At 59.2% G+C, this 115,343-nt stretch carries 95 protein-coding genes and 4 pseudogenes (2 of these 99 running past the window's edge); 41 read left to right on the top strand and 58 right to left on the bottom strand.

All coding sequences use genetic code 11. The features are described 5' to 3' along the window. On the bottom strand, positions 1 to 586 hold the 5' portion of the coding sequence (gene xthA / locus AB4O11_RS26720) for an exodeoxyribonuclease III (RefSeq protein ID WP_064389273.1). The gene continues 227 nt to the left of window position 1, outside the view; the window shows 586 of its 813 coding nt (coding positions 1–586); its start codon is at positions 584 to 586; its stop codon lies off the left edge, out of view. Positions 587 to 888: 302 nt separating this feature from the next. Between xthA and AB4O11_RS26715 the strand changes: the two genes are divergently transcribed. The 3 genes from AB4O11_RS26715 (at position 889) to AB4O11_RS26705 (ending at position 7,004) form a co-directional block, all read left to right on the top strand. Continuing rightward, positions 889 to 1,539 (top strand): GNAT family N-acetyltransferase, encoded by a 651-nt coding sequence (locus AB4O11_RS26715; RefSeq protein ID WP_007912451.1) that lies wholly within the window; start codon positions 889 to 891, stop codon positions 1,537 to 1,539. 66 nt (positions 1,540 to 1,605) lie between these two features. Continuing rightward, positions 1,606 to 3,333 carry an autotransporter assembly complex protein TamA gene (locus tag AB4O11_RS26710; protein WP_460129345.1) on the top strand — a complete coding sequence of 576 codons (1,728 nt, stop codon included), beginning with the start codon at positions 1,606 to 1,608 and terminating at the stop codon, positions 3,331 to 3,333. Then, complete coding sequence (locus tag AB4O11_RS26705; RefSeq protein ID WP_460129343.1) at positions 3,330 to 7,004, top strand: translocation/assembly module TamB domain-containing protein; 3,675 nt, start codon at positions 3,330 to 3,332, stop codon at positions 7,002 to 7,004. Before AB4O11_RS26710 ends, AB4O11_RS26705 begins: the two co-directional genes overlap by 4 nt. A 190-nt stretch (positions 7,005 to 7,194) precedes the next feature. Here the strand turns inward: AB4O11_RS26705 and AB4O11_RS26700 are convergent, their stop codons facing one another. From AB4O11_RS26700 to AB4O11_RS26665, 8 genes are all read right to left on the bottom strand, one after another. Continuing rightward, positions 7,195 to 9,693, bottom strand: a complete 2,499-nt coding sequence (locus AB4O11_RS26700) for a fimbria/pilus outer membrane usher protein (RefSeq protein ID WP_460129341.1) — start codon at positions 9,691 to 9,693, stop codon at positions 7,195 to 7,197. Positions 9,694 to 9,777: 84 nt separating this feature from the next. Beyond that, entirely contained in the window at positions 9,778 to 10,527 is a 750-nt protein-coding gene (locus tag AB4O11_RS26695) for a fimbrial biogenesis chaperone (protein WP_460129339.1), read from the bottom strand. Between the two features lie 72 nt (positions 10,528 to 10,599). After that, complete coding sequence (locus tag AB4O11_RS26690) at positions 10,600 to 11,190, bottom strand: fimbrial protein (protein ID WP_460129337.1); 591 nt, start codon at positions 11,188 to 11,190, stop codon at positions 10,600 to 10,602. A 110-nt stretch (positions 11,191 to 11,300) separates the two neighbouring features. Continuing rightward, positions 11,301 to 11,948, bottom strand: a complete 648-nt coding sequence (locus AB4O11_RS26685; RefSeq protein ID WP_460129335.1) for a response regulator — start codon at positions 11,946 to 11,948, stop codon at positions 11,301 to 11,303. A 22-nt stretch (positions 11,949 to 11,970) separates the two neighbouring features. Then, on the bottom strand, positions 11,971 to 15,135 hold the full coding sequence (locus AB4O11_RS26680) for a hybrid sensor histidine kinase/response regulator (RefSeq protein ID WP_460129333.1): 3,165 nt from the start codon (positions 15,133 to 15,135) through the stop codon (positions 11,971 to 11,973). Between the two features lie 86 nt (positions 15,136 to 15,221). Next, positions 15,222 to 16,409 (bottom strand): response regulator cyclic di-GMP phosphodiesterase PvrR, encoded by a 1,188-nt coding sequence (gene pvrR, locus AB4O11_RS26675; RefSeq protein ID WP_460129331.1) that lies wholly within the window; start codon positions 16,407 to 16,409, stop codon positions 15,222 to 15,224. Continuing rightward, positions 16,396 to 19,197: an ATP-binding protein gene (locus AB4O11_RS26670; RefSeq protein WP_460129328.1), complete on the bottom strand. Its 2,802-nt coding sequence runs from the start codon at positions 19,195 to 19,197 to the stop codon at positions 16,396 to 16,398. Before AB4O11_RS26670 ends, pvrR begins: the two co-directional genes overlap by 14 nt. A gap of 54 nt (positions 19,198 to 19,251) precedes the next feature. Continuing rightward, positions 19,252 to 20,220 (bottom strand): fimbrial protein, encoded by a 969-nt coding sequence (locus tag AB4O11_RS26665; RefSeq protein ID WP_460091450.1) that lies wholly within the window; start codon positions 20,218 to 20,220, stop codon positions 19,252 to 19,254. A gap of 179 nt (positions 20,221 to 20,399) precedes the next feature. On the opposite strand from AB4O11_RS26665, the gene AB4O11_RS26660 reads away from it, so the two are divergent. The 6 genes from AB4O11_RS26660 to AB4O11_RS26635 all read left to right on the top strand — a co-directional run bounded on the left by AB4O11_RS26660 (position 20,400) and on the right by AB4O11_RS26635 (position 26,804). Further along, positions 20,400 to 21,005: a hypothetical protein gene (locus AB4O11_RS26660; protein ID WP_460129326.1), complete on the top strand. Its 606-nt coding sequence runs from the start codon at positions 20,400 to 20,402 to the stop codon at positions 21,003 to 21,005. Further along, positions 21,002 to 21,718 (top strand): hypothetical protein, encoded by a 717-nt coding sequence (locus AB4O11_RS26655; RefSeq protein WP_460129324.1) that lies wholly within the window; start codon positions 21,002 to 21,004, stop codon positions 21,716 to 21,718. Before AB4O11_RS26660 ends, AB4O11_RS26655 begins: the two co-directional genes overlap by 4 nt. 255 nt (positions 21,719 to 21,973) lie before the next feature. Further along, on the top strand, positions 21,974 to 22,456 hold the full coding sequence (locus tag AB4O11_RS26650) for a MarR family winged helix-turn-helix transcriptional regulator (RefSeq protein ID WP_397464759.1): 483 nt from the start codon (positions 21,974 to 21,976) through the stop codon (positions 22,454 to 22,456). Next, complete coding sequence (locus AB4O11_RS26645; RefSeq protein ID WP_460129322.1) at positions 22,446 to 23,915, top strand: efflux transporter outer membrane subunit; 1,470 nt, start codon at positions 22,446 to 22,448, stop codon at positions 23,913 to 23,915. Before AB4O11_RS26650 ends, AB4O11_RS26645 begins: the two co-directional genes overlap by 11 nt. Before the next feature lie 15 nt (positions 23,916 to 23,930). Continuing rightward, positions 23,931 to 25,133, top strand: a complete 1,203-nt coding sequence (locus AB4O11_RS26640; protein WP_008082123.1) for an HlyD family secretion protein — start codon at positions 23,931 to 23,933, stop codon at positions 25,131 to 25,133. 141 nt (positions 25,134 to 25,274) lie between these two features. Then, positions 25,275 to 26,804: a DHA2 family efflux MFS transporter permease subunit gene (locus tag AB4O11_RS26635; protein ID WP_016986555.1), complete on the top strand. Its 1,530-nt coding sequence runs from the start codon at positions 25,275 to 25,277 to the stop codon at positions 26,802 to 26,804. Positions 26,805 to 27,063: 259 nt separating this feature from the next. Here AB4O11_RS26635 and lpxH read toward each other — a convergent pair whose 3' ends face one another. Next, a complete protein-coding gene (lpxH, locus tag AB4O11_RS26630; RefSeq protein WP_186622571.1) occupies positions 27,064 to 27,810 on the bottom strand; it encodes a UDP-2,3-diacylglucosamine diphosphatase in 747 nt (248 codons plus the stop codon). Beyond that, positions 27,807 to 28,313 (bottom strand): peptidylprolyl isomerase, encoded by a 507-nt coding sequence (locus AB4O11_RS26625; RefSeq protein ID WP_093434208.1) that lies wholly within the window; start codon positions 28,311 to 28,313, stop codon positions 27,807 to 27,809. The genes lpxH and AB4O11_RS26625 overlap by 4 nt, the downstream gene beginning before the upstream one ends. A 249-nt stretch (positions 28,314 to 28,562) precedes the next feature. Here AB4O11_RS26625 and AB4O11_RS26620 point away from each other — a divergent pair, with 249 nt between their 5' ends. From AB4O11_RS26620 to AB4O11_RS26610, 3 genes and pseudogenes are all read left to right on the top strand, one after another. Next, entirely contained in the window at positions 28,563 to 30,260 is a 1,698-nt protein-coding gene (locus tag AB4O11_RS26620) for a glutamine--tRNA ligase/YqeY domain fusion protein (RefSeq protein ID WP_093434212.1), read from the top strand. 21 nt (positions 30,261 to 30,281) lie between these two features. Next, positions 30,282 to 31,664, top strand: a complete 1,383-nt coding sequence (cysS, locus tag AB4O11_RS26615; RefSeq protein WP_016986558.1) for a cysteine--tRNA ligase — start codon at positions 30,282 to 30,284, stop codon at positions 31,662 to 31,664. Positions 31,665 to 32,048: 384 nt separating this feature from the next. Next, a pseudogene (locus AB4O11_RS26610) lies at positions 32,049 to 33,267 on the top strand (MFS transporter). 307 nt (positions 33,268 to 33,574) lie between these two features. Here the strand turns inward: AB4O11_RS26610 and AB4O11_RS26605 are convergent. Beyond that, positions 33,575 to 35,428 (bottom strand): sigma-54-dependent Fis family transcriptional regulator, encoded by a 1,854-nt coding sequence (locus AB4O11_RS26605; RefSeq protein WP_460129319.1) that lies wholly within the window; start codon positions 35,426 to 35,428, stop codon positions 33,575 to 33,577. Positions 35,429 to 35,800: 372 nt separating this feature from the next. Between AB4O11_RS26605 and AB4O11_RS26600 the strand changes: the two genes are divergently transcribed. The 6 genes from AB4O11_RS26600 to AB4O11_RS26575 are packed head-to-tail and all read left to right on the top strand — an operon-like array spanning position 35,801 to position 41,750. Continuing rightward, the gene (locus tag AB4O11_RS26600) at positions 35,801 to 36,895 is read left to right on the top strand and encodes an ABC transporter ATP-binding protein (RefSeq protein ID WP_123450812.1); all 1,095 of its coding nucleotides are present in this window, start codon (positions 35,801 to 35,803) and stop codon (positions 36,893 to 36,895) included. After that, positions 36,895 to 38,004 (top strand): ABC transporter ATP-binding protein, encoded by a 1,110-nt coding sequence (locus AB4O11_RS26595; RefSeq protein ID WP_108225644.1) that lies wholly within the window; start codon positions 36,895 to 36,897, stop codon positions 38,002 to 38,004. The genes AB4O11_RS26600 and AB4O11_RS26595 overlap by 1 nt, the downstream gene beginning before the upstream one ends. Further along, positions 38,001 to 38,867, top strand: coding sequence for a carbohydrate ABC transporter permease (locus tag AB4O11_RS26590; RefSeq protein WP_007912484.1), 867 nt, complete (start codon positions 38,001 to 38,003; stop codon positions 38,865 to 38,867). Before AB4O11_RS26595 ends, AB4O11_RS26590 begins: the two co-directional genes overlap by 4 nt. A gap of 9 nt (positions 38,868 to 38,876) precedes the next feature. Further along, on the top strand, positions 38,877 to 39,677 hold the full coding sequence (locus AB4O11_RS26585; RefSeq protein ID WP_016986562.1) for a carbohydrate ABC transporter permease: 801 nt from the start codon (positions 38,877 to 38,879) through the stop codon (positions 39,675 to 39,677). Positions 39,678 to 39,687: 10 nt separating this feature from the next. Then, positions 39,688 to 39,960, top strand: coding sequence for a DUF2160 domain-containing protein (locus AB4O11_RS26580; protein ID WP_007912485.1), 273 nt, complete (start codon positions 39,688 to 39,690; stop codon positions 39,958 to 39,960). A gap of 47 nt (positions 39,961 to 40,007) precedes the next feature. Then, positions 40,008 to 41,750: an ABC transporter substrate-binding protein gene (locus tag AB4O11_RS26575; RefSeq protein WP_016986564.1), complete on the top strand. Its 1,743-nt coding sequence runs from the start codon at positions 40,008 to 40,010 to the stop codon at positions 41,748 to 41,750. A gap of 169 nt (positions 41,751 to 41,919) precedes the next feature. On the opposite strand, the gene AB4O11_RS26570 is transcribed toward AB4O11_RS26575, so the two are convergent. From AB4O11_RS26570 to AB4O11_RS26560, 3 genes are all read right to left on the bottom strand, one after another. Further along, entirely contained in the window at positions 41,920 to 42,123 is a 204-nt protein-coding gene (locus tag AB4O11_RS26570; protein WP_414926386.1) for a hypothetical protein, read from the bottom strand. Between the two features lie 394 nt (positions 42,124 to 42,517). After that, positions 42,518 to 43,951 (bottom strand): heavy metal sensor histidine kinase, encoded by a 1,434-nt coding sequence (locus tag AB4O11_RS26565; RefSeq protein ID WP_460129316.1) that lies wholly within the window; start codon positions 43,949 to 43,951, stop codon positions 42,518 to 42,520. Next, positions 43,948 to 44,622 carry a heavy metal response regulator transcription factor gene (locus tag AB4O11_RS26560; protein ID WP_095048087.1) on the bottom strand — a complete coding sequence of 225 codons (675 nt, stop codon included), beginning with the start codon at positions 44,620 to 44,622 and terminating at the stop codon, positions 43,948 to 43,950. Before AB4O11_RS26560 ends, AB4O11_RS26565 begins: the two co-directional genes overlap by 4 nt. A gap of 534 nt (positions 44,623 to 45,156) precedes the next feature. Between AB4O11_RS26560 and AB4O11_RS26555 the strand changes: the two genes are divergently transcribed. The 8 genes from AB4O11_RS26555 (at position 45,157) to AB4O11_RS26520 (ending at position 53,493) form a co-directional block, all read left to right on the top strand. Continuing rightward, positions 45,157 to 46,404 carry a TolC family protein gene (locus AB4O11_RS26555; protein ID WP_460129313.1) on the top strand — a complete coding sequence of 416 codons (1,248 nt, stop codon included), beginning with the start codon at positions 45,157 to 45,159 and terminating at the stop codon, positions 46,402 to 46,404. Positions 46,405 to 46,453: 49 nt separating this feature from the next. Next, the gene (locus tag AB4O11_RS26550; protein ID WP_460129311.1) at positions 46,454 to 47,641 is read left to right on the top strand and encodes an efflux RND transporter periplasmic adaptor subunit; all 1,188 of its coding nucleotides are present in this window, start codon (positions 46,454 to 46,456) and stop codon (positions 47,639 to 47,641) included. 15 nt (positions 47,642 to 47,656) lie between these two features. Then, positions 47,657 to 50,806 (top strand): CusA/CzcA family heavy metal efflux RND transporter, encoded by a 3,150-nt coding sequence (locus AB4O11_RS26545; RefSeq protein WP_460129309.1) that lies wholly within the window; start codon positions 47,657 to 47,659, stop codon positions 50,804 to 50,806. Between the two features lie 223 nt (positions 50,807 to 51,029). Further along, positions 51,030 to 51,233 carry a co-regulatory protein PtrA N-terminal domain-containing protein gene (locus tag AB4O11_RS26540; RefSeq protein WP_460129307.1) on the top strand — a complete coding sequence of 68 codons (204 nt, stop codon included), beginning with the start codon at positions 51,030 to 51,032 and terminating at the stop codon, positions 51,231 to 51,233. 78 nt (positions 51,234 to 51,311) lie between these two features. Further along, positions 51,312 to 51,644, top strand: a complete 333-nt coding sequence (locus tag AB4O11_RS26535; protein ID WP_460129305.1) for a DUF2790 domain-containing protein — start codon at positions 51,312 to 51,314, stop codon at positions 51,642 to 51,644. 409 nt (positions 51,645 to 52,053) lie between these two features. After that, positions 52,054 to 52,434 (top strand): DUF6124 family protein, encoded by a 381-nt coding sequence (locus AB4O11_RS26530; RefSeq protein ID WP_099756649.1) that lies wholly within the window; start codon positions 52,054 to 52,056, stop codon positions 52,432 to 52,434. 289 nt (positions 52,435 to 52,723) lie between these two features. Beyond that, the gene (locus AB4O11_RS26525; protein WP_041073246.1) at positions 52,724 to 53,014 is read left to right on the top strand and encodes a type II toxin-antitoxin system TacA family antitoxin; all 291 of its coding nucleotides are present in this window, start codon (positions 52,724 to 52,726) and stop codon (positions 53,012 to 53,014) included. After that, a complete protein-coding gene (locus tag AB4O11_RS26520) occupies positions 52,972 to 53,493 on the top strand; it encodes a hypothetical protein (RefSeq protein ID WP_093434262.1) in 522 nt (173 codons plus the stop codon). Before AB4O11_RS26525 ends, AB4O11_RS26520 begins: the two co-directional genes overlap by 43 nt. 158 nt (positions 53,494 to 53,651) lie before the next feature. Here AB4O11_RS26520 and AB4O11_RS26515 read toward each other — a convergent pair whose 3' ends face one another. The 26 genes and pseudogenes from AB4O11_RS26515 to AB4O11_RS26390 form a co-directional block, all read right to left on the bottom strand. Continuing rightward, a complete protein-coding gene (locus AB4O11_RS26515; RefSeq protein ID WP_460129303.1) occupies positions 53,652 to 54,977 on the bottom strand; it encodes an OprD family porin in 1,326 nt (441 codons plus the stop codon). 173 nt (positions 54,978 to 55,150) lie between these two features. Further along, positions 55,151 to 55,465, bottom strand: a complete 315-nt coding sequence (locus AB4O11_RS26510) for a helix-turn-helix domain-containing protein (protein WP_027614657.1) — start codon at positions 55,463 to 55,465, stop codon at positions 55,151 to 55,153. Next, positions 55,455 to 55,805, bottom strand: coding sequence for a type II toxin-antitoxin system RelE/ParE family toxin (locus tag AB4O11_RS26505; RefSeq protein WP_093434372.1), 351 nt, complete (start codon positions 55,803 to 55,805; stop codon positions 55,455 to 55,457). The genes AB4O11_RS26510 and AB4O11_RS26505 overlap by 11 nt, the downstream gene beginning before the upstream one ends. A 416-nt stretch (positions 55,806 to 56,221) precedes the next feature. Then, a complete protein-coding gene (nuoN, locus tag AB4O11_RS26500) occupies positions 56,222 to 57,685 on the bottom strand; it encodes an NADH-quinone oxidoreductase subunit NuoN (RefSeq protein ID WP_064117786.1) in 1,464 nt (487 codons plus the stop codon). 7 nt (positions 57,686 to 57,692) lie between these two features. Then, a complete protein-coding gene (nuoM, locus tag AB4O11_RS26495) occupies positions 57,693 to 59,225 on the bottom strand; it encodes an NADH-quinone oxidoreductase subunit M (RefSeq protein ID WP_077573624.1) in 1,533 nt (510 codons plus the stop codon). A gap of 39 nt (positions 59,226 to 59,264) precedes the next feature. After that, positions 59,265 to 61,118 carry an NADH-quinone oxidoreductase subunit L gene (gene nuoL, locus AB4O11_RS26490; RefSeq protein WP_007920175.1) on the bottom strand — a complete coding sequence of 618 codons (1,854 nt, stop codon included), beginning with the start codon at positions 61,116 to 61,118 and terminating at the stop codon, positions 59,265 to 59,267. Next, the gene (nuoK, locus tag AB4O11_RS26485; RefSeq protein ID WP_003223790.1) at positions 61,115 to 61,423 is read right to left on the bottom strand and encodes an NADH-quinone oxidoreductase subunit NuoK; all 309 of its coding nucleotides are present in this window, start codon (positions 61,421 to 61,423) and stop codon (positions 61,115 to 61,117) included. Before nuoK ends, nuoL begins: the two co-directional genes overlap by 4 nt. 3 nt (positions 61,424 to 61,426) lie before the next feature. Continuing rightward, a complete protein-coding gene (nuoJ, locus tag AB4O11_RS26480) occupies positions 61,427 to 61,927 on the bottom strand; it encodes an NADH-quinone oxidoreductase subunit J (RefSeq protein ID WP_007920176.1) in 501 nt (166 codons plus the stop codon). A 9-nt stretch (positions 61,928 to 61,936) separates the two neighbouring features. Then, positions 61,937 to 62,485: an NADH-quinone oxidoreductase subunit NuoI gene (gene nuoI / locus AB4O11_RS26475; protein ID WP_007920177.1), complete on the bottom strand. Its 549-nt coding sequence runs from the start codon at positions 62,483 to 62,485 to the stop codon at positions 61,937 to 61,939. Positions 62,486 to 62,496: 11 nt separating this feature from the next. Further along, positions 62,497 to 63,504: an NADH-quinone oxidoreductase subunit NuoH gene (gene nuoH / locus AB4O11_RS26470; RefSeq protein WP_007920179.1), complete on the bottom strand. Its 1,008-nt coding sequence runs from the start codon at positions 63,502 to 63,504 to the stop codon at positions 62,497 to 62,499. Next, positions 63,501 to 66,215, bottom strand: a complete 2,715-nt coding sequence (nuoG, locus tag AB4O11_RS26465) for an NADH-quinone oxidoreductase subunit NuoG (protein WP_414926393.1) — start codon at positions 66,213 to 66,215, stop codon at positions 63,501 to 63,503. The genes nuoH and nuoG overlap by 4 nt, the downstream gene beginning before the upstream one ends. Positions 66,216 to 66,351: 136 nt before the next feature. Next, entirely contained in the window at positions 66,352 to 67,707 is a 1,356-nt protein-coding gene (gene nuoF, locus AB4O11_RS26460; protein ID WP_007920184.1) for an NADH-quinone oxidoreductase subunit NuoF, read from the bottom strand. Further along, positions 67,704 to 68,201, bottom strand: a complete 498-nt coding sequence (gene nuoE / locus AB4O11_RS26455) for an NADH-quinone oxidoreductase subunit NuoE (protein WP_007920186.1) — start codon at positions 68,199 to 68,201, stop codon at positions 67,704 to 67,706. Before nuoE ends, nuoF begins: the two co-directional genes overlap by 4 nt. A gap of 2 nt (positions 68,202 to 68,203) precedes the next feature. Next, positions 68,204 to 69,988 (bottom strand): NADH-quinone oxidoreductase subunit C/D, encoded by a 1,785-nt coding sequence (gene nuoC, locus AB4O11_RS26450; protein WP_460129300.1) that lies wholly within the window; start codon positions 69,986 to 69,988, stop codon positions 68,204 to 68,206. Positions 69,989 to 70,061: 73 nt separating this feature from the next. After that, the gene (locus AB4O11_RS26445) at positions 70,062 to 70,736 is read right to left on the bottom strand and encodes a NuoB/complex I 20 kDa subunit family protein (protein ID WP_003223809.1); all 675 of its coding nucleotides are present in this window, start codon (positions 70,734 to 70,736) and stop codon (positions 70,062 to 70,064) included. Between the two features lie 10 nt (positions 70,737 to 70,746). Continuing rightward, complete coding sequence (locus AB4O11_RS26440; RefSeq protein WP_003223812.1) at positions 70,747 to 71,160, bottom strand: NADH-quinone oxidoreductase subunit A; 414 nt, start codon at positions 71,158 to 71,160, stop codon at positions 70,747 to 70,749. Between the two features lie 638 nt (positions 71,161 to 71,798). Next, positions 71,799 to 73,124, bottom strand: coding sequence for an isocitrate lyase (gene aceA, locus AB4O11_RS26435; protein WP_016775277.1), 1,326 nt, complete (start codon positions 73,122 to 73,124; stop codon positions 71,799 to 71,801). Positions 73,125 to 73,597: 473 nt separating this feature from the next. Then, positions 73,598 to 74,359, bottom strand: coding sequence for a secretin N-terminal domain-containing protein (locus tag AB4O11_RS26430; protein WP_460129298.1), 762 nt, complete (start codon positions 74,357 to 74,359; stop codon positions 73,598 to 73,600). A 233-nt stretch (positions 74,360 to 74,592) separates the two neighbouring features. After that, the gene (locus AB4O11_RS26425; RefSeq protein ID WP_099756644.1) at positions 74,593 to 75,018 is read right to left on the bottom strand and encodes a GNAT family N-acetyltransferase; all 426 of its coding nucleotides are present in this window, start codon (positions 75,016 to 75,018) and stop codon (positions 74,593 to 74,595) included. After that, positions 75,011 to 76,180: a ribosomal protein uL16 3-hydroxylase gene (locus AB4O11_RS26420; RefSeq protein WP_007920198.1), complete on the bottom strand. Its 1,170-nt coding sequence runs from the start codon at positions 76,178 to 76,180 to the stop codon at positions 75,011 to 75,013. The genes AB4O11_RS26425 and AB4O11_RS26420 overlap by 8 nt, the downstream gene beginning before the upstream one ends. 86 nt (positions 76,181 to 76,266) lie before the next feature. Further along, a complete protein-coding gene (purB, locus tag AB4O11_RS26415) occupies positions 76,267 to 77,637 on the bottom strand; it encodes an adenylosuccinate lyase (protein ID WP_460129296.1) in 1,371 nt (456 codons plus the stop codon). Between the two features lie 127 nt (positions 77,638 to 77,764). Continuing rightward, a complete protein-coding gene (gene hflD / locus AB4O11_RS26410) occupies positions 77,765 to 78,388 on the bottom strand; it encodes a high frequency lysogenization protein HflD (RefSeq protein WP_460129294.1) in 624 nt (207 codons plus the stop codon). Next, positions 78,385 to 79,509: a tRNA 2-thiouridine(34) synthase MnmA gene (gene mnmA, locus AB4O11_RS26405; RefSeq protein ID WP_122606188.1), complete on the bottom strand. Its 1,125-nt coding sequence runs from the start codon at positions 79,507 to 79,509 to the stop codon at positions 78,385 to 78,387. Before mnmA ends, hflD begins: the two co-directional genes overlap by 4 nt. Positions 79,510 to 79,568: 59 nt before the next feature. After that, positions 79,569 to 80,015: an NUDIX hydrolase gene (locus AB4O11_RS26400; protein WP_095048072.1), complete on the bottom strand. Its 447-nt coding sequence runs from the start codon at positions 80,013 to 80,015 to the stop codon at positions 79,569 to 79,571. 38 nt (positions 80,016 to 80,053) lie between these two features. Beyond that, a pseudogene (locus AB4O11_RS26395) lies at positions 80,054 to 80,143 on the bottom strand (metal ABC transporter ATP-binding protein); the annotation flags it as partial. 71 nt (positions 80,144 to 80,214) lie between these two features. Next, entirely contained in the window at positions 80,215 to 82,440 is a 2,226-nt protein-coding gene (locus tag AB4O11_RS26390) for an NADP-dependent isocitrate dehydrogenase (RefSeq protein WP_095124498.1), read from the bottom strand. 481 nt (positions 82,441 to 82,921) lie between these two features. Between AB4O11_RS26390 and icd the strand changes: the two genes are divergently transcribed. Then, the gene (icd, locus tag AB4O11_RS26385) at positions 82,922 to 84,178 is read left to right on the top strand and encodes an NADP-dependent isocitrate dehydrogenase (protein WP_007920207.1); all 1,257 of its coding nucleotides are present in this window, start codon (positions 82,922 to 82,924) and stop codon (positions 84,176 to 84,178) included. A gap of 83 nt (positions 84,179 to 84,261) precedes the next feature. Here the strand turns inward: icd and cspD are convergent, their stop codons facing one another. Then, entirely contained in the window at positions 84,262 to 84,537 is a 276-nt protein-coding gene (cspD, locus tag AB4O11_RS26380) for a cold shock domain-containing protein CspD (protein ID WP_460129291.1), read from the bottom strand. Positions 84,538 to 84,761: 224 nt separating this feature from the next. Here cspD and clpS point away from each other — a divergent pair, with 224 nt between their 5' ends. Next, complete coding sequence (gene clpS / locus AB4O11_RS26375) at positions 84,762 to 85,145, top strand: ATP-dependent Clp protease adapter ClpS (protein ID WP_016987405.1); 384 nt, start codon at positions 84,762 to 84,764, stop codon at positions 85,143 to 85,145. A 30-nt stretch (positions 85,146 to 85,175) separates the two neighbouring features. Then, complete coding sequence (gene clpA, locus AB4O11_RS26370; protein WP_016987404.1) at positions 85,176 to 87,446, top strand: ATP-dependent Clp protease ATP-binding subunit ClpA; 2,271 nt, start codon at positions 85,176 to 85,178, stop codon at positions 87,444 to 87,446. Positions 87,447 to 88,406: 960 nt separating this feature from the next. On the opposite strand, the gene infA is transcribed toward clpA, so the two are convergent. The 4 genes from infA to trxB all read right to left on the bottom strand — a co-directional run bounded on the left by infA (position 88,407) and on the right by trxB (position 91,204). Then, complete coding sequence (gene infA, locus AB4O11_RS26365) at positions 88,407 to 88,625, bottom strand: translation initiation factor IF-1 (protein ID WP_002553999.1); 219 nt, start codon at positions 88,623 to 88,625, stop codon at positions 88,407 to 88,409. A gap of 112 nt (positions 88,626 to 88,737) precedes the next feature. Beyond that, positions 88,738 to 89,445, bottom strand: a complete 708-nt coding sequence (locus tag AB4O11_RS26360; protein ID WP_257355505.1) for an arginyltransferase — start codon at positions 89,443 to 89,445, stop codon at positions 88,738 to 88,740. Positions 89,446 to 89,502: 57 nt separating this feature from the next. Next, complete coding sequence (gene aat / locus AB4O11_RS26355) at positions 89,503 to 90,183, bottom strand: leucyl/phenylalanyl-tRNA--protein transferase (protein ID WP_460129289.1); 681 nt, start codon at positions 90,181 to 90,183, stop codon at positions 89,503 to 89,505. Positions 90,184 to 90,244: 61 nt separating this feature from the next. Next, positions 90,245 to 91,204, bottom strand: coding sequence for a thioredoxin-disulfide reductase (gene trxB, locus AB4O11_RS26350; RefSeq protein ID WP_460129287.1), 960 nt, complete (start codon positions 91,202 to 91,204; stop codon positions 90,245 to 90,247). Positions 91,205 to 91,501: 297 nt separating this feature from the next. On the opposite strand from trxB, the gene AB4O11_RS26345 reads away from it, so the two are divergent. The 6 genes and pseudogenes from AB4O11_RS26345 to cysG all read left to right on the top strand — a co-directional run bounded on the left by AB4O11_RS26345 (position 91,502) and on the right by cysG (position 99,135). Further along, positions 91,502 to 93,910: a DNA translocase FtsK gene (locus AB4O11_RS26345; protein WP_034155142.1), complete on the top strand. Its 2,409-nt coding sequence runs from the start codon at positions 91,502 to 91,504 to the stop codon at positions 93,908 to 93,910. A gap of 67 nt (positions 93,911 to 93,977) precedes the next feature. Beyond that, complete coding sequence (gene lolA, locus AB4O11_RS26340) at positions 93,978 to 94,598, top strand: outer membrane lipoprotein chaperone LolA (protein WP_460129285.1); 621 nt, start codon at positions 93,978 to 93,980, stop codon at positions 94,596 to 94,598. A 148-nt stretch (positions 94,599 to 94,746) separates the two neighbouring features. Beyond that, positions 94,747 to 96,069, top strand: a complete 1,323-nt coding sequence (locus AB4O11_RS26335; RefSeq protein WP_034155144.1) for a replication-associated recombination protein A — start codon at positions 94,747 to 94,749, stop codon at positions 96,067 to 96,069. Continuing rightward, entirely contained in the window at positions 96,069 to 96,443 is a 375-nt protein-coding gene (gene crcB, locus AB4O11_RS26330) for a fluoride efflux transporter CrcB (protein ID WP_007908079.1), read from the top strand. The genes AB4O11_RS26335 and crcB overlap by 1 nt, the downstream gene beginning before the upstream one ends. A 15-nt stretch (positions 96,444 to 96,458) precedes the next feature. Then, positions 96,459 to 97,740, top strand: a pseudogene (gene serS, locus AB4O11_RS26325) (serine--tRNA ligase). Beyond that, positions 97,741 to 99,135 carry a siroheme synthase CysG gene (gene cysG, locus AB4O11_RS26320; RefSeq protein WP_460129283.1) on the top strand — a complete coding sequence of 465 codons (1,395 nt, stop codon included), beginning with the start codon at positions 97,741 to 97,743 and terminating at the stop codon, positions 99,133 to 99,135. A gap of 116 nt (positions 99,136 to 99,251) precedes the next feature. Here the strand turns inward: cysG and AB4O11_RS26315 are convergent, their stop codons facing one another. From AB4O11_RS26315 to AB4O11_RS26280, 8 genes are all read right to left on the bottom strand, one after another. Further along, positions 99,252 to 100,253 (bottom strand): glutathione S-transferase family protein, encoded by a 1,002-nt coding sequence (locus AB4O11_RS26315; RefSeq protein WP_460129281.1) that lies wholly within the window; start codon positions 100,251 to 100,253, stop codon positions 99,252 to 99,254. 91 nt (positions 100,254 to 100,344) lie between these two features. After that, entirely contained in the window at positions 100,345 to 101,346 is a 1,002-nt protein-coding gene (locus tag AB4O11_RS26310) for a glycosyl transferase family protein (RefSeq protein WP_460129279.1), read from the bottom strand. Continuing rightward, on the bottom strand, positions 101,343 to 101,678 hold the full coding sequence (locus AB4O11_RS26305; protein WP_093434332.1) for a TusE/DsrC/DsvC family sulfur relay protein: 336 nt from the start codon (positions 101,676 to 101,678) through the stop codon (positions 101,343 to 101,345). The genes AB4O11_RS26310 and AB4O11_RS26305 overlap by 4 nt, the downstream gene beginning before the upstream one ends. Next, positions 101,675 to 101,968, bottom strand: a complete 294-nt coding sequence (gene tusB, locus AB4O11_RS26300; RefSeq protein WP_093434334.1) for a sulfurtransferase complex subunit TusB — start codon at positions 101,966 to 101,968, stop codon at positions 101,675 to 101,677. The genes AB4O11_RS26305 and tusB overlap by 4 nt, the downstream gene beginning before the upstream one ends. Next, on the bottom strand, positions 101,968 to 102,324 hold the full coding sequence (tusC, locus tag AB4O11_RS26295; protein WP_460129277.1) for a sulfurtransferase complex subunit TusC: 357 nt from the start codon (positions 102,322 to 102,324) through the stop codon (positions 101,968 to 101,970). Before tusC ends, tusB begins: the two co-directional genes overlap by 1 nt. Position 102,325: 1 nt before the next feature. Beyond that, positions 102,326 to 102,718 (bottom strand): sulfurtransferase complex subunit TusD, encoded by a 393-nt coding sequence (tusD, locus tag AB4O11_RS26290; protein ID WP_460129275.1) that lies wholly within the window; start codon positions 102,716 to 102,718, stop codon positions 102,326 to 102,328. Positions 102,719 to 102,889: 171 nt separating this feature from the next. Continuing rightward, positions 102,890 to 103,594, bottom strand: a complete 705-nt coding sequence (locus AB4O11_RS26285) for a YoaK family protein (RefSeq protein ID WP_460129274.1) — start codon at positions 103,592 to 103,594, stop codon at positions 102,890 to 102,892. Positions 103,595 to 103,619: 25 nt separating this feature from the next. Then, a complete protein-coding gene (locus AB4O11_RS26280) occupies positions 103,620 to 103,949 on the bottom strand; it encodes a DUF6388 family protein (RefSeq protein ID WP_460129271.1) in 330 nt (109 codons plus the stop codon). Between the two features lie 134 nt (positions 103,950 to 104,083). On the opposite strand from AB4O11_RS26280, the gene AB4O11_RS26275 reads away from it, so the two are divergent. Continuing rightward, positions 104,084 to 104,434 carry a hypothetical protein gene (locus AB4O11_RS26275; RefSeq protein ID WP_093434342.1) on the top strand — a complete coding sequence of 117 codons (351 nt, stop codon included), beginning with the start codon at positions 104,084 to 104,086 and terminating at the stop codon, positions 104,432 to 104,434. 115 nt (positions 104,435 to 104,549) lie between these two features. Here AB4O11_RS26275 and AB4O11_RS26270 read toward each other — a convergent pair whose 3' ends face one another. Continuing rightward, positions 104,550 to 104,975 carry a GNAT family N-acetyltransferase gene (locus AB4O11_RS26270; protein ID WP_460129269.1) on the bottom strand — a complete coding sequence of 142 codons (426 nt, stop codon included), beginning with the start codon at positions 104,973 to 104,975 and terminating at the stop codon, positions 104,550 to 104,552. A gap of 147 nt (positions 104,976 to 105,122) precedes the next feature. Here AB4O11_RS26270 and AB4O11_RS26265 point away from each other — a divergent pair, with 147 nt between their 5' ends. The 3 genes and pseudogenes from AB4O11_RS26265 to AB4O11_RS26255 all read left to right on the top strand — a co-directional run. Further along, positions 105,123 to 105,560 (top strand): hemerythrin domain-containing protein, encoded by a 438-nt coding sequence (locus AB4O11_RS26265; RefSeq protein ID WP_460091406.1) that lies wholly within the window; start codon positions 105,123 to 105,125, stop codon positions 105,558 to 105,560. 221 nt (positions 105,561 to 105,781) lie between these two features. Then, a complete protein-coding gene (locus AB4O11_RS26260; RefSeq protein WP_099756632.1) occupies positions 105,782 to 106,417 on the top strand; it encodes a lytic polysaccharide monooxygenase auxiliary activity family 9 protein in 636 nt (211 codons plus the stop codon). Between the two features lie 43 nt (positions 106,418 to 106,460). Next, positions 106,461 to 107,462, top strand: a pseudogene (locus AB4O11_RS26255) (chitinase); the annotation flags it as partial. 274 nt (positions 107,463 to 107,736) lie between these two features. Here AB4O11_RS26255 and AB4O11_RS26250 read toward each other — a convergent pair. Both AB4O11_RS26250 and AB4O11_RS26245 read right to left on the bottom strand, forming a co-directional pair. Then, positions 107,737 to 108,165, bottom strand: coding sequence for a DUF6896 domain-containing protein (locus AB4O11_RS26250; RefSeq protein ID WP_414926397.1), 429 nt, complete (start codon positions 108,163 to 108,165; stop codon positions 107,737 to 107,739). Beyond that, on the bottom strand, positions 108,162 to 112,937 hold the full coding sequence (locus AB4O11_RS26245; protein WP_460129266.1) for an RHS repeat-associated core domain-containing protein: 4,776 nt from the start codon (positions 112,935 to 112,937) through the stop codon (positions 108,162 to 108,164). The genes AB4O11_RS26250 and AB4O11_RS26245 overlap by 4 nt, the downstream gene beginning before the upstream one ends. A gap of 195 nt (positions 112,938 to 113,132) precedes the next feature. On the opposite strand from AB4O11_RS26245, the gene AB4O11_RS26240 reads away from it, so the two are divergent. After that, a complete protein-coding gene (locus tag AB4O11_RS26240; protein ID WP_460091402.1) occupies positions 113,133 to 113,723 on the top strand; it encodes an NUDIX domain-containing protein in 591 nt (196 codons plus the stop codon). Position 113,724: 1 nt separating this feature from the next. Here the strand turns inward: AB4O11_RS26240 and AB4O11_RS26235 are convergent, their stop codons facing one another. After that, positions 113,725 to 114,240 carry a methylated-DNA--[protein]-cysteine S-methyltransferase gene (locus AB4O11_RS26235; RefSeq protein ID WP_460091399.1) on the bottom strand — a complete coding sequence of 172 codons (516 nt, stop codon included), beginning with the start codon at positions 114,238 to 114,240 and terminating at the stop codon, positions 113,725 to 113,727. Between the two features lie 153 nt (positions 114,241 to 114,393). Between AB4O11_RS26235 and ggt the strand changes: the two genes are divergently transcribed. Continuing rightward, positions 114,394 to 115,343 carry the 5' portion of a gamma-glutamyltransferase gene (gene ggt, locus AB4O11_RS26230; RefSeq protein WP_093441230.1) on the top strand. It continues 778 nt past the right edge of the window, so only the first 950 of its 1,728 coding nucleotides appear in the window; it begins with the start codon at positions 114,394 to 114,396; its stop codon lies beyond the right edge, outside the window.

Here is a 115,343-nt window from a genome sequence, read left to right as displayed (position 1 = left end):
AACCCCAGTTTTTCAGGCGCGCCATCCACTCGCGCTCTTCCGGCAGGAAGCTGCATTTGCCGGTTTTCAGCCAGCGCTTCATGTTGTCCGGGCCGATGCCGATGTCGCAGTCTTCCGGGGAAATATTCACATCGCCCATCACCACCAGCGGCTGCTCGTTGTGGAACTGGCTTTCCAGCAGCGCTTGCAGATCGCTGTAGAAACGCTGCTTGGCGGGGAATTTGGTCGGGTGGTCGCGGCTTTCACCTTGAGGGAAATAGCCGTTCATGATGGTCACCGGTACGCCATTGGCGTCGGCGAACGTGCCCCAGATAAAGCGACGCTGAGCGTCTTCTTCGTCGGTGGCGAAACCTTTATGGATGGCGATCGGCTCCTTGCGCGAGAGCATGGCCACGCCGTAATGGCCTTTCTGGCCATGGAAATACACGTGGTAGCCGAGGGCGCGGACTTCTTCGAGCGGGAACTGATCGTCGTGGACCTTGGTTTCCTGCAGACCGATCACGTCCGGCTGGTGTTTTTCGATCAGCGCTGCCAGCTGATGCGGACGGGCGCGCAGTCCGTTGATGTTGAAGGAAACGATCTTCATGGTCGGCAGTCCTGGCAAAAGGGCGATGCTAGCTGACATGGGGGAGATGGGCCAGTGTGGGGTAGGAGAAATCACTTTTGTCTGTGGGATTTGTGTTGTCAGCAATGGCGCCATCGCGAGCAGGCTCACTCCTACAGGGGGAACGCATTCCAAATGTAGGAGTGAGCCTGCTCGCGATAGCGTTTGCCCAGTCGATGAAGATCCAAGGTTGGTCTATACCTTTGGGGAACCACGCCACCACTACAGGGTTCGTACCAACAAGAGCGCCGCCATTTGAACGCGCCCCGGGGAGAGTCACTGTCATGCCTGAAACCCAGACCGCCATCGCCGACATTCATATGCTCGACCGCGGCTATTCCCGCGAAGCCCGCTCGCTGCTCTATCAGGCTTATCGCCACGAGCCGACCTTCGGCTACCTGTTCGAAGCCGAGCGTCCCGGCTATGAGCAACGGGTGCGGGCGACGGTGCGGGAACTGGTCAAGCAACACTTTCTGCAGGATCTGCCGGCCATTGGCCTGCTGGTCAACGACCGCCTGATCGGCATCGCCCTGATCGCGCCACCGCAACGCCGTTTGGGCATCACCGAAAGCTGGGCGTGGCGCCTGCGCATGGTGCTCAGCACCGGTTTCCGCTGCACTCGGCGCTATCTGGAGTACCACGATGCCGTTGCTGCCTGCGTACCCAGCGATTCGGTGCACATGCTGCCATTGCTGGGAATTCATCCGCAGTTCCAGGGCAAACACTTCGGTGAACAATTGCTGACCGCCGTACACAACTGGTGCGCCGTTGACGAAACCTCGCAAGGCGTGGTGCTCGACACCGGCAACCCGCGTTACCTGGAATTCTATAAAAGACAGGGTTACGAAGAGATCGGCGAAGTTGCCGTCGGCCCGGTGCGCGAACACGTATTTTTCCACGCCAATCCGCAGGTGTTACAAACTGCAACAGCATGACAATCGAACTTCTTGGGAAATTTCCTGTTCTATCACGCTCCCAAGCCCGTGATAGCATCCGCGCCTATGAAGTTTCCAGGAAGATTTACCAGTGGCGTGCTCTTGCTGTTATCCAGCTGTGCGGCACTGGCGCAAAGTGAATTGGATGTGCGGATCAAACCGTCCAACGATGAACTCAAGGCCAATATAGAAGGCTATATCGGCAGTCTCGGCGACCGTGACGAAGAAGCCCTGCAGCGCTTCAGTCGCGGTGCCGAAGAGCAGGCGCGCAAAGCGGCTCAGGCGTTGGGCTATTACCAGCCGCAGATCGAAAGTGACGTCAAGGGCGGCGACAAGCCGCGCCTGGTGTTGAACATCGATCCCGGCGAGCCGATTCATCTGCGCAACGTCACCATTCGTGTCGACGGCCCGGCTGCCTCCCTCAAATCCTTTCGTGTACCGAAAAGCGACGCGCTCAAGTCCGGCGCGGTGCTCAACCATGGGCGTTACGAAGACGCCAAAAGACTTATTCAGAATCAGGCCTCGCGCTTCGGTTTTTTCAGTGGCCATTTCACCCGTCAAAAACTCATGGTCGACCCGCGCGCCGGGGTGGCCGACATCGAACTGATCTACGACAGCGGCCCGCGTTATGCGCTGGGCAAAGTCAAATTCGAAGGTGACACGCCGTTCGACGAAGACCTGCTGCAACGCATGGTGCCGTTCAAGGAAGGCGAGCCGTACGATTCCGAGCTGATCGCAGAGCTGAACCGTGATTTGCAATCGAGCGGCTATTTCGAAGGCGTGCGCGTCGATGCCGCACCGACGACCGCGAAAAATGACGTGATCCCGGTGGACGTCAAACTCGACACGCGCAAGCCGCGCACCATGGGCCTGGGCCTCGGTTATTCGACCGACGTCGGCCCGCGCATCAAAGCCAACTGGACGCGCCACTGGGTCAACCCGCAGGGCGACAGCTATGGCTGGGAAGCCGAACTCTCGGCGCCCCGGCAAAACGTCGGGCTGTTCTACGACATCCCGCTCGACCCGCCACTGACCGACAAACTGCGTTGGGCCGGCGGTTATCAGTTCGAAGACATCGACGGCTCCGACACCCTGAGCAAACTGCTGACCTTCGGCCCGGAATGGCACAGCAAATTACCGAGCGGCTGGCAGCGGGTGATCTCGCTGAAATGGCAGCGTGAAGAATATGAACTCGGCGATGACTCCGGCCTGAGTACCTTGCTGATGCCCGGCATCAGCTACTCGTATCTGAAAAGCGACAACCGCATCGACCCGCACAACGGCTATCGCCTGAGCTTCGAAAGCAAAGTGGCGAAGGAAGGCCTCGGTTCGGACAACAACCTGCTGTATGGCACGGCGCTGGTCAAAGGCCTGACCACGGTGTTCGACAAACATCGCTTCCTTGGTCGCGTGCAGGTCGGTGGCAGCGCCACCAACGGCTACAACTCGGTGCCGCCGTCGCTGCGCTTCTTTGCCGGTGGCGATCAAAGTGTGCGCGGTTACGACTACCAGAGCCTGTCCCCGGAAAACTCCAAAGGCGATCGCATCGGTGGCCGCTATATGGTCGCCGGCAGCGTCGAGTATCAATACTCGATCGCCGAAAAATGGCGCGTGGCGACCTTCGTCGACCAAGGCAACTCCTTCAATAAACTCGAACTGCCGAACCTCAAGACCGGGGTCGGCATTGGTGTGCGCTGGGTCTCGCCGGTGGGGCCGATCCGCCTCGACCTGGCCCACGCACTCGACGACGATGGCGGCATCCGGCTGCACTTTTCCATGGGGCCTGAGCTGTGAAGCGTGGTTTGAAAATGACGGCGCTGGCGTTGTTGGCGCTGGTGTTGTTGATTGTATTGAGTGTCACCGCCGTACTCGGCACGGCGGCTGGCAGCCGTTGGGTGCTGGGGCTCGTGCCGGGGCTGACGGTGGAGAATTTCCAGGGTCGCCTCGGCGGGCAATGGAGTGCCGATCATCTGCTGTGGCAGCAGGACAGCAGCCGCGTCGAGCTGAACAAGGCAATCTTCGCCTGGTCGCCGCTGTGCCTGACGCGCATGACCCTGTGCATCGAACAGCTCAAGGCTGATCAGGTCATTCTGCAATTCCCGCCGAGCGAAGAAACCACCGAAAGCGGCCCGATCAAACTGCCGGACCTGCAATTGCCGGTGGCCATCGAGCTGGGCGACGTGCAGGTCGGCAGCCTGTTGTTCAACGGCAGCGAACAGCTCAAGGGTTTGCAACTGGCAGCGCACTGGACTGCCCAGGGCATGCAGATTGAAAGCATCAAATTGCAGCGCGACGACCTCAGCCTGAACCTGTCCGGCACACTCACGCCGACCGGCAACTGGCCGCTGAACATCAGCGGCGACCTGACGTTGCCGTCGCCGGGTACGGAGCCGTGGACGCTGGCGTTGAAGATCGACGGTGACCTGTTGAAAACCCTCAACCTGCACGCCGACAGCCGGGGTTACCTCGACGGCCAGTTGAGTGGTGAATTGCAACCGCTGGCGGAAAACCTGCCGGCCAAAGTGCGCATCACCGCCGATGCGTTCAAACCGAGCGCCGACCTGCCGGACACCCTGCAACTCAACCAACTGGTGCTGACCGGTGAGGGTGACCTGAAAAGCGGTTACCAGCTCAACGGCAACGCCACGCTGCCTGCCGACAGAGGTCCGGTCGCGCTGTTGCTGCAAGGCAAAGTCGACGCCAGTGGCGCGCAGATTGCCGGCCTCGACCTGACGGCCAACGACAAGCAAAGCCTGAAACTCACCGGCAGTGTTGACTGGAGCAAAGGCCTCAGCGCCCAAGCCAACATCAACTGGCAGGACTTTCCGTGGCATCGGCTCTACAACGAAATCGACGAACCTGAGGTCGCTTTGCGTACCTTCACGGGCGAAGTCTCCTACACCGACGGTCAGTACCTCGGCAACTTCGCCGCCGCACTGGATGGCCCGGCGGGCGCGTTTACCCTGAGCAGTCCGTTCAGCGGCAGCCTTAAACAGATCGCTTTGCCGCAATTGAAAATGCAAGCCGGGCAGGGCAAGGCTGAAGGGCACGTTAATGTGCAGTTCGCCGATGGCATCGCCTGGGACACCGCGCTGGAACTGTCGGCGCTCAACCCGGCTTACTGGGTCGCCGAGTTGCCGGGCACCTTGGCCGGGCCGCTGAAAAGCCAAGGCGAAATGAAGAATGAACGCCTGAGCCTGACCGCCGACCTCGACTTGAAAGGCAAACTGCGCGGGCAACCGGCGATCCTCCAGGCCAAGGCCGATGGCGCTGGCGAACAGTGGAACCTCAATGCCCTGCAAATCCGCCTCGGCGACAACAGCATCAGCGGCAAGGGTAGCCTGCAACAGAAGCTCACCGGGCAGATCGATATCAAGCTGTCGCGACTGGCCCAGCTCTGGCCGCAATTGCGCGGGCAGGTCAACGGTCAGGTCAATGTCGCCGGCACGCTGCAAGCGCCGCAGGGCAAACTCGATCTGCAAGGTTCGCAATTGGCCTTCCAGGACAATCGCCTGCAAAGCCTCAACCTCGATGCGACTCTCGACAGCGCACAGCGGGCAAAGATCGATCTGAAAGGCAGCGGCATTCAGGCCGGCGACACTAACTTGGGCGTTTTGACCGCCAGCGCTCAAGGCGACATCAAAAAGCAGAAACTCGACCTCGATCTGATCGGGCCGAAGCTGAAACTGGCCCTCGGTCTGGATGGCAATCTGGACAAGGGCAACTGGCGTGGTCGTCTGGCCAGTGGCGATATTCAGGCCGGTGGCCAGGATTGGAAACTGCAAAGCCCGGCCAAGCTCGAACGTCTGGCAGACGGCAAAATCAACTTTGGCGCGCATTGCTGGATGTCCGGCGACGCCAGCCTGTGCGGTGAAGATCAACGGCTGATGCCGGAGCCGAAACTGCGCTACCACCTCAAGCAGTTCCCGATCGAAAGCCTCGCGCAGTGGTTGCCGAAAGACTTTGCCTGGAAGGGTAAGCTCAACGCCGATCTGCAACTGGATCTGCCAGCCAGCGGCCCGAACGGTGTTGTCAGCATTGACGCCAGCGGCGGCACCTTGCGCATGAAGGAAAAGGATCAGTGGCTGGACTTCCCGTACCAGACCCTGAAACTCACCAGCAAACTCACGCCAAAACGCGTCGACACCGAGCTGAATTTCGTTGGCGGTAAACTCGGCGAATTGATGGTGCAGGCGCAGCTCAACCCGCTGCCGAAAAACAAACCGTTGAGCGGCTCGTTCCGCCTCAGCGGGCTGGACCTGTCGGTGGCGCGGCCGTTTGTGCCGATGGTTGAAAAACTCACCGGGCGCCTGAACGGCAGCGGGACGATTTCCGGCGGACTGCTGGCGCCGCTGGTCAACGGCACGGTGCAGCTCAGCGATGGCGAAGTGTCCGGCGCCGAGTTGCCGATGGAGCTGCAGAATCTGCAACTCACCGCTGTGATTGCCGGCGAATCGGTACGCCTCGACGGCGGCTGGAAAAGTGGCAAGGCCGGGCAGGGCAGCTTGACGGGGAACGTCGCCTGGGGCCAGGCACTGATGGTCGATCTGGCGCTCAAGGGCACGCAATTGCCAGTCACGGTCGAGCCGTATGCCAAGCTGGAAGTGGCCCCGGATCTGAAGATTTCCATGGCCGGCGATGAGTTGGCGATTGCCGGTAAGGTGCAGGTTCCGCGAGGCGAAATCACCGTGCGCGAATTGCCGCCATCAACGGTGAAAGTCTCCGATGACACGATCATCGTCGGTGCGCAGACCGAAGAGGGCAAACCGCCGATGGCGATGAAAATGGACATCGACGTGGTGGTCGGCGAAGACAAACTGGCTTTCGCCGGTTTCGGCCTGACCGCCAACGTGAAAGGCCATGTGCACATCGGCGACAACATGGACACCCGTGGCGAACTGTGGCTCAACGACGGTCGCTACAGTGCCTACGGTCAGCGCCTGCAAGTGCGCCGTGCGCGTCTGTTGTTCGCCGGCCCCCTCGATCAGCCGTATCTGGACATCGAAGCGATCCGCCAGACCGACGACGTGATCGCCGGTATTCGCCTGAGCGGCAGTGCCGAGCAGCCGACTACGCAGATCTTCTCCGAGCCGGCGATGAGCCAGGAGCAGGCGTTGTCCTATCTGGTCTTGGGTCGCCCGCTGAGCACCAACGGCGAAGACAACAACATGCTCGCGCAAGCGGCGTTGGGTCTGGGCCTGATGGGCAGCTCCGGGGTCACCAGCAGCCTGGCCAAGGATCTGGGCATTCAGGACTTTCAGCTCGACACGGCGGGCAGCGGCGATGCCACCAGTGTTGTGGCCAGCGGCAATATTACCGAGAAGCTCAGTCTGCGTTATGGCGTGGGCGTGTTTGAACCGGCCAGCACCATTGCGCTGCGCTATAAGCTGAGCAAGAAGGTGTATGTCGAGGCGGCCAGTGGCGTCGCGAGTTCGCTGGATATCTTCTACAAGCGCGATTTCTAGATCGCGCTTTCTCCTGAACCGAGCCGCTTCAATCGCGAGCAGGCTCACCCCTACATTTGGAATGCGTTCCCCTGTAGGAGTGAGCCTGCTCGCGATGGCGTTTTTTCAGTCGATATCAATGGTGCGGCTGATGGCCTTATCGCGAGCAGGCTCACTCCTACACTGATCTGTGGTGGGCAAGGATTTTTTCTTACGGCAAATTAACTGGGGACGGGCGGCACACCAGCGAGGCCCGTTCATAGTTCAACGCCTTGTCACGTTCAGGTAACGCATACGGTGCTTCACAACGCTGGCCCTGCCAGTTGATGGTCAGCGTGCCGGCGTCATCCTCGACCAACGCCAGTGCCTTGCCGCTCGGGTCGGAGATCGCCAGTTGCTTACCCGCGCCATCTTCAAGCGACGCGCCGAAGGGAATCGGCCGGTGCTGCGCATCGAACAAAGCAAATTGCACGCGGCGTCCGGTCTTGCTCGCATAGCGCGCGAGCACCACTGCACCGCGGCGCGGCACCACTTGCCGGGTCGCGTTATCGATCTCGATATCGGCGCCCAGATCGCGGGTATCGAGGTTGATCCAGTTGACCCGATAGGGTTGCGCATTGGGTACCACGGCATAGCCGTTACGCCCGGTTTTCGCTCCGGAGAAACTGCCGATTTTCACCCCGGAAACCCCTTCGACCTGCGCCAGCGCAAACGTCTCACCCACGGTTTGCCCGAGGTTGATCCCGCCGCCGTGGCCGACGATCGAGCCGGCCAGATTGAGATTCTGCGAGTTGTAGCCGCGCCCCTGGCTGTAACCGGCGCTGATATCCATCACCGATGTTCGCGTGCTGAGGTTGGCTGAACCGCTGCTGCCACCAGTGCTGCTGTTGCCGCCTTGCACCGAGTAATAAGTGTCGCTGTCTTCCGTCAGGTAACCGTTGATTCCGACCTGGGTGCTGTCGGTGGCTTTCTGTGTACTGGCGGAAACGAACGCTCGCGGCGCGCGCGGTTTTGAACCCAGCGGGAATGACAGCGACAGATTGACCAAAGTGTCATTGTTCGCTGGCCCATAGTTGCCGACGTCCTTGGTGTAGGTCGCGCCGAGGTTGTAGCTGACATCGCCCCAGTAATTGCTGTAACCCGCCGACAGGCTTTGCGATCCGCCGCGTCCCCAATAACGCTGGTCACTGGCGTTGAGGTAAACGCTGCCATATTGCTGGTTAGTCCCCAGGCTCTGGTTGATGGTCAGGTCGGTGCGGGTTTTCGAGTTACCCGTGCGTTTTTCGCTCTCGTGGCTCAGTTCCTCGACGTGGTCGGTGAGGGTGCGATAACCCTCGGTCGAATAGCGATAGGCGGCGAGGGTGAAGCTGGTGTCGGTGCCGGTAAATGTCTTGGCGTACAGCGCGCGCAAACTGTTGCCTTTGACCATTTGGCCAAAGGTGCGGCTGGCGGAATGCGTCACGTCGAGCGATACGGCACCAATCGGCGTATTACGCCCCGCGCCCACGGACAACGCCTGGAAATCCTCGGTCGCTTGCACGCCGACGATGCCGGACAAGTTGCTGCTGATGCCATAGGCCAGTGTGCTGCTGACGAACTGCGGCGATTGCTGATCATCGCTGTTGCTGTTGTAGCGGCCGGCCGAGACGCTGTACTTCAACTGCCCCTGGCGCACCATGATCGGCAGGCTGGAAAACGCCTGCACCGTCACCCGACGCTGACCGTCGGCTTCGATAATCGTCACCTCCAAATCGCCGTTGGAACCGCTCGGATAAATATCGCTGATCTCGAACGGGCCCGGTGGCACGTTGGCGCTGTAGAGCATGTAGTTGTTCTGACGAATTTCCACCGTGGCGCTGGACTGGGCAATCCCGCGAATCACTGGCGCATAGCCGCGCTCGCTGTCGGCGCGCATGCCGTCATCGGAGGCCAGTTTCAAGCCGCGATAGCGCACGCTGTCAAACAGGTCGGCGTCGGAGAAAATATCCCCGGCACTGAACTGGCCTTTCAACGCGGTCAGGTCATGTTGCAGATAGCTGCGGTTGCTTTTGAAGGTGCTCGGCTGGCCCGTGCTGCTGTTGAAGTTGGACTCGTTGCGCAAGCGCCAGCCACCCAGGTTGATGCCGTTGCGCAAGCCGACGTTATTGGAAAGCGTGTTGGCGGTCTGCGTGCTGTTACGGTTGCTGCTCAGTTGATAGTTGATAAACGCTGCAGGCACGCCTTCGTCCCACAGGGCCGGGTCAACGTAACCCCGTCGGCCACGTTCCATGGCGCTTTGCGGCACGCTGACCAGCAGGCGCAGGCGCGGCACGTCGTAACGCACGCTGGCATGTTCGATCAATGCCGGCAGGTCGAGGCAGGCGTTCGGGTCGTCAGCGTTGAGTTTGCCGCTGGCATGCAACTTGGCGATGTCGACGCCCAACTGCTGGACCATTTCCAGGGTCAGGCAGGCCTGGATCTTGCCATTGCCGGGGTGGCGGCGGAAGTCGATGTCGCGACGACCGACCAGCGTGTCGTTGCTGTAGAGGTCAACCCGGTAGTTGCCAGGGAGGACGCTGTTGCTGGCGAGCAGCGATTGCACATCAACGGTCGACGCGGCGCCTTGCAGAAACGACGTGTTGAACTGTTCATCGCCGTCAGCCTGGCACGCCGTGCTGATAGCCGAGGCGATCAACAACGATGCCAGGCCGTCGCGTTTGAGTAAAAACATGCAGGAACCCTATATCACCTCCGATACGAACTAACGGAGCGAAGAGAAATACAGTGAAAGTGTGCGATCAGAGCGATTCGCGAGTTATGGCGTTTCTTTCTTTGGACTGGCGCTGGTGTCAGCGCTGTTGGAAAGTTGCGCGGTATAACGATCTTGTGCGCCATAGTCGTTAATGCTGCTGAACAACAAATTTGCCGCATTAGTTGAATGAAGTTGTTTGAGGGCGAACTCTTTGCGTTCGCCGGGGGCGATCATCGTCGAATCAAACGGATGCTCGCTCAGTGCACCGGATTGCAGGGTGATATCGGCAATCGACACGTGATACAGCCCGGGGTTGTTCACCACCAGCACGCTCTTGCCGGCACGCTCGGCCAAGCGCCAGGTCAATTCAACCGGTGCCAGATAGGCGTTTTTTTTCAGACCGGCCGGACGGAAGAACACCTTGATGCGCTGGCGCACGGCAAGTTGCAGGGTGTTCTGGGTTTTCGCGTTCTGGGGGATTTCCTGCACGTTGAGCCAGACCACCGATTCGCGGTCGCTCGGCATGCCGGTGCCTTCGTAGATGACCCGCAGTATTTGCTGTTCGTCGCCGCTGACGCGCACCAACGGCGGCGTAACCGCAAACGGCACGGAAGCGGATTCGTTGGCGTCGGTGTCGATCCACGACTGGACCAGGACATCTGCACCGCTGTTACGTACGGTGATGCCGGCTTCCTTGTGCTGGCCGTCGAAGACCAGACGGGTGCTGCTCAAGGAAATGCCGGCCGTGGCCTGATTGACCACGAACAGGCCCAGCAGGCCTGCGCAAAAGGACAATGAGTGACGATAAAACATGATGGTTACCGCGCAAGTGATTGAAAGCGCGGGGCCGCGTGGCCCCGCACCGGGCTCGAGCATTCGCGCGGGTTATTCGTATTGCAGGGTGAACGGCAGAGTGGCGTCGCCGCGACCGGCAACAGCCAGTTTCGGGTCAACCGTGGTGACGTAGGCGGCCGAGAATTTCAGCGTGGTGTTGCTGTCTTGCAGGGTGTTTTCGATCTTCGCGGTGGATGGCGAGCTCAGGTCGATCAACGCGCCATTGGAGTCGAGCAAGGCGATACCGATGTTCTTCGCAGCGCCCAGGCCGTCGATCAGCTTCAGCACTTTGGTCCCGGCCACGATGCCCGAGCCTGCGCCTTTGGTCGGTTCGAAGATCATCGCCACTTTTGTGCCGGCGTTGCAGTTGATCTTCATGTCGAAGTTTTCGGCGCTCAGGGTGCCGTTGCCTTTAGGTGCAGTGGCGGTGCCCATGTCCTTGATCGACACTTCGCCCATGTTGACCGAAATGGTTTTGTTGCTGCCAGCGCCTTCGACGGAGCAGGCGTCATTGTTGATGGTGCCGGTGAAGTTGATGGTGCCGCTGCCGGCCTTGGTTGGCACGACCGGGTCAGCGGCCAGGGCGTTACCTGCGGCAGCGAACATCGAAAGGGCGAGAAGTGTTTGGGACAACTTTTTCATGTTGCTTTTTCCATTGGTGGGGTTAAAGCAACACAATAAAACGCGGGTTATCGACGGAACATCAGACGATTCCTAGAAGTTGGGAAGTTGCCGAAAAGTGTCAGGTTTTATTAGCTGAACAAGTTGCGCTCGATGCAATAAGTCAATAACTCCTGATCACTGCCGACTTCCAGTTTGCGCATCGCCGAAATTTTCTGCGTACTGATGGTCTTTGCACTTCTGTTCAAGTAACGGGCAATGTCGTTGACGCCTTGGCCCTGAACGAACAAACGCAGGATTTCATGTTCCTTGGGCGACAACCGGGAAAACCGTTCATCCAGATCAGCGCCGTCGTTCACTACCGATGTCGGCGCGGGTGCCTGCCAGCGCACCGGGTTGCCTTTGGCGATGGCTTTGAGTGCGGTCTCGATTTCGTCGTGCAACTGGTTTTTCTGAATGACTGCCAGCACACCCAGTTCCTGCAGGCGCGTCAGGATCAAGGGGTTGGAGATCATGGTCAGTACCAGCACTCGAACCTTGGGAAAGTGCCTTATCAGGTACTCCACCAGTTTCAGGCCGTCACCGTAGGTCGAATCGGCAGGCATGTTGAAGTCGGTGATCAACAGATCTACAGGCTTGGTCTCCAGCAGCTTGATCAGCTCATCGGAGCCAACGGCTTCGCCCACCACGCGAAAGCGTTGGTCACGCTCGACCAGTTCCCGCACCCCCAGCAGCACGATGGGATGATCATCGGCAATGACAACGTTGAAGGTTTCCATGAGTGATTTATCCAGAGTGAAGTTATTCGAGGGAGTCGAGCAGATCTTGCAGCCGCGTCAGATTTTGTCGCACCGCCACGGCCAGAGCGGGCGTCACGGCCATGCCGGTCAAGCGGCATTCCAGCTCGACAAACGCGCTGGCCAAGGCATTGATCTGCACCGCACCCAGCGCTCCCGCCATGCTGTGCAGTTGCTGCGCCACGCTGTTGGCGTCGGCGGCATCCAGTGCCGTCAGGGTGGTCTGAATATCCTGGCGCAGGGTGGTGACAAACAACTCGCGCATTTTTGCCGATAGCGACGGCGGGGCATCGATAACGGGGGCCACGGCGATTTTGCAATGTTGCTCAAGTTGCGCGCGCAGGGTGGCAAGGTTCAGTGGCTTGACCATCCATGCGTTCATGCCGACGGCGGCACAGCGTTCGCCTTCTTCGCGCAGGGCGTTGGCGGTGACGCCGATGATCGGCAGCGTTGCGTCCTGTTGGCGCACCGCTTCGGCCAGTCGGTAGCCGTTCATGACCGGCATGTTGACGTCGGTCAGCAGCAGATCGAAGCGGCCGGGCGCCCACTGCGCCAAGGCTTGTTCGCCATTCGCGGCGACGACCACCGAGCAGCCCAGTGCTTCCAGTTGTTCCTTGATGATCGCCGCGTTGATCACGTTGTCTTCGGCCACCAGCACCTGCAGATTCAGTGGGCGGGTCTTTGCCTGCAACGCGGCTGGGCGCTGCGCATTGGCGCCGTGTTGTGCCAGATAAATCGCCCAGGCAATTGCGCGCACATCGTCGGCATCGACCGCCCAGTCTGCACCATTCAGTTGCGACGGGTTTGGCCCGCCCGCTACGGCGACGATCCGTGGCCCGTTCCAGCGCGGGGCATTGTCGAGGGGCATGAGGTCCACCAGCAGCGCCGCCGATGGCGGCATCTCGGTTGTCACCAAGCGGCAATCCAGGCCAAAACGATTGAGCCAGGCGATGAGGTGCAGCGCCAGTTCGTTAACGGGTGCACGAACATAAACGGCGGGGCTTCCGGCCACGAACGCGGGGCAGTCGGCCAATGCGCCCGGCACGTTCTCCAACTCCAGTTGCAGGGTAAAACTGCTGCCCAGTCCGGGTTCACTGACCACGCTCAACTGACCGTGCATCAACTCGCACAGCCATTTGCAAATGGCCAGGCCCAGACCCGCGCCGACCTGACTGTCGGCATCGTTGACCTGATAGAAAGGATCGAACAATTGCGCTTGTTGCGCCTGGGAAATCCCCACGCCGGAATCACTGACCTGCCATTGCACTTGGGCGTTGCCAGCGGCGTTTTGCACCACCCGCACGCGCAATACCACGCGGCCGTTGTCGGTGAACTTGATCGCGTTGCTCAGCAGGTTGTTGAGGATCTGGCGGATGCGCAACGGGTCACCGCGCAGTCGGTCCGGCAACGTCGAATCGATGCAGGCATACAGTTGCAGGCCTTTGGCGCGGGCAAATGCGCTGTAAGTACGCACGACATCTTCAGTCAGCTCCAGCGGGCAGAAGTCCTGAAGCTCAAGGGTCATTTGCCCGGCCTCAATCTTCGACACATCGAGCACATCGCTGATCAGCTTGAACAGGCTGGCGGAGGAACGCTGGATGGTGTGCAGATAATCCTGCTGGCGTGGGGCGAGCGGAGTCAGCCCGAGCAATTCAAGGGTGCCCAGCACGCCGTAAAGTGGCGTGCGAATTTCATGGCTCATGGTGGCGAGGAAGCGGCTTTTGGCCTGATTGGCCGAGTCGGCGGCCTGACGGGCTTCTTCCAGGGCGGCGGCGTCTTCGATATGCCGGGTGACATCGTGCAGCGCACACAACCAGGCATCCTGGCCCTGGTAACGGGTCGAGACGAAGGCCAGATGCAGATGACGCCCGTCGATCTCGAGATCGGCATGGCCGGACTCGCTGTGTGCCTTGAGCAGGCTCATCAAACGGCTGCTGTCGTGCCATTGCTGGGCGCGCTGGTTTTCCAGAAGCACGTGGTGATCGCTGCGGCGAATCACGCACAGGCCTGTCGGCGCGGTGTCGATCACCGCACGGCTGAAGGCCTCGCTTTCGGCGATGCTCGCGTGCGCACTTTGCGCAGGCAGTATCACGCGCGCGGTGTACCAACGATTGATGACCCGACCACAACCGAGCAACGCCAACACCACCGCCACCAGGCACAGCAATGGCCACAGCGCATAGCTGAGAAAACTGCGCAGGCTGATAACGTAGATCGCGGTCCAGTGCTGTGCGCCGGGGCTGCTCAGTTTGAACACCAGGCCGTCACGGTCGAAATTTATCCCCTCATCCAGTTCCTGGTCGGATCTCTGTGCGCCGGTCAAGACCACGCCGACCGGGGTGATCAAGGTGAAGTCATCGTAGATCGACCACTCCATCAAGCGCTCGATGTTGTTGACCTGGGACAGTTTCAGCAACGTGCCGAGCACCACCCAGGAATCGGCGCCCTCGATGGCCTGCATAGGCTGGAGCAGATTGATCCTGACGTAGGCCAGCAGCGTCGGCGTTGCCTCGTTGTCCTGAGTAGACGGGTAGGGCACCCAATGCACTTGATGATCAGCGACTGATGACTGCTCGCGTGCATGCTGGTTCACCTGGCTCATCACTTGGGCAAACGCGCCGATCTGCATCGGGCCGGCACCGCGCAAGCGCCCGGCGGAGGGCACGGCCACGTCGAAGTTGTCGGGGCCATTGAGCAGGATCACTTGCGGCGACTGATAGTGCGAGGCCGCCCAGAACGCGCTGTAGTAGGCGGCCAGATAACTGCCCAGCGCGAAAACCTTGGGGTACTGGTCGGCGGCGATTCTCTGCGGATCGATCTTTACGCTGAACGGCAGTGAGAACGGCAAGCCACGGCCCTCATAGACATTCGGGCCTTCCTCGGGCAGGGGTTTTTGCGAATAAGTGGGCAACACCACCAAAGGAAAATATTGGCCCTTGGCACTGGCCTGGGAGATATCGCGCAGGAACACTTCCTGCTCATGGATATTTTCCATCAACCGGGCGAAGTGAAATTGCAGGGTGTCGCGCTGTTCTTCGAGCATGCGTTGCACGCCCAGATAGCTGATGCCCAACAACAGCAACACCAGGGCGCCGAGCAGCAGCAGAGTTTTGTTCAAACGCAGCGAACTGCTGGCCAGTTTGTCCAGAAATGCATTGGTATGCGGCATTACAGCGCCTGACCAGCGGAGATGGGGCAGCCTTGGAACACAGTGACCTCGGTAGCGAGCGACGTTCAATAACAGCCACGTGCCGCTCAATAGGCAGTCGCCGGCCCGTCGTGGGTCAGCAAGTGCTGGAACTGATCGGCTGAAACGGCGTGGGAGATCAGGAAACCCTGAACCTGAGTGCAGTCGATCTTACGCAACAGAGCAAGTTCTTGTGCGGTTTCCACACCTTCGGCCACTACGGTCAAACCCAATTGGCGACCGAGGCTGACAATGCTGGTCAGCGCTTGCGCCAGTTCGGCGTTGGCGTTGCAGCCTTGCACCAGCGCGCGGTCGATTTTCAATTCGGTGAACGGTGCCGACACCAGGTTCATGTACGAGCTGTAGCCCTTGCCGAAATCGTCCTGCGACAGACCAAAACCCTTGATCCGCAAGCGGCAGGCACCAGCGTAGAAATTGCTGATGTCATCGGGCACCGAGCACTCCATCAACTCGAAACAGATCCGCGCGGGCAGGCCCTGATGGGCAAGCACGAAAGCGAGAATGCGGTCGGGCAGGTCGTGGCTGTTGAGCAGGTGCGTGGGCAGGTTGACCGAAACCGGAATGTCATAGCCCTGTTCGCGCCACGTGGCTTGGGCGGCGATCGCCTGTTTCAGCACGCACCAGAGCAACGGCTCTTCGAGACCGAACGCAATCAACGCCGGCAAAAATACCCCGGGCAGCAGCGTGCCATGTTCGAGGTGATTCCAGCGTACCAGTGCTTCGGCGGCGACGATCCGGCCGTTGTTCAAGGCTTTTTTGGGTTGAAACCAGGCTTGCAGTTCGCCGTTGTCGAGGGCGTTGCAAATACTCTGGCGATCGATGCCGGGATGGCTCGCCGCCGGGACGTTTTGGCGCAGCGCCTGCAATTGATCGATCAGGCAACGCAGGGCGGCAGCATTCACCGGTTTCGAAATCAGCCCGATGACTTTCACTTGCAGGTTGCTCGCCACCAGGCTCGCGCCCATCAGCATGCGTCGTGAGGCGGCGCTCATGATCGCCAATGCCGGACGTGAGCGTTGCGCGGCAAGGCCCTGAATGAATTGCACGCCATCCATGCCCGGCATCAGCAGGTCGGTGAGCACCAGATCGAAGTCGCGTTGTTTCAAGCAGTCCAGTGCTTCTTCGCCGTCCTTGGCGCACGCCAGATCGAAGTCGCCCAACTCGCTGAACAGGTTCTGCAAGTACAGGTGCTGGAAGGGGTGGTCTTCGACAATCAGAATGCTACAGGGCTTCATGGGCGACTCGTTCGTAAGGAGCCAGGACAGCGAACAAGGCTCGTAGCGTAAAAGGTTTGACCAGGCAGTGATTCATGCCCGCAGCCAGACACAGCGCATCTTCACCGCGCAGGGCGTTGGCGGTCGCGCCGATGATCGGAATGCAGCAACCGAGGCGCCGCAGCGCTTTGGCCAGTTCGTAACCGTTGAGGCGGGGCATGTTGACGTCGGTCAGGACGATGTCGAACGCAGCATCGCGCCATTGCGACAAGGCCTCTTCGCCATCGCTGGCCAGCGCTACGGTGCAGCCCAGTTCTTCGAGCTGATCGCGCAGGATCAACTGATTGATGACGTTGTCCTCGGCCACCAGAATGTGCAGGCGCAACGGACGCATCGCGTGGGGTTCACTGTCTTGCGGGCGGTGAACGATCTGGCCGCTCTGGGCCTGGCGAACGGCGCGTTGAATCGCCAGCAGATCATTCAGATTGACCTGCCAGCCGTCGCCGCTGAACTGCGGCTCATGGGCGCCGTCACCGCTGGCCAGTACGCGCGGCCCGCGCCATGTCAGGTTCGGGCGCTGTCCGAAGGCCGCGGGATACAGTTCCAGCAACACTGCCGTTGTATCAGGCTCGATGTCGTCCGGTGCGCCGATATGCGCGCGGGCGCCCCAACGACGCAACCAGCCACTGATGCTGTCGGCCAGTTCGCGGATCGGTGAGACCACATAAACGATATCCGCTGCCAATGGTGGCGAAGCGGCGGCTGGCGCCTCGCAGGAACGTTGCTCCAGCGGCACGCTCAGGGAAAAACTGCTGCCCAGGCCCGGCTCGCTGACCATGCGCAGAGTGCCGTTCATCAAATGCGTCAGACGTTGGCAAATGGGCAGACCGAGGCCCGTGCCGGCGACCACATTGGTGTTGCCGGCGGTCTGGTAGAACGGCTCGAAAATGAACGCCTGATCGTCATGGGCGATGCCTTTGCCGGTGTCGGAAACCTGCCATTGCAGGCTCACGCGTTCGCCTTCGCGAGCGAGCAGTCTGACCCGCAATACCACGCGCCCGGAATCGGTGAACTTGACCGCGTTGCTGAGCAGATTGTTGAGGATCTGCCGCACCCGACTGACATCGCCGATCAAGCGCTCAGGCAGTTGCGGGTCCAGGCAGGCATAGAGTTGCAGGCCTTTGCTTTGCGCGGCGGCGGCATAGCCTTGCACCACTTCGTGCACCAGTTCCGGGACGGAAAACTCGCTCAGCTCCAGCGCCAGTTGCCCGGCCTCGATCTTCGACACATCGAGCACGTCGCAAATCAACTGCAGCAACGTCGCCGATGATCCCTCGATCGCCCGCAGGTAACTTTTCTGCTGAGTGTCCAACTGTGTTCGCGCGAGCAGTTCCAGCGTGCCCAGCACACCGTAGAGCGGGGTGCGGATTTCGTGGCTCATGGTCGCCAGAAACAAGGTCTTGGCTTCGTTGGCAGCATCGGCCGATTGGCGTGCCTGTTCCAGTGCTGCTTCGATTTGTCGCCGAGCGCTGATGTCACTGAAGGCACAGAGCAAGACGTCTTCACCTTTGTAGCGGGTCGGCGCACAGCTCAGGTACAGGTGCCGACCGTCGGCAGTCTCGAAGTAATCGGTCAGGCACGGAGAGTGTTGGTCAAACGCATCACGGATCCAGCCAGCCCCCAGTTGCTCGCTGCACGGGCCCAGCCATTGCCGCGCGAGGGTGTTGTCCAGCACCACTTGACCGTCACTGCGGCGCAACACGCACAGCGCCACCGGCGCGGTCTGAATCACGTCGCGGCTGAACAGTTCGCTTTCCACCAGCGCCTGAATGCGCTGGATCGCCGGGGTAATGAAACGATGCTCCAGACGTCGGACCAACAGGCACACCAGGCTGATACTCAACACGCAAAACAGCAGCGCGCCGAGCATTTGTGGCCATAGGGCACGCAGTACCGCCAGCAAGTCGATGGAGTAAGTCAGCTGCCAGTCCGAGGATTTCAGCTGCTTGCGCAACACCAATTGCTCGGGCAGCCAGCCATCGCCAACGAAGCCGAAGAAATCCTGTTGTCGCAGCAACGGCAGGTGCTGTTCTGGCGGTGGTTTGTGGCTGTTGCTGAACAGCGGTTTGCCTTGTGAGTTGAACATGGTGAACTCGCCGGCACTGTGGTCGTTCAAGGCTCTGGAGACTTCACGGTCGTCCATTTCCAGACCAAGCCAGCCGGAGTGGACGTCGCGTTCATCCAGGCGGATGAAGATGTACAGCCGCGAGTGGCCGTCTGCAGCATGGGTCAGCCACAGTTCCGATAATGTCGCTGTGAGCTTGAGCGACTCCAGTTGATCCAGCGTGGCCTGTGGCAAACCGACGACCAGCGGCGTCGCGTTGTATAGCCGCAATACATGACCGCCATTGCTGACATACAGCAGATTGAGCTGCTTGGCTTTCAGGTAATCGCGCATGCGCTGGGTCAGCCAGATGCTCCATTGCTTGCCCGGCGTTTGCCCCAGCAGCAAACGGATTTCTTCCTCGGACACCGGCACGTTTATTTTCGCCTTGCGTGTGGCCGACAGGCTCAGGCTTTCCAGCAGCGCTTCGCGGGTGGTGAAAAACGTATGCGCTTCGGCGATGGCGCTGCTCATGTAGCTGCGCCGCTGGGAAATCTCATTGTTGAAGGTAAACAGCAGGAAGCTGTAGACGCCGCCGAGAATGCCCACCAGCAGCACCAGGGCAAAAATGCGCAGCAGGCGCCGCGCCGCATCGGGCGAGGACAGGAGCGGGCTGATCTGATGGAGGTAGTTCTTCAATCTCATCCCGGCACTCTAGGCAGGGCCGGGAGCGGGGAAAATCAGACGATCCTTAGAATGCTATAGGTAGTTGACGATGAAGGTGACTTCGGTGTTGGCGCTGCCGGCCTTGAGTTCGCCCGTGGGCAGACGGTAGTACGCGGCGGTTAACGGGATCTTGAAATCGGTGCCGGTGGTGGTGAAGGCGTTGAACGGGTAGGTGGTATCGAAGGAAATCGGCTGCCCGACATCGTTCATCAATTGCAGGCCGATGCCGCTGGCGGTGGAGGTGCTGTTGAGGGCGACGATGCCCTTGGTCGCGTCGATGACGGGCGTGGTGGCTTTGAGTGAATAGGTGACTTTCTTGATGCCGGTCTGGCACTGATTCAGGGCAATGTCGAAGCGCACGGTGCGGGGTTTGGCGCCCGCGTCGCTAAAGTCCTGGAGTTGATAGTCATCGCCCATCGCGACCGGGACGGAAGGGGTCTGGCAGGAGGCGGCGTTCAGCACGATAGGGTTCATCAGGTTAAGTTTCTTCAGGATCAGATCATCGTCCTGCAGGCTGCCCAGATACCCCGCGTCGATGTTGACTTTTGACGTCAGCTCGCCGGTCTTGATGATTTCCAGACGCACAGAGTTCGCGCCGAAGCCATAGGCGGAGTTGGCGGCGATGGCTTGCAAAGCTGTTTCGTAACGGCTCAGGGCTTGGAACCAGACGCGGTAGGACAGTCCGCTCTTGCCCAGCGGAAAAATACTGTCCGTACCGGTGGCAGTGCCCAGTTTCGGATTCATCTGAATGCCAAACAGGGAAATCTTCGAGCAACTCCAGACATGGGCGGTTGACTGCACGGTGTCCTGATAGACCACGGTGCCATTGGGTGTGTCGGCAGGAATGGTCAGACTGGAACTGGCGAGACTGGCGCCAAAATTGAGGGTTTCAGTCTTTGAGTCGACTGCAACACAGCTGCCGGCCATCACGTTCGAGGCGCAGGCAAACAAGGTGGCTGCGATACAGAACAGGAGCGGGCGCTGGACTTTGAAACGCTTCATGAAGAGGATTTACGTAATTGGCCAAAGAGCGGCGTACGTTAAACGCGGTGTATACCGATGGACATCAGGCGATTCTTAGAACACCCTCGCGCGAATCTGCAAACGCAACGATGTATTAGACTCACCTGAGCCTGAAAACCGTGCAGGTTGTGCGTCCCCCGGTTCACCAGAGAGGTCATATGGTCCGCTTGAGTATGGTCTTGCTCGGTCACGACTTTGTCCGCAAGCGTTGGTCGGCGCTGGCGCTGACGGGCATTGTCTGGGGCGCGGCCGGTGTGGGCATCTTCATTGATGCGCTGGACGGTGTGCTGTATTTCCCGCTGCATCTTTTCGGTTATCTGTTGTTGCTCGAAGCGCTGATCCTGCTGCTGGTGCCGGCACCGCAAGCCGGGACCGCTGCGGCCCTGCGCAGAGCGCGCGGACTGGCTTTTCTCTTGTTGGGGCTGCTGATCGTCGACCGGCAACATGCTGCCGGGCTGATTCTGGCAGTGCTGTTTGGCGGGGCTTTCATCATTGATGGGGGCTTCAGGCTAGCGGCTGCGCTGGTGGTGCGCTTTGTCGGTTGGCGAGTGTCGCTGCTGGCGGGGCTGTTCGAAATCGGCTTTGGCGTGTTTATCCTTGAGCCGTATCCGACGCTGTATAAGGGCACGGTGCCGTTTTGCATTGGCATGAGCCTGTTTCTTTCGGGCTGCGCGTTGTTGCGGCAAGCCGTGCGCTTCAAAAACCAGTTGCCGTTGACCAGTCCTGCTGCAGTGAGTGCGCCGGCCAGCAGCGAGCGTTGGTGATTCATGTCTGGACCCCCAGCGGCACCGTCGATGACACCCTGGTGCGCAATCGGCTACTTAACCGCTACATCGCAGCAGTCGACATCAACGGCGTTATCTCCGCCGGCCATGCGGCACTGGAATGCGGCCCGGACATTTACATCAGCCATTACCCGCAGGACGACATCGATCGTTCGGCGGGAGATTTTGTGCGCTTGCTGCGGGCGACGCCGAACAACGATGTTGCCGGCAGGTTTTTGCCAGATTATGCGGGGGAGGTGGCGGACTGGTGTCCATCCTCAGTGCAGGTCAGTTTTGCTCATTACGACGCCCGGCGCCTGCATGCGTTCTGGACGGAGTATCGGCAGAACAGCACTTACAACCTCACTAGTCGCAACTGTTCCAGCGCCGTCGCCCATAGCCTCGAAGCGGCCTTGGAAGGGGCGATGAACCGGGGGCATTCGAGCATGCTGGATTTCGCTCGGATCATTTTCAGCCCCGAGTTCTGGGTTGCCGCGCAAGTGCGCAAACGGGCAGAGGCGATGGCGTGGACGCCCGGACTGGTGCTCGACTATGCGCGAGCGTTGCATGCTGCAATCGAGCCGGCACCGCCGGGCTGGCACAGCATTTATGCGGTGAGCAAGCGGGCCTTTGGGTATGCGGCCACTGCGTTGCGGGGGCGTGAGGTGCATCCTGTGCAGCCGCCACCTGTGCATCCTTCCGACGAATCCTGACTGGCTTCACACCGAGTCGCGGCCTTCGCGAGCAAGCTCGCTCCCACAGGTTTTGTGTCGTTGCCAATATTGTTTGGCTGACGCAAGACCCTGTGGGAGCGAGCTTGCTCGCGAAAGCGTCCGCGTGGGCGCCGCAAAAACCAACTCCATTGGTCAACTAATTGCAAAGCAACCTAACTATTGCGTTGACATTCGCTGCCTAGGCAGTAACATCTCGACATACATTCACTGCCTAGGCAGTTATTAGGTGAGCAAATGAAGCATTTCACCCCGGACGAATTCAAACACTGCCATCTCGGCCTGTTGCTTGGCCGTGCCGCGCTGCTCAAGGACCGGATCATCGACACCCACATGGAACCCCACGGCATTACCGCCGCGCAGTTCAAGGTGTTGATCATCATGGCCCAGTTCGGCGTCGATACCCCGGCCGAGCTGTGCCGGCACCTGTCGCTCGACAGCGGTTCGATGACGCGCATGCTCGATCGTCTGGAGCAGAAAGACTTCCTCGCTCGCCACCGCAGCGAAGGCGATCGCCGTCAGGTGCAATTGAAACTGACCGAGCAAGGCCAGCAACTGGCCGATCGCCTGCCGCACATCGGCGCCGACGCAATGAATGAACTGGCCGGCGCCGTCACTCCGGACGAGTTGAAGACCCTGGAATACATCCTCAAGAAAATTCTGCTGGCAGCCGGTGACCCGATCACTATCCAGCGGTTAGGTGAACACAATGAGCGGTAAAACCTTGCGCAGCAGCCTGACGCTGGTGCTGTCGGCGATGATCCTCGCCGGCTGCGCCAACTACAGCGGCCTCGACACTCAAGGCAAAAGCCTTGATGCGAAAAGCCTCAACGCCAGCCAATCCCTCAACGGCGTGACCCTGTCGCCGGCCGCGTGGCCGAAGAGCGACTGGTGGACCAGCCTCGGCGATCCGCAACTCGATGGCCTGATCCGCGAAGCGCTGCACGACAGCCCGGACATGCAGATCGCCGAAGCCCGCGCGCATCAGGCCAGCGCCGCCGCGTATGCCGCCGATGCCGAACGCTATCCGACCCTCGACGCCAGCGCCGGCATCAGCCGTTCGCGTCTGGCCAAGGATCAGGACCCGCGAGGGCAGGGCGATGCCTACGCCACCGTGCGTAACGTCAGCGCAGGTTTCAATTACAACTTCGACCTCTGGGGCGGCCAGCGTGATGCCCGGGAAGCTGCACTCGGTCAGGCCCGCGCTGCTGAAGTTGATCGTCAGGCTGCGCAGTTGACACTTGCTGCCGATGTCGCCCGTGCCTACAGCGATCTCGGTCAGGCGCACATCGTTTATGACCTGGCGAACGAAGACCTCAAGCGCACCAAGCAGATGCTCGACCTGAGCCAGCGTCGCCTGAGTTCCGGGATCGACAGTCAGTACCAGTTCCAGCAAACACAAAGTCTGGAAGCCAGTTCCGAAGCCAGCCTGATCGATGCGGAAAAACGCCTGAACAGCGCCAAGATCGCCTTGGCCGTGCTGCTCGGCAAAGGCCCGGATCGCGGCAACGAAATTGCCCGCCCGAAAGTCCTGCAAGCCAGCGCTGTCGCCGTGCCGTCAGTGTTGCCGGCGGAACTGCTCGGTCGTCGGCCCGATCTGGTTGCTGCACGCTGGCGCGTAGAAGCCGCGAGCAAAGACATCGACTCGGCGAAAACCCGCTTCTATCCCAACTTGAACCTGTCGGCCTCGGCCGGTGCCGAATCTTTGTTGGGTGACGCGATGTTCGGTTCGGCCAGTCGCTTCTTCAACATTGCCCCGACCATCTCGGTGCCGATCTTCGACGGCGGACGCCTGCGCGCCAACCTCGATGCGCGCGACGCCGATTACGACCTGGCGGTGGCGCAGTACAACAAAAGTCTGGTGAAAGCACTGGGCGATGTCAGCGACACGATCAACCAGTTGCGTGACATCGGCCGGCAGATCGGTGCGCAGCAGCACGCCACCGACATTGCTCAGGATTCTTACAACACCGTCGTCCAGCGTTACGGTTCCGGCATCGGCAACTACCTGGACGTGCTCAGCATCGAGCAGCAATTGCTCCAGGCCCAGCGTCAGTTGGCCAACCTCAATGCCGAGCAGATCGACCTGTCGATTCAACTGATGCAAGCGCTGGGCGGCGGCTTCCAGGGGCAGACCCTGACCGCAGCCAACGCCAGCCCAGCCACGCCGCACAACTAATTCAAGGTACTTGTCATGGCCACTGCCGAAAATACCCAAGCTCAAGGCAACACCCCGGACACCGGCAACCCGCGTAAGCGCAAAGTCATGCTGCTGGTACTCGCCGTTGTCGTTGCACTCGCCTGCGCCGGCGTCTGGGCGTATCACGAATTCATCGGGCGCTTTAACGAAAGCACCGACGACGCCTACGTCAACGGCAACGTCGTCGAAATCACCCCGCTGGTGACTGGCACCGTGGTCAGCATTGGTGCTGACGATGGTGATCTGGTTCACGAAGGTCAGGTGCTGATCAACTTCGACCCGAACGATGCCGAAGTCGGCCTGCAAAGTGCCCAGGCGAAACTGGCGCGCACCGTGCGTCAGGTGCGTGGTCTGTACAGCAACGTTGACGGCATGAAAGCCCAGGTCAACGCGCAACAGGCCGAAGTGCAGAAAGCCCAGGACAACTACAACCGCCGGAAGAACCTGGCGCAGGGCGGGGCGATTTCCCAGGAAGAACTGTCCCACGCTCGCGACGACCTGACCTCGGCGCAGAACGCCTTGGCCAACGCCAAACAACAGTTGAAAACCACCAGCGCGCTGGTCGATGACACCGTGGTCTCGTCGCATCCGGACGTGATGTCGGCCGCTGCCGATCTGCGTCAGGCTTACCTGACCAATGCTCGTAGCACTTTGATCGCGCCGGTCACCGGTTACGTCGCCAAACGCACCGTGCAACTCGGTCAGCGTGTGCAACCGGGCACGGCGTTGATGGCGGTGATTCCGCTGGATCAACTGTGGATCGACGCCAACTTCAAAGAAACCCAACTGCGTGACATGCGCATCGGTCAGCCGGTCGATATCGAATCCGACATCTACGGCAGCGACGTGAAATACAGCGGTACCGTCGATAGCCTCGGCGCCGGCACCGGTAGCGCGTTTGCTCTGCTGCCAGCGCAGAACGCTACCGGTAACTGGATCAAGATCGTGCAGCGTGTGCCGGTGCGCATTCACATCAACGCCGAAGAATTGGCCAAGCATCCGCTGCGCGTCGGTCTGTCGACCAATGTTGAAGTGAATCTGCATGACCAGAGCGGTCCGGTATTGGCCCAGCAGCCGCCGCAGAAGGCCTCGTTCAGCACCAATGTTTACGACCGCCAACTGGCCGAAGCCGACGCGATGATTGCGCAGCTGATCCACGACAACAGCGCCGCGGTGAGCAAAACCGCGCAACGCTGAGATCACACCTGACCCTGTGGGAGCGAGCTTGCTCGCGAAAGCGGTGTGTCATTCAGCACTACTGTGTCTGACTGACCGCCTTCGCGAGCAAGCTCGCTCCCACAGGGGGCAAGGCGTCAACCTGGTTTCATAGGATTCACAATGAGCAATAACGCCTCTTTCACGCCGCCCAGCCTGTTGCTCAGCACTATCGGCCTGTCGCTGGCGACGTTCATGCAAGTGCTCGACACCACCATTGCCAACGTGGCGCTGCCGACGATTTCCGGCAACCTCGGGGTGAGTTCGGAGCAGGGCACCTGGGTGATCACTTCGTTCGCCGTGAGTAACGCGATTGCGCTGCCGCTGACCGGTTGGCTCAGCCGCCGCTTCGGTGAGGTGAAGCTGTTTCTCTGGGCCACCATTCTGTTCGTGCTGGCCTCGTTCCTCTGCGGTATCTCCACATCGATGCCGGAACTGATCGGCTTCCGCGTCCTGCAAGGTCTGGTCGCCGGGCCGCTGTACCCGATGACGCAAACCCTGTTGATCGCGGTCTATCCGCCCGCGAGGCGAGGCATGGCCCTGGCGTTACTGGCGATGGTCACGGTGGTTGCGCCAATTGCCGGGCCGATTCTCGGCGGCTGGATTACTGACAGCTATAGCTGGCCGTGGATCTTCTTTATCAACGTACCGATCGGCATCTTTGCGGTGATGGTGGTGCGTTCGCAACTGGCCAAACGTCCGGTGGAAACCAGCCGTCAGCCGATGGATTACGTCGGACTGATCACGCTGATCATCGGCGTCGGTGCGTTGCAGGTGATCCTCGATAAGGGCAATGACCTGGATTGGTTCGAGTCGAACTTCATCATCATCGGCGCGGCGATTTCGGTGATCGCGCTGGCGGTGTTCGTTATCTGGGAAATGACCGACCAGCATCCGGTGGTGAATCTGCGGCTGTTCGCGTATCGCAACTTCCGCATCGGCACGCTGGTGTTGGTGCTGGGTTACGCCGGTTTCTTCGGCATCAACCTGATCCTGCCGCAGTGGTTGCAAACGCAAATGGGCTACACCGCGACCTGGGCCGGTCTGGCCGTGGCGCCGATCGGCATTCTGCCGGTGCTGCTGTCGCCGTTTGTCGGCAAGTACGCGAACAAGTTCGACCTGCGTTTACTGGCCGGGCTGGCGTTTCTGGCGATTGGCTTGAGCTGCTTTATGCGGGCCGGATTCACCAATGAAGTCGACTTCCAGCACATCGCGCTGGTGCAGTTGTTCATGGGGATTGGGGTGGCGCTGTTCTTTATGCCGACCTTGAGTATTCTGATGTCGGACCTGCCGCCGAGCCAGATTGCCGATGGTGCGGGTCTGGCGACTTTCCTGCGGACGTTGGGTGGTAGCTTTGCGGCGTCGCTGACCACGTGGATCTGGATTCGTCGGGCCGATCAGCATCATGCGTATATGAGTGAGAGCATCAGCACCTTTGAACCGGCGACTCGCGAGACCTTGAATCATTTGGGCGGGGCGAGTCAGTCGGCTTATGCGCAGATGGATCAGATTTTGACGAGCCAGGCGTACATGCTCTCCACCGTGGATTACTTCACGTTGCTGGGCTGGGGGTTTATGGGGTTGATTCTGATTGTGTGGCTGGCGAAACCGCCGTTTGCCGCGAAGGCAGGGCCAGCGGCTTCCGGGCACTAAGGTCAAGAGCCCCTCACCCTAACCCTCTCCCAGGGGGAGAGGGGACTGACCGTGGTGGATGTTCGAGGTACGCCGACTTGCAATACCGAGCCGAACTCAGGTTTTGAAGAGCATAGAGATCGGCTCCCTTTGCCCTTCGACCCGTTGGGGAGAGGGGACTGTCGGACTTCGGTCGAACTCAGGTTTTGAACTGCATGCGGTCGGCTCCCTTTCCCCCTCGCCCCCCGGGGGAGAGGGCTGGGGTGAGGGGGTAAAGCTTTTAGCCGTGCGGCAAAGCCAGCGGCGGGGCGAAGTCGAACGGCGCCAGGGCGTAGCCGCTCTCATCCACCTGCAACGCCCACCCCTGACGATCCCAATCCCCCAGCACAATCCGCTTCGCCGCTTGCTCACCAAGCTGCAACTTGTGAATCGCCGGGCGGTGGGTATGTCCGTGAATCAGGGTTTTCACGCCAAACGCCTGCATGATCCGCGGAATCTCTTCCGGCGTGACATCGACAATGTCATTAGCCTTCATCCGCGTCTGTGCCTTGCTTTCACTGCGCAGTTTGCGCGCCAGTTTGTGGCGGCTGCTCAAGGGCAGATTGCGCAGGATAAACAGCGTGATCGGGTTACGCAGATAACGCCGCAGCTTCATATAGCCGACATCGCGGGTGCAGAGGCTGTCGCCGTGCATCAACAGCACCGGCTCGCCGTAAAACTGCACGACACTCGGGTCCTTCAACAACGTACAGCCGGCCTGCTTGCAGAAGGCCTTGCCGAGCATGAAGTCGCGATTGCCGTGCATCAGAAAGATGGCCGTGCCGCTGTCGCTCAATTCGCGCAGGGCCTGGCAGATGGAACGCTGGAAGGGCGTTATGGCGTCGTCGCCAATCCACGCTTCGAAGAAGTCGCCAAGAATGTACAACGCACTCGCCGAGCGGGCGCGTCCGGCGAGCAAATCCAGAAACGCCCGGGTAATGTCCGGGCGCTCCTCTTCCAGATGCAAGTCTGAAATCAGCAATATCACGCTTCGATGATCTCGGCTTTCTCGATGATCACGTCGTCTGCTGGTACGTCCTGGTGGCCGGCCTTGGAAGTGGTCGAAACACCTTTGATCTTGTCGACAACGTCGGTGCCGGCGGTCACTTTACCGAATACCGCGTAGCCCCAGCCCTGCACGTTCTTGCCGCTGTGGTTGAGGAAAGTGTTGTCGGCAACGTTGATGAAGAACTGCGCGGAAGCCGAATGCGGCTCCATGGTACGGGCCATGGCAACGGTGTATTTGTCGTTGGAAAGACCGTTGTCAGCTTCGTTCTGGATGCTTGGACGCTTGTCTTTCTTTTCTTTCATGCCTGGTTCGAAGCCGCCGCCCTGGATCATGAAGTTACCGATTACGCGGTGGAAAACAGTGTTTTCGTAGTGACCGGCGTTAACGTATTCGATGAAGTTGGCGACGGTGATCGGCGCCTTTTCAGCGTTCAGTTCGATGACGATGTCGCCATGATTGGTGGTCAATTTAACTTGAGTCATGATCGCTACTCTTTATAAGGAATTCGTGGGCAATGGGACATTTGCGCCCGTTACCGGTTCAGCCCGTGGGCCAAGGTGCGCAGTTTAGCGTGACAGGCGCGAATTTCGAGGCTGTTTTTCAATTCCCGGCGATTAAATGCGCTCCTTTATAGGCCGTGCTCTGTCAGCCCCTTGACAGCATCGGCTATGATAGCGGCTTTGTTTTGTCTGGCCCCCTCTGCGGCCGCGCACATGTAAGTCAAGGATCCTATGAGCAAGCCCACTGTCGACCCTACCTCGAATGCCAAGTCCGGCCCTGCCGTGCCGGTCAATTTCCTGCGGCCGATCATCCAGGCAGACCTGGACTCGGGCAAGCACACCCAGATCGTCACCCGTTTCCCGCCTGAGCCCAACGGCTACCTGCACATCGGCCACGCCAAGTCGATCTGCGTGAACTTCGGCCTGGCCCAGGAGTTCGGCGGCGTCACGCACCTGCGTTTCGACGACACCAACCCGGCCAAGGAAGACCAGGAATACATCGACGCGATCGAAGCCGACGTCAAATGGCTGGGCTTCGAGTGGTCCGGTGAAGTGCGCTACGCCTCGCAGTATTTCGACCAGTTGCACGACTGGGCGGTGGAGTTGATCAAGGCTGGCAAGGCCTACGTCGACGACCTGACCCCGGAGCAGGCCAAGGAATACCGTGGCAGCCTGACCGAGCCGGGCAAGAACAGCCCGTTCCGCGACCGTTCGGTGGAAGAGAACCTCGACTGGTTCGCGCGCATGCGTGCCGGTGAGTTCCCGGACGGCGCCCGCGTGCTGCGCGCGAAGATCGACATGGCCTCGCCGAACATGAACCTGCGCGACCCGATCATGTATCGCATCCGCCACGCCCATCACCACCAGACCGGCGACAAGTGGTGCATCTACCCGAACTACGACTTCACCCACGGTCAGTCGGACGCCATTGAAGGCATCACCCACTCGATCTGCACCCTTGAGTTCGAAAGCCATCGTCCGCTGTACGAGTGGTTCCTCGACGCATTGCCAGTGCCGGCGCACCCGCGTCAGTACGAGTTCAGCCGTCTGAACCTCAACTACACCATCACCAGCAAGCGCAAGCTCAAGCAACTGGTCGATGAAAAGCACGTCAACGGCTGGGACGATCCGCGCATGTCCACGCTGTCGGGCTTCCGCCGCCGTGGCTACACACCGAAATCGATCCGCAACTTCTGCGAAATGGTTGGCACCAACCGTTCCGACGGCGTGGTTGACTTCGGCATGCTCGAATTCAGCATCCGTGACGACCTCGACCAGACCGCGCCGCGCGCCATGTGCGTGCTGCGTCCGCTGAAAGTCGTCATCACCAACTACCCGGAAGGCCAGGTCGAAAACCTCGAACTGCCGCGCCACCCGAAAGAAGACATGGGCGTGCGCGCACTGCCATTCGCCCGGGAAATCTACATCGACCGTGACGACTTCATGGAAGAGCCGCCGAAGGGCTACAAGCGCCTGGAGCCTGCCGGTGAAGTGCGTCTGCGCGGCAGCTACGTGATCCGTGCCGACGAAGCGATCAAGGACGCCGATGGCAACATCGTCGAACTGCGTTGCTCGTACGACCCGGAAACCCTCGGCAAGAACCCGGAAGGCCGCAAGGTCAAAGGCGTGATCCACTGGGTGCCGGCTGCCGCCAGCGTCGAGTGCGAAGTGCGTCTGTACGATCGCCTGTTCCGTTCGGCCAACCCTGAGAAGGCTGAAGACAGCGCGAGTTTCCTCGACAACATCAACCCTGATTCGCTGCAGGTACTCACCGGTTGTCGTGCTGAGCCATCGCTTGGCAACGCACAGCCGGAAGACCGTTTCCAGTTCGAGCGCGAAGGCTACTTCGTTGCTGATATGAAGGACTCGAAACCAGGTCAGCCGGTATTCAACCGTACCGTGACCCTGCGTGATTCGTGGGGCCAGTGATTCAGCGTCAAGGGAAATAACGTGCTAACGATCTACAACACGCTCACCAAGAGCAAAGAAGTCTTCAAGCCGCTGGATGGCAACAAGGTGCGCATGTACGTCTGCGGGATGACCGTGTACGACTACTGCCACCTTGGCCACGGCCGCAGCATGGTCGCTTTCGACCTGGTGACCCGCTGGTTGCGGTTCAGCGGTTACGACCTGACCTACGTGCGCAACATCACCGACATCGACGACAAGATCATCAACCGCGCCAACGAGAACGGTGAATCGTTCGAAGCGTTGACCGAGCGCATGATCGCCGCGATGCACGAAGACGAAGCGCGCCTGAACATCAAGAAGCCGGACATGGAACCGCGCGCCACGGATCACATTCCGGGCATGCACGCGATGATCCAGACCTTGATCGACAAGGGTTACGCCTACGCGCCGGGCAATGGCGACGTGTACTACCGCGTTGCTAAGTTCATGGGCTACGGCAAACTGTCGCGCAAGAAGATCGAAGACCTGCGCATCGGCGCCCGCATCGAAGTCGACGAGTCGAAACAGGACCCGCTGGATTTCGTGCTGTGGAAAGCCGCCAAACCGGGCGAGCCAAGCTGGGAATCGCCATGGGGCGCCGGGCGTCCGGGCTGGCACATCGAGTGCTCGGTGATGTCCACCTGCTGCCTCGGCGAGACCTTCGACATTCATGGCGGCGGCAGCGACCTTGAGTTCCCGCACCACGAAAACGAAATCGCCCAGAGCGAAGCGGCCACCGGCAAGACCTACGCCAACGCGTGGATGCATTGCGGCATGATTCGCATCAATGGCGAGAAGATGTCCAAGTCCTTGAACAACTTCTTCACCATTCGCGACGTGCTGGAAAAGTATCACCCGGAAGTCGTGCGTTACCTGCTGGTGTCGAGCCACTACCGCAGCGCGATCAACTACTCGGAAGACAACCTCAAGGACGCCAAAGGCGCCCTCGAGCGTTTCTACCACGCGTTGAAAGGTTTGCCGACTGTGGCGCCGGCCGGCGGCGAAGCGTTTGTCGAGCGTTTCACTACGGTGATGAACGACGACTTCGGTACGCCGGAAGCCTGCGCGGTGCTGTTTGAGATGGTGCGTGAGATCAACCGTCTGCGTGAGAGCGATCTCGATGCGGCGGCAGGTCTGGCGGCGCGTCTGAAAGAGCTGGCGAGCGTGTTGGGTGTGTTGCAGTTGGAGGCGGATGACTTCCTGCAGGCGGGCGCTGAAGGGCGTGTTGATGCAGCTGAGGTTGATGCACTGATTGCGGCGCGTCTGGCGGCACGGGCCGGGAAGGATTGGGCTGAGTCGGATCGGATTCGAGATCAGCTCACTGCGATGGGCGTTGTGTTGGAAGACGGCAAGGGTGGGACTACCTGGCGTCTGGCTGACTGATTGCTGTGTTTGGCTTCAAAACAAAACCCGCCTAGTGCGGGTTTTTGTTTGGCGGCGAGAAAGCCCCTCACCCTAACCCTCTCCCAGAGGGAGAGGGGACCGAATGGGGGATGCTCAAGAAATACGCCGACCTGAACGTGCTGCACCGAATCCATAATCGACTGGTTCTTTCAGGTCGATGTACTCGGACCTGGCCGGCCTGCTCTGAATCCATATTCGAATCCTTTTTTCAGGTCGATGGATGACTCGAGACACCTCGGTCAGCCCCCTCTCCCTCTGGGAGAGGGCTGGGGTGAGGGTTGCTTTTGACGTTCGCGTAGGTCTTGATATCGGCAACGCGTTCAGCCGGATGCTGAGCGGTGACGATCATGTAAGGAAAACACCATGGCCAATCACTACCGCGAGCTGCTAACGACCCCCGGCGCCACCGGGCTAGTGCTCGCGAGCTCTATCGCGCGCTTGCCGCAGGCAATGATCGGCATCGGCATCATCACCATGCTGGTGCAGCAAACCGGGGTGTACTGGCTGGCCGGCGCAGTCGCCGGGACGTTCACCCTGGCCAATGCACTGCTCGGCCCGCACATCTCCAGACTGGTCGATCAACATGGCCAGAGTCGCGTACTGCCCATCGTCACCGCGTTCAGCATTGTCATGCTGCTGGCGCTGATCACCGCCGTTTACCTGAGAGCGCCCGCCGCGGTGTTCTTTGTACTGTCAGCCTTGGCGGGGACGATGCCGAGCATGCCATCGATGATCCGCGCGCGATGGTCGCAGTTGTTCCGGGGCAAGCCGCAGTTGCACACGGCGTTCTCGCTGGACACGGTCCTGACCGAACTCGCTTACATCATCGGCCCGCCACTGGCGATTGGTTTGAGTGTGAGCTTTTTCGCCGAAGCCGGGCCGCTGGTTGCGGTCGGGCTGTTGGCCGTCGGGGGTCACGGCGTTTCTGCTGCAACGCCAGACTGAGCCTAAGGTTGTCGTCGGCCACGCCAGCCATAGCGGCTCAACCTTGCTGATTCCCGGCGTGCGCACCATTGTTCTGGCGCTGTTGGCGATGGGGGTCATTGGTGGAGCAATCGATGTTGCCGTCGTCGCCTTCGCCAATGCGCAAGGCTGGCCGGGGGCAGCGACCTTCATCCTCGCTGCCTATGCGTTCGGCTCACTGGTGGCGGGCCTGACGTTTGGTGCGATGAGGGTTTCGCTGGCGATCGAAAAACAGTTCCTGATCGGGATATTGGTCACGGCGTTCACTGGCGTGCTGCCCATTTTTGCCACGGACGTTTATGTCCTGTCAGCGACGCTGTTTATTGCCGGCATCTCGTTTGCGCCGACGATGGTGGTGGTCATGAAGCTGGGAACGATCATCATCCCGCCATCGAGGATTACTGAGGGGCTGACGTGGATGACCACCGGTATCAGCATTGGCGTTGCGCTGGGCGGCATGCTGGCGGGGCTGGTCATTGATGGCTGGGGTGCACGGGCGGGGTTTGGCGTGGCCATTGGCGCTGGGATCATGATGGTGGTTGTTGTGATGGTGGGATTGCGCACATTGGAGGCGGCGTCGGTTGCGCATGTTGAGCCGGAATTTTCGCCCTCACCCTAGCCCTCTCCCCCAGGAGAGGGGACTGATTGGGGGATGTTCACGAGATACACCGACCTGAGCGATTTGCACCGAATCCATAATCGCCACGATCTTTCAGGTCGATGTCCAGCGCCAGACACCTCGGTCAGCTCCCTATCCCTCCGGGAGAGGAGACTGATTGGGGGATGTTCACGAGGTACGCCGACCTGAACTGGATGCTTTGAATCCATAATCGACTGGTTTTTTCAGGTCGGTGTACAACGCCAGACACCGCGGTCAGCTCCCTCTCCTTTGGGAGAGGGCTGGGGTGAGGGAAAGGGCGGTTCACTCAACCTTCAATCTGCCGCAACCGCTTGTAAAGCGTATTCCGACTCACCCCCAATCGCCGCGCCAGATGCGAAATATTCCCCCCAGCCGCTTTCAACTCCCGGTTCAACGCTTCAATATCATTCAAATCAACCCCCAGCGGCGCCGCGCTCTCCACCGGCTCCATCTCCAGATCAACAAAAAAATCATCCGGCAAATGCTCCAGCCTCACCGGCTGCTCCTCAGCCATGGCCAGCGCCACCTGCATCACGCTACTGACCTGACGCAAATTCCCCGGCCACGGATGACGGCTGAACAGTTCCAGCACCTCTTGGCTCAACCCCGCCCACTGCGTTGGCTCACGATGCTGCTCCCACAACCGTTTAAACAACGCCTCTTTATCACTGCGCTCCCGCAATGGCGGCAGCTCCAGCGTCAGCCCGCCGATTCGGTAATACAAATCCTCACGAAACCGGCCCAACTGCACTTGTTCACGCAAAGAGCGGTTAGTCGCCGAAATAATCCGCAAATCCACCGGGAACAGCTCGCTGCTGCCTACCGGCTGCACACAGCGCTCCTGCAAAACCCGCAACAACCGCGCCTGAGTCGGCAATGGCATGTCGCCGATTTCATCGAGGAATAACGTGCCTCTGTCAGCCTTGCGAATCAGGCCGATGCTGCCTTTCTGATTCGCGCCGGTGAACGCGCCTTTCTCGTAACCGAACAATTCCGACTCGACCAGTTCGGCGGGGATCGCCGCGCAGTTGACGGCGATAAACGCCTGTTTGCTGCGCGAGCTGGCCTGATGCAGCGCTTTGACGAAGACCTCTTTGCCGACACCGGTTTCGCCATGGATCAGCAGCGGAATGTCTTTCTCCAGCAAACGCTCAGCCTGGCGCACAGCTTTCTCCACGCGACTGTCGCCGAAGTGCAGGGTGCTGAGGCTGATAGCGCCCGCGGGTGGTTTTAATGGCACTTCAACGCTTTTCGGTTCGGCAAACATCCGAGGCTGAATTGGCGCCTGTTTCGGCCGCTTCAACAAACATTGAAAACGGTTACGCCCGGACGTCTGCAAGGCAAACGGCAACCCGTCGGGCTGATTGATCAACTCCAGCAGTGACACCTTGAACAGACTTTCAACGCTCACCCGCGACAAGCGCACACCGAGCAGATTGTCGGCGCGACGATTGGCCGACAGCACTTGACCGCTCTCATCAAAGATCAACAACCCGGCCCACTGACTGTCGAGGTTGTTCAACCCGGTGTTGAAGGTCAGTTGAAAATGCTGACCATGGAACAGGTTGAGGATCAGCCGGTTTTCCACGGTCTGGCTCATCATCTTGACCATACCCAAAGTGTGCGAGGGCGGCAGGTAGCTGTCGCTGGATACATCGAGCACCGCTATGACCTTGCGCTCGGCGTCGAAAATCGGCGCAGCGGAACCGGTCATGAAGCGGTTGGCCTTGAGAAAGTGTTCATCGTGTTCGATATGCACGGCCTGCTCACACGCCAGCGCCGTGCCGATCGCATTGGTGCCGCTGGTGCGCTCGACCCAACTTGCACCAGCCTGAAACCCCCGCGCCAGATTCGGTTCGATAAACCGTTGCGTGCCCCACGAGGTCAGCACCTGACCCTGATTGTCGGCAAGCATGATCAGGCAGTTGGAATTGCTGAGGATGTTTTCGTAATAGGGCAGGACTTCCTGGTGCGTGGTCTGCACCAGCGAATGATGACTGTCGAGCAACTGCGCGATGCCGGCGGCTGGCAGTTGATCGAAGGCTGGCGTGCTTTGGTGGTCGAGACCGAACGCGCGGCAACGTTGCCAGGACGTCTGGACGATCGCGTCGTGGGACAGCGGCGGGGCAGGTGCGGCCATGGCAGTCAGCCTCTGATGCAGCGATTTTTATTGTTGTTATGAACCCAAATCCTGAGAACAACACAGATCAACTGTGGGAGCGAGCTTGCTCGCGAAAGCGTCGTATCAGTCACCGAATCGGTTGAATGACACACCGCATTCGCGAGCAAGCTCGCTCCCACAGGATCTCCGGAGCTCACCGAAATGAGTTCATAGAGTGTTGTTCACTATTGTTCATTGTCAATCGCCCACTTGTTCAAATGTGTTCAGCAATGAACGCTCAATCCCCCCGCATTCAACGATTTTCACGCCAAATCAACCACTTGCCATTTCTGGCACGAAACTCGCTCCCGTACACAGGTCGCTTGACTCCAATAATAAAAAGGCCGAGCCATGTCACTTACCCTGGAGCACGTCAGCCGTACCGTCGAGGGCCAGACCTGGATCGACGATGCGTGCCTGAAATTCGAACCTGGTTCTTTCAACGTTTTGCTCGGCCGCACGCTGTCCGGCAAAACCAGCCTCATGCGTTTAATGGCCGGTCTGGACAAACCCGACAGCGGCCGCATCCTGATGAACGGCGTCGACGTCACCCAACGTCCGGTGCGCCTGCGCAACGTGTCGATGGTCTATCAGCAGTTCATCAACTACCCGACCATGACCGTGTTCGAAAACATCGCCTCGCCGTTGCGTCAGGCCGGTGTTTCGAAAGAGATCATCCATAGCAAAGTGCAGGAAACCGCGAAGATGCTGCGCATCGAGAAGTTTCTGCAGCGCTACCCGCTGGAACTCTCCGGTGGCCAACAGCAGCGCACCGCCATGGCCCGTGCGCTGGTCAAGGACGCCGAGCTGATCCTCTTCGATGAGCCGCTGGTCAACCTCGACTACAAACTGCGCGAAGAGCTGCGCCAGGAAATGCGCGAGCTGTTCAAGGCGCGCCACACCATCGCGATCTACGCCACCACCGAGCCCAACGAAGCGCTGGCACTCGGCGGCACCACGACCATTCTTCACGAAGGCCGGGTGATTCAGAGCGGCCCGTCGACCTCGGTGTATCACCAGCCACAAAGCGTGCTCGCCGCCGAGTTGTTCTCCGAGCCGCCGATCAACCTGATGCCCGGGCGCATTGCCGGCAACGAAGTGAGTTTTGCCAACTTCGTACACTTCCCGTTGAACGTTGATCTGCGCCCAGTGGGCGAGGGCGAGTTCCGTTTTGGCGTGCGCCCCAGCCACATCTCGCTGGTGCCGAGCAACGATGACGATCTGGAATTGGCGGTCACCGTCGAAGTCGCCGAGATCAGCGGTTCGGAAACCTTCCTGCACGTGCGCAACGAGCATTTCCTGCTGGTGCTGCACCTGCCCGGCGTTCACGAATACGACGTCGATGCGCCGATCCGCATCTACATCCCGACCCATAAACTGTTCGTTTTCGATGCGCAGGGCCGTCTGGTGCAAGCACCGGGCCGGCGTGTCGCGAGGGTTGCCTGATGGCCGAAATCCGTTTGCAACACCTCGCCCACAGCTACAGTAAAACCCCGAGCGGCGCGGAGGATTATGCAATCCGCGAGATGGATCACGTCTGGGAGCAGGGCGGCGCCTATGCATTGCTCGGGCCGTCGGGTTGCGGCAAATCCACCTTGCTCAACATCATTTCCGGGCTGCTCAGCCCCTCGCAGGGCCACGTGTTGTTCGATGGCAAAGCGGTGAATGACCTGACGCCAGAGAAGCGCAACATCGCTCAGGTTTTCCAGTTTCCGGTGGTTTACGACACCATGACCGTGTTCGATAACCTCGCCTTCCCCCTGCGCAATCAGGGCATGGCCGAGGCAAAAGTGCACAGCAAGGTGCAGGAAATTGCCGAAGTCCTCGACCTGCAAAACCTGCTGAGCAAAAAGGCGCGCAACCTCACCGCCGACGAAAAACAGAAAGTCTCGATGGGCCGTGGTCTGGTCCGCGACGACGTTTCGGCGATCCTCTTCGACGAACCGCTGACGGTGATCGACCCGCACCTGAAGTGGAAACTGCGGCGCAAGCTCAAGCAGATCCACGAGCAGTTCAACATCACCATGGTCTACGTCACCCACGATCAACTGGAAGCATCGACCTTCGCCGACAAGATTGCGGTGATGTACGGTGGCCAGATCGTCCAGTTCGGCACGCCACGGGAATTGTTCGAGCGGCCGAGCCACACCTTTGTCGGCTATTTCATCGGCAGCCCCGGCATGAACCTGATCGACGTGCAGCCACAACCCGGCGGCGTCGGTTTCGCCTCGACGCATCTGCCGCTGTCTGACGCGATGCAGCGACATATCGAACACGGCCAGTGGAAAAATCTGAAGGTCGGCATCCGTCCCGAGTTTATTCACGTGTGGGACGAGCCGTTTGATGACGCGATGCAGGCCAGGGTCGTACACGTCGAAGACCTCGGCACCTACAAAATCATGACCCTCGACCTCGACGGCGCGCCGTTGAAAGTGCGTCTGGCCGAAGACAAACCGGTGCCGCAGGGCACGGCGTACATCAGTTTCCCGGCGCAGTGGTTGATGGTTTATGCCGATGAGTTCCTGCTCGAAGCCGACGATGAGGTGCAGCCATGAACAAGGTGCAGAACAACAAGGCCTGGTGGCTGGTGTTGCCGGTGTTTCTGCTGGTGGCGTTCAGTGCGGTGATCCCGATGATGACCGTGGTCAACTACTCGGTGCAGGACATCTTCGACCAGTCCAGCCGCTATTTCGTCGGCGCCGACTGGTACAAGCAAGTGCTGCTCGACCCGCGTTTGCACGACTCATTGCTGCGCCAGTTCATCTATTCGGCGTGCGTGTTGCTGATTGAAATTCCGCTGGGTATTGCCGTTGCGCTGACGATGCCAACCAAGGGCCGCTGGTCGTCGGTGGTGCTGATCATTCTCGCGATTCCGTTGCTGATCCCATGGAACGTGGTTGGCACCATTTGGCAGATCTTTGGCCGCGCGGATATCGGCCTGCTCGGTTCGAGCCTCAATGCCATGGGCATCAGCTACAACTACGCGGCCAACACCATGGACGCCTGGGTGACGGTGCTGGTGATGGACGTCTGGCACTGGACTTCACTGGTGGCGCTGCTGTGTTTCTCCGGATTGCGCGCGATTCCCGACGTGTATTACCAGGCCGCGCGTATCGACCGCGCCTCGGCCTGGGCGGTGTTCCGGCATATTCAGTTGCCCAAGCTGAAGAGCGTGCTGCTGATCGCAGTGATGCTGCGCTTCATGGACAGTTTCATGATCTACACCGAGCCGTTCGTGCTCACCGGCGGCGGGCCGGGCAACGCCACGACTTTCTTGAGTCAGACGCTGACCCAGATGGCTGTAGGGCAATTCGACCTCGGTCCGGCAGCGGCGTTTTCGCTGGTGTACTTCCTGATCATCCTGTTGGTGTCCTGGCTGTTCTACACCGCCATGACGCACTCCGACGCCAACCGCTGAGGCCCGGCCATGAGCAAGAGAAAGATTATTCCGTTGCTGGTGTACATCCTGTTCCTGCTGGTGCCGATCTACTGGCTGTTGAACATGTCGTTCAAGAGCAACACCGAAATCCTCGGCGGCCTGACCCTTTTCCCACAGGACTTCACGCTGGCGAACTACAAGGTCATCTTCACCGACCCGAGCTGGTACACCGGTTATCTCAACTCGCTGTATTACGTGAGTTTGAACACGGTGATCTCGCTGAGCGTGGCGCTGCCGGCGGCGTATGCGTTTTCGCGCTACCGTTTTCTCGGCGACAAGCATCTGTTTTTCTGGCTGCTGACCAACCGCATGGCGCCGCCGGCGGTGTTCTTGCTGCCGTTCTTTCAGTTGTATTCGTCGATTGGCCTGTTCGACACACATATCGCCGTGGCCTTGGCGCACTGCCTGTTTAACGTGCCATTGGCGGTGTGGATTCTCGAAGGCTTCATGTCTGGCGTGCCCAAGGAAATCGACGAAACCGCCTACATCGACGGCTACAGTTTCCCCAAGTTCTTCGTGAAGATTTTCATCCCGCTGATCGGTTCCGGCATCGGCGTCACGGCGTTTTTCTGCTTCATGTTTTCCTGGGTCGAACTGCTGCTCGCGCGCACGTTGACCTCGGTAAACGCCAAGCCGATTGCGGCGGTCATGACGCGTACGGTGTCGGCCTCGGGTATCGATTGGGGCGTGCTGGCAGCGGCGGGGGTGTTGACCATTCTGCCGGGCATGCTGGTGATCTGGTTTGTTCGCAACCACGTGGCCAAGGGCTTTGCCCTCGGTCGGGTCTGAGGAGCTGATGATGGAATGGATGAGCTGGACCACGCCTACCGCAGCATTCTTCATTGTCATCGGCCTGATTCTGGTCGGCATGACCACTTGGGAATTGCGCTCGCCGAGCATCCTGCGGCGAGGTTTTCTGCCGATTGCCACCACCCGTGGCGATCGTTTGTTTATCGGTCTTCTCGGCAGCGCCTACCTGCATTTGCTGGTGATCGGCGCCACCGACTGGAGCATCTGGGTAGCGTCCGCGTTGTCCCTGGTGTGGCTGTTGGCTGTGATGCGTTGGGGCTAGTCGAGTCGTTCGGCAACGCGGCTCCACAACTTAAACAGGAGGTCTCTATGTTCGACAAAAACAATAAGCTGCGACATAGCATTTCATTGGCAGCCATGCTGGCACTCAGCGGTTTGAGCGCCGCCGCGTGGGCGGATGCCTACGAAGACGCGGCGAAAAAATGGATCGGCAGTGAATTCAAACCGTCGACCCTGACGGCCGAGCAGCAACTCGAAGAGTTGAAGTGGTTCATCAAAGCGGCCGAGCCGTTTCGCGGCATGGACATCAAGGTCGTTTCCGAGACCCTGACCACCCATGAATACGAGTCGAAAGTGCTGGCCAAGGCGTTCAGCGAAATCACCGGAATCAAACTCACCCACGACCTGCTGCAAGAAGGCGACGTGGTCGAGAAAATGCAGACGGTGATGCAGTCGGACAAGAATATTTATGACGGCTGGGTCAACGACTCGGACCTGATCGGTACGCACTTTCGCTACGGCAAGACCGAATCGATCACTGACCTGATGGCCAACGAAGGCAAGAACTTCACCTCGCCGACCCTCGATATCAAGGATTTTATTGGCATCTCGTTCACCACCGCGCCGGACGGCAAGATCTATCAACTGCCCGACCAGCAATTCGCCAACCTGTACTGGTTCCGTGCTGACTGGTTTGAACGTGCGGATCTGAAAGCCAAGTTCAAGGAAAAGTACGGCTACGAATTGGGCGTGCCGGTGAACTGGTCGGCCTATGAAGACATCGCCAAATTCTTCAGCGAAGACGTCAAGGAAATCGACGGCAAACGCGTTTACGGGCACATGGACTACGGCAAGAAAGACCCGTCGCTGGGCTGGCGCTTTACCGATGCCTGGTTCTCCATGGCCGGTGGCGGCGACAAAGGGTTGCCCAACGGTTTGCCGGTGGACGAGTGGGGGATTCGCGTCGAGGACTGCCACCCGGTCGGCTCCAGCGTGACCCGCGGCGGCGACACCAACGGCCCGGCGGCGGTGTTCGCCACCACCAAGTATGTCGACTGGCTGAAGAAGTACGCGCCACCGGAAGCGGCGGGCATGACCTTCTCCGAATCCGGTCCGGTGCCGTCGCAGGGCAACATTGCGCAGCAGATCTTCTGGTACACCGCGTTCACCGCCGACATGACCAAGCCGGGCCTGCCGGTGGTCAACGCCGACGGCACGCCGAAATGGCGCATGGCGCCATCGCCGCGTGGGCCGTATTGGGAGGAGGGCATGAAGCTCGGTTATCAGGACGTGGGCTCGTGGACGTTCATGAAGTCCACACCTGAGAAACAGAAGCTCGCGGCGTGGCTGTATGCGCAGTTCGTGACCTCGAAAACCGTGTCGCTGAAGAAAACCATCGTTGGCCTGACGCCGATTCGCGAGTCGGACATCAACTCGCAAGCGATGACTGATCTGGCGCCGAAACTCGGTGGCCTGGTCGAGTTCTACCGCAGCCCGGCCCGCGTGCAATGGACCCCGACCGGCACCAACGTGCCGGACTATCCGCGTCTGGCGCAATTGTGGTGGAGCCACATCGCCGAAGCGGCCAGCGGCGAGAAGACCCCGCAACAGGCACTGGATGGTTTGGCCAAGGATCAGGACGCGATCATGACGCGTCTGGAACGCTCCAAGGCTCAGGCGGTTTGTGCACCGAAGATGAACCCGGAGCGCGATGCTCAGTACTGGTTTGATCAGCCGGGCGCACCGAAACCGAAACTGGCCAACGAGAAGCCGAAGGGCGAGACCGTGAGCTACAACGAACTGCTGAAATCGTGGGCGGATGCGCGGAAGTAACAGCTGAAATGTGAAAGGCGAACGGCACTGCAAGGTGCCGTTTTTTTTTGCGCCTGATCTACCGCAATCGCGAGCAGGCAAGCTCCTTCAGAATGCAGTGGTGTTCACAAAACTCAAAAAACCCCTGCCCACTGCAGCATCTACTAAAGGGCATCGATCAGTGCCAGCTTCATGCTTGAGTTTCTTCAAAGGCATCAAGCATGGCATCAGGCAATGACGAATCGAAATCATCAGGCAGCACCAACTTGCCTTTCATAGCGCCAATTCGTGGTGTGCCGGTTTTTCCTGTGTGAGCGAGAAGGCGCTGCGCCCGACCTTGGACTGCCAGAGTCTCGATTTCTGCAACCAACTCACAAAACATGTCTCTGCTCATAGTGCCCCCCATCGTTCTTCTACCTGCAAAGACCTTCACCATAGAACTACCCACTCAAGGCTGGCTGTAGGACGAAGCGGATGTTAGGGCGGGAGCTTTCGGAGTTTGTGCAGAGACGAGAGCGTATCGGTAAGAAATCGTACAAAACTCGCGATTCCCATTCTGACATTCAACATGGATATCGCCTGATCCGACGCTTTCGCGAGCAAGCTTGCTCCCACAGGTTTCGGCGGCGTCCACTTATTTTGTGAATGACTACTGTCTCTGTGGGAGCGAGCTTGCTCGCGAAGGCTGAGTATCAGGCAGTGCAGATGTTGAAGGACCCACCGCCATCGCGAACAGGCGAAGGCCTACAGGTTTTAGCGGTGTCCACAAAACCTGAGTACCCCGCAAATCACTGTGGGAGCTTGCCTGCAAGCGAAGGGGCCATTGGCGGCACCGCCGGAAACCCAAGCCTGAACACGGTCATCGCCCCCGGCAAGCTCTTAACCTCCGCCACACCCTGATGCAGGCTCATGATCGAGCGCACGATCGCCAGGCCCAATCCGGTGCTGCCCTGCGAGCGTGAGCGACTGCTGTCGACGCGGTAGAAGCGGTCGAACAGATGTGGCAGGTGTTGCGCCTCAATCCCGGCGCCGGGGTTGCTGACCAACAGGGAGGCCTGAGTTGCACCTTGTTCGATCAGCAACGTCACGGTTTTCCCGGCAGGACAGTGGCGCAGCGCATTCGACAATAGATTGGAAATCGCCCGCTGAATCATCAGCCGATCGCCCATCACCGTCGCACTGCCAACGACATTCAAATGAATGTTCTTATCCTGCGCCGACAACGAAAACATCTCCGCGACCTTCGCCACTTCAACCTCCAGCGCCACCGCTTCAAACGGTGCCAGCGCCGACGGGTGACTGACCTGCGCGAGAAACAACATGTCCGAGACAATCCGCGCCACACGCTCCAGTTCCTCGGTGCACGACACCAGCACGTCCTTGTATTCCTCGGTCGTGCGCTCGCGGGACAAGGTCACCTGCGCCTTGCCCATCAGGTTATTGATCGGGGTGCGCAACTCATGCGCCAGATCATCGGAGAATTGCGACAACTGCTGCACCCCGGCATCGAGCCGATGCAGCATGAAATTGATGCCTTGTGCCAGTTCACTCAGCTCCTGCGGCATGTTCACCACGGACAGCCGGTGTTCCAGATCCTGGGTCGAAACCATCGCTGCGACTTTGCGAAACTCGCGCAGCGGCGCCAACCCGCGTTGCACCGCGCCCCACGCGGTCAGGCCGATAAACACCAGCAACAACGGCAAGGCAATCAGCGTCGAGCGTAGATAGGCGCTGAGGAGGGCCTCATCGTGGGCGTTATCCACTGACAGCAGCACCGGCACGCTGCTGCTGTCCTTGAGGCGAATCAGTTTCGAGGCGGTGAGGAATTTCTTGCCTTCCGCGTCGGTGCTGTCGCTGTAAGTCAGTTGATCGGTGGTGGCGCGCACCGCTTTCAATTCGACGCGCGGATCGCTCAATCCCGAGCCGGATTTGAGCAGCGGCGAGCGCCGATTGAGGCGGTCATAAATGGTCAGCGTGAGGTTGTCATGCCCCATCACCTGATCGAGCAGAATATGCGGCTTGCCGGTGATTTCATTGGCATCGACGTACAACGACAAGCTGTGTTCGACCTGCGCCATCTTCTTTTCCAGGCTGTCTCTGGCAAGCGAATTCAGCTCATGGGTCAACGCGAAATAGGCGAGGATCGCCAGAAACACCACCAGCAGCGCACCGAGAATACTCACCGTCAAACCGAGGCGCATCGACAGGCTGGAGGGTTTCATTCCCGCGCCTCCAGCACATAGCCGACACCGCGCAGGGTGTGGATCAACTTGCTGTCGAACGGGTCGTCGATTTTCGCCCGCAAGCGGCGGATCGACACTTCGACCACATTGGTGTCGCAGTCGAAATTCATGTCCCACACCAACGAGATGATTTGTGTGCGCGTCAGCACTTCGCCGGACTGGCGCATCAGCAAATGCAGCAGGGCGAATTCCTTGGTGGTCAGGTCAATACGCTGTTGCCCGCGAAACGCGCGATGGCGGCCCGGATCGAGCTCCAGATCAGCGACTTTCAGCACCTGCGGCACCGGGATATTTTCGCTACGACGCATCAAGGTGCGCACCCGCGCCAGCAGTTCGGGAAACTCGAACGGCTTGACCAGATAATCGTCGGCGCCCAGATCGAGGCCGCGAATCTTGTCGGCCAGACGCCCGCGCGCCGTCAGCATCATCACCCGCGTCGAATGGGTGCGACGCAGTTGTTCCAGCACGCCCCAACCGTCGAGTTCCGGCAGGTTCACGTCGAGAATAATCAGGTCATACGCTTGTTGTTGCGCCAGATGCAGGCCATCGGCACCGGTGGCGGCGTGGTCAACGACATAACCACTTTCGGTCAAACCCTGATGCAAGTATTCGGCAGCTTTAAGCTCGTCCTCGACGACAAGGATTCGCATGATCTTTCACCACTTTTATTTAATGGGTATTTAATTTAAAAGCCCCTCACCCTAACCCTCTCCCAGAGGGAGAGGGGACTGAGCGTGGGATATTTCAGAACTACGCCGACGTGAAAGAACGTTACTGAATCCATAATCAACTTGATGTAACAGGTCGATAAAAAACGCCAGACACTTCGGTCGGCTCCCTCTCCCCCCGGGAGAGGGCTGGGGTGAGGGGAGTGCGGACAATAAAGGTTGTAGCGGCTACAGGGTCAACGCCCAAGTGCTTTAGATCAGTGTTCTGCGACAGTAGGTCGCAGTGCTAACCACCAAATTCTCTTGAGTTTACTTACGGCAAGTGCTGTTCAGCAGATAACTACCGTGTTTTTGTTTCGATGTATTTCGATAACGCTATTTGCACTTCGCATCCTAGAACAAAACAACTTCCCCAAACCGTGGATAACGGATTTGTAATGTTCCAGTCACCTTGTCGATAAGTTCAAAACCCTACCGTGGCGGCATCCGAGATTCTTGAATAAAGGAAGTCCTCCATTGCCCGGTTTAATTAAACTGACGGCGCAATCACGCCTGAAAAAAACCGCCAGCGTCATCTTGTTGCTGGCCTGTACCAGCCTTGCAAACGCAGCGACCCTGACGCTGGATCAAGCCCTGCAAGGCGCCTTCGCCAGCAACCCGGATTTAGCCGCCGCGCAATGGGAAATCGGTATCGCCGAAGGTGACCGCCAACAGGCCGGCCTGATCCCCAACCCCGAAATGTCGTGGGAAGCCGAAGACACTCGGCGCAATTCGCGCACAACCACGGTGATGCTCAGTCAACCGATTGAACTGGGCGGCAAACGCGGCGCACGCATCGATGTCGCCAGCCGTGCGCAAGACGCTGCCAGCATCGAGCTTGCGCGCAAGCGCAATGCCTTGCGTGCCGATGTAATTCAGGCATTCAACAGCGCGCAAACCGCGCAGCAACGCTTGCAGCTGTCGCGCCAGTCGCTGCAACTGGCCGAGCACGGTTTACGCGTGGCGCAGGGGCGCATCGAGGCGGGTAAATCGTCGCCGGTTGAGGGCACGCGGGCGCAAGTGCAGCTCTCGGAAGTGCGCCTGGAGCTGAGCCGCGCCGAACGCGATCAGGCCACCGCGTACCAACAATTGGCGCAAGTCATGGGCGCGGCATTGCCGACGTCGACCAAGGTGCAGGCGCTCACGCAAAGCATGCCGGCCGTTCCACCACCGACAAGATTGCTCGAGCGCTTGAACGAGACCGCCGAACTGCGTCTGGCCAAGTTGCAGATCGACCAGCGCGAAGCGTCGTTGGGCCTGGAAAAGTCCCAGCGCATCCCCGATCTCACCGTCAGTATCGGCAGCCAATACAGCGAAACCGAGCGCGAGCGGGTCAATGTGGTCGGGCTGTCGATGCCGATTCCGCTGTTCAATCGCAATCAAGGCAACGTGCTCGCGGCCGCGCGCCGCACCGATCAGGCGCGGGATCTGCGCAACGCCACCGAGCTGCGTTTGCGCACGGAAATCCAGACCAGCCTTGAGCAATGGCAGACCGCCAACGGCGAAGTCACCGCGTTCAACCAGACCATCCTGCCCGCCGCGCAAAGTGCGGTCGACAGCGCCACCCGTGGTTTCGAAATGGGCAAGTTCGGCTTCCTCGATGTGCTCGATGCGCAACGCACCTTGATCAGCGCTCGTAGCCAGTACATCCAGGCCGTCAGCGAAGCCAGCGACGCCCGCGTACGCATCGAACGGATCTTCGGCGACCTCAGCGTCAGCCGTTGAATTTCACTTTTCAGACAACTGCGCGATGGCTCGGCGCAGAGGAGTTTCCATGGATAAAAAATTGATGGTGGTCGCGGTGGCGACGTTGGCCCTGGGCATTGGTATCGGCTCGCAGTGGGCCGGTAACGCAAGCATCGACGCGCATGCCGACGAGGCTTCCGAACATGCCGATCACGCCGAAGAGGGTGCAGCGGCTGACCATGCCGAAGAGGGACACATCGAATTGAGTGCGGAGCAGATCAGTGCTGCCGGCATCCAATTGGCTGAAGCAAAGGCGCAGAACATCAGTCGTGGCCTGCCGTTCCCCGGCGAAGTGCGCTTCGACGAAGACCGCACCGCCCACATCGTGCCGCGCGTCCCGGGTGTGGTCGAGTCGGTGGCGGTCAACCTCGGGCAAACCGTGAAGAGGGGCCAGTTGCTGGCAGTGATCGCCAGTCAGCAGATCTCCGATCAACGCAGCGAACAGGCGGCCGCGCAACGTCGCCTGACCTTGGCGCGCACCACTTATGAACGCGAGAAAAAGCTCTGGCAGGACAAGATCTCCGCCGAGCAGGATTTCCTCCAGGCGCGCCAAGCGTTGCAAGAAGCTGAAATTACCCTGAGCAATGCGCAGCAGAAGATCAGCGTACTCAGCGGCAGCGTGGTCGCCACTGGCGGCAATCGCTACGAACTGCGCGCGCCGTTCGATGGCGTGGTGGTAGAAAAGCACCTGACGCCGGGCGAGGTGGTCGATGAAAGCACAGCGGCGTTCACCCTCTCGGACTTGTCGCGAGTGTGGGTCACGTTCGGCGTTTCACCGAAGGATCTGAACAAGGTCCAAGTAGGCAAAACGGTCACCGTCAGCGCCCCGGAGCTCAACGCTGAAGTGGTTGGCAGCGTGGCTTACGTCGGCAGTTTGCTCGGCGAACAAACCCGCACCGCGACCGTTCGCGTCACGCTGGAAAATCCGCAAGGCTCGTGGCGCCCCGGTCTGTTCGTCACTGCGCTGGTGGCGACCGACAGCCGCGAAGCGCAAGTCGCCGTACCGGAAACCGCGATCCAGACCGTCGAGGACAAGCCCACGGTATTCGTTCGCACCGACGACGGTTTCGAAGCGCGCGCAGTAGAGCTGGGCAGCCGCGCCGCCGGCCACGTCGAGGTCACCCAAGGCCTGGAGCCAGGCGTGCAAGTCGCCAGCGCCGGCAGCTTCGTCCTCAAATCGGAACTGGGCAAAGCCTCAGCCGAGCACAGTCATTAATTCTGGAAGGTCCTCATGTTCGAACGCCTGATCCAGTTTGCCATCGAGCAGCGCATCATCGTCCTGCTCGCCGTTCTGCTTATGGCCGGCCTCGGCATTGCCAGTTATCAAAAGCTGCCGATCGACGCCGTGCCCGACATCACCAACGTCCAGGTGCAAATCAACACCGGCGCCGCCGGGTTTTCGCCGCTGGAAACCGAGCAGCGCATCACCTTCCCGATTGAAACCGCCATGGCCGGTCTGCCGGCACTCGAACAGACCCGTTCGCTGTCGCGCTCGGGCCTGTCGCAAGTCACGGTGATCTTCAAGGACGGCACCGACCTGTTCTTCGCCCGCCAATTGGTCAACGAGCGTTTGCAGATCGCCAAGGAGCAATTGCCCGAAGGCGCCGAAGCGGTGATGGGGCCGATTTCCACCGGCCTCGGCGAGATCTTTTTATGGACAGTGGAAGCCAAGGAGGACGCACTCAAGGACGACGGCACAGCCTACACGCCGACCGATCTGCGGGTGATTCAGGACTGGATCATCAAACCGCAATTGCGCAACGTACCCGGTGTCGCCGAGATCAACACCATCGGCGGTTTCGCCAAGGAATATCAGATCGCGCCGGACCCGAAACGCCTGGCCGCGTACAAACTGACGCTCACCGATCTGGTCACTGCGCTTGAGCGCAACAACGCCAACGTCGGCGCCGGTTACATCGAGCGCAGCGGCGAGCAATTGCTGATCCGCGCGCCAGGGCAAGTGGCGAGCACCGAGGACATCGCCAACATCGTCATGGCCAATGTCGACGGCACGCCGATCCGGGTGAAGAACGTCGCCACCGTGGAAATCGGTCGCGAGTTGCGCAGCGGTGCGGCCACGGAAAACGGTCGTGAAGTGGTGCTCGGCACGGTGTTCATGTTGATCGGCGAGAACAGTCGCACGGTCTCGCAAGCGGTCGCCAGCAAGCTCGAGCAGATCAACAAATCCTTGCCCCAAGGCGTGATCGCCGTGCCGGTGTACGACCGCACGCACCTGGTCGACAAAGCCATTGCCACGGTGAAAAAGAACCTCATCGAAGGCGCGATTCTGGTCATCGCGATTCTGTTTCTGTTCCTCGGCAACATCCGCGCGGCACTGATTACCGCGATGGTGATTCCGCTGTCGATGCTGTTCACCTTCACCGGCATGTTCAGCAACAAGGTCAGCGCCAACCTGATGAGCCTCGGCGCGCTGGACTTCGGCATTATCGTCGACGGCGCGGTGGTGATTGTCGAAAACACCCTGCGTCGGTTGGCCCATGCGCAGCAGCATCACGGACGTTTGTTGACCCGCGCCGAACGCTTCAAAGAAGTCTTTGCCGCAGCGAAAGAGGCGCGGCGACCGCTGATTTTCGGCCAGTTGATCATCATGGTCGTGTACCTGCCGATCTTCGCGTTGAGCGGCGTCGAAGGGAAAATGTTTCACCCGATGGCGTTCACCGTGGTCATCGCTTTGCTTGGCGCGATGCTGTTGTCGGTGACCTTCGTGCCAGCGGCAATAGCGCTGTTCGTGACAGGTAAGGTCAAGGAAGAAGAGGGCGCAGTAATGCGCGGCGCGCGTCGTGTGTATGCGCCGGCGCTGGCGTGGGTGATGTCGCATCGCGCCGTTGCTGTTGGCGCGGCCCTGGGCGTAATTGTGCTTAGCGGCGTGCTCACCAGCCGCATGGGCAGCGAATTTGTGCCGAGCCTCAGCGAAGGTGATTTTGCTTTGCAAGCGTTGCGTGTACCGGGCACCAGCCTGACGCAATCGGTGGATATGCAGCAGCGGTTGGAGACGTTGATTCTGGCGAAGGTGCCGGAAGTCGAGCGCGTGTTTGCCCGCACAGGCACCGCCGAAATCGCCTCGGATCCGATGCCGCCGAATATCTCGGACAGCTATGTGATGCTCAAACCGAAAAAGCAATGGCCGGATCCGGACAAGTCCCGCGAAACCCTGATGGCCGAGTTGCAGGCTGCCGCCGCGACGTTGCCGGGTAGCAACTATGAACTGTCGCAGCCGATTCAATTGCGCTTCAACGAACTGATTTCCGGCGTGCGTAGCGATGTCGCGGTGAAGGTGTTTGGCGATGACATGGACGTGCTCAATGCCACGGCGGCGAAGATTGCTGCGGCGATGCAGAAGGTCAACGGCGCATCCGAGGTCAAGGTTGAGCAGACTACCGGGTTGCCGGTGCTGACCATCAACATTGATCGCGATAAAGCCGCGCGCTACGGACTCAACGTGGGTGATGTGCAGGACACCATCGCCGTCGCGGTGGGCGGGCGTCAGGCCGGGACGTTGTATGAGGGTGATCGGCGTTTCGACATGGTTGTGCGTTTGTCCGATGCCATGCGCAAGGACATCGACGGACTGTCGGCGCTGCTGATTCCGGTGCCCGCGCTGAGCGGCGCTGCGAATCAGATCGGCTTCATCGCGCTGCAAGACGTCGCCAGCCTCGACCTGGTGCTCGGGCCGAATCAGGTCAGCCGCGAGAACGGCAAGCGACTGGTGATCGTCAGCGCCAACGTGCGTGGGCGTGATATCGGTTCGTTTGTCAGCGAGGCCGGTGAGGTGATCGAGCGTGATGTGCAAGTCCCGGCCGGTTACTGGACCAGTTGGGGCGGGCAGTTCGAGCAACTGCAATCGGCGGCCAAGCGCTTGCAGATTGTGGTGCCGGTGGCGTTGCTGTTGGTGTTCGGGTTGTTGTTCATGATGTTCAACAACCTGAAGGATGGCTTGCTGGTGTTTACCGGGATTCCGTTTGCGCTGACCGGTGGGGTCATGGCGCTGTGGTTGCGCGATATTCCGTTGTCGATTTCGGCGGGTGTCGGGTTTATTGCTTTGTCGGGTGTGGCGGTGTTGAACGGGTTGGTGATGATTGCATTTATTCGTAATTTGCGTGAGGAGGGACGGTCGCTGTCCGATGCCATTAACGAAGGTGCGTTGACGCGTTTGCGGCCGGTGTTGATGACGGCGTTGGTGGCGTCGCTGGGGTTTATTCCGATGGCGCTTGCAACCGGCACCGGTGCGGAGGTGCAGCGACCACTGGCGACCGTGGTGATCGGCGGAATACTGTCCTCCACGATCCTGACGCTGCTGATCTTGCCGGCGCTCTATCAACTCGCCCATCGCCGGGATGAGGACGCTGTTCCATCTAAATAGGTAATCCCCCCTGTAGGAGTGAGCCTGCTCGCGATAGCGGTCTATCAGTCAGATCTAAATTGACTGACCCACCACTATCGCGAGCAGGCTCACTCCTACAGGTTTTGTGTTCGACTTCAGAAGAGCGCCCTGGAGATAACGGATATGTAATGTCCCCGCCACCGTCACGATAGGTTCGGATTGTTACCTTGATCCCGTCAGTTACTTAAACGAGGAATCAAAGATGAAAATCGTACAGATGGGTGCTCTTGTTGTGGCGTTGGCGATCTCTTCCGTGGCCCTGGCCGAAGGCGGTGGCGACCGTACTTTCGAGCGGATGATGACCAGCAACGACCGCTCCATGGAACTGTTCGTCGCCAAGGAAAAAGCCGCCGGCAACCCGGTGGTCGTCACTGACAAGAAAGACGACAAAACCCGCGATCTGTAAGCCTGGTGCACCTGAACAAGCCCGTTATCGCGCATCGATGCCGGGCTTTTTTTACGCCCGGACGGGAAGGAAATGGATATGAAAGTACTCAAGTTGATCGCATTCGCGGCTGTCATGGCGACGTCGGTAAATGTGCTGGCCGAAGGCGGTGGTGACCGCACTTTCGAACGCGCGCTCAGCGCCAACGCCAAAGCCATGGAACAGTACGCCACCAACCAGGGCAAAGCGCCGCCGGTGGTGAAGGATTACGAATACGGAATGAAGCTGGACGTGGTCAAAGTGGTGAGTGTGGTGAAGTCGCAGCCTGCGTGCAAAGTGGTGCCCACCGCGATGACCTACGAGGACTCCAAAGGTCAGATCAATACCATCAAGTACAACGTGATGGGCGTGTGTCGCAACGGCGGGAGCTGAATCCTTTACGGCGAAACGCGGCCCGAGCCTTCGGCAGCTCCTACAGGGGCCGAATTGCAATATCACGCTGCGTATTTCAATTCGTGATGTTTAAATGTTGTGTGTGAAGTGCAGAACCTTCCCACAATGTTTTCAGGTTGTCCGTCGGACGTCAGCTCTCTAGCCTGTGGGGGTCGCTGCCAATTCAGCGATCGGGATTGGAACCCCGCGGATCAACTGAAGCAAGACGCACTGTTCATGACGTATGCTTGCGCACTTTCATGTGTGCACTCCGTTATGGCGGCTGTGCGCGGGAGACTTCGAGTCTGTCGGGTTTGCTCAGTTGCCCGGGTTCCAACCTGCGTACAGCTGCCACCCTTTCGCGTGGAACCGAAAGGGCCAGCTCCACCTTCAAGCTGAGTAAAACATTATGAAAAAGCCAACCCCAAATCCCCCCGAAACAGACGCCATCCCCGACGCCAACTCAACATCGCCTTACGCCTCCGTCGACACCCGAAAACTCCACGAAGCCGCCGACCGCGCCCTCGATTTCTACCTCAAACCCTCAGCCGCCATCATGTCCGCGCCGTACATCCCCAACCAGATGTTCCTGGTCAATCCCAAAGCCGATACCGAATCATTACTGGCCAACGCCAGCGAATCCCTGGCCTCGGCCACGGTGATGCTCGGTGACTTCGCTGCGCTGCTGAACGGCACCCATCGCAAGACTCTGCTCGGCATCGCGCAGGTCGTCATGCTTGGTGAATTAGCGGTGAACAAAGCTCTGGATAACGTGGAGGTCACGACGTAGGCGAAGGTCCTTTGGCGAGGATCTTTTTCTCGCCAGGCCTAAATAAATGACCGTGTATCTGAAAGCTATACGCGTATATGCATTAGCTACACGGTCGGTATAGAATCGACTCCGAAGCCGCTCTCATGGCTTCGTACCTCAAACGTTAGATCTCACGTTAAGAGCATGGCCTAAACCTCTCCGGGCCACTCAAGGAGTCAGAAAATGAAAAGTAAGCAAAAGCTGATGTGCTAACGCCATAAGGAGGCTCCAGTTCCAACATCACCTACCCAGATGGGAAACAGAACAAATGTCCACAACTGAAAGCGTTGAAAAATCCAAACCCGTTCCAATCAACATGAGAGCGGACGAAAAGAAACGTAATCTGATCGATTTGGCAGCCGCCATGTCTGGTCGTGATCGCACAAGTTTTATCCTGGAAGCTGCCTGCCAAAAAGCTGAAGAGGTGATTCTGGATAAACGACTGTTCCTTCTCGACGACAGCGCATTTGACGCATTCGAACAAGCTATTGAAGCCAATCCGGCTCGAGGTAACGAATGCCTGCACCAACTGCTCGCACGTCCAAAACGTTGGAGTTGACCGCCCCCGAGAAGCTCAACGACCTACACGAACTCGATGCTTTCGATTCTGGTGAGGTGACCATTGACCATTACCTGCAAAGGAAGGCGCGAAAAGCCCAATCCACCAAGCAGGCTGTTGTGTACGTCAGTTGCCTCAAAGGCACGTCGAATGTGATGGCCTACTACACGCTCTCCAGCGGATCAGTCGCCCGTGCCAGCGTCATGCCGAAAAGCCGTCAACGCAATTCGCCCAGTGTCCATCCGGTCACTCTATTGGGGCGTATGGGGGTAACGCGCGAAGCTCAGGGCCAAGGTTTCGCTGTCGATTTACTGCAAGATGCGATTGAAAGAGCCCTCAACGCGTCTCAGTCGATCGGATCCAGCGCGATAATTGTTCATCCCTTGAATGATCGGCTGTCGAGCTTTTATATCAAGTACGCAGGTTTCATTCCGTGCCCCGGCATTTCCCCCATTACCCTGATGCTGCCTTTACGCTAAAGCTCGGCTTAATCAGCTACCCGCTAGGTTGTCTTGATAGCGGGTTGATTATGTCGCGACCGCAAAGCAAAAAAAGGCGCCCCGAAGGACGCCAAAAGATTCACCTCTTACCAAAGGAGCAAGGAGCTTCTAAAGGTGAATTTGCATCAGCCGCGCAATCAAAGAATCGCCAGCGGATACTCGACAATCACCCGCACTTCATCCAGATCCGACTCGAACGCCGTGGCGCGGGTTGTGGCTTGGCGCAAGCGCAGTGACAGATCTTTCATCGAACCGCTTTGCACCACGTATTTGACTTCGATATCACGCTCCCAACGTTTCTGATCGGTCAGCGGATTGCCCTCGGCATCGCGACGCATGTACACCGCGTTGGCATTGGAATAGTCCGCGTCGGTGCCGCGTGCGTAACGGGTCATGAACGACAGACCCGGTACGCCATAGGTGCTCATGTCGAGGTCATAGCGCACCATCCACGAACGTTCTTTCGGCGAGTTGAAGTCGCTGTACTGGATCGAGTTGTCGAGGAAGATCGAGTCGGACTGGCGCAGGTAGTCGAAGTCGTCATTACCGTTGTTGCGCTGGTGGGAGAGGGCGACAGAGTGGGCACCAAGCTTGACGCCAACGCGGCCGCTCCAGATGTTGTTGTCGAATTCGCCGAGCAGTTGTTTGCCCTCGTCGACGGCCTTGTAATAGTTCAGGCCACCGAACAGCGACAGGTCATCCGAGAGCGGATAAGTCCAGGCAGTGCCGGCGTAGTACTGATTCCACGCATCCTTGAGACGGCTGGAATACAGACTGAAACTGAGATTCTTGTTCAGCGCATAATCGCCGCCACCATAAGCGATCCACGGCGAATTGACCGGACCTGCATAGAAGGTCGCGAAGTTCTCACGCATGTTGCTGGACACCGGTTGGCTCATCGCATGCAACCGGCCACCCTGCACCGAGAAACCGTCGATGCTGGTGTTGGTCGCCGTCACCCCGCGAAAGCTCTCCGGCAGCAAGCGCGAGTCACCGGCCGCGACCATCGGGTTGGCCGGGAACACATCCCCCACCCTGACCACCGTATCGAACGCCCGGATTTTCGCGGCGCCGCCGACCTTGGTGTATTCGTCCCGCGCTTCGCCGTCACTGTTGACCGGCAACACATCAAACGAACTGCGCCCACCGTTGCGTCCGTCACCGGTATCGAGTTTCAGACCAATCATCGCAAATGCATCGACCCCGACCCCGACGGTGCCTTGGGTGAAACCGGATTCGAACTTGCTGATCACCGCATGCGACCAGGCTTCTGAATAGCCGTTGCCGGTCGGGCTGGACTGACCATTGCGATGATCACGATTGAAGTAGAAGTTACGGTTGAGCACCGTCAGGCTGCTGCCTTCGACAAAGCCTTCAGGCTTGTCTTCAGCAAACACCGTGGACGGCCCGGCGCCGACCACCACTGCTAGAGCGGCCATCGATATTTTCGAATTGTTAACCATCAAACACTCCTTGGGTTCGGCAGAACGGGAACGTGCTTCGGCGTGGGTTTTATTGTTCGGCGGGGCAGGGCCCGCCGGCATGGTCGCCGGGTGACATCGTTGCAAGCTGCGGATAACGCCAAGGTGATGAGGGAATTACAATTTCGTCATGTGGCTGGAATTAGAACCCAGTGTCAGGTCAGGGCTGCGAGTTGTTCGATTGTCTGTGGAAAACGCTCGACCAGACGGATCAGGGTTGTGGCCTGAGCATTGGGCGTTGCTCGTCCTTGCTCCCAGTTTTCGAGCGTTCGCGTGTTGGTGCGTAGATACATCGCGAATACTGACCGGGAAAGATTAAGTTGCTGACGGATGGCTATCACTTCTTCAGCAGTGATCGGCATCAGTTTTGGCAGTTGAACTTTGTGGGTACGCAAGGTGATTTTGCCTTGGCGTTCATCTGCCAGTGCTTCCAGTCCATCCATCAGTTCGGAAAAAATGTCACGTTTCATAGTGGGTTCTCGCGTTGAGTTCTCTATCCAGCGTTTTTCTGAAAAGTTTTTTCTGGGCAGGCGTCAAATCGTCCTGCTCGTTTTTGTTGTAGACGGTAAAGAGCCAGAACTGATCGAAGCCTGACCACCAGTAATAAATCACTCGTAATCCGCTGCGCTTACCTTTCCCTCTTCGTTGGTCGCCAAAGCGAATTTTACGAAGCCCGCCTGTGTCCTCGATGAGATCGCCCGCTTCCGGATTTTTCAGCAACTCCAGTTGAAAGCTGCGAAACAGATCGTCATCCAGATAGTCGTCTCGGTGCTTCTGAAATACAGGCAATTCGATAAATAGAGCATCCATGTTCTGTACGCTACCTACGTATAGTGTTGTCTCGATAATCGAATCGGTCAAGGCCTCCTGGCCTTGCTTTTCGTCCCTTTTTCAACGGTAGACGCCGCTCGTAAAAACACCTGTAGGACGAATCGCCGCGTGTGGTGAGAACGTTCGATTGATCTATGAAGACGCTTCGCAGCTGCCGAGTCGGAACAGTCCCGCAAGCAGTGCCCAACGCCGAATGGTGATAGCGGCGGGGTGTCAGGCGAAGAAGAGGTTGAATGTGCCGACGCCTTCGCGAGCAGGCTCGCTCCCACAGTGATCCAGGGTGGTTACAGACTTTGTGAACACCATCGAAACCTGTGGGAGCCGGGCTTGCCCGCAAAAATAAAAACGGCACCCGAAGGTGCCGTTTCTATTTGTAGCTAAAAGCGACGGAGCAATCAGCCCGCCAGACCCGCCTGCTGAACCAGAGTCAGCAATGGCTGCGGGTACACACCCAGGAAGAATGCGACCAGGGCGATAGCCAGCAGCATCACGCCGCCTGCCTTCTGTTCCCAGTGCAGTTGGGCGTCGTGGCGACGCAGGTTTGGCTCTATCAGGTACAGGGTGACCATCACGCGCAGGTAGTAGAAGACGCCGATGGCGCTGCCCAGTACCAAGGAGCCGACCAGCCACCATTGGTGCGATTCAACACCGGTAGCGATGATGTAGAACTTGCCGATGAAGCCAGCAGTCAGCGGGATACCCGCCAGCGACAGCATCATCACGGTCAGGACGGCAGTCAGGTACGGACGGCGCCAGAACAGGCCGCGGTATTCGTACAAGGCGTCCGCGTCACGGCCGTTGTACGGCGAGGACATCAGGGTGATCACGCCGAAGGCGCCGAGGCTGGTGATCACATAAGTCACCAGGTACACGCCGATGGCTTCCACCGCCAGACCCTTGCTTGCCACCAGTGCGATCAGCAGGTAGCCGAAGTGCGCGATGGACGAGTAACCGAGCAGACGCTTGAGGTTGCTCTGGGTCAGGGCCAACAGGTTACCGAACAGGATCGAGGCGATGGCGATGACGGTCAGCACGTCGCTCAGGACGCCGCTGCTGGCAGCAGGGGAGATCTGGAACAGACGCACCATCACCGCAAACACCGCAACCTTCGACGCAGTGGCGAGGAACGCCGCCACCGGTGCCGGAGCACCTTCGTAGACGTCCGGCGTCCACAGGTGGAACGGCACCAGCGACAGTTTGAACGCCAGGCCGATCAGCATCATGCCCAGGCCCAGTTGTGCCAGCGAGCTAGGCAGGCCAGTCGCAGCCAGAGCCTGACCGATGCCAACGAAGCTCAGCGAACCCGAGTCTGCGTACAGCAGCGCCATACCGAACAAGAGGAACGCGGAACCGGCAGCCGACAGCACCATGTATTTGATGCCGGCTTCCAGCGAACGCTTGTTGAAGAAGGCGTAAGCCACCAGACCGTAAACCGGTACCGAGAGCAGTTCCAGACCGATGAACAAGCCGGCCAGGTGCTGCGCGCTGACCAGAACCAGACCACCGGCAGCGGCCATCAGGATCAGCAGGTACAGTTCTTCACGGTTGCCCGGGTAACCCGTACCGCCATCACCCAGGTAGGCGTGGGCGAGGGTGACGCAGGCGAGGGTGGCGACCAGGATCAGCGCCATGTACAGACAGGCAAACGAGTCGATCTGCAGCAGTGGAGTCACGGCCAGAGGCGCGACTTTCAGGGCTGGCAGGATCGACAGCAAGGCCAGGTTCAGACCGGCGACCGAGATCAGAAAGGTCTGCGAGTGGTTGCGGCGCCAGGCGATTGCCAGCATCACCACGATAATGGTGAGGCTGGTGATCAACAGTGGCGCAAGCGCAATAAAGTGTTGAATCGTGAATTCCATAGCGCTCTTACCGGGCCGAAGCGAGTTGAGTGAAGGCGGTGCCGAGCCACTGCTGCACGCCATGCATCGTGGCGGCAGAGGTGTCGAGGAACGGTTGCGGGTAGACGCCGAGGTAAACCAGCAGCACCGCAAGGCCCAGCACCATGATCAGTTCGCGAGCGTCCATACCGTGCAGGATCGAATCCGATTTCGACGGACCGAAGTAGGCACGGTGGATCATGATCAGCGAGTAGACCGAACCGAACACCAGACCGGAAGTGGCAATCGCGGTGATCCATGGAGCGCTGGCGAAAGTGCCGATCAGGATCAGGAATTCACCGACAAAGTTACCGGTACCCGGCAGGCCCAAGGAGGCGGCCGCAAAGAACAGGCTGATCGCCGGCAGGTAAGCGATACGCGACCACAGACCGCCCATCTCACGCATGTCACGAGTGTGCAGACGCTCGTACAACTGACCGCTGAGGATAAACAGTGCCGCCGCCGACACACCGTGCGCGAGCATCTGGATCACTGCACCTTGCAGGGCCAGTTGGCTGCCGGAGTAGATGCCGATCAACACGAAACCCATGTGGGAAACGGAAGAGAAGGCGATCAGACGCTTGATGTCGGTTTGCGCGAAAGCGAGGAACGCACCGTAGAAGATCCCGACCAGACCGAGGGTCATGGCGATCGGCGCAAACTCGGCCGAAGCGTTCGGGAACAGCGGCAGGGCGAAACGCAGCAGACCGTAAGCAGCGGTTTTCAGCAGGATACCGGCGAGGTCGACGGAACCGGCAGTCGGCGCCTGGGCGTGGGCATCAGGCAACCACGAGTGGAACGGTACGACGGGCAGCTTGACCGCGAAGGCGATGAAGAAGCCGAGCATCAGGATGTACTCGGTGGTCATCGACATCTTGGTTTTCAACAGGTCGGCGTAGTTGAAAGTAATCACGCCGGTGTTGTTGAAGTTGACCAGTACCAGACCGAGGATCGCCACCAGCATGATCAGGCCGGAAGCCTGAGTGAAGATGAAGAACTTGGTCGCTGCGTAGATCCGGGTTTTCTTGCCGTCCGAAGAACTGTGACCCCAGAGCGCGATGAGGAAGTACATCGGCACCAGCATCATTTCCCAGAAGAAGAAGAACATGAACAGGTCGAGGGCGAGGAACACGCCGACAACGCCGCCCAAGATCCACATCAGGTTCAAGTGGAAGAAGCCAACGTGACGTTGAATCTCTTTCCACGAGCAGAGTACCGAGAGGATACCCAGCAGACCGGTCAGCAGGATCATCAACAGCGACAGGCCGTCGAGGGCCAGGTGCACGTTGATGCCGAAGCGCTGGATCCAGACATGCTTGAACTCAAGCGCCCAGGTCGGATCGGCGCCAGGCGCCGGCGCAAATGAATAGTCACCGTGGGCCCACAGCCAGAGGCCGAGGGCGAGTTCCAGGGTCATGGTCAACAGCGCAATCCAGCGGGGCAGGGTAGCGCCGAAGCGCTCACCCATCCAGCACAGCAGGCCGCCGATGAAGGGGATCAGGATTAGCCAAGGCAGAATCATGACGGGCTCGTTTCCTTTCGCAAATTCGCAAGGTTCATATCAGACCGCTACCAGCACGATGGCGCCAATGACCAGCACGGCACCAGCAGCCATCGAAGCAGCGTACCAACGCAGTTGACCGGTCTCAGTGCGGCTCAGGGCAGTGTGACCACCCTTGGCCATACGCGGGATCAGACCGATGGTCTGGTCGAGCGGGTCTTTGCGCAGTACGTGGCTGATCGCCAGGTAAGGCTTGACGAACAGTTTGTCGTAGATCCAGTCGAAGCCCCAGGCAGCGAACCACCAGGCCGAAAGGAAACGGCCGATGCCGCTATTGGCGATGGCCGTGACGAAGCGACGCTTGCCGAGGAACAGCAGCGCTGCCAGCAGGATACCGGCCAGGGCAATGGCGCCCGAAGCGATTTCCAGACTGTGCTTGGCTTCGCCACCGGCATGGCCAACGCTTTCCGGCAGTACGCCGTGCAGCGGTGGCACGATCATGGCGCCGACGAAAGTCGACAGCACGATCAGCACCGACAGTGGCAGCCAGTGCGAGATGCCGTGACCAGCGTGGGCTTCGGTCTTGGCTTCACCGTGGAACGTGATGAAGATCAGGCGGAAGGTGTACAGCGACGTCATGAACGCGCCGACCAGACCTGCGTAGAGCAGACCGTGGTTGCCGCTGGCGAACGCTTCCCAAAGAATTTCGTCCTTGGAGTAGAAGCCTGCGGTGACCAGTGGCAGAGCGGCCAGGGCGGCACCACCAACGATGAAGCTGGCATAGGCCAGTGGCAGTTTTTTCCACAGACCGCCCATCTTGAAGATGTTCTGCTCGTGGTGGCAGGCAACGATCACCGCACCGGAAGCAAGGAACAGCAGGGCCTTGAAGAAGGCGTGGGTCATCAGGTGGAAAATCGCGCCATCCCATGCACCAACGCCCAGCGCCAGGAACATGTAGCCGATCTGGCTCATGGTCGAGTAGGCGAGGATACGTTTGATGTCGGTCTGTACCAGTGCGGCGAAGCCTGCGAGAACCAGGGTCACACCACCAACGATACCGACCAGGTGGAGGATTTCCGGCGCCAGGGTGAACAGACCGTGGGTACGGGCGATCAGGTAGACACCGGCGGTCACCATGGTCGCGGCGTGGATCAGTGCCGAAACCGGAGTAGGGCCAGCCATCGCGTCCGCGAGCCAGGTTTGCAACGGCAGTTGTGCCGATTTACCGACTGCGCCACCCAGCAGCATCAGGGTTGCCAGGGTGATCCAGAAGTCGCCGACCTGGAATTTCTGCGGTGCCAGCACCAGCAGTTCCTGGATGTTCAGCGTGCCCACTTGCTGGAACAGGATGAACAGGCCGATGGCCATGAACACGTCGCCGATCCGGGTCACGATGAAGGCCTTGAGCGCGGCGTTACCGTTGTTGCGGTTGCTGTAGTAGAAACCGATCAACAGGTACGAGCACAGGCCTACGCCTTCCCAACCGAAGTACAGGAACAACAGGTTATCGCCGAGCACCAGGAACAGCATGCTGGCGATAAACAGGTTGGTGTACGAGAAGAAGCGCGAGTAACCCGCTTCACCGCGCATGTACCAGGATGCGAACAGGTGGATCAGGAAACCTACACCGACAACCACGCCGAGCATGGTGATCGACAGGCCGTCAACGTAGAGGGCGAAGTCAGGCTTGAAGCCTTCGACCGCCATCCACTTCCACAGCACCAGGGTGTAGTGACCGCCTTCGGGTGGTGCGACGTTGAATTGCCAGATGACGTAGGCGGCGACAATCGCCGACAAGCCAATGGAACCCACGCCGATCAGCGCCGAGAGGTTTTCCGACCAGCGTCCACGGGAGAACGACAGGAGCAGGAAACCGATCAGAGGGAATACGAAAGTCAGAAAGATAAGATTCATCCGCGCATCTCACTGGCAGCGTCGATATCGAGCGTGTGGAAGCGGCGATACAGTTGCAGCAGGATCGCCAGACCAATACTGGCCTCGGCGGCTGCAAGGCTGATCACCAGGATGAACATGATCTGTCCATCCGGCTGGCCCCAACGGGCGCCTGCAACGATGAACGCCAGTGCAGAGGCGTTCATCATTACTTCCAGACTCATCAACACGAACAAAATGTTGCGGCGGACCATCAGGCCGACCAGACCAAGGCAGAACAGGATGCCGGCAACGGCCAATCCATGTTCGAGAGGGATAGCAGGCATGTCTTACTCCTTCGCCTCGTTACGGCCCAAATGGAACGCCGTGACGGCTGCAGCGAGCAGCAGCATCGAGGCGAGTTCGACCACCAGCAGATACGGACCGAACAGGCTGATGCCCACGGCTTTCGCGTCTACGGTGGTGTGGCCGATGGCCTGGCCGCTCTGGTGAGCGAACAGCACATACAGCAGTTCGGCCAGCAGCAAGGCGGCGAGAATCACCGGACCGGCCCAGATGCCGGGCTTGAGCCAGACGCGTTCTTGCTGAACCGAGGCCGGGCCGAGGTTCAGCATCATCACCACGAACACGAACAGCACCATGATGGCGCCGGCGTAGGCGATCACTTCCAGCACGCCGGCGAACGGTGCGCCGAGTGCGAAGAAGGTCATGGCCACGGCGATCAACGAGATGATCAGGTAGAGCAGGGCGTGCACAGGGTTGGTGTTGGTGACTACGCGAAGCGTGGACACAACAGCGATACCCGATGCGAAATAGAAAGCGAATTCCATCGTTCTTCCTTAAGGCAGCAAGCTCTTCACGTTGATCGGTTCGGCTTCGTTCTGCGCGGAGCCTTTCGGCTTGCCAGCAATTGCCATACCTGCAACACGATAGAAGTTGTAATCAGGGTTTTTGCCGGGGCCGGAGATCAACAGATCTTCTTTCTCGTACACCAGGTCCTGACGTTTGAACTCGGCCATCTCGAAATCCGGCGTCAGCTGGATCGCGGTGGTCGGACAGGCTTCCTCGCAGAGACCGCAGAAAATGCAGCGCGAGAAGTTGATACGGAAGAAGTCCGGGTACCAGCGACCGTCTTCGGTTTCCGCTTTCTGCAGCGAGATGCAACCCACCGGGCAAGCCACAGCGCAGAGGTTGCAGGCAACGCAACGCTCTTCGCCATCGGGGTCGCGGGTCAGGACGATGCGACCACGGTAGCGTGGTGGCAGGTAGACCGCTTCTTCCGGGTATTGCAGGGTGTCGCGTTTGCGAAAGCCATGGCCGAAGACCATGACCAGGCTGCGCAACTGGGTACCAGTACCCTTAACGATGTCGCCAATATATTTGAACATGGGTCAAATCCTCACTGAACCGCGACTGCAGGCGTGTTCCACAACACGACCGCAGCGGTCACCAGCAAATTGATCAGGGTCAGTGGCAGGCAGAATTTCCAGCTGAAATCCATCACCTGGTCATAACGCGGACGCGGAATGGAAGCGCGCAGCAGGATGAACAGCATGATGAAGAACGCGGTCTTCAGTGCGAACCAGACGAACGCCAGTTGCGGCAAGATGCCGAACGGACCGTGCCAGCCACCGAAGAACAGGGTGACCAGCAGCGCCGAGATCAGGATGATGCCGATGTATTCACCGACGAAGAACATGCCCCATTTCATACCGGCGTATTCAATGTGGTAACCGTCGGCCAGTTCCTGTTCCGCTTCCGGCTGGTCGAACGGGTGACGGTGAGTCACGGCGACGCCAGCGATGAAGAAGGTACAGAAGCCGAAGAACTGCGGAATGATGAACCACAGGTTCTGCGCCTGGTACTCGACGATGTCGCGCATGTTGAACGAGCCGACCTGGACCACGATGCCCATCAGGGCCAGGCCCATGAACACTTCGTAGGACACGGTCTGCGCCGATGCACGCAAGCTGCCGAGCAGGGCGAACTTGTTGTTACTCGACCAGCCGGCGAACAACACCGCGTAGACCGACAGACCGGCCATGGCGAAGAAGAACAGCAGGCCGATGTTCAGATCCGCGACGCCCCAGGTCGGGGTGATCGGAATGATCGCGAAGGCGATCAGCAGGGCCGACATGGCCACCACCGGTGCCAGGGTGAAAATCACCTTGTCGGCAAACGGCGGGGTCCAGTCTTCCTTGAAGAACATCTTCAGCATGTCGGCGGCGATCTGGAACATACCGAAGGGGCCAACGCGGTTCGGACCGTAACGGTCCTGCCACCAGCCCAGCAGGCGACGTTCGACAAAGCTGAGCAACGCGCCTGCGACCACCACGGCCAGCAGAATCACGATGGCTTTGACGACCGAGAGGATCACATCGATCACTTCAGGGGTGAACCAGGTCATTGCGCTGCCTCCTGCAGACCGTCGACGGATACGCCGGCGAATGCCGGTGGAATGCCGGCGATACCCGCAGGCAATGCCACCAGACCGGCGCCCAGTTCTTCATTGATGCGCAGCGGCAGACGCAGGGTCTGGCCGGCCACGTTCAGGCTCAGCAGGGCACCGTCGTTGACGCCCAGACGATCCGCTTCGGACTTGGCCAGTGCCACGTATGGAGCTGGAATGCGCTCTTGCACCGGGGCGGCTTTCGAAGAGTTTTCTTCGCTGCCGAACAGGTGGAAGAACGGCACGGCTTGCCAGGTACCCGGCGCCGGGTTGAACGCACGTGGCGCTGCAGCGAACCAGTTCAGCGAATCACCGGTGCTTTCGATCAGGCGGGTGCCCGGGTCGCCAGCGCGAATGTGACCACCGACTTCGTCCTGGAACTTGTTCCACGCTTGTGGCGAGTTCCAGCCCGGCGACCAGGCAAACGGCACCTGCTGACGCGGTTCGGCAGAGCCCGAGTAACCTTCCATGGAGAAGGCGAACGCGGTGTCTTTGTCTTGCGGGGTGCGTGGTTCGTGAACGCTGATGTCGGCGCGCATCGCGGTGCGACCGGAGTAACGCAGCGGCTCACGCGCCAGTTTCAGACCCTTGATGCGGAACGCGGCGGACGGTGCAGCGTCGACGATACGCGCCAGTTGCTCGGTGCTTGAAGCAACGGCAGCGGTGACGTGGTCGAGTTGCGTCCAGTCGATCGGCTGGTTCAGCAGGGTCGCGCGCAGGGCGTGCAGCCAGCGCCAGCCTTCGTGAACCAGGATGCTCGCGTCCATGTATTGCGGGTCGAAAACCTGGAAGAAGCGCTGGGCGCGACCTTCCTGGCTGACCAAAGTACCGTCGCCTTCAGCGAAGCTTGCGGCTGGCAGAACCAGGTGCGCGCGGTCGCTGGTAGCAGTTTTCTGATGGTCAGCAACGATCACCACTTGCGCAGCGTTCAGTGCAGCATCGACTTTGTCTTTGGCGGTGCGGGTGTATAGATCGTTTTCCAGCACAACGATCGCGTCAGCCTTGCCATCGATGACAGCTTGCAGCGCCGCGTCGACCGATTCGCCACCGAGCATGGCCAGACCAAGGCTGTTGGCTTCCGGGACGATCAGGCTGATCGAACCGTTCTTCTCGCGCAACTTCAGTGCTTTGGCGATGTTGGCGGCGGCTTCGATCAAGGCTTTGGAGCCCAGCGAAGTACCGGCGATGATCAGCGGACGTTTGGCAGCGAGCAGGGCGTCGGCGATGCGCTTGGCCAGTTCCAGTGCTTCAGCGTCCAGACCTTCAACGGCCGGCGCGCTGGCATCCAGAGCGTGAGCCACGGCGAAACCGATGCGTGCCAGATCATCCGGAGCGGCGTGTACGCATTCTTCAGCAACGTCGTCGAGCTTGGTTTCCGCCAGGCTGGCGATGAACAGCGGGTTCAGCGCGTGCTGACCGATGTTCTTCACCGCCGCGTCGAGCCAAGGCTGAACGCGCATGGCTTCGGCCATGTCTTCAGCTTTGCCTTTGACCGATTGACGCAGCGACAACGCCACACGGGCGGCGGTCTGGGTCAGGTCTTCACCGAGCACGAAAATCGCGTCGTGGTCTTCGATGTCACGCATGTTCGGCACAGGCAGCGGGCTGTCTTTCAGCACTTGCAGGACCAGACGGATGCGCTCCAGTTCGGACGCTTCGATACCCGAGTAGAAGTGCTCGGCGCCGACCAGTTCGCGCAACGCATAGTTGCTTTCAAGGCTGGCACGCGGCGAACCGATACCGACGATGTTGCGCCCGCGCAGCAGGTCAGCGGCTTTATCCAGTGCAGCATCCAGACCGAGCTTGGTGCCGTCGGCCAGCAGTGGCTGACGTGGACGGTCGGTGCGGTTGACGTAGCCATAACCGAAACGGCCACGGTCGCACAGGAAGTACTGGTTCACCGAACCGTTGAAACGGTTTTCGATGCGACGCAGTTCGCCGTAACGCTCGCCCGGGGAGATGTTGCAACCGCTCGAGCAGCCATGGCAGATGCTCGGTGCGAATTGCATGTCCCACTTGCGGTTGTAGCGCTCGGAGTGAGTCTTGTCGGTGAACACACCGGTCGGGCAGACCTCGGTGAGGTTGCCGGAGAACTCGCTTTCGAGGGTGCCGTCTTCAACGCGACCGAAGTACACGTTGTCATGGGCGCCGAATACACCGAGGTCGGTGCCGCCAGCGTAATCCTTGTAGAAACGCACGCAGCGGTAGCAAGCGATGCAGCGGTTCATTTCGTGGGAAATGAACGGGCCCAGTTGCTGGTTCTGGTGGGTGCGTTTGGTGAAGCGATAACGGCGCTCGTTGTGGCCGGTCATCACCGTCATGTCTTGCAGGTGGCAGTGACCGCCTTCTTCGCACACAGGGCAGTCGTGCGGGTGGTTGGTCATCAGCCATTCAACAACACTGGCGCGGAACGCCTTGGATTCTTCATCGTCGATGGAGATCCAGGTGTTGTCGGTGGCCGGGGTCATGCAGGACATGACGATGCGACCACGGGTGTCGTTCTCGTCGGTGTACTGCTTGACCGCGCACTGGCGGCAAGCCCCGACGCTACCAAGCGCGGGGTGCCAGCAGAAATAAGGGATGTCGAGGCCCAGCGACAGACATGCCTGTAACAGGTTGTCTGCCCCGTCGACTTCGAGCGCTTTGCCGTCTACGTGGATAGTGGCCATGGTTCAAAGGTCTTCGTTGGCCCGGTGTCAGCGGGCGTGGCTAATGGAATCTTGTTATTCGTCCGAATCCAGTCAGCCCCGAAAGGCGTCATCGGACGAAAGGCGAAGGGCACGGACCCTTCGCCTTTTTAAACGTTTACGCGCCGATTACGATCGGCCTTGCCAGAGGCGGGACGGCGGCGCTGACTGGCGCGATACCGGCTTCGAACTCTGGACGGAAGTATTTGATGGCACTGCCCAACGGTTCCACGGCACCCGGTGCGTGAGCACAGAAGGTCTTGCCCGGGCCGAGGAAGTTGACCAGACCCAGCAGGGTCTCGATGTCGCCTGGCTGACCGCGACCTTGTTCGATGGCCATCAAGAGCTTGACGCTCCATGGCAGACCATCGCGGCACGGGGTGCAGAAACCGCACGACTCGCGAGCGAAGAACTGCTCCATGTTGCGCAGCAAGGAGACCATGTTGACGCTGTCGTCCACCGCCATGGCCAGGCCGGTACCCATACGGGTGCCCACTTTGGCGATGCCGCCGGCGTACATCTGTGCGTCGAGATGTTCTGGCAGGAGGAAACCGGTACCGGCGCCACCTGGCTGCCAGGCCTTGAGCTTGAAGCCGTCGCGCATGCCGCCGGCGTAGTCTTCGAACAACTCGCGACCGGTGACGCCGAAAGGCAGCTCCCACAGCCCCGGGTTTTTCACTTTGCCGGAGAAGCCCATGAGCTTGGTGCCCATGTCTTCGCTGCCTTCGCGCGCCAACGATTTGTACCAGTCAACGCCGTCGGCAATGATCGCCGGCACGTTGCACAGGGTTTCGACGTTGTTCACGCAGGTCGGCTTGCCCCACACGCCGACAGCGGCAGGGAAGGGCGGCTTGGAGCGCGGGTTGGCGCGGCGGCCTTCGAGGGAGTTGATCAGCGCGGTTTCTTCACCGCAGATGTAACGCCCGGCGCCGGTGTGGACGAACAGCTCGAAATCGAAGCCGCTGCCGAGAATGTTTTTACCCAGCAGGCCAGCAGCCTTGGCTTCTTCCACGGCACGGTTGAGGTGCTTGGCGGCGGTGGTGTATTCGCCGCGCAGGAAGATGTAGCCACGGTAGGTTTTCAGTGCGCGGGCACTGATCAGCATGCCTTCGATCAGCAGATGGGGCAGTTGCTCCATCAGCATGCGGTCTTTCCAGGTGTTCGGCTCCATTTCATCCGCGTTGCACAGCAGGTAACGGATGTTGATGGATTCGTCTTTGGGCATCAGGCCCCACTTCACGCCCGTGGGGAAGCCTGCACCGCCGCGACCTTTGAGGCCGGCGTCTTTCACGGTCTGGACAATGGCGTCCTGATCCATGTCGGCGAAGGCTTTGCGCGCAGCGGCGTAACCGTTCTTGGCCTGGTATTCGTCGAGCCACACGGCTTCGCCGTCGTCACGCAGACGCCAGGTCAGCGGGTGAGTCTCGGCCGAACGCTGAATGCGGTTGGCAGGACCGAAAGATGTCAGGGTCATACGTAGCCCTCGAGCAGTTTGGCGACGCCAGCAGGCTGCACATCACCAAAGGTGTCGTCGTCGATCATCAGCGCCGGTGCCTTGTCGCAGTTGCCGAGGCAGCAGACAGGCAGCAGGGTGAAACGACCGTCGGTGGTGGTCTGACCCAGGCCGATGCCCAGATTGTTCTGGATTTCGCTGACCACCGACTCGTGGCCACCGATGTAGCAGACCATGCTGTCGCAGACGCGAATGATGTGACGGCCAACCGGCTGACGGAAAATCTGGCTGTAGAACGTCGCCACACCTTCAACGTCGCTGGCCGGGATGCCGAGGATCTCGCCGATCGCGTACAAGGCGCCATCCGGCACCCAGCCGCGTTCTTTCTGAACGATCTTCAGGGCTTCGATCGACGCCGCGCGCGGGTCTTCGTAGTGATGCAGCTCGTGCTCGATGGCCGAGCGCTCGGTTTCACTGAGGGTGAAACGGTCTGTCTGGATAAGCGTGCTGTTCATGCTTAGCGGTCCACGTCGGCCATAACGAAATCGATACTACCCAGGTACGCAATCATGTCCGCGACCATGCTGCCTTTGATCACCGAAGGGATCTGTTGCAGATGCGGGAAGCTTGGAGTGCGGATCCGGGTACGGTAGCTCATGGTGCCGCCGTCGCTCGTCAGGTAATAACTGTTGATACCCTTGGTCGCTTCGATCATCTGGAAGGATTCGTTGGCCGGCATCACCGGGCCCCACGAAACTTGCAGGAAGTGCGTGATCAGGGTTTCGATGTGCTGCAGCGTGCGCTCTTTCGGCGGCGGCGTGGTCAGCGGGTGATCCGCCTTGTACGGGCCTTCCGGCATGTTGCGCATGCACTGGTCGATGATCTTGATGCTCTGGCGCATTTCTTCAACGCGAACCATGCAGCGGTCGTAGGCATCGCCATTGGCGGCCAGCGGCACTTCGAATTCGAAGTTCTCGTAGCCCGAGTACGGACGCGCTTTACGCAGGTCGAAATCGCAACCGGTCGAACGCAGGCCAGCACCGGTGACACCCCATTCCAGGGCTTCTTTGGTGTTGTACTGGGCGACGCCGATGGTACGACCCTTGAGGATGCTGTTCTGCAGGGCAGCCTTGGTGTATTCGTCGAGGCGTTTTGGCAGCCATTCAACGAAGTCTTTCACCAGTTTTTCCCAGCCGCGTGGCAGGTCGTGCGCGACGCCACCGATGCGGTACCGGGCCGGGTGCAGACGGAAACCGGTAATGGCTTCAATCACCGTGTACGCCTTCTGGCGGTCGGTGAAGGTGAAGAACACCGGAGTCATGGCGCCGACGTCCTGGATGTAAGTCCCGAGGAACAGCAGGTGGCTGGTGATCCGGAAGAACTCGGCCATCATGATGCGGATGACGTCGACCTTCTCAGGCACCTTGATGCCGGCCAGCTTCTCGACCGAGAGCACGTACGGCAGGTTGTTCATCACGCCGCCGAGGTAGTCGATACGGTCGGTGTACGGGATGAAACTGTGCCAGGACTGACGCTCGGCCATCTTCTCGGCACCACGGTGGTGGTAACCGATGTCCGGCACGCAGTCGACGATCTCTTCACCGTCCAGTTGCAGAATGATGCGGAACGCACCGTGCGCAGAAGGGTGGTTCGGGCCGAGGTTGAGGAACATGTAGTCCTCGTTCGGGCCGGAACGCTTCATGCCCCAGTCTTCCGGACGGAAGCGCGCGGCTTCTTCCTCAAGCTGTTGCTTGGCGAGGTTGAGGCTGTACGGATCGAATTCGGTGGCGCGCGCCGGGAAGTCCTTGCGCAGCGGGTGACCTTCCCAGGTCGGCGGCATCATGATGCGCGACAGGTGCGGGTGACCTTTGAAGTCGATGCCGAACATGTCCCAGACTTCACGCTCGTACCAGTTGGCGTTCGGCCAGATGCTGGTGACGGTCGGCAAGCTGAGGTCGCTCTCGGACAAGGCAACCTTGATCATCACGTCACTATTACGCTCGAGCGACATGAGGTGATAGAACACGGTGAACTCGGCGTCCGATGGCAGCCCTTGACGCTTGGTGCGCAGACGCTCGTCCACGCCGTGCAGGTCATAGAGCATGACGTACGGCTTGGGCAGGTTACGCAGGAAAGTCAGGACTTCGACGAGTCTGGCACGCGCCACCCACAGCACCGGCATGCCGGTGCGGGTCGGCTGGGCGGTGAACGCCTCCGGGCCAAAACGGTTGTTCAATTCAACGACCAGATCCTGGTCGTCTGCCTTATAAGGCGGGATGTACAGAGCGCTGCCTGTAGTCATGGTTATTTTTTCGCTTTCGGTCAACGTAAAGAATGAAGCCAGCTTCTCGTTTCTATTTCAGAACAGATCTGGATCAGACTTCGTCAGGGCTGCGCAGGTTGGTGACTGCGATTCGCTGTTCGCGGCGCTGTTCCTTCTGCGAAGGCATGTCGGCGCGATACACGCCTTGATCACCAACGACCCAGGAAAGCGGACGACGCTCCTGTCCAATCGATTCCTGCAACAGCATCAAGCCTTGCAGAAATGCTTCCGGACGGGGCGGGCAGCCAGGTACGTAGACGTCCACGGGCAGGAACTTGTCCACCCCTTGAACCACAGAGTAGATGTCGTACATGCCGCCGGAGTTGGCGCACGAACCCATGGAGATAACCCACTTTGGTTCGAGCATTTGCTCGTAGAGACGCTGAATGATCGGCGCCATCTTGATGAAGCAGGTACCGGCGATAACCATGAAGTCGGCCTGACGCGGCGATGCCCGGATCACTTCGGCGCCAAAGCGCGCGATGTCGTGGGGCGCCGTGAAGGCGGTGGTCATTTCCACGTAGCAGCACGACAGGCCGAAGTTGTACGGCCACAGGGAGTTTTTACGCCCCCAGTTGACCGCGCCACTCAGCACGTCTTCCAGCTTGCCCATGAAAATGTTTTTGTGAACTTGATCTTCTAACGGATCGGAAACGGTTTCCCGTTCGCCAATCGGATATTGCTCGTTAGGAGCATCGGGGTCGATCCTGGTGAGATTGTATTGCATTGCCAAAGCCTCATTGTTTCAGCTTCGCCTGCCGCTTGCGACGAGCTTCCGGAGCCCAGTCAAGGGCGCCCACTCGGAACAGGTAGACAAGACCTGCCAACAGAATTGCTATGAAAACGAGAGCTTCGACGAATCCGGTCCAGCCGCTTTCGCGGACGGACACAGACCATGCAAAGAGAAAGAGGGCTTCGATATCGAAGATCACGAAGAGCATCGCGACCAGATAGAATTTGGCTGAGAGCCGCAAGCGGGCGCCACCGGTAGGTAGCATGCCCGACTCGAACGGTTCGTTTTTGCTGCGGCCCCAGGCTTTTGACCCGAGGAGGCTGGAGACGCCAAGCATGAAGGCACACAGGCCGACGACACCCAGAAGGAAAATGGCAAAGCCCCAGTTGTGGGCCATGAGTCCTGTCGCTTCGGGCATGCTGGTAATCCTTAACAGAGAGCAAAGGTCTCTGAGCTTGATAAAGAAATAGGCAGTGACGATATGTCGCAGCAATCAATCGCGCTGATTTTATGGCTAAACACCCTGCAAGTAAAATTCCTATAGCGAAATTATTTATTGGAATAAGGACATAGCGCATCTCCAATGCCCTGCAGCCCATGCGTTGCGGGCATTAGGCGGGTTTATGCAAATAATGTTTTGTAGGGAATGTAACGAGCATAGTTGTGGCTAAATGATAATTGATATCGTTTGCGGGTGTTTTGTAACTGTTTAACGGGATGTCAGTTGGGAAGTTGTCTTACTTGCACGTTACTGCAATTAGCGACGGCGCCCGTTTTAGCGGATTTTTCTGACGGTTGTACCGCTCTGGATCAATGTTTTTGTCTGGGCTGCGCCGATCCCTGTAGGAGTGAGCCTGCTCGCGATAGCGGTGCGTCAGCTTGCGCATGCGGTGACTGACCCACCGCTATCGCGAGCAGGCTCACTCCTACGGGGATTTGTGGTGTTCATTAAATCGGGGCAAAAAAACGCCCCGAACCAGTCGGGGCGTCAGTTTTGCGGCTCTGCGGTTAGCTTTCTATACGATCCACAGAGGCCGTTTGCTCAGCGAAGCCGAATCAGTGGAACTGTTCTTCTTCAGTCGAACCGGTCAGTGCGGTTACCGACGACGAGCCACCTTGAATCACAGTGGTCATGTCGTCGAAGTAGCCGGTGCCCACTTCCTGCTGGTGAGCCACGAAGGTGTAACCCTTGGCGGCGTCAGCGAATTCCTGCTCCTGCAGCTTCACGTAGGCAGTCATGTCGTTGCGGGCGTAGTCGTGCGCCAGGTTGAACATGCTGTGCCACATGTTGTGAATGCCGGCCAGGGTGATGAACTGGTGCTTGTAACCCATGGCGGACAGTTCGCGCTGGAACTTGGCGATGGTCGCGTCGTCGAGGTTTTTCTTCCAGTTGAAGGAAGGCGAGCAGTTGTACGACAGCAGTTGGTCCGGGTATTCCTTTTTGATCGCTTCGGCAAAGCGACGGGCTTCTTCCAGATCCGGCTTGGCGGTTTCGCACCAGATCAGGTCGGCGTACGGCGCGTAGGCCAGGCCGCGAGCGATGGCTTGATCCAGACCGGCACGGACCTTGTAGAAACCTTCCTGAGTGCGCTCGCCAGTCACGAACGGCTGGTCGTACGGGTCGCAATCGGAAGTCAGCAGGTCAGCAGCGTTAGCGTCGGTACGGGCCAGAATGATGGTCGGGGTACCGGCAACGTCAGCAGCCAGACGAGCAGCGGTCAGCTTCTGTACGGCTTCTTGAGTTGGAACCAGTACTTTGCCGCCCATGTGGCCGCATTTTTTCACGGAAGCCAGTTGGTCTTCGAAGTGAACGCCGGCGGCGCCTGCTTCGATCATGCTCTTCATCAGCTCGTAGGCGTTCAGCACGCCGCCGAAACCGGCTTCGGCGTCAGCCACGATCGGCGCGAAGTAGTCGATGTAGCCATCGTCGCCCGGGTTCTTGCCGGCTTTCCATTGGATCTGGTCAGCACGACGGAACGAGTTGTTGATGCGCTTGACCACGGTTGGCACCGAGTCCACCGGGTACAGCGACTGGTCCGGGTACATGGATTCTGCGGAGTTGTTGTCCGCAGCCACTTGCCAGCCCGACAGGTAGATCGCCTGGATGCCGGCTTTGACCTGTTGAACAGCCTGGCCGCCGGTCAGGGCGCCCATGCAGTTGACGAAATCTTTCTCAGGACGGAAGGAAGGCTTGGCACCCTGGGTGACCAGGTTCCACAGCTTCTCGGCGCCCATTTTTGCAAAGGTGTGCTCAGGTTGAACCGAGCCACGCAGACGGACGACGTCAGCAGCGGAGTAAGTGCGTGTCACGCCTTTCCAGCGCGGGTTTTCAGCCCAGTCTTTTTCGAGGGCTGCAATTTGCTGTTCGCGTGTCAGTGCCATGGAGATAAACCTCGTCGCGTCTTTATGAAAAGTTGTTCTGCGGTGGAAAATTCCTGCGCTCGCTGACCAGAAGCTTAGGTGGTCAAGTCGGACTCGGCGGGGTAGGCGACGGGATGAACGATAGGCTCGAGGGGAAGTGAGCAGGTAGTGGCGGACTGTGGGCGCATTCGGGCGTCGTGGGCCTTTATACGGTCTACAGTGTGAAGCCGGGTTACCTAATTACGCTTCCGTCCCTCGGGACAACTTCGTTCCAGTCGGCAACCTCGTCAAACACACCTTGTGGGCGGTACAGACACGAAGCGGTTCGCGGGGTAGGTGCGAACATCGCTTCGAAGGCCCTTGCCAGGGCCTCTGATTAGCGGGAGCGAGGCCATCATGCCTTCGCTTTTTTACCCCGTCAAACGTTTTGTAGTGCTTTTTTTCAGGCACTACATCTTTCGTCTAATACGACTAATCAGTCAGTTTTCGGTGCTTTAGTCCAGGGCGTCGACTTTCACCCGCAAGGTCATGTCATCCCGGCCTTGAGTCGAGTAGCTGCGGGTCAGGCCCTGTTTGTCGGCCTGGGTCTGGCGATTGACGCCGGCGAGGGTGATCCACTCGCCGAGGCGCCCGCTGACAGTTGTGTCGGTGCTTTGCACGTTCACTACATCGGGACGTTCCTGGCTCATGCGGTCACGGTTGGTACTGATCGCCAGGTGAACGATGTCGCCAGTGACGCTGGCGGTGACATAGAAACCCTGGGTGACGTTGCGGTATTGCGTCTGGCTGTTGTAACCGCCGTAGGAATCGCTCTGAACATTGGTGATCGGAACGCTCTGGCCAACCTGAATCAGCGCCGGCATGCCATCGGTGGCCTGAACTTGCTGGACGCCGCCCTCACGGCTGGCGGTGCTGCGGCTGATGATGCGGGTCTGGTTTGGTTGAGCGCCGTTGACTGAATAGCCTTCGTCGCCACGGCCATTGTTTTCATTGGTGTCGACGGTGATCAGCAGGCGTTTCGGCGCCGTGTCGAGTTGGGTGATCAGTGCCTTGAGTTCCTGAATCTTGTCCGGCTCGGCCTTGATGATCAGCTGGTTGCCGTAGGCGCTGACCTGACCATCCTTGCCGAGGAAGTCTTGCGCCATCGGCAGCATGTCAGTGCTGGTGCGGTAATTGAGAGGCACGATTTCTGTGGCTGCCATCACCGAAAAACTGCAACCGAGCAGCAGGGTGGTGAGCAGGGTGCGTAGGGACATGTCCGTTATCTCCGCTTTCGAAAGTCTTGATATTGCCAGTTTGTCGGCCTTGGGTGGGGCAAGTTGAATCGTAGACAGCAAAACGCCCCGGCATCGGTTGATGTCGGGGCGTGATCGTTCCCACGCTCTGCGTGGGAATGCAGCCAGTGACGCTCTGCGTCACATGCCGCAAGGGACGCGGAGCGTCCCGAGAGGCATTCCCACGCAGAGCGTGGGAACGATCAGGGCAGAGCTCAACCCGAATGCCGAACCATGTCGACATGCGGAATCCCGGCTTCGAGGAATTCCTCGCTGATCAGGCTGAAGCCGAGGCGCTCATAGAACGCCGTGGCCTGCACCTGAGCGCTGAGCATTTGCTGCTTCAAGCCACGCGCTTCAGCTTCAGCGATGACTGCTTGCATCAGCGCATCACCGACCTTCATCCCGCGCCAGTCTTTCAGTACCGAAACGCGGCCAATGTGCCCGTCAGGCAGCAGGCGCGCAGTACCGATCGGAAAGTCGCCTTCAAACGCCAGAAAATGCACGGCGGTCGCGTCGTCCGCGTCCCATTCCAGCTCAGGTGGCACCGATTGCTCGGCGATGAACACCGTTTCACGAATGCGCCGGATCTCGGCGATGTCCTTCTGCCAGTCTGCGACACGTACGCGAATCTTATTCATCGGCGAACCCCAGGCTCCCTTGCTTGACCAGCTGGCACAGCAGGCCGCAAGCGTCTTCGTCGTTCAGCCACTCACCGAGGTTGTCGGTGTGCAGGGCGTCGGCGGCGCAGATCAGCTTCAGCAGTTCGCGCAGCTTGCCCGGCAGGTAACGGCTCTGGCCGCTGGCGAACAGCAGCAGGTCGTCATCGACTTCCGACCAGGCCAGGCGTGCGCTCGGATTGCGGATCAGAATGGCGCCATCCTGCAGGGCAGCGAGGAAATCTTCTTCTTCGATTTCTTCCGGGCCGGCCACCAGTTCCGGGTAGCGCGGCTCGGTCATGTACTGGCCGAACCAGGTCAGCAGCAGGCGCTCGTCGCTCATGTGTTCGGCAAGCAGGGCTTTCAGGCGATCCAGTGCATCGTGCTGAATCTGGTGTGGATCGGCTGCAGGCTGTGCGTCGGCGTCGGTGTAGCGCTCTTCATCAGTCAGGAACTGGCTGAGGAAGTCGGTGAAGTGAGTCAGCACTTCGGAAGCGCTTGGTGCGCGGAAGCCGACCGAGTAGGTCATGCAGTTATCGACCGCGACACCGCAGTGCGCCAAGCGCGGCGGCAGGTAGAGCATGTCGCCCGGTTCCAGTACCCATTCTTCGGTCTCGTGGAATTCAGCGAGGATGCGCAGGTCCGCGTGTTGCAGCAGCGGGCTCTCGGAATCGCACATCTGGCCGATTTTCCAGTTGCGCTTGCCGTGGCCTTGCAGCAGGAACACGTCGTAGTTGTCGAAGTGCGGGCCGACGCTGCCACCCGGGGCGGCGAAGCTGATCATCACGTCGTCGACGCGCCAGCTCGGCAGGAAACGGAAGTTTTCCAGCAATTCGCTGACTTCCGGGACGAATTGGTCGACGGCTTGAACCAGCAGGGTCCACTCTTTTTCCGGCAATTTGCTGAATTCGTCTTCAGCGAACGGGCCGCGACGCAGTTCCCATGGACGCTCGCCGTGCTCGATCACCAGGCGCGATTCGACTTCTTCTTCCAGGGCCAGGCCGGCCAGTTCGTCGGCGTCGATCGGGCTTTCGAAGTCAGGAATCGCCTGACGGATCAGCAGTGGCTTTTTCTGCCAGTAGTCGCGCAGGAATTCGCGTGCTGTGAGGCCGCCCAGAAGTTGAAGAGGAATATCGGAATTCATATGTAACCTATTGAAAAAAAGCACTTTTCAGACGGGAATAAAAACGCCCGGCGCGGCCGGGCGTCTCAAACGGATCAAGCGGTCGATCAGATGCGTTTGGCTTGCGCTACAGCGTTGCCGATGTAGTTGGCCGGGGTCAGTTGCTTGAGCTCGGCTTTCGCTTCGGCAGGCATGTCCAGGCCATCGATGAAAGTCTGCAACGCTTCAGGGCTGATGCCCTTGCCGCGGGTCAGTTCTTTCAGCTTCTCGTACGGGTTTTCGATGTTGTAGCGGCGCATCACGGTCTGGATCGGCTCGGCCAGCACTTCCCAGCAAGCGTCGAGGTCAGCGGCAATCTTCTGCTCGTTGAGCTCCAGTTTGCTGATGCCTTTGAGGCTGGCTTCGTACGCGATCACGCTGTGGGCGAAGCCGACACCGAGGTTGCGCAGTACGGTGGAGTCGGTCAGGTCGCGCTGCCAGCGGGAAATCGGCAGTTTGCTCGCCAGGTGCTGGAACAGTGCGTTGGCGATGCCCAGGTTGCCTTCGGAGTTTTCGAAGTCGATCGGGTTGACCTTGTGCGGCATGGTCGACGAACCGATTTCGCCAGCGATGGTGCGCTGCTTGAAATAACCCAGGGAGATGTAGCCCCAGATGTCACGGTCGAAGTCGATCAGGATGGTGTTGAAGCGCGCGATCGCGTCGAACAGCTCGGCGATGTAGTCGTGCGGTTCGATCTGCGTGGTGTACGGGTTGAAGCCCGGGCCCAGTTCGTCTTCGATGAAGGCGCGGGCATTGGCTTCCCAGTCGATCTGCGGGTAGGCCGACAGGTGGGCGTTGTAGTTACCGACAGCGCCGTTGATCTTGCCCAGCAGCGGCACGGCAGCGACTTGAGCGATCTGACGCTCGAGACGGTAAACCACGTTCGCCAGCTCTTTACCCAGAGTGGTTGGCGAGGCTGGTTGACCGTGGGTGCGCGACAGCATTGGCACGTCAGCGAAACGGATGGCCAGTTCGCGGATCGCGTTGGCGGTCTGGCGCATCAGCGGCAGCATCACGTCGTCACGGCCTTCGCGCAGCATCAGGGCGTGGGACAGGTTGTTGATGTCTTCGCTGGTGCAGGCAAAGTGGATGAACTCGCTGACCTTGGCCAGCTCCGGCAGCTTGGCCGCCTGCTCCTTGAGCAGGTATTCGATCGCTTTGACGTCGTGGTTGGTGGTGCGCTCGATCTCTTTGACGCGCTCGGCGTGCTCCAGCGAGAAGTTTTCAGCCAGTTCATTGAGAACGGCGTTGGCCTCGGCGGAGAAGGCTGGCACTTCAGGGATACCAGCGTGGGCGGCCAGGCGCTGGAGCCAGCGCACTTCAACCAGAACACGGGCACGGATCAGGCCGTACTCGCTGAAAATCGGGCGCAGGGCCTGGGTTTTGCCGGCGTAGCGGCCGTCAACAGGGGAAACCGCAGTGAGCGAAGAAAGCTGCATGGGGTGTTCTCGGACAGTCGGGCAACGAAATGGGGCGCGTATCATACATGAAAAAATCCGCCGGTCCGTTGCCAACTGACCGGCGTATTACGCGTTACAGACTACAAAGCTTTTATTGCGCGGCGATTTACTCGCTGCGCATCAACGGATACAGCTCTTTGAGCAGCTTGCGCCGGCTGATCACCAGCTGCCAGCGATGGCCGCCGAGCTGCCGCCACAGGCGCGCTGAACGAATGCCGGCGAGGAGCAGGGCGCGAATCTTCGAGGCGTTGCTTGGCTGCTGCAGATTGCGCATGTCGCCATGCACCTGAATGCGTTGGCGCAAGGTGCTCAGGGTGTCCTGGTACAGCGCGCCGCAAGCCGCGACCACGTTTTCGTGGGCCGGGCCGAAATGCTCGACTTGCGACTGGATCTGCGGCAAGCGCTTGCCGATGATGTCGAGCATGTCGTTGCGCTTGGTCAGTTGACGTTCCAGGCCGAGCATCGACAGGGCATAACGCAGCGGCTCGCGTTGCAGCGTGCTCGGGTCGCGTTCAAGGGCGCCAATCAGTGCACGGTAACCTTCGCGCAAATTGATGTCGTCGCCGCCGTACACGTCCAGCGTATCCTTCGGGTCGCGCACGAGCAGGCTGCCGAGCATGCAGCTCAGGCCGGCCTCGCTGGTCTGGCCGGTCTTGGCGATCCGGTCGACCAGCACGGCGGCGAGAAACACGCCGCCGAGCGCCGTCAGTTGCTCCTGAGTCGGGCTCATGCCTGGCCGCTCCACGGCTCGGCCACTTCGATCACGCCGCCACCGAGGCAGATTTCACCGTCGTAGAACACCACCGATTGGCCCGGCGTCACCGCGCGTTGCGGCTCGTCGAACACGGCGCGGTAGCCGCTGGCGGTTTTTTCCAGGGTGCAGGCTTGATCGCTCTGGCGATAACGCACTTTCGCGGTCAGGCGCAGCGGCTGGCTCAGGTCGATCGGGTTGACCCAATAGATTTCCGAAGCAAGCAGGGCGCCGGAGAACAGCCATGGATGGTTGTTGCCCTGGCCGACGATCAGCTCGTTGCTGTCCAGGTCCTTGCGCAGCACGTACCACGGCTCGTCACCGGCATCTTTCAAACCGCCGATGCCCAGACCTTGGCGCTGACCGATGGTGTGGTACATCAAGCCGTGGTGACGGCCGATGACTTCACCTTCGGTGGTCTTGATCTCGCCCGGTTGCGCCGGCAGGTATTGCTTGAGGAAGTCGCTGAAGCGACGCTCGCCGATGAAGCAGATCCCGGTGGAGTCCTTCTTCTTGGCGGTCGCCAGCTCGTATTTCTCGGCAATTGCGCGCACTTCCGGCTTTTCCAGTTCGCCGACCGGGAACAGGGTCTTGGCGATCTGTTCACCGCCGACGGCGTGCAGGAAGTAGCTCTGATCCTTGTTCGGATCGAGGCCTTTGAGCAGTTCGGTGCGGCCATCGATGTCGCGACGACGCACGTAGTGACCGGTGGCGATCAGGTCGGCGCCGAGCATCATGGCGTAGTCGAGAAACGCCTTGAACTTGATCTCGCGGTTGCAGAGGATGTCCGGGTTCGGCGTACGGCCGGCCTTGTATTCGGCCAGGAAGTGCTCGAACACGTTGTCCCAGTACTCGGCGGCGAAGTTGGCAGTGTGCAGCTTGATGCCAATCTTGTCGCAGACAGCCTGAGCATCCGCCAGGTCGTCCATGGCGGTGCAGTATTCCGTTCCGTCGTCTTCTTCCCAGTTCTTCATGAACAGGCCTTCCACCTCGTAACCCTGCTCGATCAGCAGGAGAGCGGAAACGGAAGAGTCCACGCCGCCGGACATGCCGACAATGACGCGCTTCTTGGATGTGTCAGAAGGGGCTGGATCACGCATAGGGATTCAATGAGTGTCTTGAAAAAGGACGCGATTCTAGCAGGCTCGCGGCCTCAAGGCTAAAGAGAAGGGCGGATCAGTTCGAGGCTGAAGTGATGGCCGGCCAGATAATCGTCGATGCAACGGATGATCAGCTCGCTGCGCCAGTTGTCGCGCTGGGCGATTAATTCGTCACGGGTCAGCCACTTGGCGCCGACGATGCCGTCATCGAGCTGGTAGTCGGGGTGGTGTTGCACGGCTTTGGCGCTGAAGCACACGCGCTGGTAAGTCACGCCGTTGCTCGGTGCGGTGTACAAGTAAATGCCGATCACGCCGGTAGGTTCGACGTCCCAGCCGGTTTCTTCGAGGGTCTCGCGCACGGCGGCGTCGATCAGGGTTTCGTCCGGGTCGAGATGGCCGGCGGGCTGGTTGAGCACGTTACGCCCAGCCTTGTGTTCCTCGACCATCAGGAAGCGGCCGTTGTCCTCGACGATGGTGGCGACGGTGATGTGGGGGAGCCATTCCATAAAACCTTCCTCAATCTATTGGTTGAAACCCATTCCCATTGTGGGAGCGAGCTTGCTCGCGAATGCGGTTTATCATTCAACATTTTCGTTGACTGACTCGCCGCCTTCGCGAGCAAGCTCGCTCCCACAGGGGAGGTGTGAACTCTGAAAGCACAAACCCCGGCACGAGGCCGGGGTTTGTGATGTTCCCTTTACAACCTTAAACCAGCGCAGCAATCGCCGCGTTGAGAGTTGCGCTTGGGCGCATGGCCTTGCTGATCAGCTCGGCATTGGCGTGGTAGTAACCGCCGATGTCGACTGGCTTGCCCTGAACGGCGTTGAGCTCGGCAACGATGGTTGCTTCGTTCTCGGTCAGAGTCTTGGCCAGAGTCGCGAACTGCGCTTGCAGTGCAGCGTCTTCAGTCTGGGCAGCCAGGGCCTGAGCCCAGTACATCGCCAGATAGAAGTGGCTGCCGCGGTTGTCGATGTTGCCGACTTTGCGCGATGGCGACTTGTTGTTGTCGAGGAACTGGCCGGTGGCCTGATCCAGAGTCTTCGACAGTACCAGTGCTTTCGGGTTGTTGTAGTTCACACCCAAATGCTCAAGGGACGCTGCCAGTGCAAGGAATTCACCCAGCGAATCCCAGCGCAGGAAGTTTTCTTCAACCAGTTGCTGCACGTGCTTCGGAGCCGAACCGCCAGCGCCGGTTTCGAACAGGCCACCGCCGTTCATCAGCGGCACGATCGACAGCATCTTGGCGCTGGTGCCCAGTTCCATGATCGGGAACAGGTCGGTCAGGTAGTCGCGCAGTACGTTGCCGGTCACCGAAATGGTGTCCTTGCCTTCGCGGGTGCGCTGCAGGGTGTACTTCATGGCGTCGACCGGCGCCATGATCTGGATGTCCAGACCGGTGGTGTCGTGATCTTTCAGGTAAGCCTGAACTTTCTCGATCACTACGCCATCGTGAGCGCGCATCGGGTCCAGCCAGAAGATCGCTGGCGTGCTGCTCGCGCGAGCACGGTTGACGGCCAGTTTGACCCAGTCCTGGATCGGCGCGTCTTTGGTCTGGCACATGCGGAAGATGTCGCCGGCTTCAACAGCCTGTTCCATCAGCAGGTTGCCCTTGCTGTCGGTGACGCGAACCACGCCGTCAGCCTTGATCTGGAAAGTCTTGTCGTGCGAGCCGTACTCTTCGGCTTTCTTCGCCATCAGGCCAACGTTTGGCACGCTGCCCATGGTGGTTGGGTCGAAGGCGCCATTGGCTTTGCAATCTTCGATCACAGCCTGGTAGATGGTCGCGTAGCAACGATCCGGGATCACCGCCTTGGTGTCGTGCAGTTGACCGTCGGTGCCCCACATTTTGCCGGAGTCACGGATCATTGCCGGCATCGAGGCGTCGACGATAACGTCGCTCGGCACGTGCAGGTTGGTGATGCCTTTGTCGGAGTTGACCATCGCCAGCGATGGACGAGCAGCGTAGACGGCGGCCATGTCGGCTTCGATCTGCGCTTGCTGCTCGGCCGGCAGAGCTTTGATGCGCGCGTACAGATCGCCGATGCCGTTGTTCAGGTTGAAGCCGATCTCGGCCAGCACGTCAGCGTGCTTGGTCAGGGCGTCTTTATAGAACTCGGCAACGATCTGGCCGAACATGATCGGGTCGGAGACCTTCATCATGGTCGCTTTCAGGTGAACCGACAGCAGCACGCCTTGGGCCTTGGCGCTTTCGATTTCAGCAGCGATGAACGCGCGCAGGGCGTTTTTGCTCATCACGGCGCAGTCGAGGATCTCGCCAGCCTGAACGGTGGTTTTTTCTTTCAGAACGGTAGCGGTACCGTCCTTGGCGATCAGCTCGATCTTCACGGCGTCAGCGGCGTCGATCAGGGCAGCTTTTTCGCTGCCGTAGAAATCGCCGGTGCTCATGTGAGCGACGTGGGACTTGGAGTCTTTGGCCCAGGCGCCCATTTTGTGCGGGTGCTTGCGCGCGTAGTTCTTCACCGACAGCGGTGCACGACGGTCGGAGTTGCCTTCACGCAGAACCGGGTTCACGGCACTGCCCTTGACCTTGTCGTAACGCGCCTTGGCGTCTTTGTCGGCGTCGCTGGTCACGGTTTCCGGGTAGTCCGGCAGGTTGTAACCCTGAGCTTGCAGCTCTTTGATCGCGGCTTGCAGCTGTGGCACCGAAGCGCTTATGTTCGGCAGCTTGATGATGTTGGCTTCAGGCGTAACGGCCAGGTCGCCCAGTTCGGCGAGGTGGTCGGCTACGGCTTTGTCGCCCAGTTGCTCGGGGAAGCTGGCCAGAATACGTGCTGCAAGAGAGATATCGCGGGTTTCCACGGCGATATCGGCCGAGGCGGTGTAAGCCTCGATGATCGGCAGCAGGGAATAGGTGGCGAGGGCTGGAGCTTCGTCGGTGAAGGTATAGATGATCTTCGAGCGGGTGGGCATATTCGGATTAACTCTCTCTTCTTTGCTAAAGCGTGCGCAGAAACTCGAGGGGCGCCGGGTAAGCGCGTTCGTTCAAAGTCATCCATGAACCGAATGTCGAGATTCTTCGCGGTGATGTTGGGTGCATCAGTAGAGCGTCAAGCAGTCGGACTGCGGTAACAACCCGACCAATCAGGCGGAAAGTCTCGTGCTAGAGAGGCCAGCCGTCGTGACCCTGTGGTCAGCGGGCGGCATTATACATAGGTAGCTGGCAATCTGCCGATGGTTCATATGCAACGATTCTCGTCCATTGGTCTAAAGGTCGCAGGGCGGGGTCGGGCGTAGAGTCGTCGCGAATGCTTGAGTTTGGCGCTTTTCCCTTTGCTTTCAGGCTTGTACGAAACGAGATGTAGGCGCGCCACGAACAGAGGGTTTGCGTGTTGATTTAACTGGGTTACGCTCGAACCAAGCCAGATGTTCAATCCAAACAATGGAGTTCAGCATGGGTTACAAGAAGATTCAGGTTCCAGCCGTCGGCGACAAAATCACCGTCAATGCAGACCATTCTCTCAATGTTCCTGATAACCCGATCATCCCCTTCATCGAAGGTGACGGCATTGGTGTCGACATCAGCCCGGTGATGATCAAGGTTGTCGATGCTGCAGTTCAAAAGGCATACGGCGGTAAACGCAAGATTTCCTGGATGGAAGTCTACGCCGGGGAAAAAGCCACTCAGGTTTATGATCAGGACACCTGGCTGCCTCAGGAAACTCTCGATGCAGTCAAGGATTACGTGGTTTCCATCAAAGGCCCACTCACTACTCCAGTCGGTGGCGGCATCCGCTCGCTGAACGTGGCCCTGCGTCAGCAACTCGACCTGTACGTCTGCCTGCGCCCGGTGCGCTGGTTCGAAGGCGTACCAAGCCCGGTGAAAAAGCCCGGCGACGTCGACATGACCATTTTTCGCGAGAACTCCGAAGACATCTATGCGGGCATTGAGTGGAAGGCCGGTTCGCCGGAAGCCACCAAGGTCATCAAATTCCTTAAAGAAGAAATGGGCGTCACCAAGATCCGTTTCGACGAAAACTGCGGCATCGGCGTCAAGCCGGTTTCGCTGGAAGGCACCAAGCGTCTGGCGCGCAAGGCCCTGCAATATGTGGTCGATAACGACCGCGATTCGCTGACCATCGTGCACAAAGGCAACATCATGAAGTTCACCGAAGGTGCCTTCAAAGAGTGGGCCTACGAAGTGGCCGCCGAAGAATTCGGCGCGACTCTGCTCGACGGCGGACCGTGGATGCAGTTCAAAAACCCGAAAACCGGCAAGAACGTTGTGGTCAAAGATGCCATCGCCGACGCCATGCTCCAGCAGATCCTGCTGCGCCCGGCCGAATACGATGTGATCGCGACCCTGAACCTGAACGGCGACTACCTCTCCGACGCCCTGGCGGCGGAAGTGGGCGGTATCGGCATCGCGCCGGGCGCCAACCTGTCCGACACCGTGGCGATGTTCGAGGCCACCCACGGTACTGCGCCGAAGTACGCCGGCAAGGATCAGGTCAACCCGGGTTCGCTGATTCTCTCTGCAGAGATGATGCTGCGCCACATGGGCTGGACCGAAGCGGCGGATCTGATCATCAAGGGCACCAACGGCGCTATTTCGGCCAAGACTGTGACCTATGACTTCGAACGTCTGATGGACGGGGCCAAGCTGGTTTCGTCTTCGGGCTTCGGCGATGCGCTGATTTCGCATATGTAAAACGCGGGCACATAAAAAACCGCCTGACTCGATGAATTGAGTCAGGCGGTTTTTTTATGGCTGGACGTCTTGGGCGGAGTTGCTCAGCTCATGACTGCCACTTGGCTGGTCGCGGCGGCAGCAGCTGCTGCTGCACCGACTGCGTCATCCACTGTTTTTTTGTCCTGAATCGCGACGGCGTGCAGGCCTTTGGGGCCTTGAAGGAGTTCGAAGTACACCTCTTGGCCTGCCTTCAGGGTTTTATAGCCTTCCATCTGGATAGCCGAGTAGTGGGCAAACAGGTCTTCTGTCTGGCCGTTCTCGATAATGAATCCAAAACCCTTGGCATTGTTGAACCATTTCACCTTGCCGACAGCCATGCTCAAATCCCTCTGCAACAGACTCCATCGCTGGAGTATCATCCAATTCATCCGCAATCTTATTCGTTAAAAGAATTGACTCCGCGGATCTTTTTTACCCACTGTGGGTTCTATTGGTTGTAACACCGTTTTCCCGATAGTCAAGGTGACCGGGCAGTCGGAGTTGAAAACGTGGACAGCCGCCCCCACCACTGTATTTGCACAACTGACGAACCTTTCTTTCCATGCATGCAATCAGCCAGATTCGACTAACATTCAATCAGGATCGCCCGCTTCTCCAAAAGGATCTTCCAGAGGAGCACGACGACGATTCGGCAGGCGTTGCTGTTCAGGAAGCAAAGCCTGCGTTACAGGCGCCGCCGATGTACAAGGTGGTTTTGTTTAATGATGACTACACACCGATGGATTTCGTCGTCGAAGTGCTCGAGGTGTTTTTTAACCTGAATCGCGAGCTGGCGACCAAGGTCATGCTGGCCGTCCACACAGAAGGGCGGGCAGTATGTGGAGTGTTTACCCGCGACATCGCCGAGACAAAGGCCATGCAGGTCAACCAGTACGCCAGGGAAAGCCAGCATCCGCTACTCTGTGAAATCGAGAAGGACGGTTAATCGCCGACCACTTGGGTATGAGGTGAAGCTATGTTAAACCGCGAGCTCGAAGTCACCCTCAATCTAGCCTTCAAGGAGGCTCGTTCGAAACGTCATGAATTCATGACCGTCGAACACCTTTTGCTGGCCCTATTGGACAATGAGGCTGCCGCCACCGTTTTGCGTGCCTGCGGCGCAAACCTCGACAAACTCAAGCATGACCTGCAGGAGTTCATCGACTCCACCACGCCATTGATCCCCGTTCATGACGAAGATCGTGAAACCCAGCCAACCCTGGGCTTCCAGCGTGTACTGCAACGTGCTGTTTTCCACGTACAGAGCTCGGGCAAACGCGAAGTGACTGGCGCCAATGTGCTGGTCGCAATCTTCAGTGAGCAAGAGAGTCAGGCAGTGTTCCTGCTGAAGCAGCAGAGCGTTGCGCGCATCGATGTCGTCAATTACATCGCTCATGGCATTTCCAAAGTGCCGGGGCATGGCGATCACTCTGAAGGTGAACAAGATATGCAGGACGACGAGGGCGGTGAGTCTTCTTCTTCAGGCAATCCTCTGGATGCTTATGCCAGCAACCTCAACGAACTCGCGCGCCAGGGTCGTATCGATCCGCTGGTCGGCCGTGAGTCGGAAGTCGAGCGTGTCGCGCAGATTCTCGCGCGCCGGCGCAAAAACAATCCACTGCTGGTAGGCGAGGCGGGCGTGGGTAAAACCGCGATTGCCGAAGGCCTGGCCAAGCGCATTGTTGATAATCAGGTGCCGGACCTGCTGGCCAACAGCGTTGTTTACTCGCTCGACCTTGGCGCTCTGCTCGCGGGCACCAAGTATCGCGGTGATTTCGAGAAGCGCTTCAAGGCGCTGCTCAACGAACTGAAAAAACGTCCGCAGGCAATCCTGTTCATCGACGAAATCCACACCATCATCGGTGCCGGCGCTGCTTCCGGTGGCGTGATGGATGCTTCGAACCTGCTCAAGCCGCTGCTGTCGTCTGGCGACATTCGCTGCATCGGCTCGACCACGTTCCAGGAATTCCGTGGCATCTTCGAGAAGGACCGTGCCTTGGCACGGCGCTTCCAGAAGGTCGATGTCGTCGAGCCGTCGGTGGAAGACACCATCGGCATCCTGCGCGGCCTGAAAGGGCGTTTCGAGCAGCACCACAACATCGAATACAGCGATGAGTCGTTGCGCGCCGCTGCTGAGCTGGCTTCGCGCTACATCAATGACCGGCACATGCCGGACAAGGCCATCGACGTGATCGACGAGGCGGGCGCCTATCAACGTCTGCAACCGGTCGAAAAACGCGTTAAGCGCATCGAGGTGCCTCAGGTCGAAGACATCGTGGCGAAAATCGCACGGATTCCGCCGAAGCACGTCACCAGTTCCGACAAGGAGCTGCTGCGTAACCTGGAGCGTGACCTGAAACTGACGGTGTTTGGTCAGGACGCGGCAATCGATTCGTTGTCGACTGCGATCAAGCTGTCGCGTGCCGGCCTCAAGTCGCCTGACAAACCAGTCGGTTCGTTCCTGTTCGCAGGCCCGACCGGTGTTGGTAAAACCGAAGCTGCGCGGCAATTGGCCAAGGCGTTGGGGATCGAGCTGGTTCGCTTCGACATGTCCGAATACATGGAGCGTCACACCGTATCGCGCTTGATCGGTGCGCCTCCTGGGTATGTTGGTTTCGATCAGGGCGGTCTGTTGACCGAGGCGATCACCAAGCAGCCGCATTGCGTATTGCTCCTTGATGAAATCGAGAAGGCGCATCCGGAAGTCTTCAACCTGCTGTTGCAAGTGATGGATCACGGTACGCTGACCGACAACAACGGGCGCAAGGCGGACTTCCGCAACGTAATTGTGATCATGACCACCAACGCTGGTGCCGAAACAGCGGCGCGTGCTTCGATCGGTTTCACCCATCAGGACCACTCGTCTGATGCGATGGAAGTGATCAAGAAGAGCTTTACGCCGGAGTTCCGTAACCGTCTGGACACCATTATCCAGTTTGGTCGCCTCAGTCATGAGGTCATCAAAAGTGTGGTGGACAAGTTCCTTACCGAGCTTCAGGCGCAGTTGGAAGACAAGCGTGTGTTGCTTGAGGTCACTGATGCTGCGCGTAGTTGGCTGGCGGCGGGTGGTTATGACTCGGCGATGGGTGCGCGTCCGATGGCTCGTCTGATCCAGGACAAGATCAAGCGTCCGTTGGCGGAGGAGATTCTGTTTGGCGAGCTGGCCGAGCATGGCGGTGTGGTGCACATCGACATCAAGGATGGTGAGTTGACGTTTGACTTCGAGACCACTGCAGAAATGGCCTGACGGCCTTGGATCAAGAGGGCGCCTTCGGGCGCCTTTTTGTTATTTGTCGTTTGGGGTTTTTGGGTGAATATCCGTTGCTGCGGTGATGGCTTATTACGGTTTCGCCCTTACGGCGACTCACTTTTTTACAAGCGCCTAAAAAAGTAAGCAAAAAACGCTTGCTCCTACGTGCGGCCCGCTCGCTGGGGCTCGGGGTTCCTTCGCTCCGGGATCGATCCGGGCGCAGCGCCTACGGTTTGCTTCGCTGCACCTCCTCTCGCTGTGTTTGGCTTCGCCAAACGGTCGCTGCGCTCCCACGCCCGGATCAATCCCTCCACTCAGCCTTCCGACGTCGCCTTACAGATCAAAAGCCGCAGCCGAGCTAACGCTCATCCTGTTGAGTGGTGAGGAGCAACAGCGTGTTCGGCTTTGGATTGGTGTTGGATTCACCCCTCACCCCAGCCCTCTCCCGAGGGAGAGGGAGCCGATGGTGAGTCTCTCAAAATTTGCGTTCAACTCGATATCCCAAGTCGGAGTAGTTCTCCCAAACAACTCGGTCAGTCCCCTCTCCCTCCGGGAGAGGGCTAGGGTGAGGGGCTCTTGATCTGGCTTGTGATTTTGATCTTGCTTTGGCTTTTGATTTTTTGCCCCTTCGGCAGGCCGAGCGGAGGTGTTCATCCGGGGGTTAGGCGCGCAGCGCCGTGCGGCGTAGCCGCATACATCGAGAGGAGGTGCAGCGAAGCAAACCGTAGGCGATGCCCCCGGATGGACACCGTAGCGAGGGAACACTGAGCCTCAGCGAAGTGCCGTACGCCGGGGCAAAGCCTTTTGGGTTACCTTTTCGGCGTTTGGAAAAGGTGACTCGCTGTAAGAGCGAAACCACCAGCGGCAGCACCCGAGAAAACGGATATGCCCCCAAAACCCCAAAACGCAGACAAACAAAAACGCCCGGTATAAACCGGGCGTTCTGTATTGACTTGATTAACGAGCGCGGTAAGTGATGCGCCCTTTGCTCAAGTCATAGGGCGTCAGCTCGACGCGCACTTTGTCACCGGTAAGAATACGAATGTAGTTCTTGCGCATCTTGCCGGAAATATGCGCGGTTACGACGTGCCCATTTTCCAACTCCACACGAAACATGGTGTTGGGCAGGGTGTCGACGACAGTGCCTTCCATTTCGAAGCTGTCTTCTTTCGACATGCAGTAAAGCCCTCGGTATCCAATGAATGGCCCGGTGCAACTGCGCCAGGCAAAAGCGGCGTGCATTGTGCCCGAAAAATGGGGTTTACGCCAAGGGGTTTACGGCTTGGGTTTAGTTGAGGATCACCCAGCGCTGATTAATCAGCAATTCGATGGGGCGATATTGCGTCTTGTAGTTCATCTTTTTGCAGTTCTTGATCCAGTAACCGAGGTAGACCGCCTCAAGCCCGAGGCGCTGGCTCTCGGCGATTTGCCAGAGGATGGCAAATCGGCCAAGGCTGCGGCGTTCTTCGACGGGTTCGTAGAAGGTGTACACGGCTGACAAACCGTTCGGCAGCAAATCGGTGACCGCCACGGCGAGCAACCGTCCGTCGAGTCGGAACTCGTAAAAGCGCGAGAATGGCAAGTCGCGGACCAGAAACGTCGCGAACTGATCACGGCTCGGCGGGTACATGTCGCCGTCTGCGTGGCGCTGTTCGATGTAACGCTGATACAGGTCGAAATATTCTTCGCTGAATTGCGGTTTGGCCGGGCGCACCTGCAAATCCGTATTGCGCTTGAGAATCCGCTTCTGCTGACGATTGGGCATGAACTGCGCCACGGGAATGCGCGCAGGCACGCACGCATTGCAGTTCTGGCAATGCGGACGGTACAGATGATCGCCGCTGCGACGAAAGCCCATTTCCGACAGGTCTGCGTAGACATGCACATCCATGGGCTGACTCGGATCGAGAAACAGGGTCGTGGCCTGCTCCTCGGGCAGATAACTGCAAGAGTGAGGCTGAGTGGCATAGAACTTCAATCGCGCCAACTCGGTCATGATCAACCCTCGGGATAAGCTGGTGAATTAAGTGTAAGCCACGCGCGCAAAAGTCGCTCAGCAAACCCAGGTGGCACGATTGGGTTGGTCCAGATGGCGGGCCAGATAGTCGGCGAATTCCTGGCGGGGAATGGCTCTGGCGCCGAGGCTGTGCAGATGATCGGTCGGCATCTGGCAATCGATCAGCACGAATCCCGAGTCTTTCAGGTGCCGCACAAGGGTGGCAAAGCCGAATTTCGAGGCATTGTCGGCGCGGCTGAACATCGATTCACCAAAAAATAATTGGCCCATCGCCAGGCCGTACAGGCCACCGACCAGTTCGCCCTGATCCCAGACCTCCACCGAATGCGCGAAGCCGCGACGATGCAGTTCGACATAGGCGCCCTGCATCGCCTCGGTGATCCAGGTGCCATCGGCGTAATCCCGTGGTGCGGCACAGGCGCGGATCACGGCATCGAAATCCTGATCGAAGGTGACTTGATAGCGTTCCTGACGCAGCAGTTTGCCGAGGCTGCGCGAGACATGCAGTTCGTCGGGAAACAATACCGTGCGCGGATCCGGCGACCACCAGAGAATCGGCTGACCCTCGGAAAACCATGGAAAGCAGCCATGGCGATAAGCCTGAATCAGCCGGTCGGCCGACAGATCGCCACCCGCAGCCAGCAATCCGTTGGGGTCGCGCATGGCCTTTTCCAGTGGCGGAAAAGTCAGGGAATTACGTTGTAACCAAGTCAGCATGGCATCCAGGCTTACAGAAGGGGAGGGCGGTGGGGCGTCTGGCCCGCGATAAAGTGTGCCGTTAAATGACAGGAATGTCGTCCAGATACTTCTCGGCATCCAGTGCGGCCATACACCCGGCACCGGCTGACGTTACCGCCTGGCGGTAAACGTGGTCAGCCACGTCACCGGCGGCAAATACCCCGGGAATCTCGGTGGCGGTGGCGTCGCCGTCGCTGCCGCCCTTGACCCGCAAGTAGCCGTCGCGCATCGGCAACTGGCCTTGGAACAGGTCGGTGTTGGGCTTGTGACCAATGGCAATGAATACCCCGGCTAACGCCAGTTCGCGGGTTTCGCCGGTATGACTGTCCCGCAGTCGCGCGCCGGTGACGCCGCTGGCATCGCCGAGCACTTCGTCGAGATTCTGGTTCCAGTGCAGGCGCACGTTGCCGTTCGCAGCTTTCTCGAACAGTTTGTCCTGAAGGATTTTCTCCGAACGCAGTTTGTCGCGACGATGGATCAGGTGCACCTCTCTGGCGATGTTCGACAGGTAAAGTGCCTCCTCAACCGCCGTATTGCCGCCGCCGACCACGGCGACCACTTGATTGCGATAGAAGAAGCCGTCACAGGTCGCACAGGCGGAAACGCCTTTGCCGGCGAAGGCTTCTTCCGAGGGCAAGCCCAGATACTGCGCCGAGGCACCGGTGGCAATGATCAGTGCGTCGCAGGTGTAAGTGCCGCTGTCGCCGACAAGCTCGAACGGGCGCTGCTGCAACTTGGCGGTGTGGATGTGGTCGTAAACGATCTCTGTGGCAAAGCGTTCGGCGTGTTTTTGCATACGTTCCATCAGCACCGGGCCGGTGAGGCCTTCGACGTCACCGGGCCAGTTGTCGACCTCGACGGTGGTGGTGAGCTGGCCACCGGCCTGCAGGCCGGTGATGACCACGGGTTTGAGGTTGGCGCGGGCGGCATACACGGCAGCGCTGTAACCGGCCGGGCCGGAGCCGAGGATGATCAGGCGTGAATGCTTCGCTACGTTCATCAAATAGACCTCATAAGCCTTTGTCACAAAAGGTAATGCATGCTCAAATTGAGTCTCGGCTTCTGTGTGCTTGACTATGCTCGATCCTGGGGCTTGAAGCATGGCATCGCACGCACAAACCCGTACAATGCCGGGCTGTTACAGAATGTTCGCCGTGCGCTGTATTTATAAAAGCGGCAGCACAGTGTTAAAAGTAGTCTCAGTTGCGCTCGTTCACTTTTTTACCTGCCTGGATTGGGCAGTTTTTTATCGTCATTCAATAGATGGACGCGCCTCGGGCGCAGGAAAAGAAGCGTTTTGAAGAAATCCACCGAAGCACCAAAAACAGTCGTCCCGCTCTGGCGCCAACAGTTGCACTACCGGCTCAAGGAAGGTGCATTGATCGCCATCGGTGCCTTGTGCCTGTTCCTGATGATGGCTTTGCTGACCTACGGCAAGGACGATCCAGGCTGGAGCCACAACAGCAAGATCGATGACGTACAGAATTTCGGCGGCCCGGCGGGTTCCTACAGCGCCGACATCCTGTTCATGGTGCTGGGTTACTTCGCCTATATCTTCCCGTTGCTGCTGGCGATCAAGGCGTACCAGATTTTCCGCCAGCGCCACGAGCCGTGGCAGTGGAGCGGCTGGCTGTTTTCCTGGCGTCTGATCGGTCTGGTGTTTCTGGTGCTGTCTGGCGCTGCGCTGGCGCATCTGCACTTTCACGCGGCCTCGGGCCTGCCCGCGGGGGCTGGTGGCGCGCTGGGCGAAAGCCTCGGCAATCTGGCGAAGAATGCGCTGAATATTCAGGGCAGCACCCTGTTGTTCATTGCGTTGTTCCTGTTTGGCCTGACAGTGTTTACCGACCTGTCGTGGTTCAAGGTGATGGACATCACCGGCAAGATCACCCTTGATCTGTTCGAACTGTTTCAAGGCGCGCTCAATCGCTGGTGGTCGGCCCGTACCGAGCGCAAGCAACTGGTTGCGCAATTGCGTGAAGTCGACGATCGCGTGCATGACGTGGTCGCGCCGACGGTCACTGACAAGCGCGAACAAGCCAAAGTCAAAGAACGCCTGATCGAACGTGAGCAAGCCCTGAGCAAGCACATGTCCGACCGCGAGAAACAAGTGCCGCCGGTTATCGCCCCGGCCCCGGCCAAGGCGCCCGAGCCAAGCAAGCGCGTGCAGAAAGAGAAGCAGGTGCCGTTGTTCGTCGACAGCGCCGTGGAAGGCACCTTGCCGCCGATCTCGATTCTTGATCCGGCGGAAAAGAAACAACTCAATTACTCACCGGAATCCCTGGCGGCGGTCGGCCATTTGCTGGAGATCAAGCTCAAGGAGTTCGGTGTCGAGGTCACGGTGGATTCGATTCACCCGGGCCCGGTGATTACCCGTTACGAAATCCAGCCTGCCGCCGGTGTCAAAGTCAGCCGCATCGCCAACCTGGCCAAAGACCTTGCACGTTCCCTGGCCGTGACCAGTGTGCGGGTGGTCGAGGTGATTCCGGGCAAGACCACCGTCGGTATCGAGATTCCCAACGAAGACCGGCAGATCGTGCGCTTCTCCGAAGTGCTGTCGACGCCTGAATACGACAATTTCAAATCGCCGGTCACCCTGGCGCTGGGTCACGACATCGGCGGTAAGCCGGTCATTACTGACCTGGCGAAGATGCCGCACCTGCTGGTGGCCGGTACGACCGGTTCCGGTAAGTCGGTGGGTGTGAACGCGATGATCCTGTCGATCCTGTTCAAGTCCGGCCCGGAAGACGCCAAGCTGATCATGATCGACCCGAAAATGTTGGAACTGTCGATCTACGAAGGCATTCCGCATCTGCTTTGCCCGGTCGTCACCGACATGAAGGACGCCGCCAACGCCTTGCGCTGGAGCGTTGCCGAAATGGAGCGTCGCTACAAGCTGATGGCGAAGATGGGCGTGCGCAACCTGTCCGGCTTCAACGCCAAGGTCAAGGAAGCGCAGGATGCTGGCGAGCCGTTGAGCGATCCGCTGTACAAGCGCGAAAGCATTCACGACGAAGCGCCGCTGCTGCAGAAACTGCCAACCATCGTTGTAGTGGTCGACGAATTCGCCGACATGATGATGATCGTCGGCAAGAAGGTTGAAGAACTGATCGCCCGTATCGCCCAGAAGGCCCGTGCTGCCGGTATTCACTTGATCCTCGCGACCCAGCGGCCGTCGGTGGACGTGATCACCGGTCTGATCAAGGCCAACATTCCTACGCGTATGGCGTTCCAGGTGTCGAGCAAGATCGACTCCCGCACCATCATCGATCAGGGTGGCGCCGAACAACTGCTCGGTCACGGTGACATGCTCTACATGCCGCCGGGCACCAGCCTGCCGATTCGGGTTCACGGTGCATTCGTATCCGACGATGAGGTACACCGTGTGGTCGAAGCGTGGAAACTGCGCGGCGCACCGGAATACAACGATGACATCCTCAACGGTGTCGAAGAAGCTGGCAGCGGTTTTGAAGGCAGCAGCGGTGGCGGCGACGGCGATGATCCGGAAGCCGACGCGCTGTATGACGAAGCCGTACAGTTCGTTCTCGAAAGCCGTCGTGCCTCGATTTCCGCTGTACAGCGCAAGCTGAAGATCGGCTACAACCGCGCCGCTCGGATGATCGAAGCCATGGAAATGGCCGGGGTCGTCACCTCGATGAACACCAACGGTTCCCGTGAAGTCCTGGCCCCGGGCCCGGTACGCGACTGATTGCAAACGCAAGAGGCGGGACAATGATGTGCCGCCGCTCTCCCAACGAGTATTCAAGAGGACTCCCATGCGTCTTATCCGCATGCTGCTGCCAGTACTGGCGCTGACCACTCTCACGGCCTACGCCGATGACAAGGACGTGGCGCGTCTGACCCAATTGCTGGAAACATCCAAGACCCTGAGCGCGAACTTCTCGCAGCTGACCCTCGACGGCAGCGGCACGCAGTTGCAGGAAACCACCGGCAACATGACCCTGCAGCGTCCGGGCCTGTTCTACTGGCACACCAATGCGCCAAACGAACAGACCATGGTTTCCGATGGCAAGAAAGTCACCCTGTGGGACCCGGATCTGGAACAGGCGACCATCAAGAAGCTCGACGAGCGTCTGACCCAAACCCCGGCGCTGCTGCTGTCCGGTGATGTGTCGAAGATCAGCCAGAGTTTTGATATCAGCGCGAAAGAGGCGGGCGGCGTGATCGACTTCACCCTCAAGCCGAAAACCAAAGACACTCTGTTCGATAACCTGCGTCTGTCGTTCCGCAACGGTCTGCTCAACGATATGCAACTGATCGATAGCGTCGGCCAGCGCACCAACATCCTGTTTACCGGGGTCAAGGCCAACGAGCCGGTATCGGCATCGAAGTTCAAGTTCGACATCCCCGAGGGTGCCGACGTGATCCAGGAATAAACACGTAAACCCTGTGGGAGCGAGCCTGCTCGCGAAAGCGATATTTCATCCAGCATTAATAGTGGCTGATACACCGCTTTCGCGAGCAGGCTCGCTCCCACAAGGGCAAATGATCGACCTGATCAAATAGAGGTTTCAACGCTACGTGATGGATCTGTTTCGCAGTGCACCGATTGCCCAGCCACTGGCCGCGCGTTTGCGTGCGACCAATCTGGATGAGTACGTCGGTCAGGAGCACGTGCTCGCTCGCGGCAAGCCTCTGCGTGAGGCGCTGGAGCAGGGTGCCCTGCATTCGATGATCTTCTGGGGGCCGCCCGGAGTGGGTAAAACCACTTTGGCGCGGTTGCTCGCGGAAGTCTCCGATGCGCACTTCGAAACGGTCTCGGCGGTGCTCGCCGGGGTCAAAGAGATCCGTCAGGCCGTTGAAATCGCCAAGCAGCAGGCCGGCCAGTACGGCAAGCGCACCATTTTGTTCGTCGATGAAGTGCACCGCTTCAACAAATCCCAGCAGGATGCGTTTCTGCCTTACGTTGAAGACGGCACGCTGATCTTCATCGGCGCCACCACCGAAAACCCTTCGTTCGAACTCAACAACGCCTTGTTGTCGCGTGCTCGCGTCTACGTGCTGAAAAGCCTCGACGAAGCGGCGCTGCGCAAACTGGTGCACCGCGCGCTTACCGAAGAGCGCGGTCTGGGCAAGCGCAACCTGACGCTGAACGATGAAGGCTTCCAGATGCTGCTGTCCGCCGCCGATGGCGATGGCCGGCGTCTGCTCAACCTGCTGGAAAACGCCTCGGACCTGGCTGAAGACAACAGCGAAATCGGCACCGAGCTGCTGCAGAGCCTGCTCGGCGACACCCGCCGGCGTTTCGACAAGGGCGGCGAAGCGTTCTACGACCAGATATCGGCGCTGCACAAGTCCGTGCGCGGCTCCAACCCCGACGGTGCACTGTACTGGTTTGCGCGAATGATCGACGGCGGTTGTGATCCGCTGTACCTGGCCCGGCGCGTAGTGCGCATGGCCAGCGAAGACATCGGCAATGCCGACCCGCGCGCCCTCAGCCTGTGCCTGGCGGCGTGGGAAGTGCAGGAGCGTCTCGGCAGCCCGGAAGGCGAGTTGGCCGTGGCCCAAGCCATCACCTATCTGGCCTGTGCGCCAAAAAGCAACGCGGTGTACATGGGCTTCAAAACCGCTTTGCGCGCCGCCGCTGAAAACGGCTCGCTGGAAGTGCCACTGCACCTGCGCAACGCACCGACCAAACTGATGAAGCAATTGGGCTACGGTGACGAATACCGCTACGCCCACGACGAGCCGGACGCTTATGCCGCCGGCGAAGACTATTTCCCGGAAGAGCTTGATCCCATCCCGTTCTACCAACCGGTGCCGCGCGGTCTGGAATTGAAGATCGGCGAGAAGCTCAACCACCTCGCCCAACTCGATCGTTTAAGCCCTCGGCAGCGGAGAAAATAGTGCTTCCATTGATCATTGCGGTCTCCGCCGGCGGGGTTGCCGGCACCTTGTTGCGCTTCGCCACCGGTAATTGGGTCAACGCCAATTGGCCGCGGCACTTCTATACCGCGACGCTGGCCGTTAATATCGTGGGCTGTCTGCTGATTGGCGTGTTGTACGGCCTGTTTTTGATACGCCCGGAAGTGCCGATCGAGGTACGCGCCGGGTTGATGGTCGGCTTCCTTGGGGGGCTGACGACATTTTCATCCTTTTCACTGGATACGGTGCGCCTGCTGGAAAGCGGGCAAGTGCCGCTGGCTCTGGGCTATGCGGCACTCAGCGTATTCGGCGGGCTGCTCGCGACGTGGGCCGGCCTGTCTTTGACCAAACTTTGATAACGAGAAACCGACATGCTCGATTCCAAACTGTTACGTAGCAACCTTCAGGACGTAGCGGACCGCCTGGCTTCCCGTGGCTTTGCCCTGGATACCGCGCGCATCGAAGCGCTGGAAGAACAGCGCAAGACCGTCCAGACCCGCACCGAAGCACTGCAGGCTGAGCGTAACGCGCGTTCCAAATCCATCGGTCAGGCCAAGCAGCGCGGCGAAGACATCGCGCCGTTGATGGCGGACGTCGAGCGCATGGCGGGCGAACTGAGTGCCGGTAAAGTCGAGCTGGACGCGATCCAGACCGAACTGGACTCGATCCTGCTCGGTATCCCCAACCTGCCGCACGAATCCGTGCCGGTCGGCAAAGACGAAGACGACAACGTTGAAGTGCGCCGCTGGGGCACGCCGACCGCGTTCGACTTCGAAGTGAAAGACCACGTTGCCCTGGGCGAGAAGTTCGGCTGGCTGGATTTCGAAACCGCTGCCAAGCTGTCCGGCGCGCGTTTCGCCCTGCTGCGTGGCCCGATCGCGCGTCTGCACCGCGCCCTGGCGCAGTTCATGATCAACCTGCACGTCAACGAGCACGGCTACGAAGAGGCTTACACGCCTTATCTGGTTCAGGCGCCGGCGCTGCAAGGCACCGGTCAACTGCCGAAGTTCGAAGAAGACCTGTTCAAGATCGCTCGCGAAGGCGAAGCCGATCTGTACCTGATCCCGACCGCTGAAGTGTCGCTGACCAACATCGTTGCGGGCGAAATCGTCGATTCGAAACTGCTGCCGATCAAGTTCGTCGCGCACACTCCGTGCTTCCGCAGTGAAGCCGGTGCATCGGGCCGTGACACCCGCGGCATGATCCGTCAGCACCAGTTCGACAAAGTCGAAATGGTCCAGATCGTTGAGCCATCGACTTCGATTGAAGCGCTGGAAGGCCTGACCGCCAACGCCGAAAAAGTCCTGCAACTGCTCGGTCTGCCTTACCGCACCCTGGCGCTGTGCACCGGCGACATGGGTTTCAGCGCGGTCAAGACCTACGATCTGGAAGTGTGGATCCCGAGCCAGGACAAGTACCGCGAAATCTCCTCGTGCTCGAACTGCGGCGACTTCCAGTGCCCGTCGTATGCAAGCGCGTTTCCGCAACCCGGAAACCGGCAAGCCTGAGCTGGTGCACACCCTGAACGGTTCCGGTCTGGCGGTTGGTCGTACGCTGGTTGCCGTGCTGGAAAACTACCAGCAGGCCGACGGCTCGATCCGTGTGCCGGACGTACTCAAGCCGTATATGGGTGGCCTTGAGGTCATCGGCTAAATGAAATATCTGCCGCTGTTTCACAACCTGCGCGGCAGTCGTGTGTTGGTCGTCGGTGGGGGGGAAATTGCCTTGCGCAAATCCCGCCTGCTGGCCGATGCCGGTGCGCTGCTGCGGGTGGTCGCACCTGAAATCGAAACGCAACTGCGTGAGCTGGTCGCCGTTTCTGGCGGTGAATGCCTGTTGCGCGGTTACGTCGAGGCGGATCTCGACGGTTGCGGGCTGATTATTGCCGCCACCGACGATGAGACGCTGAACGCCCAAGTCTCCACCGATGCGCACAAGCGCTGCGTGCCGGTCAACGTGGTCGACGCGCCTGCCTTGTGCAGCGTGATCTTCCCGGCGATCGTCGACCGTTCGCCGCTGATCATTGCCGTGTCCAGCGGCGGCGATGCGCCGGTGCTGGCGCGTTTGATCCGCGCCAAGATCGAAACCCGGATTCCATCGACCTACGGCCAATTGGCCGGGCTCGCCGCGCGTTTCCGCAATCAGGTGAAAAGCCTGTTTCCGGATGTGCAGCAGCGTCGTGGTTTCTGGGAAGACGTGTTTCAGGGGCCGATTGCCGACCGGCAACTGGCCGGGCAGGGCGCCGAAGCCGAGCGTCTGCTGCAAGCCAAGATCGATGGCGAAGCCATGGTCACGACCGGCGAGGTGTATCTGGTCGGCGCGGGCCCGGGCGATCCGGACCTGCTGACCTTCAAGGCGTTGCGTCTGATGCAGCAAGCCGATGTGGTGCTGTACGACCGCTTGGTGGCGCCAGCGATTCTTGAGCTGTGCCGTCGTGATGCCGAGCGGGTCTACGTCGGCAAACGTCGGTCTGATCACGCTGTGCCGCAGGATCAGATCAACCAGCAATTGGTCGACCTGGCCAAGGCCGGCAAGCGTGTGGTGCGGTTGAAGGGCGGTGATCCGTTTATCTTCGGCCGTGGCGGCGAAGAGATCGAAGAGCTGGCCGCTCACGGCATTCCGTTTCAGGTTGTGCCGGGTATCACGGCGGCAAGTGGCTGCGCGGCATATGCCGGGATTCCGCTGACGCATCGTGATCACGCGCAGTCGGTGCGCTTTGTTACCGGCCATCTGAAGGACGGCTCCACCGATCTGCCTTGGGCCGACCTTGTCGCGCCGGCGCAGACGCTGGTGTTCTACATGGGCCTGGTGGGGTTGCCGGTCATCTGCGAACAACTGATCAAACATGGTCGTTCAGCCGATACCCCGGCGGCATTGATTCAGCAGGGCACCACGGTCAATCAGCGCGTCTTCACCGGCACGCTGGCTGATCTGCCGCGACTGGTGGCGGAGCATGAAGTGCATGCGCCGACACTGGTCATCGTCGGTGAAGTGGTGCAACTGCGCGAGAAGCTGGCGTGGTTCGAAGGGGCTCAGGCGCAGGTCTGAAAAACCGAGTTGACCCATTCGCGAGCAAGCTCGCTCCCACAGGGGATTTGTGAACGACACATATCCAGTGTGGGAGCGAGCTTGCTCGCGAAGAGGCCTTCCAAACCCTATAACTCTCAACCTTTTCGCCAAACCCCTTTGCCGCTCAACCGCGCCCGATCATGGACGACGTTGAAATCCTGCTCCGGCCCCTTCGGCACAACTCCCGTCGGGTTAATGGTCTTGTGACTGCCGTAGTAGTGGTTCTTGATGTGCTGGAAGTCCACCGTCTCGGCAATCCCCGGCATCTGATACATCTCCCGCAGCCAGTTTGACAGATTCGGGTAATCGGCAATCCGCCGCAGGTTGCACTTGAAGTGGCCGTGGTAGACCGCGTCAAAACGAATCATCGTGGTGAACAAACGGATGTCCGCTTCCGTCAAGTACTCACCCGACAAGTAGCGATTGGCACCCAGCACCCGCTCCAGATGATCCAGCTCGGCAAACACTTCATCGAACGCTTCTTCATAAGCCTGATGTGACGTCGCAAAACCTGCGCGATACACGCCGTTGTTAACCGCTGGATAAATCCGCTCGTTCAGCGCATCGATCTCGCCGCGTAATGGCGCCGGATAGAAATCCAGATCACTGCCGGTCAAACCATCGAACGCGCTGTTGAACATGCGGATGATTTCCGCCGATTCATTACTGACGATGCGCTTGAGCTTTTTGTCCCACAGCACCGGCACGGTGACACGGCCGGTGTAATCGGCAGTGTCGGCGGTATAGCGCTGATGCATGAATTCAAACCCATCGAGTTTGTCGCCGGTTGAGCCGAGCGCCGTGTCGAAGGTCCAGCCATTTTCCAGCATCAACCAACTGACCACCGAGACGTCGATGAGACTTTCCAGGCCTTTGAGTTTGCGCAGGATCAGCGTGCGATGCGCCCACGGACAGGCGAGCGAAACATAGAGGTGATAGCGCCCGGCCTCTGCGGCAAAACCGCCTTCACCGCTGGGGCCGGGTTCGCCGTTGGCGGTTACCCAGTTGCGGCGCTTGGCCTGTTCGCGCTGGAAGGCGCCGTCCTTGCTGCTTTCGTACCACTTGTCCTGCCAGTGGCCATCGACGAGTAAACCCATGATCAAGACTCCGTAAACCAATAATCGTTGGAGTCGAGTCTATTCCGATGAGTTCGAACAAAAAGCGCAAAGATCAGGCGCGAATGATCGGTTAAATCGATTTGTTCCGCGCGGCCCAGTAGTGCTCGGCGGTTGCGAAGGCTTGCTCACGGCTTTGACCGAGACCGCGCAAGGCCAGTGCCATGGTCGCAATCAACGCCATTTGCGGGTAACTGTCGACCACCTCGCCACGCCATACGGCTTTCAGATGTTCGACGTCCAGGGTCGCCGGTTTGACGTGGCGCTGCGCCGACAATTGCGGCCATTCCTCGTCCCAGCTCTCGCCGGCGGTGGTGCCGTACAAGTGACTGTCGGCATCCGGGTTGATCTCGATTTCGCCGCCATCGCCTTTGACCACAATCGCCGTGTCGCCAAGCAATCCGCTGGCATCGCGGTGTACCGCCTGATAACCAGGGTGAAAAATGCTTTGCAGGCCGCAACGCGCGCCCAGTGGATTGAGAATCCGCGCCAGGGAATGAATCGGTGAGCGTAGGCCCAAGGTGTTGCGCAAATCGATCATGTTCTGCAATTGCGGCGCCCAGTCCACCAGCGGCATGAAGGCCAGGCCACCGTTATCCAGCGACGTGCCGACCTGCTGCCAAGTGCGGCACAGCGGAATGTTCAATTCACCAAGCAATTGCTCGCTGTACAGCCGCCCGGCGGTGTGTGCGCCGCCGCCGTGCATGAAAATGCGCACGCCGTTCTGTGCCAGACACTTGGCCGCCAGCAGATACCACGGCAGATGACGCTTCTTGCCAGCGTAAGTCGGCCAGTCCAGATCGACGTTCAGCGCCGGCGCCTGCAGGCGCTCGCGCAGGGCTTCGGTGAAACCGGCCATTTCCTCGGCGCTTTCTTCCTTGTGCCGCAGCAACATTAGAAAAGCGCCGAGCTGGGTGTCTTCAACCTTGTCGTCGAGCACCATGCCCATGGCTTCGCGGGCCTCTTCGCGGGTCAGGTCGCGAGCGCCACGTTTGCCTTTGCCAAGAATGCGCACGAATTGGGCGAACGGGTGTTCGGCAGGCGTTTCGAGGGTAAGCGCTGGAAAGTCGGTCATAAGCAATTCGTCGGTTTGGGCAGGCCCGCCAGTTTCGCGGCGAGTTTGGCAGGGGTGCCTTTGAACAGTCGGTTGAGGTGCAGGCTGTTACCTTTGTCCGGGCCGAGTTTCAACGCGGTGTACTTGATCAGCGGCCGGGTGGCCGGGGACAGCTGGAATTCTTTGTAGAAGCTACGCAGCAGTTCGAGGACTTCCCAGTGTTCGGCGGTCAACTCGATCTCTTCGGCGGCAGCGAGGGCGCTGGCAACATCGGCAGACCAGTCGCTGAGGTCGACGAGAAAGCCGTCCTTGTCCAGTTCGATGGCGCGGGCGCCGACGGTCATGGAATTCATAGCCAGCTGTTGACCTTGTCGTGATGGATCGACAACTCGACGAAGGCCGGGTAATCAATGGCCTCAGCCCAGTCCGGGACTTCGATGGCGCGAGCCTGTGCATCTTCGGCCAGAACCAACAATTTGATCTGGCGGTTTTGCAGTGCGGTGAACGGTGCGGTGCCCGGTTGCAGAGCATAGACCGCGTCGCCGGACAGCAACACAGCATCAGCGCTGCCGATCAGGCGCAGGCAACTGGTCAGGCGATCATCGCCGAACGGGGAATGAGACAACACATGCAAAGTCGACATCAGAGGGTGATCACCTGGTCGTAACAGTCAATAAGGGCGGTGATTTGCTCGGCGGCCAGCGGCTGCGCTTCGTCCAGCGACAGAGTGCCGAGGCCACGAGTGCTGGCGCTGTCGGCGCAGTAAAACAGTTCTTCTACACCAAACATTGGCAGTGCCTGCAGGTTGGCGCTGAGGTCTTTCTGTTGCAGGGCCTTGGCGTTCTGCCCGGCGGCGAGTTGCAGCACGCCATCATCGAGAAACAGCAAGCCAATGGGCAGATCGAAGGCGCCACCGGCCAGCACGATGTCCAGCGCTTCGCGGGCCGCGGGGCCAGACCATGGCGATTGACGGCTGATGATCAACAGGGATTTAGCCATCTCACGCACCTCCGAAGCAGATCAAGCGGTCAGCGTCTTGTACCGCGTCATGCAACTGACCGAGGCCGGACAATTCCCACGGCGCGCTGGCGGAGACGGCGTCACGCTGATAGCGCTTGGCTTCTTCAGCGTTCAGCACGCCACGGCGCAGGGCGGCGGCGATGCACACCACGCCGTCGAGCTTTTGCTCGGTGATGAAGGTGCGCCATTGTTTGGGCAGGTCCAGTTCGTCCTGCGGGGTGACCACCGCGTCCGAAGCGTTGTAAACGCCGTCCTGATAGAAAAACAGCCGGACAATTTCATGCCCACCGGCCAGCGCGGCTTGTGCAAACAGCAGGGCGCGGCGCGAGGAGGGCGCATGGGCGGCGGAAAACAGCGCAATGGCGAACTTCATGACGGACTCGATCAGCAAAACTGCGGCCATGATAAAGCTTTATCGCGACAGCCGCGAAACCTTGTAGGAGTGAGCCTGCTCGCGATAGCGGTCTGTCAGTTGGTGAAGATGAAGAATGTGCCGGCGTCTTCGCGAGCAGGCTCACTCCTACAAAGATTTTGTTGTCCTCGGTTAGCGCGGCATATAGCCCAGCTGCCAGCGCCGTGGGATTCTCAGCGAGACCAAGCCGATCACCGCCGCCAGCAAACCGCTGACAAACATCGCCTGGAGTCCCAAGTGGTGTTCCAGCACCGCCCCCAGAATCGCACCGATAAACATCCCGCTCCACGGCACCAGTTGCACCCGCCAGCCGCTGCGTCGTTCGCCGAGCATCCAGCGTCCCAAACCACGGCCGAACCGCGACAATGCGCCAGTCACGTAAGTCAGTCCGACCGGCAAGCCGTTCACCTCTTCGACCGACGCGTTGAGCATGCCCATCGCAATGATCGCCGCCATCAGCGCCGGCAGTTGTGTGTCGAATGGCCAGGCGGCCGCCGCACACAGCAGGGTGGCGATACACAGCAGCAACGGCAGCGCCCGGCGGCCACCGAAACGGGCAACGATAACGCCCAAGGCGTTCCCGGCTATAAAAGTGGCGACGAGGATCAACAAACGCAGGGTCAGCCCGATATCACCATCGCTGATCGCCACGGCAAGTCGGGTGGTGTTGCCGCTCATGAACGAGACGAAGTCGCCGCTGGCCATAAAGCCGATGGCGTCGGTCATGCCGGCCAGTACCGAGAGGCCGGCCACCAGCGCCAGCCCAATCCGCCCGCGCCACTTCTGAGTGTGCAGATGCCCGGGGCTGGCGCGGTGAGTCGAGGCGGATGGCAGCATCGGTAGAAGTGTCCTTGGTCGGCGGTTATGGTTCTATGCCATACAGATCGCAATATTCCAGCCAGCCCATATGAGCCATTTCTGCGACTTCACGATGCACCTCAAGGCGCTGCGCTTGGTATTCCTCAGGCGTTGCGGCCGTGAGTAGCAGTGTCAGCTCCCAGGCAAACAGACCTTGTTCTTCCGCCTCGGCCTCAAATGCTTCATGCAGTCGCTCTTCACGATACTGCGCCTGAGTTTCGCCTTTGGCCTGAGCCAGTAACGGGTTGAGGTGGTCGAGGTTTTCGCGCAGTTCGGGACGCGCGTCGAGAAATACTTTCAGGGCGTGTTCATGTCGCTGGTCGGTAGGCGCCATGTGTTTTCCTTGTGAGGCTGATGACCTTAGGTTGCCGCAGCGGCCTGCGCCTGTCGCGCTATAAATGCAGTAAAGCAGAACGATTCCTGCTGCTGCGATGATACAGTCCGCTTTTTTCTGAATGAGCGAATGCAATGCGAATTCTGATGGTAGCGCTGGCCGCGACACTGCTGGCCGGTTGCGCAGGCTCGGTGATGGACGATGCTCGCACGAAAACCCCGTACAAGGTATTGACGTCGGACAAAGCCGAAAAAGACGTGGCGCGTTGTGTGCAGTTCGGCTGGCAGGACGAAGCGGTGTTTGGCGTGGATGCGGCGGCGTATCTGGAGCCGCGTAAATCGGGCGGTACGACGGTGTATACCCGTTCGGCAGAGTCTTTTGTCGATGTGCTCACCGAAGCATCGGGGACGACGCTGAATTACTACGCGCAGAAGGATGATTTTGTCGCCAAGCGCCGGTTGGCGGCGTTGGCAACCTGTCTGTAGGGCCAATGGTCGCGGTGAGGTTCAAGCCGCCTTCGCAAGCTCGCTCCCACATCGATTCTTTGTCGATCACTCATCCAGTGTGGGAGCGAGCTTGCTCGCGAAGGCGGCGTCACATTCAACCGTTCAGGCGCTTCTGGAAAAAATGCCGCTTGTGCCCCGGCGGATAATCGACAATCTCACCAAACTGGCTGTACCCGAGTTTCTTGTAGAACTCCGGTGCCTGAAAGTCGAACGTGTCGAGCCATGCGCCGATGCAACCTTTCTCCCGCGCCAGCTCTTCGGCCATGCGCATCAGTTTCGAGCCAATACCCCGGCCCCGGCCTGCTTCAGGCACTGACAGCAAATCGATGAACAACCACTGGCAGACCAGCCGGCCATAGAGTCCACCCAGAATCTGATCGTGATCGTCACGCACCAGCAGGGTGAGCGGTTCGGATACCGCGATCCCGGCCTTGGCCACGTTATAGGCATGCAGGGGCGCGAGAATCGCTTGGCGTTCTTCTTCTGTGGAATGTTGTGACAACTCGATGCGCAAGTTCATGCCCGACTTCCTTGTGATGTGAGCCCGCAGCCTATCCTGCCCGGCGGTGATCTTCCAAGCCCCTCTCAACCCGGTGGAACTGCCGCTCACGCGCCGGGGTCTAGCTTTTACAGCGTCATTCCAGCACGCGGTTGATGAGGATCCCCCATGAATATTTTCGAAGCCCTTCGCGAAAGCCATGAGCGCCAGCGTAGCTACGCCAAAACCCTGATCGAAACCAGCGGCGACACCCCGGAGCGGGTCGAGGCGTACAAACAACTCAAAGCCGAACTCCAGGCCCACGAAACCGCCGAAGAACGCCATTTCTACATGCCGTTGATGGAGCTTGACGAGGGTGTCGATCTGAGCCGCCATGCCATCGCTGAACACCATGAAATGGACGAGATGATGGAAGAACTCGACGAGACCGAGATGTCCAGTCCGGCGTGGTTGGCAACCGCGAAGAAGCTGTCGGATAAGGTTCATCATCATTTGAAAGAAGAAGAACAGAAGTTCTTCCAGATGGCCGGCAAATTGCTCAACGAGAAACAGAAAGTACAACTCGCCGGGCAATACGAAAAGGAGTTCAAGGCACAGTTGCCGTGAGTACTGAATGGCAGTTTTTGCAGCATCGGCGTGTAATCTTTTGGCGTCATCTCGGGTGGGTATTATCGTAAAAGACTGTATATGCATCCAGTATTTGCGGTGTTTTGCTGGCCTTCATCCGCTGACTGCGACAAAACCGCCGATGGACAAAAAATTCGCCTCCGTTAGCTTGAAGGCCTCTCCTCGGAAAGGAGAGTTCTTAAATCAACGGAGTGAAAAACATGAATCAACCACAAGCACAAACCCAACTGCGACATGGTCGCGTCATCTCTCCTGCCAGCCGCGGTGCGGTGGCCATTGAGCAAGGACTGCTCGGTGCCTGGCAGGTCAATGAAATGGAAGGCGGGAAAAATTTCCCGGCGCTGGCAGCGGGGCCGTTTCCGGCGCCATACCAGAGCGACTCGGACAGTGTCACGCCACCGGCCGACGGCTACATCCTCAGTGGTGGCAAGAGTGATGCCCGCGACTGCGTGAACTTCACCCATGAAGAAATGAGCAAGAAACTCGGTCGCCCATTCACCTGGCCGCTGCTCAATGTCACCCCGGGACAAACCCTCGAAATCAAGTGGGAATACACCGCGCCGCACACCACTCGCGGCTATCGCTGGCTGATCACCAAGGACGGCTGGGACCCGAAACAGCGCATCACCCGTGCGCAACTGGAAAGCCAACCGTTCTTCGAGGACTTCTACACTCAGGTGCCGTATTACAGCTACCCGAATGAGCTGAAGGCCAAGGTCAATCACGCGGTGAAACTGCCGGCCAACAAAAAAGGCCATCACGTGATCGTGCTGATGTGGATCGTCGCCAACACCGGCAACGCTTTCTATCAGGCCTTCGACGTCGACTTCAAATAACGGCGCTGCGTCGCCAAACCCACACGTTCTGAAGGATTAGAACATGTCAAAAATCGATTTCTCTTTAGTGCAAAACGCCGCGAGCGATGCCGCCTCGCTGATGCCGAGCATTGCCGGCAAAAAGATCCTCATGGGCTTCTGGCACAACTGGCCCGCAGGCCCGAGCGATGGTTATCGTCAGGGCCGCTTCGCCAGCCTGTCGCTGGAAGAGGTGCCCAAGGAATACAACGTCGTCGCGGTAGCCTTTATGAAGGGCAGCGGCATTCCGACCTTCAAGCCGTTCAACGTTTCCGATGCCGAGTTCCGCCGTCAGGTCGGTGTGCTCAACAGCCAAGGGCGGGCCGTGTTAATTTCCCTCGGCGGCGCCGATGCGCACATCGAGTTGCGCAGCGGTCAGGAACAACCGCTGGCCAATGAAATCATCCGTCTGGTGGAAACCTACGGCTTCGACGGCCTGGATATTGATCTTGAACAGAGCGCGATTGATTTCGCGGCCAACAGGACCGTCCTGCCGGCCGCACTGAAACTGGTCAAGGATCACTACGCAGGCCAAGGCAAGCACTTCATCATCAGCATGGCCCCGGAGTTTCCATACCTGACCAGCACCGGCAAATACCTGAGCTATCTGCAGGCGCTGGAAGGCTACTACGACTTCATCGCCCCGCAATTCTACAACCAGGGTGGCGACGGGGTCTGGGTGCCGGAAGCCAACAACGGCGCGGGCGCGTGGATTGCGCAGAACAACGATGCGTTGAAAGAGGATTTCCTCTACTACCTGACCGAAAGTCTGGTAACCGGCACACGCGGCTTCACCCGCATCGCGGCGGACAAATTCGTCATAGGCCTGCCGGCCAACAACGATGCGGCAGCCACCGGTTATGTGATCGACAAAACCGTGGTCGGTAACGTTCTTAAGCGTCTGGCTATCAAGGGGCTGCCGATCAAAGGCTTGATGACCTGGTCGGTGAACTGGGACAACGGCACCAGCAAGGATGGCGTGCCGTACAACTGGGAGTTCAGCCGGCGTTATGGGCCGTTGATTCACGGGGTGGGTTCCGTTGAGTCGGGGGTCGATGACAGGCTGTCGCACGTCGCTCGCTAGGCGAAAAAGACCCGAGTGAATTGCCGTTCATCAATGACCCGAGGAATGAGGGTCCGGCTCATTGATGGACGACGCGACGATGCCATGAATGATTCGGATGAGGCAGATAAAGAGTATGAGGGGTATGCGTATGAGCTGTGACGGTTTTTTGTAGTGAGTTGAGAGTATGTATTTGGTTTTTCAGGGCCTGATTCAACAGGCCCTTTTTTGGTCGTGTCTAATCGGTTTCTGTTGAGTCAGCCAATACATACAAGTTACTTATGCCTGACATTTTTTTGATTTTTTTTAGCTTCAGATATTCTGCGAGTTCTTTTTTAATGGTTTCTTCATCGCAATATTTTCTATGCTTAGAGGGTCTTTCACGAGCAAAGTTGTATAGGCGCCAAGTATCAAAGCCATTGATTTCACCGTTAGGGCCATAGTCAAAATCTACGCATCCTGTCGATAAATTGATGCGGCAGCCAATACCATGCAATTCATATTTAACGCCTCGAGTAACTCTCCCGCGTCGCTTTATTACCTTGGTGTACCAAAGCCTTCGAATGTCTCGAGTGCCAAATTTTCGCTCAAATATCAGGGTGCTGGACTCCACCATGGAAATGAAGTCATTTATCAGGATGTCCAAAGTTTCATTTTGGTCGCTCATCTTCTTCTCCGGTGCTCCAATCTGTCTAGGCCCACATTGTTTGCTGACTCTAATATATCTTCAATGCTTCTTAGCGCTCCGTTATACGCTTTGAGGTCGGTTATGAGTTTGATTGTCACATTAGTTGAAGTTTGCCGTGCAGCTGCTGCGCGATGGTGTCCGTCCAAAATATATAGATTGCCGTCATGTTCTATGACCTTGATGGGATCTGTTGGATCGTATCCGTTTTGCATTTTATTTTTATAATTCTCGACTGTCTTGGTTGAGGTTTTTCCCTCTGTTGTATGTACTCGCTTCAAAGTTTTTGGATCTATATTGTGAGCAATTTCCGGTAGTTTCGGCTCATCCTCATCAACCTGAGCCCCGTCACTTCCACCCGGCACCTCACACCCAGGCTTATTCGGCGGCGGGCAGTTGGAGTTCAACCCCAACGGATCCACCCACCCCGTCGGATTCGGCACGTACTGGTACTGATTCAGCCCACCCGCCAATTTGATCGGATCCGGCGTCAGATACCGCCCCAGCCGCGGGTCGTAATACCGATGCCGGTTGTAATGCAGGCCGCTTTCGCCGTCGAAATACTGCCCCTGAAAACGCAGCGGCTGGTTCAGGTAGTCCTCGCCGGCCAGGGTCAGTGCGGCGACTTTGCCGTAGGCGTCGTATTGCGCGGACCAGACGATGTCGCCGCTGTAGTCGGTGAGTTCCTGCGGGGTGCCGAGGTGGTCGAGCTGGTAGTAGAACGGGCAGGCTTTTTTCGGGCCTTTGCCGTCGAGCAGTGCCAGCGGGCGGAAGGTGCCGGGTTCGTAGACGTAGCTGCGGTATTCGCTTTCGCTGCTTTCGGCGACGAGGTGATCGCCTTGCCAGAAGAATTCGGTGGTTTCGCCGTTGACGGTTTTGCGGATGCGCCGGCCGAAGGCGTCGTATTGGTAACTGGCGGTCTGGCCGTCGGGGCGGGTCAGGCCGATCAGGCGGTGCTGGCTGTCGTAGCGGTATTCGGTGACGAGAGTCTGCGCGCGGCCGCGACGTTCGCGGATCAGGTTGCCGAAGGCGTCGTAGTCGTAATGACGATCGCCTTGCATCAGCAAGCGATTGCCCTTGATCTGGCTGGGGCCGGGACGGTCCTGCATCAGCAGGTTGCCGGCCGGGTCGTGGGCGAAGGATTCCGGCAGTTCGTCGCGCGAGTGTCGTACGCGGATCAGCCGGTCGAGGGCGTCGTAGCCGTAGGTGCGCTGGCCGTGGCGGCTGTCGGCGATGTGCGCGAGATTGCCGTTGGCGCTGTAGGCATAATCGCGGCGGTACAACGCATCGCGCTGATGGCCTACGGCGTGGGCGAGTAATCGTCCTTGATCGTCGTAGGAATATTCGCTGAGCAGCAGACCTTGTTGGCGTTGCAGTTCGCGACCGGACTGGTAGACATGGCGGGTCAGCGGCGTGCCGTTGAGGTCAATCCCGTTCAGCGCGCCGCCCTTGGCGTGGCGGTAGTCGAGCACGCTGTTGTCCGGCAGACGCATGCGCTTGAGCTGGCCGCAGGCGTCGTAGCGGTAACGCAGGGTGCCCCAGCCCTGATGCTCGGTGATCAGCCGGTCCTGACGGTCGTACTCGAAGGCCAAAGGATGTTGCTGGCCGTCATCGACCCCAATCAAACGACCGAGGCGGTCGTATTGGTAAGTGATCTTGATGCCGTCGGGCAGGGTTTTGACCAGCAGACGCCCGGCAGCATCGCGTTTATACGCCGTGACTAACTGTGAACCGTCATCGCCGAACTCGGTCTTCTCCAGCAGATGGCCGTTGAGGTCATAGGCGTACGCGGTGCGGCGGCCGTCAAAACCGCTTTCCTGACGAATCAGCCCGGTCGACGTGTAGTCCAGTCGGTACTTTTCCCCGGATTCGTTTTCAATCTCGGTGAGCAGCAGTTGCGCATGGTCATAGCGGTACTGCACCCGCGTGCCGTCGGGGTTGATCCGCCGCGAAACCAGGTGCAGATCGTCGTCATACTCATAACGGGTGATGTGCCCCTGTTCATCGCGCTCGGCGGTGACCTGACCGTAGGCGCCGTAGCTGTAGGCGCGGGTGCTGCCGCCAGGAAATGTCGTCTGAATCAGTCGGCCAACGGCGTCCCAGTGCTGACGGGTGACCGCACCGTGTTCGTCCGCAGTTGTGGTCCGCCGCCCCAGTGCATCGTAGGAAAAGCGCCGTACGCCACCGTCGGGCAGGGTTTCCTCGGTCAACTGGCCAAGGCTGTTCCAGACCAAACGATGCCGGCTGCTGTCCGGGTAGCGGATCGACAGCAACTGCCCACGGGTGTCGTAGTAGTAATGGGTGACATGGCCGTCGGGATCGACCGCCTCGGTGACATCGCCCTCGGCATTGCGCCGGTAGATCCACACCGCCTCGCCGCGTGAACGCCGGTACAGGAAACCGTTGCGATACTCGTAGGACGTGGGCGCCTCGTCCGGCGGAATCAGCGCGATCAGCCGTCCGACGTCGTCGTAGCGGTATTCGGTGACAGCGCCCAAGGCATCGCGCTCGGCGATCAACCGGCCGGCATCGTCATAAGCCTTGAGCTGCTCGCCACCATCCGCCGAGACTTTACGCACCAGCCGCGCACGATCATCGTGGACGTAGGTCTCTTCGGTGCCATCGACATAATGCACCGCGACACTGCCGTCATCGTTCCAGACGTAGCGCGTGTCCATCTGCGAGAACGATGCCCAATGCCTGACACAGCGAGAAGCCTTGCCCGACCGCTCCCACTCCCAGAAGAAGCTCGCGCCCCCAGCCAGTTGCCGCTGAAGAATCACGTGAGCGTCGTCGTAGTCGTAACGCTCGCTGTCACCGACGGCGTTGGTCGCTTCGATCAGATGCCGGTACGCGTCGTAGCGGTAACTGACCAGTGCTTGTTCAGTGCTCCAGGCACCGTCGCGAAACACCTGGTAATCCACACCAACCAACTGCGCGCGGTCATAGCGCAACAACAGCGAACGCCCGGCGCCGTTGTCCAGGCGCTGCACCCGGTCAGACCGATCGCGCTGCACCGTCAGACGATTGCCATAGGCATCGCTGATCGCCGTCAGCCGTCCTGCACGAAAGTGATAAAAGCGCGCCGTGTCCCCGGCCAGCGCGAGGATCAGCTCTTCCGGCTCATCGCCCAGAAAAATCGCCGCCCGCGACAAACTGTTGTGAATCGCCGGCCGCTCACTACTCGGTAGCGGAAAACGGGTGCGACGGTTTTCGTGGTCGACCCAGACCACAAAGTCGCCTTCAAACGCCAGCCGATGCGCCAGCGAATGACTCCAGCCAAAGCCCAACCCAACATCGATTTCGGCGGCGCTGGAGCGATACAAACGGGTGAACTCAAACGGCAACACGCCATCGAGCACCGCATCGCTCAAGGTCAACAGTTCTTCGCCGGTGACCATCGACACCGGGCAGCCGTTGGTGCAGGTGCGAGGCACACAATCGGCGCTGTCACCGTTGGGGTTTTTCGCCTGATCCGGCGAGTCGTCATGCGGCTCATGCCGTTCCATCCTGCTCGAACCGCCAGGCTTGTCCCGCACCATTGGCGCCGGATTCGGCACCGTCAACACCAGCGAATCGGCCTGACGAATGTTCAGCGGTATCGCCGGTGTCGGTTTCAACTCAACGTCACGCACATTGAGCATCAGCGGCTTCAAAACGCTGGCATGCCGCGTCAAATCCGCCGAGGACGTCAGTTCGGCCAAGCGCAACGCCGAGGCCGCCAGCCACTCCCGCGCGCGCGGCGACTTGATCTTCGCCAGCACCTTGCTGCTCAAACGCAGCGGCACGCCGATGCCACCCGACACGCCCATCAACAGGAAGCTGATCAGCAATTCGACGCGCACCTCGGCGACCACTTCGGCCAAATGTTGCGGCGGCAGCATCTTCAGCCAACTGGTAAACGCGGCCAGATGAATGAATAGCAGCGGCTCGTCACTGAGGATCAACAGACCGTTGGCAATGGCGTCGCTGGAGGCATTCAATAACGCCTCAAGCTCGGCCTCGCTGAGGTATTCCAGCAACTTTTCACTGTTGGCCTGCAAGTCGGCGAGCAGGGCGAATACCTGTTTAATGTCATCCCAGACGCCATTCAGGGCTTTCTCGAATCCACGCCAGTCGGCCTGTTGCAACTGACCGTAACGCTCAAGAAATCCAGCGCTGGAAAACTCCGTCCACTGCGGCTGAAATTCGCTCCATTCAGCGCGCAACCAGCCCTCAAGGCCTGCAATGACACTTTCATAAGAGGCATATAGAGCACGCACATGGTCGGTGGACACATCGGGAAAGAAGGTGATGCGATAACGCTGGCCCCGATCGCAGTCGGTCACTTGCAGAATGCCGCTGGGGCCGATGGTGTAATGCAGCGGTTCGCCGAAAGTCAGCACGCCGCCGACATCGGCAAGCACCGGTTCGAGGGTTACCGGGGTGTTGCCAATCGGCACAAACCTCGCGGCCTCGAACATGTGCACCAGCGTCAGCGACCCGCTGGCCGAGCACATGACTACCGATGAACTGAGCGGTTGGCGCGACTTGATCGGCGCGCTAAGGCGCACGTCGTTGCCGACCGTAAAAACTTGCTCGACATCCAGCGCGGTGCCTGTCCAGAACTGCTCGGCCCGGGCCTCGTAGTTGTTCAGGCACAGGCGGAATTCGCGGATCAGGTGTTCGAAGTCCGGCTCATCGGGATTCAGGGCGGCAACAACGAGCAGGCCGATGCTGTTGTTCAGGGCCAGCAGCCGATCGGTTGGAAGCATTCGCAGTCTCTCGCGCACGTCAAAAAGGTGCGGGGACTTTGCGGGGGATCAAACAGGAAAGAAGTCGGGCGAGTAGGCGTTATCTGTAGGATGTTTCGACATGATTTGTAGGGCGGTATAGGGTTTCGTATTCTCGTTCACAACTAAGGGCCTTTACCTACCCGGAAGCCTTCAATGACAAAAGGATCAAGCGTCATGTCCAACACAGCCGAGCGGGTCAGCATCGTCGACACTCAGGTGTTGTCCCACGACTGGTACCTGCTGAAGAAAATCACCTTCGACTATCACCGCAACAACGGTGAGTGGCAGCGTCAGACCCGTGAGGTCTACGACCGTGGTAACGGCGCAGCGATTCTGCTGTTCAACCGTGAAAAACGCACGGTGGTGCTGACCCGGCAGTTCCGCCTGCCGGTGTTCGTCAATGGCCATGATGGCTTGCTGATCGAGGTGGCGGCCGGGTTGCTCGAAGGCGCGGCACCGGAGCAGCGTATCCGCGACGAAGCCGAGGAAGAGACCGGTTATCGCGTGCACGATGTGAAGAAGGTGTTCGAGGCTTACATGAGTCCGGGTTCAGTGACCGAGAAGCTGCACTTTTTCATTGCCGAATACGATTCGGCATCGAAGGTTGGCGAGGGTGGTGGACTGGAAGAAGAGACCGAAGAGCTGGAAGTGCTGGAGTGGGGGTTCGACGAGGCGTTGGCAGCGTTTCAGCGCGGTGAGATCTGCGACGCCAAGACCATCATGCTGTTGCAGTATGGGGCGATGAATAATCTGTTCGGCGCTTGATTCAGAACAGCTCGCCGGTTTTGCCAATTTGCGACCACTGCCCACCCTCCAGGCTCAGCAAGTGCTCTTTCGCCTCAAGCCCACCGGCAAACCCGGTCAGCTTCCCCGACGCGCCGATCACCCGATGACACGGCGCGACAATGGAGATCGGGTTGCGTCCGTTCGCTGCGCCCACTGCCCGTACAGCGCTGGGATTGCCAATCTGTCTGGCAATCTGGCTGTAGGTGCGCGTCTGGCCAAAAGGAATGGTCAGCAGCGCCGCCCAGACCTTTTTCTGAAAATCGGTGCCAGCGAAATCCAGTTCCAGATCAAAACAGTCACGCGCCCCGGAAAAATATTCTTCAAGTTGTCGAGCCGTTCGAATCAGGATCGGATTGTCGTGTGCCTCGCTCATCGGCCCGAGGCGCACGCGGTTCGGTTTATCGTTTTCCCAGAGGATGGCCGCCAGTCGTGAGCCGTTCGCGACCAGCTTCAGCTCGCCGACGGGCGAGGGCAGGGTGATGAACGTATAAGACATGACGACAGACTCCGGAGCAGGGTGGCAACAGCGCCCAGCATACTGCCTGATCGGGGAGGCGCAATACGCAAAGCCGACCATACTGCTTGGTGCTCTTGCAGCGTATCCCTCTCTGTTCTGCACAGACCCTGAAAACAAAAAAGAGATCGACTCATGAAGTACGAACCTTTGGCCAAATCGCTGATAGCGACCTCACTGGCACTCAGCTGTCTCATGGCTCACGCGGCGTCGGTGGCACCGGTTGCCGCAGAAAACGGCATGGTGGTCACCGCGCAACATCTGGCCACCCATGTTGGCGTCGACGTATTGAAAAGTGGCGGTAATGCCGTCGATGCGGCGGTCGCCGTGGGTTACGCGCTGGCGGTGGTCTATCCCGCAGCAGGCAACCTGGGCGGAGGCGGCTTCATGACCATTCAACTGGCAGACGGGCGCAAGACCTTCCTCGATTTTCGTGAGAAAGCACCACTGGCGGCCACTGCCAACATGTACCTCGACAAGGAAGGCAACGTCATTCCCGACTTGAGTACCCGTGGCCACCTGGCGGTGGGCGTGCCGGGCACCGTGTCCGGCATGGAGCTGGCGCTGAGCAAATACGGGACCAAACCGCGCAAGGAAATGATTGCGCCGGCGATCAAACTGGCGGAAGACGGTTTTGCGCTGGAGCAGGGTGACGTCGAGTTGCTGGAGTACGCCACCGACGTGTTCAAGAAGGACATGCGCGACTCCGGTTCGATCTTCCTGCATAACGGCGAGCCGATGCAGGTCGGGCAGAAACTGGTGCAGAAGGATCTCGGCAAAACCCTGCGGACCATTTCCGAAAAAGGCGCCGACGGCTTCTATAAAGGCTGGGTTGCCGACGCCATCGTCACCTCCAGCCAGGCCAACAAAGGCATCATCACCCAGGCTGACCTCGATAAATACAAGACCCGCGAACTGGCTCCGGTGGAATGCGACTACCGTGGTTATCACGTGGTCTCGGCGCCGCCGCCAAGCTCTGGCGGGGTAGTGATCTGCCAGATCATGAACATCCTCGAAGGCTATCCGATGAAGGATCTGGGCTTCCATTCGGCCCAAGGCATGCACTATCAGATCGAAGCCATGCG

This window comes from Pseudomonas sp. H1_D05, assembly GCF_054682705.1.
The sequence above is the reverse complement of the archived record's forward strand: the minus strand, read 5'-3'. Positions and strand labels throughout refer to the sequence as shown.

Coding starts and splice junctions, on each gene's coding strand:
- AB4O11_RS26715 (WP_007912451.1), top strand. CDS start 889: ATGCCTGAAACCCAGACCGCCATCGCCGACATTCATATGCTCGACCGC.
- AB4O11_RS26710 (WP_460129345.1), top strand. CDS start 1,606: ATGAAGTTTCCAGGAAGATTTACCAGTGGCGTGCTCTTGCTGTTATCC.
- AB4O11_RS26700 (WP_460129341.1), bottom strand. CDS start 9,693: ATGTTTTTACTCAAACGCGACGGCCTGGCATCGTTGTTGATCGCCTCG.
- AB4O11_RS26695 (WP_460129339.1), bottom strand. CDS start 10,527: ATGTTTTATCGTCACTCATTGTCCTTTTGCGCAGGCCTGCTGGGCCTG.
- AB4O11_RS26690 (WP_460129337.1), bottom strand. CDS start 11,190: ATGAAAAAGTTGTCCCAAACACTTCTCGCCCTTTCGATGTTCGCTGCC.
- AB4O11_RS26685 (WP_460129335.1), bottom strand. CDS start 11,948: ATGGAAACCTTCAACGTTGTCATTGCCGATGATCATCCCATCGTGCTG.
- AB4O11_RS26680 (WP_460129333.1), bottom strand. CDS start 15,135: ATGCCGCATACCAATGCATTTCTGGACAAACTGGCCAGCAGTTCGCTG.
- pvrR (WP_460129331.1), bottom strand. CDS start 16,409: ATGAAGCCCTGTAGCATTCTGATTGTCGAAGACCACCCCTTCCAGCAC.
- AB4O11_RS26670 (WP_460129328.1), bottom strand. CDS start 19,197: ATGAGATTGAAGAACTACCTCCATCAGATCAGCCCGCTCCTGTCCTCG.
- AB4O11_RS26665 (WP_460091450.1), bottom strand. CDS start 20,220: ATGAAGCGTTTCAAAGTCCAGCGCCCGCTCCTGTTCTGTATCGCAGCC.
- AB4O11_RS26660 (WP_460129326.1), top strand. CDS start 20,400: ATGGTCCGCTTGAGTATGGTCTTGCTCGGTCACGACTTTGTCCGCAAG.
- AB4O11_RS26650 (WP_397464759.1), top strand. CDS start 21,974: ATGAAGCATTTCACCCCGGACGAATTCAAACACTGCCATCTCGGCCTG.
- AB4O11_RS26645 (WP_460129322.1), top strand. CDS start 22,446: ATGAGCGGTAAAACCTTGCGCAGCAGCCTGACGCTGGTGCTGTCGGCG.
- AB4O11_RS26640 (WP_008082123.1), top strand. CDS start 23,931: ATGGCCACTGCCGAAAATACCCAAGCTCAAGGCAACACCCCGGACACC.
- AB4O11_RS26635 (WP_016986555.1), top strand. CDS start 25,275: ATGAGCAATAACGCCTCTTTCACGCCGCCCAGCCTGTTGCTCAGCACT.
- AB4O11_RS26625 (WP_093434208.1), bottom strand. CDS start 28,313: ATGACTCAAGTTAAATTGACCACCAATCATGGCGACATCGTCATCGAA.
- AB4O11_RS26620 (WP_093434212.1), top strand. CDS start 28,563: ATGAGCAAGCCCACTGTCGACCCTACCTCGAATGCCAAGTCCGGCCCT.
- AB4O11_RS26605 (WP_460129319.1), bottom strand. CDS start 35,428: ATGGCCGCACCTGCCCCGCCGCTGTCCCACGACGCGATCGTCCAGACG.
- AB4O11_RS26600 (WP_123450812.1), top strand. CDS start 35,801: ATGTCACTTACCCTGGAGCACGTCAGCCGTACCGTCGAGGGCCAGACC.
- AB4O11_RS26595 (WP_108225644.1), top strand. CDS start 36,895: ATGGCCGAAATCCGTTTGCAACACCTCGCCCACAGCTACAGTAAAACC.
- AB4O11_RS26590 (WP_007912484.1), top strand. CDS start 38,001: ATGAACAAGGTGCAGAACAACAAGGCCTGGTGGCTGGTGTTGCCGGTG.
- AB4O11_RS26585 (WP_016986562.1), top strand. CDS start 38,877: ATGAGCAAGAGAAAGATTATTCCGTTGCTGGTGTACATCCTGTTCCTG.
- AB4O11_RS26580 (WP_007912485.1), top strand. CDS start 39,688: ATGGAATGGATGAGCTGGACCACGCCTACCGCAGCATTCTTCATTGTC.
- AB4O11_RS26575 (WP_016986564.1), top strand. CDS start 40,008: ATGTTCGACAAAAACAATAAGCTGCGACATAGCATTTCATTGGCAGCC.
- AB4O11_RS26570 (WP_414926386.1), bottom strand. CDS start 42,123: ATGAGCAGAGACATGTTTTGTGAGTTGGTTGCAGAAATCGAGACTCTG.
- AB4O11_RS26565 (WP_460129316.1), bottom strand. CDS start 43,951: ATGAAACCCTCCAGCCTGTCGATGCGCCTCGGTTTGACGGTGAGTATT.
- AB4O11_RS26560 (WP_095048087.1), bottom strand. CDS start 44,622: ATGCGAATCCTTGTCGTCGAGGACGAGCTTAAAGCTGCCGAATACTTG.
- AB4O11_RS26550 (WP_460129311.1), top strand. CDS start 46,454: ATGGATAAAAAATTGATGGTGGTCGCGGTGGCGACGTTGGCCCTGGGC.
- AB4O11_RS26545 (WP_460129309.1), top strand. CDS start 47,657: ATGTTCGAACGCCTGATCCAGTTTGCCATCGAGCAGCGCATCATCGTC.
- AB4O11_RS26540 (WP_460129307.1), top strand. CDS start 51,030: ATGAAAATCGTACAGATGGGTGCTCTTGTTGTGGCGTTGGCGATCTCT.
- AB4O11_RS26535 (WP_460129305.1), top strand. CDS start 51,312: ATGAAAGTACTCAAGTTGATCGCATTCGCGGCTGTCATGGCGACGTCG.
- AB4O11_RS26530 (WP_099756649.1), top strand. CDS start 52,054: ATGAAAAAGCCAACCCCAAATCCCCCCGAAACAGACGCCATCCCCGAC.
- AB4O11_RS26525 (WP_041073246.1), top strand. CDS start 52,724: ATGTCCACAACTGAAAGCGTTGAAAAATCCAAACCCGTTCCAATCAAC.
- AB4O11_RS26520 (WP_093434262.1), top strand. CDS start 52,972: ATGCCTGCACCAACTGCTCGCACGTCCAAAACGTTGGAGTTGACCGCC.
- AB4O11_RS26515 (WP_460129303.1), bottom strand. CDS start 54,977: ATGGTTAACAATTCGAAAATATCGATGGCCGCTCTAGCAGTGGTGGTC.
- AB4O11_RS26510 (WP_027614657.1), bottom strand. CDS start 55,465: ATGAAACGTGACATTTTTTCCGAACTGATGGATGGACTGGAAGCACTG.
- AB4O11_RS26505 (WP_093434372.1), bottom strand. CDS start 55,805: ATGGATGCTCTATTTATCGAATTGCCTGTATTTCAGAAGCACCGAGAC.
- nuoN (WP_064117786.1), bottom strand. CDS start 57,685: ATGGAATTCACGATTCAACACTTTATTGCGCTTGCGCCACTGTTGATC.
- nuoM (WP_077573624.1), bottom strand. CDS start 59,225: ATGATTCTGCCTTGGCTAATCCTGATCCCCTTCATCGGCGGCCTGCTG.
- nuoL (WP_007920175.1), bottom strand. CDS start 61,118: ATGAATCTTATCTTTCTGACTTTCGTATTCCCTCTGATCGGTTTCCTG.
- nuoK (WP_003223790.1), bottom strand. CDS start 61,423: ATGCCTGCTATCCCTCTCGAACATGGATTGGCCGTTGCCGGCATCCTG.
- nuoJ (WP_007920176.1), bottom strand. CDS start 61,927: ATGGAATTCGCTTTCTATTTCGCATCGGGTATCGCTGTTGTGTCCACG.
- nuoI (WP_007920177.1), bottom strand. CDS start 62,485: ATGTTCAAATATATTGGCGACATCGTTAAGGGTACTGGTACCCAGTTG.
- nuoH (WP_007920179.1), bottom strand. CDS start 63,504: ATGACCTGGTTCACCCCTGAAGTGATCGATGTGATCCTCTCGGTCGTC.
- nuoG (WP_414926393.1), bottom strand. CDS start 66,215: ATGGCCACTATCCACGTAGACGGCAAAGCGCTCGAAGTCGACGGGGCA.
- nuoF (WP_007920184.1), bottom strand. CDS start 67,707: ATGACCCTGACATCTTTCGGTCCTGCCAACCGCATTCAGCGTTCGGCC.
- nuoE (WP_007920186.1), bottom strand. CDS start 68,201: ATGAACAGCACGCTTATCCAGACAGACCGTTTCACCCTCAGTGAAACC.
- nuoC (WP_460129300.1), bottom strand. CDS start 69,988: ATGACTACAGGCAGCGCTCTGTACATCCCGCCTTATAAGGCAGACGAC.
- AB4O11_RS26445 (WP_003223809.1), bottom strand. CDS start 70,736: ATGCAATACAATCTCACCAGGATCGACCCCGATGCTCCTAACGAGCAA.
- AB4O11_RS26440 (WP_003223812.1), bottom strand. CDS start 71,160: ATGCCCGAAGCGACAGGACTCATGGCCCACAACTGGGGCTTTGCCATT.
- aceA (WP_016775277.1), bottom strand. CDS start 73,124: ATGGCACTGACACGCGAACAGCAAATTGCAGCCCTCGAAAAAGACTGG.
- AB4O11_RS26430 (WP_460129298.1), bottom strand. CDS start 74,359: ATGTCCCTACGCACCCTGCTCACCACCCTGCTGCTCGGTTGCAGTTTT.
- AB4O11_RS26425 (WP_099756644.1), bottom strand. CDS start 75,018: ATGAATAAGATTCGCGTACGTGTCGCAGACTGGCAGAAGGACATCGCC.
- AB4O11_RS26420 (WP_007920198.1), bottom strand. CDS start 76,180: ATGAATTCCGATATTCCTCTTCAACTTCTGGGCGGCCTCACAGCACGC.
- purB (WP_460129296.1), bottom strand. CDS start 77,637: ATGCAGCTTTCTTCGCTCACTGCGGTTTCCCCTGTTGACGGCCGCTAC.
- hflD (WP_460129294.1), bottom strand. CDS start 78,388: ATGAGCCCGACTCAGGAGCAACTGACGGCGCTCGGCGGCGTGTTTCTC.
- mnmA (WP_122606188.1), bottom strand. CDS start 79,509: ATGCGTGATCCAGCCCCTTCTGACACATCCAAGAAGCGCGTCATTGTC.
- AB4O11_RS26400 (WP_095048072.1), bottom strand. CDS start 80,015: ATGGAATGGCTCCCCCACATCACCGTCGCCACCATCGTCGAGGACAAC.
- AB4O11_RS26390 (WP_095124498.1), bottom strand. CDS start 82,440: ATGCCCACCCGCTCGAAGATCATCTATACCTTCACCGACGAAGCTCCA.
- icd (WP_007920207.1), top strand. CDS start 82,922: ATGGGTTACAAGAAGATTCAGGTTCCAGCCGTCGGCGACAAAATCACC.
- cspD (WP_460129291.1), bottom strand. CDS start 84,537: ATGGCTGTCGGCAAGGTGAAATGGTTCAACAATGCCAAGGGTTTTGGA.
- clpS (WP_016987405.1), top strand. CDS start 84,762: ATGCATGCAATCAGCCAGATTCGACTAACATTCAATCAGGATCGCCCG.
- clpA (WP_016987404.1), top strand. CDS start 85,176: ATGTTAAACCGCGAGCTCGAAGTCACCCTCAATCTAGCCTTCAAGGAG.
- infA (WP_002553999.1), bottom strand. CDS start 88,625: ATGTCGAAAGAAGACAGCTTCGAAATGGAAGGCACTGTCGTCGACACC.
- AB4O11_RS26360 (WP_257355505.1), bottom strand. CDS start 89,445: ATGACCGAGTTGGCGCGATTGAAGTTCTATGCCACTCAGCCTCACTCT.
- aat (WP_460129289.1), bottom strand. CDS start 90,183: ATGCTGACTTGGTTACAACGTAATTCCCTGACTTTTCCGCCACTGGAA.
- trxB (WP_460129287.1), bottom strand. CDS start 91,204: ATGAACGTAGCGAAGCATTCACGCCTGATCATCCTCGGCTCCGGCCCG.
- lolA (WP_460129285.1), top strand. CDS start 93,978: ATGCGTCTTATCCGCATGCTGCTGCCAGTACTGGCGCTGACCACTCTC.
- AB4O11_RS26335 (WP_034155144.1), top strand. CDS start 94,747: ATGGATCTGTTTCGCAGTGCACCGATTGCCCAGCCACTGGCCGCGCGT.
- cysG (WP_460129283.1), top strand. CDS start 97,741: ATGAAATATCTGCCGCTGTTTCACAACCTGCGCGGCAGTCGTGTGTTG.
- AB4O11_RS26315 (WP_460129281.1), bottom strand. CDS start 100,253: ATGGGTTTACTCGTCGATGGCCACTGGCAGGACAAGTGGTACGAAAGC.
- AB4O11_RS26310 (WP_460129279.1), bottom strand. CDS start 101,346: ATGACCGACTTTCCAGCGCTTACCCTCGAAACGCCTGCCGAACACCCG.
- AB4O11_RS26305 (WP_093434332.1), bottom strand. CDS start 101,678: ATGAATTCCATGACCGTCGGCGCCCGCGCCATCGAACTGGACAAGGAC.
- tusB (WP_093434334.1), bottom strand. CDS start 101,968: ATGTCGACTTTGCATGTGTTGTCTCATTCCCCGTTCGGCGATGATCGC.
- tusC (WP_460129277.1), bottom strand. CDS start 102,324: ATGGCTAAATCCCTGTTGATCATCAGCCGTCAATCGCCATGGTCTGGC.
- tusD (WP_460129275.1), bottom strand. CDS start 102,718: ATGAAGTTCGCCATTGCGCTGTTTTCCGCCGCCCATGCGCCCTCCTCG.
- AB4O11_RS26285 (WP_460129274.1), bottom strand. CDS start 103,594: ATGCTGCCATCCGCCTCGACTCACCGCGCCAGCCCCGGGCATCTGCAC.
- AB4O11_RS26280 (WP_460129271.1), bottom strand. CDS start 103,949: ATGGCGCCTACCGACCAGCGACATGAACACGCCCTGAAAGTATTTCTC.
- AB4O11_RS26275 (WP_093434342.1), top strand. CDS start 104,084: ATGCGAATTCTGATGGTAGCGCTGGCCGCGACACTGCTGGCCGGTTGC.
- AB4O11_RS26270 (WP_460129269.1), bottom strand. CDS start 104,975: ATGAACTTGCGCATCGAGTTGTCACAACATTCCACAGAAGAAGAACGC.
- AB4O11_RS26265 (WP_460091406.1), top strand. CDS start 105,123: ATGAATATTTTCGAAGCCCTTCGCGAAAGCCATGAGCGCCAGCGTAGC.
- AB4O11_RS26260 (WP_099756632.1), top strand. CDS start 105,782: ATGAATCAACCACAAGCACAAACCCAACTGCGACATGGTCGCGTCATC.
- AB4O11_RS26250 (WP_414926397.1), bottom strand. CDS start 108,165: ATGAGCGACCAAAATGAAACTTTGGACATCCTGATAAATGACTTCATT.
- AB4O11_RS26245 (WP_460129266.1), bottom strand. CDS start 112,937: ATGCTTCCAACCGATCGGCTGCTGGCCCTGAACAACAGCATCGGCCTG.
- AB4O11_RS26240 (WP_460091402.1), top strand. CDS start 113,133: ATGTCCAACACAGCCGAGCGGGTCAGCATCGTCGACACTCAGGTGTTG.
- AB4O11_RS26235 (WP_460091399.1), bottom strand. CDS start 114,240: ATGTCTTATACGTTCATCACCCTGCCCTCGCCCGTCGGCGAGCTGAAG.